Raw genomic sequence first — 101,572 nt, forward strand, 5'->3', positions numbered from 1 at the left:
ATGAGCCTTTCTCAGGCTTTGATCCCATTAATGCCAACCTGATCCGCGACGAAATTCTTGAACTCAAACAAAAAGGCTGCACGATCATTTTTTCTACACACAGAATGGAAACCGTTGAAGAGCTTTGCGATCACATCGCATTGATTCATAAATCAAAAAAAATACTTGACGGGCCGAAAAGGGAGATCAAAGAGCAGTTCAAAACCAATACCTACTTTGTGGAATACAAAGGTTCTCTATCCGGTCTGGAGGGACTTTATGAGATTTCGGCGGACAAAGAAGTTGAAAATGATTATCGGCGGGCTACCATTCATCTTGGCGAAAATAAAAGCCCGAATGCATTGCTGACCAGTCTTTTACCCAATGTAGAGATCCGTTCTTTCGGAGAGAATATCCCAAGTATGAGCGATATTTTCATGCGGTCTGTCAATGAAATACCAGAGGCCTGATCTGCTTAAAAAACTTTAACTTTCTTCCCAATGCGCAATATTTTCCTTGTCATAAAAAGAGAATACCTCGTCCGTGTCAAAAAGAAATCTTTTCTGATCATGACATTGCTGGGCCCGCTGCTGTTTGTGGGCTTTTATGCAGCCGTGATCTGGGTCGCGATCGGTTCCGTTGACACCAAAACGATACAGGTACTCGACGAGAGTGGTTTGTTCCGCAACGAGTTCAAAGACTCGGAAGCATTAAAGTTCAGCTTTATAGAGGGTAACCTTGATTCAGCCAAAGTGAATTTCAGAAAGGCCGATGCCAACGCATTGGTTTACATTCCGGAGAATGTGATCAAATCCCCGAAGTCGGTCAGGATTTATGCTGCGAAAAATGTAAGCATGGATCTCAAATCCGAAATTGAAAAGGTAATTGAGAAGCAAATTGAAGATATCAAGCTCTCAGAGGCAGGTATCACACATAAAATACTGGAAGATTCACGCGTGAATGTGAGCTCGGAAACGATCAGCCTGAGTGAAGAAGGGGAGAAGACCAGCAGCTCAGGCGCCGCAACCGTCATCGGAGGTATCTGCGCTTTTCTGATCTACATGTCGGTCTTCATTTATGGCACACAGGTAATGCGCGGCATCACAGAGGAAAAAACGAGTCGCATTGTCGAAGTCATTATTTCCTCCGTTAAGCCATTTCAATTGATGTTGGGTAAAATCATCGGCGTAGCGCTCGTGGGCCTGACGCAATTTGTACTCTGGATCCTGCTCACTACCGCACTGACAAGCGCTACTTCGGCCATTTTGAGCAACCGGATACCAAAAGACGCTGTGGAAATGCAGCAGCAGATGGAGAAAGTGCAGAAGGGAATGCCAAACCAGAATATGCCCGGCAACAATGTGGAAAACCCCATGGCAGAAGTGCTGGGAGCAGTCAACAGTCTAAATATCCCGCTCATCCTGGGCTGCTTCTTATTTTACTATCTCGGCGGATACCTGCTTTACAGCGCACTTTTTGGCGCGGTGGGAGCGGCAGTTGATAACGATGCAGATACCCAGCAGTTTATGCTGCCTATTACTTTGCCCATCATTTTCTCATTTGTATTTGCCCAGTTTGTACTTCGCGATCCTGACGGAAGTCTCGCATTCTGGACCTCCATTATCCCATTTACCTCTCCAATCATCATGATGGTGCGGATCCCGTTCGGAGTGCCTGCCTGGGAGATCGCGTTATCGATGGTTTTGCTGGTTCTGGGCTTTATGGCAACCACCTGGCTGGCCGCGCGGATTTACCGTGTAGGTATTCTGATGTACGGGAAAAAGGTGACTTATAAAGAGCTGGCAAAATGGATTTTCTACAAGTAATTCTTAACACTTTTTAAGAGAGTAAGGGACTTTACCTTCTGGTTATTTTGCTATTTTTGGCCCATCGTTGATAAAACTGTTTTGGCAGCGTTACCATATTAGCACATTTTGCATATCATATTTTTTAATTTACCATCTCTCAGATGACCCGTTTCAACCGTTCCAACAACATTGCGGGTTGGATTGTATTCGCAATTGCATTCATCACCTACGCACTTACCGTTGAACGAACTGCCAGCTTTTGGGACTGCGGCGAGTTTATCGCTTGTGCGTTTAAATTACAGGTGCCTCACCCTCCGGGAGCACCCTTTTTTCTTTTAATAGGCCGACTTTTCTCGCTGTTCGCATTCGGCGACCTTACCAGCGTTGCCTTTTGGGTGAACATGGTATCTGTTCTAAGCAGTGCATTGACGATCCTGTTTTTGTTCTGGACAATTACCCTGCTCGCACGCAAGTTCATTTCCAAGTCTGAAAGCGAAATGACAACAGGCGACCTGATCCTGGTATTAGGCGCAGCGGCTGTTGGCTCACTGGCTTATACCTGGTCCGACTCATTCTGGTTCTCAGCCGTTGAGGCGGAGGTGTACGGTATGTCTTCGTTTTTTACGGCGATCGTGATCTGGGCTGTTTTCAAATGGGAGCGTGTGGAAGATCCGGCTGCCGAAAACCGCTGGCTTATACTGATCGCCTACCTCGTTGGTCTTTCCATTGGCGTCCATTTGCTTAACCTGGTCACTATCCCAGCGCTTGCCCTGGTTTATTATTTCAAAAAATACCCAAAAACAAGCCTTTTTGGTGGTATAATGGCCTTTGTAGGTGGTTTGGTGATATTAGGTATTATCAACTCTGGTATCATTCCGGGACTGCCGAGCGTTGCAGGTAAATTCGAGATTTTCTTTGTTAACTCACTGGGCTTACCTTATAAATCCGGTGTTATATTCTTCATTATCATCTTCCTGGGCAGTCTGATCTGGGGGATCCGGTATTCGCACCAAAAAGGAAATGTACTGCTTAACACCGGCTTGCTTTCACTCGCCTTTGTATTGATCGGATACGCGAGTTACCTGATGGTACTGGTGCGTGCCGAGTATAACCCACCGATTAATGAGAACAATCCAAACGACGTACTGAGCTTTGTTTCCTATCTGAAAAGGGAGCAATACGGAAGCCGCCCGCTGCTTTACGGACCATCATTTGTATCGCGTCCGGTAAGTCAGAAACGGGGCGCGCCCATGTACCGCAAGCAGAATGGGAAGTACGCCATTTATGACTATCGTCCTGAATATGAATATGAGCCAGGTAGCAGTATGCTGCTGCCGCGTATGTACAGCACCCAGCCAGGTCACCCGCAACTATACCAGCAGCTGACCGGCCTTGCCGAGGGGCAGAAGCCGACCATGGGGCATAACCTGTCATTTATGTTCTCTTATCAGATCGGTCACATGTACTGGCGCTACTTCTTGTGGAATTTCGTTGGGCGTGAAAGTGACGAGGAAGGGGCCGGGAATTTGCTGCCATGGGATATCAGCAAGAAATATCCTGAGCCGATCGAGAACAATAAAGCGCACGATAACTTCTTCATGCTGCCATTCCTGTTCGGTTTGTTTGGTATTGTGATGATGTATTTCCGGCAAAAAAGAGACTTGCTCGTATTAGGATTATTGTTCATTCTAACGGGCGTCGCGCTGGTGGTTTACCTTAATTCACCACCGACCGAGCCGCGTGAGCGTGACTATATTTACGTGGGTTCTTTCTATATATTCTGTATCTGGATCGGCTTTGGTGTCCTCGCAATTGCCGACGCGATCAGCAAGTTTATTGGTAATCCTTCAACCAGGGCGATTGCCGCCACGGGGGTTGCAATGGTAGTTCCTGTGATTATGGTGGCCAAAGGTTGGGACAATCACAACCGCAGCCACAGGTACCATTCCGTTGATTTTGCCAAAAACCTGCTTAATTCCTGTGCACCGAATGCGATTCTCTTTACAGGCGGCGATAACGATACTTTCCCATTGTGGTATGTGCAGGAAGTAGAGGGATTCCGTACTGACGTTCGTGTCTGTAACCTCAGCTTGCTCGGTACCGATTGGTATATCGATCAGATGAAACGCAAAACATATCTTTCAGAAGCGCTCCCTATTTCTTTGGACAAGAGCAATTATGCTTTTGGTAAAAACGATATCGTTCCTTTTTACGAGATACCAAGCGTGAAAAACGGGATCAACCTGAAAGAATACCTTGGACTTGTTAAACAGGAAAATAAGGCGATTCAGGTACCACTGACAAGTGGCGATATGACTTCTATCCTGCCTTCGTCGGTATTATTCCTGCCTGTCAATGCAGAGGCGGTAAAGAAAATGAACATCATCAAATCAGACCTGGTACCGTTCGTAAGTGATTCTATCAGCTGGACAATTGGTAAAGGAGATTTGTACAAGTCTGACCTGATCATGCTAGATATCATCGCCACGAATGACTGGAAAAGACCAATCTATTTCTCATCAACGCTGGGCGGATCAAGCTATCTTAACCTGAAAGAATATATGCAGCTGGAAGGTTATGCATACAGATTGCTTCCGGTGAAAGTGCCTGGTGCAAGCGATGGGTACGTGAATGCGGATGTGATGTACGACAACCTGATGAACAAAATGTTCTGGCGCGAGCTCGACAATCCGAATACCTATTACGACAATACGTACCTCGGCTCGCCGGTGGCTACTGCAAGGATCGCATTCCTGCGGTTGGCAGGACAATTGCTCGCAGACGGCCGGAAAGCCGATGCTAAGAAAGCAATCGATAAATCATTGGCGACAATGCCGGATAAGAGTATCCCATACGATCAGTTCTCGGCCAATTTCATCGGTCCTTTGTTTGATCTTGGAGAAACCAGCCGTGCATTGAAAATAGCGGACACAATGGTAACCCGCGCCGATGAAGTACTTACGTGGGCCAAAGACAACGGAACCACCCGCCGCCGCGACAGCAACGTTTATCTGTACATTCTGCAAATCATCGTTCAGGAATGCCGCGAAGCCAAGCAGGAAGCCGCCGCTAAAAAGTACGAGCAAGTCTTCCAAAAGCACCTGGCCGCATTTAATATGTACGGAGGAGGGCAGTAGTCGCTCAACATCCCGCACGTGTCTTCGGCTCCGCTCAGACTGACAAGCTTCTTACGTTGTCACACTGAGCGCAGCCGAAGTGTTGTCACCCTGAGCGGAGTCGAAGGGCAAACCAGCAAAAGCCGAAGTGTTGTCACCCTGAGCGCAGCCCTGGCATTGTCAGTCTGAGCGTAGCCGAAGACTAATCCAGCTTCACTTTCACCCAAACTAACCGGTGATCGGAGCTGGATTCTCTTTTTTCGACCAGTTCGGACATGGGTTCTCCTTTTGCCGGCCAGAATACGCCGCTGTCCAAAATCTTGAACCCATTTTTGGATGGAAGTACGTAATCTGCGCGCATTCGCCAGAATGCAGTATGGTTTTTAGCAAATGCATTGCCCGCGCTATGTTCCGCACCGCCTTTACTTGCAGGAGGCAGTTCGTTGTTGATCTTCGGATGATTGAGCAATGAACGTATTCCTTCGCCGATCGCATTGCCTTCGTCCGGCGATGCGTTTTGATCTCCCAGGATCACAAATGCAGTATTTGCTCCCAATCCTCCCTTTTTGCCATTATCATCATAGATATATGCTCCGTCGCTGATATAATCCCTCCAAAAGCGGATTTCATCGTGGTTGCGCTTTCCATTGCGGTCTTCGGGGCCGTCGAAAGAAGGCGGGGTAGGGTGGCTCGCAAGTACGTGAATGGTTCTTTCTCCAACCTTCACAGGAATATCCCAGTGTGATTTGGAAGAAAGCGGGTACTGTGCCCAGGCTTCTGCCGAATACCAGTCGCTGCCGTCTGGTTTCGTTGTTTTCAATGCGCCGGGCATATCTTTCCATTTGAAGTGCTGAAAAGTTCTCACCTGCGCCTCATCAATCGGGTACCGCGATAGCAGCGCCATTCCGTATTGGCCCGGATAGTTACCGAAACCCCAGGCGTCGGCTCCGTATTGCTCCGATTTTCCATTTCCGTCAAGATCAAACGGACTGGGCTGTCCTGTGTTTACTGTTGAGTAATAGTAGTAAGGATAATCGATCCCTTTTGCACCATCTGCGTCGGTTTTGAGATAGTTGTTAATGAAAGCACCTACGCTGGTGGTTCCGTCTTTCACATAATCAAACTCATTAAGCAGAATAATATCAGGCCGCACGGTTTTAATGATTTGCGCGATATTTCTGATCTGCTGGTTGCTGCCAGAGGCAAGTTCTTTCACCAGGATCTGTTCTGAAAGTCCTTTTGTGCCGCGAGGGAAGTAATTCTCCGCTTCCATACTTACGTTGTAAGTTGCTACGGTAAGTTCGTTTGCTGACTGCGCCTGCAGCTGAAAAGCGGCGGATGTGATCAATAGAGATAAGAGTGTTTTTTTCATGATAATGAATGCTGAACAACAAAAGTATCCGCAACCAGGGTAATAAATGTTACGGCAGTTTGAATTTTTAAAAGCAGGGCGTCAGTAACAAAAAGAGCCGCCTCCCGGAAGAAGCGGCTCATATCATTCAGGTATTTATATCAATGAAAAAAGTCTTTCATTTTGTCAAAAAATCCTTTCTCGTTCTTGCCCGGCTTCGGCTGGAAGTTAGGTGAGTGGCGCAGGGATTCCAATGTTTCACGTTCGTCAGACGATAGCTGCTGTGGTGTCCATACATTGATATGAACCAGCTGGTCGCCTTTTCCGTACCCATTCAGGTCTTTAATACCTTTGCCTTTCAACCGGAGGATTTTACCCGCCTGTGTGCCTGACTCTACATTGATCCTCGCTTTGCCGTCAATGGTCGGGATTTCTACCGAGGTACCTAGTGCTGCATCAATGAAGCTCAGGTGCATATCGAATACGACATTGTTACCATCGCGTTTCAGCATTGCATCTTCTTCTTCCTCAATCACGATCAGCAGGTCGCCCGCCATTCCGCCGCGCGCTGGTACATTACCTTTGCCCGACATTGAAAGCTGCATTCCTTCTGCTACACCGCCCGGTATGTTCAGTGTGATCAGGTCGTCCTGCAACAGTCTTCCTTCTCCTGCGCAGGAATCACAGCGCTCGCTGATGATCTTGCCGTCGCCGTTACAGGTTGGACAGGTGCTGGTAGAAACCATTTGTCCGAGCATGGTACTTACAACCTTGCGTACCTGGCCGGTTCCGTTACATCCATTACAATTGGTGAGCGATGTTCCGTTTTTAGCCCCGTTGCCACCGCAGGTATTGCAGGTTACGTGGCGTTTTACCTTTATTTTCTTCTCAACACCGTTTGCAACTTCTTCCAGGTTCAGTTTGAGCTTAATGCGCAGGTCCGAACCTTTCCGTACACGGCGGCCACCGCTCCCGCCTGCACGACCAAAAATGTCGCCAAAAGGGCTGCTGTCCCCGAATATATCTCCGAACTGAGAGAAAATATCGTCCATTGTAAACCCGCCGCCGCCGTAACCAGCTCCGCCGCCGCTTGCGCCGCCTACACCCGCGTGACCGAATTGGTCATACCTTGCCCGCTTGTTTTCGTCGCTCAGGATGCTGTAAGCTTCTGCTGCTTCCTTGAACTTGTCTTCCGCAGTAGGGTCGTCAGGGTTCTTGTCGGGGTGAAACTTGATCGCAAGCTTGCGATAAGCCTTCTTGATATCATCCGCAGTAGCTTGCTTGTCTACGCCCAGTACCTCGTAATAGTCTCTTTTCTTTGCCATTATTTTGTGCTAATGTATCTTTTACGCGGCTAACTAAGCCCCTACTATCACTTTCGCGTAGCGTATGACCTTGTCATTTAAATAATATCCTTTTTCAATTTCATCAATCACCTTGCCTTTCAGATCGTCGGAAGGTGCTGGGAATTGTGCGATGGATTCGTGGATTTCCGCATCGAAAACCTCTCCTTTGGAAGTCATTGGTTTCAAACCTTTTGATTCCAGTGCCTTAAACAGTTTGTTGTAAATCAAATCCACGCCTTCTTTCAAAGCTTCCACGTCCGTAGAAGAATCAAATGAAACTTTGGCACGTTCAAAATCGTCCACGATCGGAAGGATGAGCTTTACCATATCAGCGCCGGCACCCGAAATCATTTCAAGCTTTTCCTTCGCCGTTCTTCTGCGGAAGTTCTCGAAATCTGCATACAGGCGCAGGTACTTGTCTTTCAGCTCTGCAATCTCCGTTTTTGCAGCCGCCAGCGGGTCAGTTTCCTGAGCAGGCGCTTCATTTTTTATTTCCTGTCCTGCATTGTCAAGCGGTACCGAATTGGAAATTTCATTGTTTTCACTATTTGCCGTGTTGTCAGTTTCCAATGGCACATTTTCCTCGTTCATTTCGTAATTTTTGTCTTGATCTATGTTGAAATCTGTGTTTTCAGGCATAATTCTTAATAATAACGTGACTTATACAATGCACCAATTGAAGTAAATTATTTTGCCAGAGCTAAAATACTGACAAGATGGCATTTTACAATCAATTTGTAAATTTGCAAGATGACCAGCGCAGATCTAGTAAGCCAGGAAAGGAGTGGGTTCGTGAAAATGAAGGCGAAAGAAATCGGCTTCGACTTCTGTGGTATCTCCAGAGCGGAGTTCCTGGAAGAAGAGGCGCCGCGGCTCGAAAGCTGGCTCAACAAAGGGCGGAATGGACAAATGGGTTACATGGCCAACCATTTCGATAAACGCCTTGACCCGCGCAAGCTGGTCGAAGGCGCGAAAAGTGTTATTTCCGTGCTCCTGAATTACTACCCAGAAAAGCAGCTTCCCCAGGGAGATGACGACCTCAAAATCTCCAAATACGCCTACGGAACAGACTACCATTATGTATTAAAGGAAAAGCTGTCGCAGCTTATGCTGGCGATCAGTGAGGAAGTAGGCGAGGTAAATGGGCGCGTATTCACGGATTCTGCGCCGGTAATGGATAAAGCCTGGGCAGCTAAGAGCGGGCTGGGCTGGGTAGGAAAGCATTCCAACCTGCTTAACCGCGAGATGGGCAGCTTTTTCTTCATTGGTGAGATCATCTGTGATCTCGAACTGGCGCCCGATGGTCCCGTGCAGGATTACTGCGGTACCTGTACGCGCTGCATTGATGCTTGTCCGACAGACGCGATCACTGAACCTTTTGTAGTTGACGGAAGCAAATGCATCAGCTACTACACGATTGAGCTGAAAGAGGCGATCCCGCAGGATGTTGCTGGCAAGTTTGAGAACTGGATATTTGGTTGCGATATCTGTCAGGATGTATGCCCGTGGAACCGTTTTTCCCGGTCACATTCAACACCTGCATTCGATTTGCCGGAAACTTTGGCAGGCTTTAAAATGAGCGATTGGCAGGAAATAACGGAAGAAGTGTTTAAAGAAATTTTCAAACGGTCGCCTGTAAAAAGGGCCAAATTTGAAGGTTTGAGGCGGAATATCGATTTTGTTATATCCTCTAAATAAAAAGCACAACTAATAGTTAATCCTTTTATATTTGGGCTCGGGAGTTCCTTTCGATGACTGAATAACACACTCAATTTTAATATGAGAAAACAATCTGTCAATCTTTGGGCCGTGCTGGTGTGCGTAGTGATAGGGCAAGTTATTCCTCCGATTTGGTACAGTGCCTTTGCTGAAAAATGGATCGCGTTGAATGGCTTTACCATGGAGCAGATCAAAGCCGCTACGAGTCCCGCCCCATATCTTGCAAGCATTGTTTCTTCCTCTTTTATGGCCTACACAGTGGCCTGGGTCTTCACCAAAATTCCAGTTAAATCTGTCTGGAGCGGTTTCCTGACCGGCTTGCTTTTCGGGGTTGTCTTCATCCTGTTCGACACGATCGTTAAAGATCTTTTTTCGCTCAAACCTTTCCTTCTGGCGCTCATTGACGGCGGCGTAAGTGTGTTCGTTTATGCCATTACGGGAGCTGTTCTGGGTGGGTGGCGCAAGTACGATTAAGTGGCCCGCGTCGCGTCGCCTTGCATTCAATCTTACAATAATACTAGTTCATTAAGCCGCTTCACGCAGCCTCTTCGTGGCTTCTTTGTGCCGTTTTCATCCAACTTCCATACAGCTTGCATTCGCTTTTACCCGCAGATTGCTCCGTAGCAATAATGCCGAATCTTAATTGGTGTTTCGAGCACGCAGCCAAATTTTCTCATTTTTAATAATTGTAACTGCGACAAATAAAATTTCAAATAGTACTCTACGGGGCAGTTTTGGTACTTTCAATCATCATTATTGCAGAATATTAGTATAGTGCAATTAAATTTTACCGAATAAATTGTTATTGTTTCGAAATGAGTATAAATTTCAAAAATTTTAAAAACCCAACGAAACCTATGACTAAACATTTACGGTTGATGCTACTGACGTTTGTTCATGTAGCATTTCTTTGTTGCACCGCATTCGCTCAGGACCGGCAAATAACCGGGAAAGTGAATGATGAGAATGGTGCAGGACTGCCCGGGGCCAATATTCTCATTAAAGGCTCTACCCGTGGTACCAACACAGATGCGGAAGGTAATTTCTCTATCTCGGTTGCCTCCGGTTCTACGCTGATCATTTCTTCGGTAGGTTACACTTCAAAGGAAGTATCAGTGAGCGGTTCCATGACCACCGTTACCGTGACTCTTGATCCGGATGTTCGGAACCTTGGAGAAGTAGTGGTAACTGCATTGGGTATCGAAAGAAGCGCCAAGTCACTTACCTACGCGACCCAGAAGATTGACGGAAAGCAGCTTACCGATGTTCGTGATGCCAACTTTGTGAATACGCTTTCAGGTAAAGTAGCCGGTATTGTGATTACCCAGGGCGCAAGCGGCCCGGGTTCTGCAACACGCGTTACTTTGCGTGGAAACCGCTCTATTTCAGGTAATAACAACGCGCTGTTTGTTGTAGATGGTGTGCCTATTGACAATACGGTACAGGGACAGGTAGGCAGCGATTTTGGTGGTGTTAACGGAAGTGACGGAGCTTCAAACATCAACCCGGACGATATTGAGTCGATGAACGTGCTCAAAGGAGCGGCGGCATCTGCATTATATGGTAGCCGCGCGGCGAACGGGGTCATTATGATCACGACTAAAAGAGGAAAGGCTGGGGCTGTTTCTGCAAACATCAACTCCGGTGTAGTAATTGAAAATCCATTCGTTCTGCCCAAGCTTCAAAATACCTACGGACAAGGTAATGGGGGCATTTTCGCTGAGAAAGCAGGTCAGAGCTGGGGAGCGGCTGCTACTACTTATCCGGATAATGTGAAGGATTTTTTCAGGACCGGCGTGTCGACGAACAACTCGATCGGTATCTCCGCAGGAACTGACAAGGTTCAGACTTATACCTCTTACACCCATAACAGCAACCAGGGTATCATCCCTAACAATGGACTGACGCGGCATACATTGAACCTGCGTATAGGCACACAGTTTAGCAAAAAGTTTTCAACTGATGCCAAAATCACGTACACCAACCAGACTATTGAAAACAAGCCGCGCGCAGGAGAAGAAAGCGGCGCGGTGATGAATGTGTATAAAGTGCCGCGCAGCGTTGATCTGAGCACTTACAAGAATTATGAGGATGAAAATGGAAATCCGACTTACTGGACTACTTCTTCCATTTACATGAATCCTTACTGGACAATCAACAAAACGCCGAATACGGAGAAAAGAAACCGGACCATTATTCTCGGATCTGCCAAATACCAGCTTACAGACTGGCTGAACGTGCAGGGCAGAATCAGCTTTGACCGGTACGACGATCGCATTTCAAGAAGCTGGGCCAACAGAACATTGCTTTTTGCAGGCACAGGCGGATCTTACGAAGATTTTACAAACAATATCTCTGAAAAGAACCTTGACCTGATTGTTTCAGGAAACCATAACATCGGCAAAGATTTCGCATTGACTTACAACTTCGGTGCGGGACAAACTTACAAGCGTTTTTCACAGGTAGGTGGTTTTGCAAACGGGCTGAATGTACCCAACAAATTCGATCTCTCGTTCGCGACTACATTAACCCAGCGTGCTGATTTCAGTGAAAAAGAGCTGCACTACGTATTTGGTACCGCGTCTCTTTCTTACAAGGATTTCCTGACTGTAGATATGGCGGCGCGTAACGACTGGTCGTCTACCTTGCCCAAACCGTATTCGTACTTCTATCCGTCTTTCGGAGCAAACATTGTTCTTTCCGATGCAATGCAGCTGCCTGAGTGGATCAGCTTTGCAAAAATCAGGGGATCGTGGGCGCAAGTGGGTAACGATACTGATCCTTACCAGCTGGTTCAAACCTACACTTTCTCGCAAGGCGGCGGACCTGACAAGCTGGGCTTTATTTCCCGTGACGATACAAAACCTGCGGAAAACCTGAAACCGGAGATTTCTTCGTCAACAGAATTCGGGATCGACCTTCGCACATTTGATGGTCGCCTGGGACTGGATGTAACTTATTACAACTCCAACACGGTAAACCAGCTGCTCAAACTGGCACTTGCTCCTGCTTCGGGGTTTGCATTCCAGTTTATCAATGCTGGTAAAATCAATAACAAAGGGATCGAGATTTCTCTTTCAGCCAAGCCCGTAAGAACTGCAAACTTCAACTGGGATATGACCGTGAACTTTGCACGTAACAAAAACACAATCGTGAAGCTGAGTCCCGAAATCAAGGAAGCTACCCTGGCCGGCGGCTATGGACGTACAGCCAGCCCGGTCGTAAGGGAAGGTGGTTCTTATGGAGACCTGATCGCGCAGAAATGGGACCGTGACAGCACCACAGGCGCATTCATACTGACTGCCCCGGACAGTTTGGGTAAAGGCGGAGGCCGCCCTGTGGCAACGACCACCAACGAGATCATAGGTAACTTCAACCCGAAATTTACATTGGGTTTCAACAACCAGTTCAGCTACAAGAACTTTGTGTTCGGGTTTTTGATCGATGGTCGCTTTGGCGGTGTAATGACTTCCGGTACTGAGGCTAACCTTGCTTTTGACGGTAATGCGGAATATACAACCAACAACAGAGATGGCGGCTGGGTACTTCCGGGTGTGACGCGCTCCGGCGAAGCCAATACTGCGGCTATCAATGCAGAGGATTTTTGGACAACAGTGTCAGGCGGTCGCTATTCGTGGGGTGAATTCTTTACTTATTCAACAACCAATGTTCGTTTGAGAGAGCTTTCATTCGGATACAACATTCCAACTGGTCCCAACTTCTTCATCAAGAATGCACGGATTTCGTTTGTAGCCCGTAACCTCTTCTTCATTTACCGCGGCAGCGCGACGCTGGATATCCCGGGAGTTGCCAAAAGAAAGCTGCCTTTTGATCCGGATGTGAATCTGGGCGCAGGAAACTTTCAGGGTGTGGAATATGGAAACCTGCCTTCTACAAGAACCGTAGGCTTGAATCTAAAACTGGGATTCTAATCACAAATCATTATTAGGCTACAAAATGAAAATACATATAAAATATAAAAAGATAGCGTGCATTGGCCTGATAGCTGCAACCGTCGGGATCGGGCAGGCTTGTACAGGGGATTTTGAAGAAATGAATACAAGCAAGACAAAGCTCACCACTTTGTCTGATAGCGAGCTTCCATTCCTCTTTTCCCGCGCGCAGCAGCAGGCATCATATTCCAGCGGAACCTACCAGATCGCGCAAAACCTCTTTGCTGATTTGTACGCGCAGTACTTTGCGACTTCCGCAACCTACTTTCCAACAGATCGCTACGCAATGCGGTTTGACTGGCTTACAGGTCACTGGAACCCTGTATACACGCAGGTGGTACCGCAGCTGAAAACCATTTTTGAGCAGACAGATCCGGGCTCGGCTGAATATGCTCTGGCGAATGTGATCTGGGTATTTGCCTTTCACAGGCTTACGGATTATTACGGACCTATTCCTTACTCCGCTGCCGGAACACCTGCATTGTCAATCAAATACGATTCGCAGGCGGATATTTACAAGGATTTCTTTGTGAGACTGGATGCGGTCACAACGGTGCTCAAAGGTAAAACGACCGCTGTTCCTTATGGAAAATTCGATTTGATCTATAAAGGTGATGTTAACAAATGGATCAAATTTGCGAATACTCTCAGGCTGCGGCTAGCATTGCGGATCTCGAAAGTGGATCCGGCAGAAGCTAAAAAGCAGGCTGAGGCGGCTTACGCCGGCGGTATCATGACCGACGTTGCTGACGACGCTTACATGGGTAAAACACAGACCGGAGACGATGCCAATGGATTGAGCCGCATTGCTGTATGGAACGAGTTCCGTATGAGTGCTTCCATGGAGTCGGTACTGAAAGGTTACGCCGATCCCAGGATTGGAATTTACTTTCAGCCAGCCAGCGGAACAGGTACCTATGAAGGTCTGCGCAACGGTCTCACACCGAAACAACTTGCTGCCGGGCCAAACGGGAACAACAATAATTCAAATGTTGGAACAAGATGGGCAACCGGCTCAGGCGCCGACTGGACTACTGTTTTTGATACTCCTCAAAACATCCTGCATTCTGCCGAGGCTTACTTCCTGCGCGCAGAAGGTGCATTGAATGGCTGGGCAATGGGCGGTACTGCGAAAGAGCTTTATGAAAAGGGTATCACTGCCTCTATGAAGCAATGGGGCGTTTCTGATGCAGCCGCAGCAGCTTACGTGAACAGCATGAGCAAGCCGGTTGCGCCAGGGGATGAGCAAAATTCGCCTGCACTTTCCAATATTCCTGTAAAATGGGACGATGCAGCTTCTATTGCTGTGAAACGCGAGCAGATCGGTACGCAAAAATGGCTTGCATTATATCCCGACGGTATGGAGGCCTGGGCAGAGGCGAGAAGAACGCGTTTCCCGAAACTTTACCCGGTGGTGAACTCGGATAATGAAGATCTGAAAAACGGCGCAATGATCCGTCGCATTCCTTTCCTGCGAACAGAAAGGGAGACAAACGGAGCAGCTGTGAAGGCAGCCGAAGCGTTATTGGGTGGTCCTGATAAAGCGAGCACTCCATTGTGGTGGGACAAGAACTAGCCTCAATGGTGCTCTGAATGAAGCAAAAGGCGGGCTATGTGCCTGCCTTTTTGCTATTTAAGTGAAACCTCCTCTTTTTTGAATTGAGCTACAACCTTTGAAATAATGAAAAACAGCTTTCTGGCTTTCGTTCTGTGCGTTTCCCTATTCTCCTGCGGATCGGAAGATACCTTATTTACCTTGCTCAAACCTTCGCAAACGGGCATTGACTTCAACAATTTTATTGATGAAGATGCTTCGAATAATGTGCTGGAATACGGATATTTCTATAACGGGGGCGGAGTTGCGGCAGCTGATTTCAACAATGACGGGCTTGTAGATCTGTACTTTACAGGCAATATGGTCGCCAATAAACTGTATCTCAATAGAGGCGATTTTGAATTTGAAGATGTGTCGGAGCAATCGGGTACTGCATTGAATGAGGGCTGGAAAACGGGTGTGTCGCTCGTGGATATCAACGACGACGGCTGGATTGATATTTACGTTTGCCGGGCCGGTGCGCAGGATCCCAGGCTCAGGACAAAGCTGCTGTATGTCAACAATGGAAAAACGGCCGACGGGGTGCCGACCTTTACCGAGAAGGCAGCAGCGTACGGGCTTGATGATCGTTCCTACACCACTCAGGCTGCTTTTTTTGATTATGACAAAGACGGCGATACCGACTGTTTCCTGCTCAATCATTCGGTCCAGCAATATGCCGGATTCAGTAACCTGATCGCCAATTACCGCGAGCAGCGAAATGACGCTTACGGAAATAAATTACTGAGAAATGACGGCGGCAAATTCACGAATGTGACAGACTCTTCGGATATTGTGTCCAATGTGCTCAGCTTTGGTTTGGGGATCAATATCAATGATTTCAACAACGATGGCTGGCAGGATATCTACATTTCAAATGATTATAATGAAAACGACTACCTGTACCTGAACGAGAAAAACGGCCGGTTCAAAGAAGTGATCAGAGAAGCTACCGGGCACGTTTCGCTGTATTCAATGGGGACAGATGCGGCCGATATCAATAATGATGGGCTCGTGGATATCCTTACACTGGACATGCTGCCGGCTTCGAACGAGCGGATCAAGCTCACTTCCGGCGATGATAATTACGACAAATACCAGCAGCTGCTCCGTGCAGGCTTTCACGATCAGACAATGCGGAATATGTTGCAGCTGAACAGCGGCGTCAATGCAGACGGTGTGCCGGTATTCAGCGAAATTGGTCAGCTGGCTGGTATTTCCAACACGGACTGGAGCTGGGCGGGTTTAATGGCGGATTTTGATAATGACGGCTGGAAAGACATTTTCATTTCAAACGGATATGCCCGCGATTACACCAATATGGAATTCCTGAAATACTCAACTGATCTGCAAGGCCAGGCGGGAAAAGGAGGGAAGCAGCCTACACAAATGGAAATTATTGCCGAAATGCCGCCCATTGATGAACCCGATGATATTTTCCAAAATCAGAAAAACCTCACTTTTGCCAAAAAAACAAAAGAATGGGGCTTTGAAAAAGGTAATCAGTCCAACGGCGCCATTTATGCGGATCTGGACAACGACGGGGATCTTGATCTGGTGGTCAATAATGTAAATCAGAAAGCATTTGTATATAAAAACAATGCAGAAACAAAGCTGCCTAACAAGTACCTCAAAGTAAAGCTCAATGCACCGAAGTTCGCTTTCATGGCAGGGGCCAAACTGGATCTTTATTCCGATTCGCTGATGCAGACGCACAGCTTTCAGCCCGTGCGCGGCTTCCAGTCTGCGCAATGGGACGCGGTACATTTCGGGCTGGGCAGCGCGCAACGTATAGACAGCCTGGTTGTGTCCTGGGCTGACGGAAGGAGACAAACCCTGAAAAATGTAAAACCGGGAAGCGGGCTAATCCTGAAATATACGGACGCACAGAAGTCTGCCGGGGACAAGGTCCTCCCTCAGCCTGCGCTATGGACGCCGGAAAACCTTCTTGATTTTACACATACCGAAGACCAGCGGAATGATTTCCGCGTACAAACGCTGCTGCCTGCGATGCTATCTGCACAAGGCCCTCATTTTGCTAAAAAGGACATTAACAAGGACGGAACCGAGGATATCTATGTGGGCGGAGCGCGTGGGCAGGCGGGTGCATTGTTCCTGAGCAGTAATGGGAAACTGGTGAAATCGCCGCAGCCGGCATTGGAAGCAGATGCTGCTTTCGAGGATGCTGATATGGAATTTTTTGATGCAGACGGGGACAATGATTTCGACTTGCTGGTAACCAGCCAGGGGTACGAGCTCAATGCAGGCGATCCGCTGTTGCTACCGCGGCTTTACATTAATGAAAATGGAAAATTTCGGAAGGCAGCATTGCCTGCGGCTGGTTTGAATGCGGCAGTAGTTGTGAGCGCCGACGTGGATAAGGATGGTGATTACGACCTTTTCCTGGGTACCCGCGTAACGCCGGGCCGGTTTCCGGAAAGTACGGGGGGCGTTTTGCTGATCAATGACGGAAAGGGGAGGTTTTCAGATCAAACCAAAGTAAATGCAGCTCAGCTGGTAGACGCGGGAATGGTGACTGACGCCGTTTTTCAGGATCTGAATGGAGATGGTTTTCCGGAGCTATTGCTCACGACCGACTGGGGGCCTGTGAAGGTATTTGGCAATAACAACGGAAAGCTCACTGATGCGAGCGCGGCCTGGTCGACGAATGCACTTACCGGCTGCTGGAACACCATTGAAAGTGCTGACCTGGATGCCGACGGAGATATGGATTTTGTAGTCGGGAATGTGGGGACGAACTGGCAATGGAATGTTGTTTCTCCAAAAGGGCTGTCTATGTATGCGGCTGACTTTGATAATCTTAACCGCATTGTGCCGGTGATCGCGATCACTGAAAATGGCAAAGAGTTCCCATTTGCGAGTCGTGACGAGTTGCTGGACCAGGTGCCTTCACTCAAAAAGAAATACAACAATTACGTTACCTATTCCAGCGCGGCCCTGAACGAAATACTGCCGGCAGAAAAACTGAATGCGGCCAGAAAACTCGGAGTAAGTGAGTTCAGGAGCGGGATCCTTGAAAATAATGGCGGCAAGTTCACCTTCCGTCCGCTGCCTGTTGAAGCGCAGTTCGCGCCGGTTTACGCAATCGCCGTGACGGATATGAATGCAGACGGGAAGCCTGACCTGGTTCTTGGCGGTAACATCAGGCAAACGCGCGTGCGGCTTGGCAGGAACGACGCCAGTCTGATGCAGGCGTTTGTTAATAAGGGTTCGCAGCAATTTTCCTTCCTTCCTCAATACAAAAGCGGATTTTACGTTAAAGGCGATGTGCGGGATATTGCACTGGTGCAGAGTGGCGGAGTAAGTTATTTGCTGGCTGCTGTCAATAACGGGAAGATGGAGGGGTACAGGTTGAGAAAGCACTGATTTCCAATGATATTCTTGTAAACCCCCGGTTCTTCATAGCCGGGGGTTTTTGTTGTTGCAGACTTTGCATCGTAAGTCATACAACTGTAAGTTTTGTGTATGAATGTGTTTGAAAAATGGCATAAAAAATAAATAATGGCGGGTACTTCCTAAAAATATTTAATTACGAGAGATTTTTGAGATATTTGCCTCTCGGATAAGGAATAAGAACTTTATTCTGTAAACGCCAATTTAACCAAATTAAAAATTCATTAAAGAAGTAATCTATGAAAGAAAAGCTACCCGAAACCCTTCTCCGGGTTTTATTTTCGGTGTTGTTTCTTCTGGTGACTACCTTCTCTGCTTTTGCGCAGGAAAGAACAATCACTGGTAAGATTTTGGATGAAAAAGACCAGGGACTTCCTGGGGCTTCTGTAACCGTCAAAGGAACTACGAAAGGAGCGAATGCCGATGTCGACGGTAATTTCAGTCTGGCCGGTGTCAAAGATTCTGACGTGATCGTGATCAGTTCGATCGGGTACATGAAGCAGGAGGTTACAGTGGGCGCGCAAAGCTCGATCAGTGTTAAACTACAACCTGACGTAGCTAACCTGGAAGAAGTTGTTGTAACTGCCTTAGGTATCTCCAAAGATGCCAGAAAGCTGGGATACTCAGTAACTACAATCGGCGGCGAGGTAATGACCAAAGCCCGCGAAACCAACGTAGCCAACTCACTCGCCGGACGTGTTGCCGGTTTGAACGTGAAAGGTACAAGCAGCGGTCCTGGCGGAACAGCCAAGATCCTCATGCGTGGTATGCCAAGTATGAACTCTGCCGGTTCTCCATTGATCGTTATCAACGGCGTACCAATGGATAATACCCAGCGCGGAAGTGCGGGTGAGTGGGGTGGTGCCGACGGTGGCGATGGTATTGGTAACCTCAACCCTGACGATATCGAAACCATGACCGTGTTGAAAGGTCAGGCTGCTTCTGCACTTTATGGTACAAGAGCGACAAACGGTGTAATCCTTATCAAGACGAAAGCTGGTAAAAAAGGTGATTTCTCTGTGGATTACAACCTGAACTACTCCATGGATTCTCCCCGTGATATGACTGACTTTCAATATGAATATGGTCAGGGTATCGACGGAAAGAAACCGACTACCGTTGAATTGGCAAAACAAACCGGCCGTATGAGCTGGGGTGCTCCTCTGGACGGTTCGCAGGTGATCCAGTTTGACGGAAAGAATTACGCCTATTCCGCACAGAAGGATAACGTGAAGAATTTCTACAGAACAGGTTCCAACTTTACAAACAGCCTTGCCGTAACCAAAGGTGGTGACAATGGATCATTCCGTCTCTCGATCGCAAATCTTGATACCAAATCCATTATCCCTAACAGCGGGCTGAGCCGTAAAACTTTCAACCTGACTGCTGACCAGAACCTTACCAAGAAATTGAGTGTGAATGTACTGGCTAATTATATATTGGAAAATGTAAAGAACAAGCCACAGTTGAGCGACGGTCCTATGAACGCGAACAACGGGATGTTCCTTGCTACCAACATCGATCAGCGCATTCTGGCACCGGGTTATGATCCTGTAACCGGAAGAGAGATTGTGTTCAGCGATGACGAGTATGTTACCAACCCGTATTTCGTAACAAGCCAATACATCAACAATGTAAACCGCAAGCGTTTGATTTCGGCGATTTCTACCAAGTATCAGTTCACTGACTGGATTTACGCGCAGGCACGGATCGGTTATGATAACGCGAATGACAAAATATTCCGTGTAACCCCTTGGGGAACAGGATTCTCTAACCAGGGAAAAGGTGGTCTAGACGAATTGGCCAGCTCACAGCGTACAGAGCTTAACATCGATGGTTTGATTGGTTTTAATAAATCATTCAACAGCGACGAATTCTCAATTGATGCGATCGTGGGTGCTAACCTTAGAAGAAACAGGTACGAAAGAACCTCCATCGGCGGTAGCCCGTTTGTATTGCCTTACCTGTACAGCTGGAACAACGTGGTGAACTTCAACCGTGATTATAACCTTGAAAACACAGAAGTTCAGTCTGCTTATTACAGCCTTGATTTGGGTTACAAAGGAATCCTTAACCTGACTACAACCGGACGCTACGATACATACTCTACTTTGCCTAGCGCAAACAGATCCATCTTCACGCCTTCGGTAACAGGTTCTTTTATTTTCACCGACATGCTGAATGTTGAGTCTCTCAGCTTTGGTAAGCTACGTGCGTCCTATGCACTTACCAGCGGCGAGTTCAAGCCTTACCAAACTCAGGTTTATTACGGTGTAGGGAATGCAATCAATGGTATTCCGACAGGAAATTTCAGCGATCAGCTTCCAAACCTCTTCCTGAAACCATTTACAAAAAGCGAGGTTGAATTTGGTCTTGAATTGAAATTCTTCGGTAACCGCCTTGGATTAGACCTTTCTTATTACGACCAAAAGACCAGAAACGAGATCATGCCTGCGAACTACAGTTCTTCAACAGGTTATGTGAAAGGTGTGGTAGGAACAGGATCTGTTCAAAACCGCGGTCTGGAAGTAATGGTGAATGCAAATCCGGTTAAAACTTCCAAAATAAACTGGAACGTTTCGGTGAACCTTACAAATGTGAAAAACGAGATCCTTAAGACAGACCCAGACAACAACCCGATCAACCTCGGCCAGAACCGTGCTACATTGGGTAACGCTGTAACTGCATTTGTTGTAGGCAAGTCAGGTCCTCAGGTGAGAGCGTATGATTATAAATATGCATCCAATGGTCAGATCATCGTAAACGAGTCCGGTCACCCTGTTGCAGGTAACCTGCTCGACCTGGGTACGGTTCTGCCTACATTATATGGTGGTGTGAATAACGACCTTTCTATTGCAGGTGTGAACCTTTCGTTCCTGGTTGACTACAATTTTGGAAACAAGATCCTTTCTGCCACTGAAAACTACGCTTACAGAAGAGGTTTGCATAAAGCTACGCTTGTAGGTCGCGACGGTATCACAACCGGTGTACTGGAAGGCGGCGCTGCAAATACAGTAGAGGCAAGTGCGCAGGGATATTACACTGCATTGGCTAACAACGTTACCAAGCTGAGCGTACTGGATGGGGACTTCATCAAGCTGAGACAAATCACATTGGGTTACACCATTCCTGCGAAAGTAATGGAGAAATGGCCGTTGATCCGTGCGATTGATGTATCGCTTGTTGCGAGAAACCTGTTCTACTTCATGCGTAAAACAGACAATATCGATCCGGAAGCATCTTTCGGTGCAAACATCAATTACTCAGGTATCGAAGGTACCAGCCTACCATCGACCCGCAACTATGGTGTCAATCTGAACTTCAAGTTTAAATGAAAATGACAATGAGAAAGAAAATATTAGCGGCGATACTTCTTACAGGTCTGCTTCCGGTAGCTTGTACTGATAAATTCGACGCGATCAATACAGATCCTACAAAAGCATCTGCCGAAACCTTTGATGCAAACCTTCTTTTGCCGAGCATTCAGTGGAAGTATGTGAGCGCGCAGGCGGGATATAATGGTTCGATCCTGTTCCAGAGCGGCTGGATGCAGTTGCTTTCGTCTACCACATCAGGTGCTGCTAACTACTATTCGAATGCGGACAAGTATGTGATTTCGAGCAATACCAATTCATACCTGGCAAGTGTGTGGAACACGGATTACAGTGCGGCCAGCTTCGCCTATGAAATGGAGCAGCTGACGAAAGACAATCCGGTACGGTCCAACCTGACCAACGTCGCGATCATCATGCAGGCACAGACACTGTCTACGCTTTCGGATGTGTACGGGGATATCCCTTACATGGAAGCGTTGCAGGCAAAGGCCGGCGTAACGCTGCCCGCTTACGACACGCAGGAAAGTGTTTACAAGTCGCTGCTGCAAAGACTGGATGCTGCTGTGGCAGGTCTTGACGCTTCAAAACCGCTTCCTGCCAACGATGCATTCGAAGGTTATAAGGGAGATGTTACGAAATGGAAAAAGTACGGATACTCGCTGATGCTTAAAATGGCCATGCGCCTGGTGAAAGTGGATCCCGCTACTGCAAAAACGTATGCTGAAAAAGCTGCGGCAGGCGGAACGTTCGCAAGTGTTGCGGATGACGCTTATGTAAGAAGCGACGATGCAAACGGATACACCAATGGAAATGCTTCTGCATTGCAGACACCTGCGGATTTGTACCAGGTAAGATGGAGCAAAAAGCTGATCGATTATCTGAAAGCTTCAAATGATCCGAGACTTGGCGCAATCGCCGAAGTTCCTGCGGCAGGTCTTACTGCCAATCAGAGCCAGAATGCGGGCAATTCAGATCCTGCTGTACAAATGGGCTTGCCAAATGGTTACGATATGAATGGCGGTGCAACTGACATCACAAGATCTCCGGGTTACCCTGGCGCAACCGGAACAGGTGCGGAAGCTACGCCAATCGGTAAGTATTCAAGACCGTCAGCTATTTACAGAAACAGAAATGCTGCATTGTTTGTATTGACTTACGCAGAAACTGAGTTGTTGCTTGCTGAGGCAGTAACGCGCGGGTTCTCGGTAGGAAGCGCAACTGCTGCTGCGCATTACCGCAATGGCGTTTCTGCAGGTATCCAGTCACTGTCCAAATTGGGCGCGGCTATCCCTGCTGCTACTGCAGATGCATACGCGACCGCAAATCCGCTGGTTCCGGCTAACGCATTGAAACAGATCAACGAGCAGTACTGGGCAACAACCGGTATTTTCTTCAACTTCGTTGAATCCTGGAACAACTGGAAAAGATCAGGCTACCCAGAGCTTACACCTATCAATTACGTAGGTAATTTCTCAGGCGGACAAATCCCGAGAAGGCAGCTTTATCCAACTGGTGAAGCTACTTTGAACGGCGCCAACTACACCGAAGCTGTAAACAGGCTTTCAGGGGGTGACAGATGGACTTCCCGTATCTGGTGGGATAAATAAAATGAAAGGGGTAAGAAATGTAAATTTTCTTACCCCTTTGAAATAAAATAGCTTTGCTAAGTTTTAACTTCAACCAAAAGTTGAAGTTTTTTAATTTTAAGTAAATCTCCTCATCCTGAAACTGGTACCCGTGTTTCAAATGAATAGCAAAAGCAGGTATTTCTCTCTTCTTTTTACATTGCTTTTCGCCTCTCCTTTGCTGTTAAGAGGCCAGCAGCCGCTTTTTAAGCTACTTCCCGCCAAGACTACCGGCATCGACTTTATCAATCCGATCAATGAGGATGAACGGAGCAATGTGATGTCCTACGAGTACTTCTATAACGGCGGCGGTGTGGCTGTGGGCGATATTAACAACGACGGTTTCGACGATCTTTTTCTTACTTCCAATACAGGTCCGAACAAATTATACCTTAATCTGGGCGGAAAAGGGCAGTTGATGAAATTCAGGGATATTACCAGTTCTGCAGGGAAGGGATTGGAGGGACGAAAGGGCGGTTGGAAAACGGGCGTGACCATGGCGGACGTGAATGGCGACGGGTTGCTGGATATTCACGTGTGCTACTCGGGGAAAGTACCTGACGAATTGCGCAAAAATCAGCTTTTTATCAACCAGGGAAATCTGAAATTCCTGGAACAGGCGCAGGAATACGGACTGGATAATGTGAGTTACAGCACGCAGGCTGCCTTTTTTGACTATGATAATGACGGAGATCTGGATATGATGCTGCTTAATCACAGTGTCAGGAAGATCGATAATATGGAACTGGCGCGCGCCAAGCAGGAAACCGACGCGCTGGCTGGTAACAAGCTGTTTGAGAATCAAAATAATAAGTTTACAGAAGTCACCCAGAAAGCGGGCATTCACCAGTATCCGCTCACATTCGGGCTGGGTATGGCGATTTCAGATGTGAACCAGGATGGCTGGCAGGACATTTACGTGACAAACGATTACAACGAGCAGGATTACCTTTACATCAACAACAAAAATGGTACGTTCGAGGACGTTACCAAGCAATATTTCAGGCATATCGCCCAGTTTTCAATGGGCATTGATATCGCCGATTTCAATAATGACGGATTGCCGGATATAATGTCGCTCGACATGCTGCCTGAGGACAATCAGCGGCAGAAACTGCTCCAATTACAGGAAAACTACGAGTCGTTTGAATTGATGACCAACCAGAATCTCCATAAACAGTATATGCGGAATATGCTGCAGCTGAACAATGGGAATGGTACATTCAGCGAAATAGCCCAGTTTGCGGGCGTTTCTAACACAGATTGGAGCTGGAGTCCGCTGCTGGCCGATTTTGATAATGATGGTTTTAAGGATCTTTTTGTTTCAAATGGCTATTTCAGGGATTATACCAATAAGGATTTTCTGCGCTACTGGGGCGATTACAAGATCAAGCGGGCTGTGGACAAAGAGCCATTTTACCTGATGGACCTTGTCAAGGCAATGCCTTCAACCAAGCTCGCGAACTATATTTTCAGGAACAACCGCGATCTCACCTTCACTAAAATGCAGGATAAATGGGGGTTGGACCAGCCTTCGATTTCGAGCGGGGCAGTGTACGCAGACCTGGATAATGACGGTGATCTGGATCTGGTTGTCAACAATATCAACGAACCTGCATTCGTGTACCAGAACATGGGAAGCGAATCGAAAGAATTGCATTGGCTGCAAATCAAGGTGAAGCAGACTGGTGCTAATACTGCCGGTACCGGCTCACGGGTTTACGTTTATACCCCTGCGGGAATGCAGTACCAGGAGGTCAACCAGAACAGGGGCTATTTGTCCAGCCTGCCACAGCGGCTGCATTTCGGCCTGGGTAAAGAGGCTGCTGCCGATTCGGTCAAGGTTATTTTTCCTGACGGTTCTATTAAAATGTTGCGTGCCGTAAAAGGCGATCAGCTGCTGGTGGTGGAGCCTGAGAAAGGATTGAAAAAGGAATTGCCCGCCGCCGGAACGGCGTCTGTGTTTCAGGATGCAGGCGACCTGATCACGCATGTTCATGAGGGTTTTAATGAAAATGATTTTAAAAGGCAGCCGCTCATGCTCACGATGTATTCTCAAACCGGGCCAGTTATCGCGAAGGGTGATGTGAATAAGGATGGGTTTGAGGATATCTTCATCAGCGGCGACCAGAACAAGCAGGCAAAAATCCATTTGCAAAAAACCAACGGTACTTTTGTCCGGTTGCCAGGTTTCTCGATTGGCGACGAGAATGTATCCGCTACTTCTGCGGCTGCATTTTTTGATGCAAATGGCGACGGCTATGACGACCTGTACATCGCGAAAGGCGGATATTCCATGTTCGAGCCGAACACTTTTTCATTGCAGGACGAGATTTACATGAGCGACGGGAAAGGGCAGCTGAGCTTGTCGGTACTGTCGCTGCCCAATATGAAAGCGAGCAGCAAATCCTGTGTGCGTCCGTTCGATTTTGATAAAGATGGTGACCTGGACCTGTTTGTAGGCGGCCGCGTCATTCCCGGCAGGTACCCCGAGGCGCCTGTGTCTTTTTTGTTGTTAAATGACGGAAAAGGGAATTTCACAATGAAAGAGTCGCCTTTCTTCAAAATAGGGATGGTAACTGACGCACAATGGGGCGACCTGAATGGGGACGGGAATGCAGAGCTCGTTATCTGCGGTGAAATGATGTCATTGAAGGTATTTTCTTTTAATGGGAAAGATTTTGAAGATCAAACGGCAAGTTACCTGGGAGAAGAGATCAGCGGATTCTGGTCGGCTTTAAAGCTGGAAGACCTGAACGGGGATGGAAAGCCTGATATTATCGCAGGCAATATGGGCCTGAACTCGCAGATCAAAGCCAGCAGGAAAGAGCCGGCTGAACTGTATTTCGCAGATTTTGATAAAAACGGCTCCATTGATCCCTTCTTTAATTTTTACGTACAAGGTAAATCGTACCCGTTTGTAAGCCGCGACGAGCTGAATGACCAGATTTACCCGATGCGTAAGAAGTTTCCTTTTTACCGCGATTATGCGAATGCGTCGATACAGGAAGTTTTCCCGAAAGAAGATCTTGAAAAATCCACCAGACTGGAAGTAAACGAGACGAGAAGTCTTTGCTTCCTGAGCACAAACGGAAAGTTTGAAAAAACAATCCTTCCCGTGCAGGCGCAATTTGCACCTGTATGTTCCATTCTGGTTGAAGACTATAACGGAGATGGGAAAAAGGACGTTTTACTGCTGGGTAACAAGACAGACAATCGTCTCAAAATAGGCAGTATGGACGCCAATTTCGGTTGCCTGCTATCCGGGAACGGACAAGGTGCATTCAGCTACGTTAGTCAGCCGGTTTCGGGATTGTCTGTGCGGGGCGACGTGAAAACCGCATTCAATATCCGGATCAACAAGCAGCCTTTTGTAACAATAGGCGCTTTCAATGAAACACTCCAGTTTTACAGGTACAACAACAAATAATGCGCAGGTACTTATTGATTTTGCTTCTTCTGACTCAGGTTGCTTTTGCGGGAAAAGGCAAAGATGATCTGCGCATGCATTTGCAGCCGGCTGTTTTTTCAGTTACCATGGTGATGATCCACGACGTGGTAAATCCGCCCGCTGCCAGCCGCTTTTATACCTATTGCTTAATGGGAGCCTACGAGATCGCTGCCCGCAACAACAAGCAGATCGTTTCTCCTGCCCGGTTTGTCAAAGGTTTGGAACCTGTTTCGGTGGCAGATAATGGATACAATTACCAGATAGCGGCCTTATACTGCATTCTTGAAACGGGGCGGTTGATCATTCCGTCGGGCTATATGCTCGAAGAGGACCAGAAGAAGCTGGTGATCAGTTTGCTGCGTGAAGGTTATTCACAAAAGGAGGTCGATGGTGCGATAGTAGTTGCACAGGATGTTGCCAAGCAAATTGCGGCAGGTGCGGCGAAGGACGGATACCTTAAACTGAGTACCAGGGTGCGCTACCGGCCTAAGAAAGGCGAAGCTTACTGGTACCCGACGCCTCCTGGCTACATAGAGGGGGTGGAGCCGCATTGGAAAACCATCCGGACTATGATCATCGATTCGAGTGGACAATTTGTGCCAAAACCGCCGGTGGAGTTTAGCAAGGATAGTACCAGTGCTTTTTTCAAACTGACAAAGGAGGTTTACCTCGCGGGAAAGAACTTGAAGGAAGAAGAACGTTTTATCGCATCCTATTGGGACTGCAATCCATTCGCCATCAATACCTCAGGTCACATGTCCATTGGTTTCAAAAAGATCAGTCCGGGCGGGCATTGGATGAACATTACCGGGATAGCCACTACAAAGGCCAGGCTGGACCTAGACAGAGGAATTATGGTGCATGCAATTGCGGCGGCAACTTTAATGGATGGATTTATCAGTTGCTGGGATGAAAAGTACCGCAGCAGCCGCGTCCGGCCGGAAACGGTGATCAATAGGTCGATCGATCCTAAATGGCAGCCGCTCTTGCAAACTCCGCCATTCCCCGAGTACACCAGCGGACACAGTGTCATTTCCACTGCCGTGGCCGAGACGCTTACGTATCTTCTGGGCGATCATTTCTCATTTCGCGATGATACCGAGGTGATTTTTGATTTGCCGACACGCGATTTTAAATCGTTCAGACAAGCTGCGGAAGAAGCGGCTATTTCACGGTTATATGGCGGGATTCACTACCGCGATGCGATTGAGAACGGGCAGGAGCAAGGCAAAGCAATAGGCCAGTTCATTGTGGAAAAGCTTAAAAGCAGCGGCATCAAGCCGGTACTCTGACATTAAGTGCCGGTTGGTAATCGATATTGGGCCAAAATTGGATAGTTTTGGAAACTGTTTTAAGCAATTTTTCATCATGATCAGAGCACTTGCACTGCTTCTTGCATTCGTTTTTTCGGCTGACTGTTTGTTAGGGCAAAACCCGGCGGGCGCTGAATGGAGCAAAGACAGGGATGCCTCGGCCGTGCTGGTCAAAGAGAAAGATGCGAATGTAAACAAGCCGCCTAAATGGGAATATGGTCTGAATGGCGGTTATGCTTACCGGCTTTTCAGGCCGGGCAGGATCTCGGACGTGGCGACTAAAAACTACATAGATGATCTGAAATCCGGGTTTGCTGCGGGCGGGAATGTATCTTATTTCCACTGGCAGAAAGTGGGTTTTGGGCTTCAATACGAATACTATCAGGGTAATGCAGCTTCCGAGGATGGTTTGAAGGAAAAGGTGACGATCCAACACCTGAGCGGCTCGGTGATCTACCGGCACTATCTTAAAAATCATACAACTTCGGTACTGAGCTCATTTATGCTGGGATACCAGCCTTACCAGAACAAGGCTGCACTGAACGGGGATCAGCTTACGTTCACGGGCAGGACGATGGGATGGGGTATCAGTGTAGGTCTGGAACAAAAAATCAGCAGGCATTTTGCCCTTCATCTGACAGGTAACGCCATGATGGGGGCGATTTACAGAATGCAGCGCAAAACGGGCGTCAGCACCCAGACACTCCATTTGTCGAAAGACGACAGCGTCGATCTCTCCCGCGTTTCACTCACATTCGGATTGCGGTTTTTTTGAGTTTTGTTAAGTTTTTACACATACTAATCAGATGACAAATGTCAACGTTGTGACCTGTCTTCTCTTGCTGGCAATGCAGCTTTTTTACTTACCAAATAGTACGAAAAAATCTTTGAGCAAAGCTGAAATAGCAATAGAGATATACTTATTGGATCCGCAAAATGTACGATGCCTGGACAGCAGCATGGCTTTCTTTCCTAATGAATCGGATCTGCCGCAATCACCCCTAATTACAAACGAAGAAATAACCTCGTACCAATTGAAGTGGGATTCGGCTTCGAATGATTCGGTCTATATACTGGAACTTAAAGATGCCGGAATTGATAAAGTTAGCCGCCTGACAGATGTCAGTGTACGCCAGGGTAAACCATTTGCGCTGTGCGTAAACAGGAAGCCTGTATTTGGCGGATACTTTTGGTCACCGTTTTCTTCCTATTCATGCGACTGGATTGTTATTCCATTAAATAGCCTAAACGGCGGATATTCCATATTGGGAAGCTATCCATTGGCGAAATTCCTTCATCAACGCAGTGATCCAAGAAGCAGCAAAGTTCTATTAGCAGCTTTTCGGGAGAGAATTCTCCCTAAATAGCTGTTCATTTTGATCAGTCCACGGATCTTTCAACTAGCATTAAGTAAGGGAGAAATTGGATTCGGGAGTCTTCTAAGTATTAGTGTTATATCTTTCCGGAAAATTTCAGAGTAAACCCGGACAGGATGCCGGGCAATGCGAGGTATTCCGTTATTTTGGATCTTAATTCTAAACTTTTAAAAGGCTAACCTTAATCGCATGACAAAGTTGCTTCACTTCGGCCGCCCCTGGCTGCTGATTTTTACACTCATATCCATTTCCCTATTTGCAAGCGGCGTTGTCAAAGCGCAGAAAAAGAAACCGGTTGTCGTTTTCGTAACCGGTGACCACGAGTATAGCGGCGAAGAGACGCTCCCGATCATGGCAGCCGAGCTGGAAAAGAACTATGGTATGAAAACCATTTTCTTGAAAGCCAAAGACGGCCCAAACGACGAAAAGAACATTCCCGGCCTGGAAGCGCTGAAAGATGCTGACCTGGCGATATTCTATCTCAGATGGCGCCAGCTTCCTCCCGATCAGCTTGCGCACATTGACGCTTATCTAAAAACAGGAAAACCTGTCATGGGTTTCCGCACAACCACCCACGCGTTCAACTTTCCAAAGGGGCACGAGAGTGAAAAATGGAATGCATTCGGCGAGTTTGCATTGAACTCACCTCCGGGCTGGGGCGGCGCTGCCAAGCATACGCATTATGGTCACGAAAGCAGTACAGATGTTACCGTAATTCCTGAACAAGCTAAAAATCCGATCCTCACCGGCGTAAAGGGACCTTTTCACGCGCGCTCCTGGCTGTACCGCGTGCTGCCCGACTACCCGACAAAAGGTTCTACCTGGCTGTTGATGGGCAAATCGGTAAACCCGGACAAGGAAGCGATCGAAAATCCGGTAGCCTGGACAGGTACCAACTCTTTCGGCGCCAAAGTTTTCATGACTACCCTCGGGCACCCGGAAGATTTTAAACTCGAACCTTTTCAGCACCTGATCGTGAATGCGATCCACTGGGAGCTGGGGTTACCTGTTCCTAAATGGAAAGGCAAGATGAACATCGACGTTGCCTATCGCGGCATGAAGTAGTAACACCTGCATACATCCTAATCCCAACCTTTAAGAATACCATTAAAATGTCTAAACCCAGAAGAATCAGCGTTCACGTATCGCTTATTGCATTTGGATTGGCGCTAATTGCGTTCAGTGCTTTCAAGTTCAATCAATCTGCTTCCATTGCCCTTCAAAAAGGCTCGCATATCGTCCTGCTCGGCAATAATTTGGGTTCGAGAATGATGAACTACGATAATTTCGAGACGGAGCTGCACGTGCGCTATCCCCAGAATGAGCTTTTTATTCGCAATATGTGCGATGGCGGTGATACGCCAGGTTTCAGACCGCATGCGAGCCGTAATTCACCCTGGGCTTTCCCCGGCGCTGAAAAATTCCAGACAGAACTGGCAAACCCTTCACAAAGCGAAGGCCATTTTGATACGCCGGATCAATGGCTGACACGGTTAAAGGCTGATGTAATCGTAGCATTTTTTGGTTACAACGAATCTTTTCAGGGTAAGGCGGGATTGGCCAATTACAAGGCCGAGCTGGATGCTTTTATCAAATATACATTGAGCCAGAAATACAACGGCAGCACTGCACCTCAGCTCGCCATCGTTTCCCCGATTGCATTTGAAGACCTCACGGACAAGTACGATCTGCCAAACGGCAAAAAAGAAAACGAGAATTTGCTGTTGTATACCAATGCAATGAAAGAAGTTGCAGGAAAGAATGGCGTCCTGTTCGTGGATGCATTTGCGCCTTCGCAAAAGTGGTATGCCGAAACAAAAGAGCCGCTTACCATTGACGGATCGCAGCTCAATGAAGCAGGTTACAAAAAGCTGGGCTTGCTGCTCGCAGATCAGATTTTCGGAAAATCTTCACCCAAAGCAGAGGCAAACAGGAAGCTGGTTCATGAAGCCGTGGATGAGAAAAACTGGATGTGGCACAACGATTTCAAAATACCAAATGGGGTGCACGTGTATGGCCGCAGGTATAATCCGTTCGGGCCTGATAACTATCCTGCCGAGATCGAGAAGATCCGTGAAATGACGGATATACGCGATAAAGCGATCTGGCTGGCAGCTTCAAAAGGAGAGAAAACGGACCTGGCTGCGGCTGACAAGAACACAAAGCCGCTTCCTCCTGTAAAAACGAATTTTAACCCGGAAAAAAATGGCAGTCTTACTTACCTGTACGGACAAGATGCATTAAGTAAACTGAAAGTGCCGCAAGGATATAAAATCGAACTCTTTGCTTCCGAGGAGGAGTTCCCTGACCTGGCGAAACCGATGCAGATGTCTTTTGATAATAAAGGCCGTCTCTGGATTGCGACTATGCCGAGTTACCCGCATTACAAGCCCGGTGATACAAAGCCTAACGACAAGATTATAATTCTGGAAGATACCAACAATGATGGTAAGGCAGATAAGCAGACTGTTTTTGCGGACGGGCTGCATTTACCGCTTGGGTTCGAGATTGCTCCCGAAGGTGTATATGTGTCACAAGGCACAAACCTGAAATTTTTTGCAGATACAAACGGAGACGATAAGGCGGACAAAATGGAGATTCTCCTCAGCGGCTTTGATGACCACGATACCCACCACAACAGCCACGCGTTTACGGTTGATCCGTCAGGGGCTATTTACTCGGGAGAGGGTGTTTTCCTGCACACCAATGTGGAGACTTCCTATGGACCTGTACGTGCTACAAACGGAGGTTTTTACAGATATGCGCCTCAGCTGAAAAAGCTGGAACGTACCGCGCAATTGTCGATTCCTAATCCGTGGGGTATTGCATTCGACGATTGGGGTCAGCCGTTTTTTGCTGAAACGTCCAGCCCGGATGTACGCTGGATGCTGCCGGGTACTGTGTTGCCAAGATATGGCGAGGCTACGCACAAATCGGTGCAACTGGTGGAGGAAAAGCACCGCGTACGTCCCACATCCGGTCTGGAATTTGTATCCAGCCGCCATTTTCCCGACGAGTTACAGGGTGATTTTCTGATCAACAATACCATCGGATTTCTGGGTACAAAAGAGCATACGCTGGTGGATGACGGAACGGGTTACAAAAGTAAGCACCGCCAGGACCTGGTTGTGAGCGAAGACCGTAACTTCCGGCCTGTTGATATGGAGTTTGCGCCGGACGGATCATTGTATGTGATCGACTGGCACAATATCCTGATCGGGCACATGCAGCACAATGCACGAGATCCTTTGCGTGACCACTCTCACGGCCGCGTGTACCGCATTACTTATCCTTCACGCCCGCTCGTAACGCCTGCCAAAGTAGCCGGCGCGAGCATTGAAGAACTTTTGGATAACCTGAAATTACCGGAATACCGCACCAGATACCGGACAAGAAGAGAGCTGAGAGGACGGAATGCAAATGAGGTTTTGACTAAAATGAACACCTGGATTGCCGGTCTGGATAAAAAAGATCCGAGATATGAGCACCATTTGCTGGAAGGATTGTGGGTAAGCTGGGGCTTGAACAAAGTTGACCAGAAACTGCTGAAACAATTGCTGAAAGCAAAGGATTATCATGCGCGGGCTGCTGCTGTGGAGGTGGTACGCTACACCGGTCACCAGGTACCCGACCAGGCCGCGCTGTTGATGCAGGCTGCCAGGGATGAGAACAGCCGGGTACGCCTGGTAGCTATTGTGGCTGCTTCGTGGATCGGTAAAGAAAAGGGATTGCCGATTCTGGCAGAGGCCAGGAAAATGCCGCTTGACGACTGGATGATCCACGCCTGGGAAGCTGCCGATGCGCATTTAAATGACAGGAATGTCAAGAAGGAAAAAGAAGAAGTGGCTCAAACCTCTCTGAAAGGCAACGATCTGATCCTGTTCAACCAGGGTAAGCAGATTTACGCCAAAGAAGGTTACTGCGCGACCTGCCATCAGCCTGACGGAAAAGGATTGGCTGCAGCCGGTTTCCCTCCGCTGGCCAATACCAAATGGGTACTTGGAAGCGACGAGCGGCTGATCAAGCTCGCATTGAAAGGTCTGCTTGGGCCCATTGAAGTGAATGGGCAGAAGTACCCCGGACAAGTGCCGATGACACCTTTCGGCGGACTTTTGAAAGACGACGAAATGGCTGCTGTGCTCACCTATGTAAGAAACTCATTCGGTAATAAAGGGCCCGCTATTTCGCCGGAGAAGGTGAAGCAGGTACGTGCTGCCACTGAGAGTAAGAAGGATTTCTACTCACCTGATCAGCTCCTGAAGGAACACCCGATGGAGAAAATGTAATGAGATATAAATTTCAAACGAAGAGAGCGGCCAGGTGCCGCTTTCTTCGTTTAGAGCCTGTAAGTGACATCGTTGACGAAGATTTGGCGGAAAGTTTGAGATTAAATGCTTTAAGTTTTTAGATTTGTCTTACGCAGCCAGGTTGTAAGCCCTGCCGATAGCTGCCCACCTCTCATCTATCAAATTAAACTTATGCAGCGATTTTTGGCGGGCATTGTTATAATCCTTGTTGCCCTGATCTACTTCGTTTACAACTTTTACTACTCCGTTAATTTTCCATATCAGGATGATTATCTCCTTATCCAGTTTATAGAAACGATTTCCCAGGGCGGATCGGGTGTTTCAGGAGTTATCAAGGAGCTTTTCAAGACCTTTAACGATCACAAGGCGGCGGTACCGCGGTTTGTGTCGCTGGTTAACTATCATTTGACGGGTTACCTGGATTACCGGGCTTACATTGTGATCGTTTCGGTCAACGTCTGTTACATCTTCGGCTTTCTATACCTTCAATTCCGGAAGCTGAATCTGCCGCTCTGGTACTTTCTGCCAGCTGCTTTCCTGTTTTTTCAGCCACTGTATCACGAGATCTCAAACTGGGCGCTAACCGGATTGCAGCATTCTTTCCTGACTGCATTCACAGTTACGGCGATTATGCTCGTTTCCCGACGCACCAGCGGCGCATTCCTCGGAGCGATGTTCTGCTGCTTTCTGGCCACATTTACGCATGGTAACGGGATACTTTCTTTCCCGGCGATCATTTTTTTCTTTCTGTGCATTAAGGATTTCAGAGGCGCCATCATGACAGCTCTGTTTATGATCGGTTGTTTTTTGATTTACATTATTGGCTACGAGTCGGGGCAGGCTGGCAAGCTTCCCACCAGCGTGATCAGCTTCCTTTCTTCGCTGTTTGGTTTTGTGGGTTCAAGTATGTCGCTCTGGTCGGCTCCGGTGCTTTGGTCCGCCGTCTGGGGGATTGTGATCGTCGCCTTCGTTGCCTTTATCGTGACCAAAATCGCGCAGACGTACTACGGCAAGCCGATGGTTATCAAGCCGGGTACTGTGGAGCTGATTTCTCTTTTTGCATTCATCTTCATCACGAGCTTTGTGGTAGCCTTGTTCAGGTCCTGGGCGGGCAGCACGATCGCGAGCCGCTTCCAGATTTATGCCTCGCTGGCCACGGTTATTTTTTACCTGTTGCTGCTCAGCTACACCTCATTTTTCCGCCGCATGCGGGTTGTTTCCATACTGATCGGATTAAGTGTGTTCTACTGGATTTATTCCTATTACAAATTCACGGAGATGATCGCCGCTCAGAAGACGGTTTACCTCGCAGATGTTTACAATTGGAAAACCAACCATAATATGTTTTCTGTTGAAAAGTCGATTCTCCGGAATGCCGACTTTTACCTTACGCCAGCTTATCAGAAAGGTTTTTTCAGGATTCCAAGGCCTGTTGTTGAAAAGGCGCAGCTGGATTCGATGTTTGCTGCACAGCCTTTGGCCACGGCGGATCACGGCATGTATGTGGAGGAATGGAAGGTAGACAGACTGAGCCGAGACACTACGGAGTTGCTCACATTCTACTTCGTTTCCAGCGTTGTAGCGCCGGAGCGGAAAGGGTTTACCGGTAACCGGTTCATGGTTTTAAAGGATCGTACCCACGGACAGGTCCACCTGGTGAGTGCCAATCCCAAAGTGGAGGCAAGAAGGGAGATATTAACCTCAGGAAACTACTATAAACCGGGCTTCAATGTGCTTTTCCGGATTGACGATCTGGCGCCGGGGAACTATGACCTGGGTATTCTGGATGTTAGTGATAAACACGAAAAAACGTTTTACCGGCTAGACAAAGCGCTTCTTGTCACCACCAGCAGCATTGCCTTGCAATAGCTGCAAAATACCTTTCTTCCGCATTATTTTACCGTTGGATTAACCAATCCGAATATTGGTTAATTAATATTTCCACTTGCTTCCTCCCGTCGCAACAAATCGTTCCCCAAGGCTGGATTCCTCCGAAAAAAAACGTATCTTTACATGCTTAAAAAGCCTGAAAATGGTTCTTTTTATCCAAGTGAAAAACAAACTATATGTCAAACGAAACAGTGCTTGAAGTAAACAGTTATTCAGCTGAAAATATCCAGGTTTTAGAAGGTTTAGAAGCCGTCCGCAAACGTCCGGCGATGTATATCGGTGACACTGGTTTTAAGGGAGTTCACCATTTGATTTGGGAGGTTGTTGATAATTCCATTGATGAGGCAATGGCCGGCTATTGCGACACCATCAATGTTACAATAGAAAAGAATAATTCTATTACAGTACAGGATAACGGTAGGGGTATCCCTACGGGAATGCACCCCAAAGAGAAGCGGTCTGCACTTGAAGTAGTACTGACTGTGCTCCACGCCGGTGGTAAATTTGATAAAGACACATACAAGGTTTCGGGAGGTTTGCACGGGGTAGGGGTTTCCTGCGTAAATGCACTTTCTATACATCTCCGCGCGGAGGTTCACCGCGAGGGAAAAATATTCGAGCAGGAGTTCAGTGAAGGCAAGCCGCTTTATGCTACAAGGGTAATCGGTGAGTCTGAAAAGACAGGGACATTCATCCATTTCCTTCCTGACTCAACCATTTTTACAGTAACTGAATTTAAATACGAAACCGTAGCAACCCGTTTGCGCGAACTTTCGTACCTGAATAAAGGAATACGCATTACCCTGGAAGACAAAAGGGAAGAGGATGAAGAAGGCAAGTTCCGCGGCGAAGAGTTTTACTCAGAAGTAGGTTTGAACGAATTCGTTACCTACCTCGATGCCACAAGACAGCCGCTTATCCCGCAGCCGATCCACATGGAAAGCGACAAAGGCGCGATTCCCGTGGAAGTGGCGATGATGTACAATACGTCGTACAGCGAGAATGTGTTTTCTTATGTGAACAATATCAATACCATTGAAGGTGGAACGCACGTTTCCGGTTTCCGGGCTGCATTGACCCGTACACTGAAAAACTACGCGGAGAAGTCGGGTATTCTTGCAAAAGAAAAAGTGGAGATCAGCGGGGACGATTTTCGCGAAGGTTTGACAGCTGTGATCTCCATTAAAGTGCAAGAGCCGCAGTTTGAAGGTCAGACCAAAACCAAGCTGGGTAACTCGGAAGTAACAGGGGCAGTAAGCCAGGTAGTGGCGGAAATGCTTGATACCTATCTGGATGAGCACCCGAAAGAAGCCCGTGTGATCATTGATAAGGTGATCCTGGCTGCCAAAGCACGTATTGCCGCGAAAAAGGCGCGTGAGATGGTGCAGCGGAAAAACGTGCTCACAGGTACCGGACTTCCAGGCAAGCTTTCTGACTGCTCGGAAACCGACCCTAACGTTTGCGAACTATACCTGGTCGAAGGGGACTCGGCGGGTGGAACTGCCAAGCAGGGCCGTAACCGCGCTTACCAGGCGATATTACCGTTGCGTGGTAAAATCCTGAACGTTGAAAAAGCACAGGAATACCGCATTTACGAAAATGAAGAGATCAAGAACATGTTCACTGCGATGGGCGTGCAGATCGGAAAGGATGGAGACGAAAGGGCGTTGAACATCGATAAGCTGAGGTACCACAAAATTGTGATTATGACCGATGCGGATATTGACGGAAGCCACATTCGCACGCTGATCCTGACGTTCTTTTTTAGGTATATGAAAATCCTGATCGATCACGGGTACATCTACATTGCCCAGCCGCCGCTTTACCTCGTGAAAAAAGGACGTGAAGAACGTTACTGCTGGACAGAATTACAAAGAGAAGAAGCGATCAGAGAAATAGGCGGAGGGAAAGAAGATTCCGTGAACGTGCAGCGATACAAAGGTTTGGGAGAAATGAATGCGGAGCAGCTCTGGGAAACAACAATGAACCCTGACAAGAGAAGCTTGAAACAGGTTTCTGTTGAATCAGCAGCAGAAGCCGACCATTTGTTCTCCATGCTCATGGGTGATGAAGTAGCCCCGAGGCGCGATTTTATTGAGAAAAATGCAAAATATGCACGAGTTGACGTATAGCCGCTGATTCACATCGAATCAATCGAAACGGATGGTTGTCACTGGCAGTCATCCGTTTCTTTTTGAGCCAAAATTTAACAGAAACTTCATCGACCCGAAAACAATAGATTATTTACATTCGTTGAAATTTTAGCAGGTTTCCTACAACACATTAGATTAGTTATGCCCGATTCGAGTAACCATACATATAACAGTGAAAAAAAAGGTAAGTTGACAAACTTGTTAGCATTCTTTAAGAGCTCCAAAGAACCCGTTCCTTCGGAAGAAAGCAAGGCGATCACCCTGTCGGAGAAAGCTACTACCCAGGTGCAGCAAAGCGATATGATCAGTCGCGACCTGAGCTGGCTGAAATTCAACGACCGGGTACTCGATCAGGCGCTGGATGAAAGCAGGAACCTGTTCGACCGCCTTAAATTCCTGGCGATCACATCTTCCAATCTCGACGAGTTCTTCACGATCCGGGTAGGTAGCCTTTACAATTACCTGGACTTCGGAAAAGAGCGGCTTGATTATTCCGGCTTGCGCGAAATTCCTTTCCGGAAGGTGATGATGCGCGATATACACGATTTCGTGCGCAGGCAGAATGAATGTTATACCAACCAGTTGAAACCCCTTTTCTCTCGACACGGTTTCCGCATCGTCGACCTGGAAGAAACCACGGATGAGGAGAAGAATGCAGTGGAAGAGTATTTCGAACGCACCGTTTACCCGATGCTGACACCGATGCTCTTCGATTATACCCACGCGTTTCCGGTTTTGCTTGCCAAAGTACTGGTACTCGGCGTGATCACGCAGGTAAAAGGAACTACTTCCGAGGAGGACAGGAAACTTTCCTTTGTGCAGCTTCCATTGAACCTGCCGCGATTTTACGTCATTGAACGTGAGGATGAGCTGTTGTTTATACCCATTGAAAACATCGTCAGAAAGCACATTAACAAGCTTTACCGGAATGTAGATATCGCCTCGACGAACCTGTTCCGCATTATCCGTAACGGTGATTTTACATTGGAGGAGAGCGATGATATCGAAGCAGACTTTATCGACGAGATCAGGCAGAAGATCAAAAGCCGGAGACTGGGGCGTGTGGTGCAGGTTTCCGTTGAGCCGGGTATTAACCCTGATTTGCTTAACTTGATCAAAAAACGCTGGGAGATTGACGACTACAATGTATTTCCAACCGAAGGTCTGATCGACTACACGGCATTCTGGAATATTATCAAACATCCGGAATTTAAAGACCAGATACCACCGATCCACCCGCCTGTGCCGCCACTGGGGCTGGACAGGGACCGTATTCCCGACATTTTTGAAACCATGCGGGAGCGGGATATCCTTTTACATCACCCTTACAACAACTTTGAGCCTGTATTGCAGCTGCTCGAACAAGCCGCAGAGGACCCGAAGGTATTGTCTATCAAGCTGACTATTTACCGGCTTGCGAAGAATTCACGTGTTACCGAAGCGCTTTTACATGCAGCGGAAAACGGCAAGCACGTAGCAGTATTGTTTGAGGTCAAAGCGCGCTTTGACGAAGAAAATAACATTCGCGAAGCGCAAAGGCTGCAAAAGGCAGGCTGCTTTGTGATTTATGGAATCGGGTTGCTAAAAACGCATACAAAATTGCTGCTGATCGTCAGAAATGAAGGTAATAGGGTATTACGATATGCGCATTTGTCGAGCGGGAATTACAATGAGGATACATCAAGATTGTATACAGATACCGGGCTGCTAACTTCCAATGAAGAATACACGCACGATATTTCCGAGTTTTTCAATGTAATTACGGGGCATTCTATTCCAACAGAATACCAGAACCTGATCACTGCGCCGAGGTATATGCGTGCCAAACTGATCGAATTGATCCAGCAGGAAGCAGAAAATGCGAGGGCAGGATTGAAAAGTGGTATCTGCATTAAGATCAACTCACTCGAAGACAGGGATACAATTCTTGAATTGTATAAAGCTTCCGAAGCAGGTGTGCCAATCCGCCTGATTGTAAGGGGCATGTGCTGCTTGCGGCCGAAACGGAAGGGATTAAGTGAAAATATAACTGTCAGATCACTGGTAGGCGATTTCCTTGAACACTCGCGGATCTTTTACTTCCACCAGAATGGAAACCCGCTGGTGTACGGTGGCAGTGCCGATGCCATGGTCAGGAGCTTCGACAAACGCATTGAGTCGCTTTTCAAGCTGGTCGACCCACGTGTGCGGCAGCAGGCGATCCACATTCTTTATTACAGCTTGCAGGATAATGTAAATGCGTACGAACTGCAGGAAGACGGATCGTATGTCAAATGCGAGATTGAAGAAGGCGTAGCGCCGCTGAATGTGCACGAAGCTTTTTACGACGTCAAGCTAGACGAAGTAATGGCGACGCACTTGTTTGAAGAGGAAGACAGAAAGGCAGAAGCTGCGCTGCTCACGCCGGCTGAGCCCGAAATACAAGCCCAGGCCGGCAGCGAAGAATAGTTACTCTTTAAAAAATACCCGTTTTACACGATCTCCTATGCCAGTCAGAATTTCATAGGGGATCGTGTTTATTTTTTTGGCAAGATCAATAATAGGTACCTGTCTGCCGAATACGATCACTTCGTCGCCTTCTTCGGCATTTGCCTCGGTCACGTCGACCATGGTCATATCCATACAGATATTCCCGATCGTTGGGCAAAGCGTCCCGTTCACCCAAACCTGCCCGACACCATTCCCAAGCCCCCGGTCGTACCCGTCGGCGTAACCGATCGCCAGGGTAGCAATTGCCGAATCGTGCCTGATCTGACCTTTTCTGCTGTAACCCACCGTTTCGCCGGTTGTCAGGTATTTGATCTGTGAAATGACGGTTTTGAGGGTGCCGCTATGTTGCAACGCACTTTGCTCCTGACCTGTTGCTTCAACCCCGTACAGCCCGATTCCGAGCCTGACCATATCCAGCCTGTATTCAGGAAAGCGGACAATGCCGGCAGAGTTCAGAATGTGTTTCAATACATTGTAGCCGAGTGTATTTTCAAGTAAGGAGGCGCCTTCGATAAATTGGGCATATTGCTGTTTTGAAAATTCATTATGCACACCTTCGTCGGCACCGACGAGGTGTGAGAAAATGCTCGCTACTTTTATTTCAGGATGTTCTCCCAATTTTTCCATCAGCCAGTCAAGATCGTCGGCAACAAAGCCGAGCCGGTGCATTCCGGTATCGAGTTTTAAATGGATAGGAGGTGTGTAAGAGCCTGCGGGCAATTTTTCAATGTAGGCGATCCAGTCTGTCAGTACGCGGCGACTATATATTTCGGGTTCAAGCCTGTGCTGCAGTAGCAAATCGAATGTGGGCGTGGCCGGGCTCATCACCATAATAGGCAGGTTGATCCCGTTTTCACGCAAAACAACACCTTCATCTGCATATGCTACTCCCAGATAATCAACCCTGTGATATTGTAAAAGTGCGGCTACTTCGGCGCTGCCGCTTCCATAGGCAAAAGCTTTTACCATCGCCATAATCTTGGTTTCCTTTCCTGCTTTCGCGCGATAGTAGTTGAGGTTGTGTACCAATGCGTCCAGATTGATTTCCAGCACGGTACCATGCGCTTTTTGCTGTAAACGCTGCACGATCTTCTCAAAAGAGAATGGCCGTGCACCTTTTACAAGGATCAGGCTGTCGGTTAATGAGTCAAATGGAAATTCTTTCAGGAAAGCTTCCGTGGTATTGTAAAAAGACTGATTGGGAAAATCAAACAGCGCCGCCTGGCTGCTGATCTGCGGACCGATCGCAATCAGCTGATGGATATTTTTCTCTCTTAAAAGGCTGGCTACGGACCTGTAAAGTTCAGCCGGGGTCTGGCCTGTTTGTAAAAGATCTGAAATAATAACTGCCTTTTTCTGTCGCTGTTCCTGCTGTCCCAGGAAGTTGAGCGCCATTGCCAATCCCTGTATATCATTGTTGTAGGTATCATCGACCACATAATTGTGGTTGATGCCTTCTTTCAGCTCCAATCGCATGGATACCGGACGTAGCTGCCTGATTTTCTGCTGGACCTTATCAGCAGCAATGCCGAAGTCGAGCATAAATACAATGCAATGAACCAGGTTCTCAAGCGAAGCCTCGTCGCGGAATGCAGTTTCAAAAATGTGACTGCCTGGCGTACCCTGTAACCGGATCAGCGTTTTGTCAGACTGGACCTCAAAGGATACTTGTATATCAGCCCCGGAGCGGCTGCTGCCCCAGCTTACCGATTTCAGAAATGCATTGACCGGTTTCAGTATGAGCCTGATTTCTTCATCTATATCCGTGTAATCTTTTCTGTATATCAGCTTTCTGACCTTGGTGAAAAGGCGGAGCTTTTCTGTGATTTTCTGCTTGCGGCTCCTGAAACCATTGTCATGCGCAGAACCGATGTTTGTAAAAATACCGATTGTGGGCTGCATAACAGGTTGCAGGTACTCCATTTCATGAGCCTGCGAGATGCCCGATTCAAAAATCCCCAGTGTATGTTCATTGCTGATGTTCCACACAGAAAGCGGCACACCAATCTGCGAATTATAGCTTTTGGGGCTCGCTACAATCCGTTGCTCGGGAGATAAAAGCTGCACCAGCCACTCTTTCACAATCGTTTTTCCATTGCTGCCTGCAATCCCGATCACAGGAATATCGAACTTACTCCTTTTCTCCGAAACCAGTTTCTGCAATGCGCGGATCGAAGAAGGTACGATCCAGATTTTAGCGTCAGTCCAGGCGGCAATCTTCGCGCGCAGCTGTTCGGGGAGCTGTGCATCTTCAAGCACAAATTCCCGCACGCCCATTTCGTACAGCTCAGGGACAAATTGATGCCCGTCGTGACGCTCGCCTTTGATCGCAAAAAATATACTTTGTTCCGGAAAAGATACCTGGCGGCTGTCAGTAAGAATGTAAGCGGCTGTGGTTGAGATAGGTTGAGAGATCGTCGGAGTAAAGCTCATTCCAATGCATTTTTAAACGGCGTAAAGGTATCAAACCTACATCCATTTTTTGCTTTTGAAATAAAATATCAACCCTGTCGTGACTACCGCCATTAATCCCCAGACATAAAAATAGCCGTACCGCATTTTAAGCTCGGGCATGTATTCAAAGTTCATTCCGTAAACACCCACAATAAAGGTAAGGGGCATAAACACGGCTGAAAAAATGGTCAGGGTTTTCATAACCGAGTTCATCCTGTTGCTGATCGTCGACAGATGTACGTCGGCAAGGCTGGCTACCAATTCTCGGTAAGAATCGATGGTATCCAGGACCTGCATGACGTGGTCGTAAAGATCACGGTAGTAGGGAATTACGTCTTTGGAAATTTGTATATTATCTTCCCTGATCAGCTGATTGAGCATGTCGCGCAGCGGCCAGATCTGCCGCCGGGCGAGGGTAAGCTCGCGTTTGAGCGCGTAAAGTTGTTTGAGTGAAATATCTTCCGTTCCCCTGATCACCTGATCTTCAACAGTGTCCAGTTCGTCTCCCAGCTTTTCGAGTACAATGAAATAATTATCGACCACCACATCCATCAAGGCAAACAGCAGGTAATCAGGCCCATTCTTGCGGGTTTTACCCACTGACGCTTGCAGCCGCGCCAGTACCGGAAAGAAAATGTCGCTTTTTCGTTCTTCCTGAAACGATACCAGGTAATTGCTGCCCAATACAAAACTGACGTGCTCGGAAGAAATGCATATCGGCTGCTCGGATTCGATATGCAGCATCTTCAAAGTCAGGAATAGCTGTCCCGAGTCGTAGAGTTCAAGCTTGGGTTTGTGCTCTGTATTGACTACATCCTCCAACAACAGCGAATGGAGGTGATAAATGTTCCCCAGCTTCTGGATCAGCTCAATTTCATGAATTCCGTCCACATCCAGCCAGGTAACGATCGGTACGCCGGGTTCGGCAGGAAGACATTCTTTCAGAGCTTTGACAGCTTCGTCTTTGATCATCTTCTCATTATACTGAATCCGCCGCACCTTTGTTTTCAATGCGATTTCCGGACCTATATAAGTCAGCGTCCCCGGCGAAGTCAGCAGGTTACGGCGTTTGTACCGCTTCGTTTTTCTGATCAAAGGCGTAAGCTGATTGCTTTCAAGCCCCTGGATTGGTTCTTCCTTACTCAATGATTTTCAGGATTTAAGGTGAAAAACAAGCAGCGGTACGTGGGTATCGATTACCAGTTTTCTGGTTACACTCGGGTTAATCAGGAATTCTTCTATAAATGAACGCTCCCGCGCAGACATAATGAGCAGATCCGCGCCTGCTTCGTCGCAATATTCTTCAATCCCATCGAGTACGTGGTTTGCTTTTTTGTAAACAATCTGGTCATCAGCGATCGCGAATTCGGCCTTGAGCTCATTGATGTATTGATTGTCAGGCTGGATATTCGGTTGCGCGTCAGACTGGATTTTCAGTAATGTCAGCTGAGCGCCCAAATGATTGAGTAAAACAAAAACTTCCCTGAGAATGTCATTTTCATCATATTCAAACTGAGTGGCATATACGACTTTGCTGAACCTGGTCGGATTACTCTGCGGTGGTATCACAAGCACCGGACATTTGGATTGCAGCGCAATGTGTGTCGCCGAGCTTCCTATCAGCTTGTCAAAAAAGCCGCCGGTTCCGGTCCGTCCCACAATGACCATAGCAGGTTGATGTTCCTCAATGGCCTCTTCTACAACGGACTGCACACTTCCCAGCATCCACAATGCGCGTGCGTTATAGCCTTCGGCAACGAGGTTTTCAGCATATTGATCCAGCCTGTTCCGGTAATCATCTTCGAGGTCTGTGGTCATTGCCAGGAAATCCGCTCCGCCTACTCCGGGCAAAACACCGCCGGGCGTAAGGTTCACATCGGCGATGTAGGGCTGGTAAGCATGCATGATAAGCAGCTCGGTAGCTCCTTTTTCAGCAATGATCTTTGCGGCATTAAGGGCGTGCTCGGCGTTCTCGGAAAAATCAATCGGGATGAGTAGGCGGTTCATAAAATGACAGTTTGAGTTGGGAAAATGCAGTGCCCGAACATATTCAATTTAAGAACTGGATCAAAGGATTCAGGTCAGTTTTCATAATTTGGTAAGATAAAGCGGAATGCTGCCGGATGCTGCAAATTTCGTACTGTATGCAGAGGCATGTTAAATTTTTATGCCAAATTAGATCTGTAAAACTGCAACCTGAGACCAACCGGGTTTCTTCTTCCTTTATATATTTGCATTAATCCCAGCTTTTGTATTCTGTAAGAAACAGTTTTTTATTTTATTTTCCTGATCAAACCTGGTATAAACGATAGTAATGTTGAATTAAGGCTATAATTTAATTCTGTAAAACATTAGAAATGCAGATGCTTCATAGCTGGCCTTAAATTGATTTTTAATAAGTTTACTATCGCAAACCGATCTCCCACTTCAATCCTGATATGAAGAGCAAAATTACTTTAATCAACATTGCATTAGTTACAGTAGCGGCTATCGCCTCAGTGCTAAGCGCCTACGATATTGTTCCCCTTTCTGATACAGTCCTCATTTCCCTCCGCTGGCTAGCCTTGGCAAGTTTGATCGTTTATGCGATCATCAAAAAGAACCTGACCACCTCTATCCTGATCTCCATGCTGGTTGGGACGGAAATTGGCTATGATTTTCCAAAAATGGGAACAGAGCTGCATTTTCTGCGGCAGATATTCCTGCAAATGATCAAAACAGTCATCGCGCCGCTTCTTTTCGCTACCCTGGTGACAGGTATCGCCGGTCACTCTGATTTAAAACAGGTAGGCCGAATGGGCTGGAAGTCGCTTTTGTACTTTGAGGTAGTGACCACATTTGCATTGCTGATCGGGTTGTTTTTTGCAAACTGGTTTAAGCCAGGTGAAGGAATTATCCCGCCCGAAAGTCTCAATGCGACCTTACCGAAGGTGAGCGAACAAACCTGGCAGGATATCGTGCTGCATTCGTTCCCTGAAAACATCGCTAAGTCCATTTACCATGGCGAGGTTTTACAGATCGTGGTTTTCAGCGTATTGTTTGGTATAGCGCTTGCATTGCTGCCGGCGGCCAAGAAAGAGAAATTTGTGCACGGGGTTGAACTGCTGGCTGAGGTCATGTTTAAATTTACCAAAATCATTATGTACTTCGCGCCTATCGGTGTGGGAGCGGCCATTGCCGAAACAGTGGGGCACATGGGTATTGATGTTTTGAAAAACCTTGCATTGCTGCTTGCGACGCTGTATTGTGCCCTGATCGTTTTCATTCTGATCGTATTTATCCCTGTTGCCTTAATCGCGAGGATCCCGGTGATCAAGTTTGCCAAGAACATTTTCGAGCCTGTTTCCATTGCATTCGCTACCACCAGCTCCGAATCCGCATTGCCCAAAGCAATGGAAAAAATGGAGAAGTTTGGCGTGCCGCGGCAGATTGTATCGTTTGTAATGCCAACGGGTTACAGCTTCAATCTTGACGGATCTACCCTCTACCTCGCGCTCGCGACGGTGTTCGTGGCGCAGGCTACCGGCACCGAAATGTCGCTGGGACAGCAGCTCACAATGGTATTGCTGCTGATGCTCACCAGTAAGGGGGTTGCGGGTATTCCGCGTGCCACGCTCGTGATTCTGCTCGGCGCGATTGCTAATTTCGGAATGCCCGAGTGGCCGGTACTGCTGATTATGGGAATTGACGAATTAATGGATATGGGCCGCACATCGGTGAATGTGATTGGTAACTGTCTGGCCACCGCGGTAGTAGCACGCTGGGAAGGAGAGCTGGACGATGAGAAAATGCATAATTCCGACCTGATACCTGACGACGCTGCAATCCCGGGCGTTTAATCTAATATTCAGTTTTAACAAAAATTTCATGCTGACCGTTTATGGAATCCCCAATTGCGACACCATCAAGAAAACCCGCACCTGGCTGGATAAGAACAATGTAGCGTACACTTTTCACGATTACCGGAAAGACGGAATTTCGGAAGAGAAAATCAGCCAATGGGTTAAGGAGTTACCCTGGGATAAGGTTTTAAACAAAAGCTCTACCACCTGGAAAGAGTTGCCGGCTGAACAAAAAGCGGATGTAACAGGCGCGGAAGCTGCCGCTAAGATCCTGGCAGCCAACAGTTCCGCGATCAAGCGACCTTTAATTGAAGACAGTACCGGCAAGGCAATACTCGTTGGTTTTTCAGAAAAGGAATTTAGCGAGCGGTTCCTGAACTAGGTTTTTCGGGCTACGATTACCGTTTTGATATTATTGGAGAGGGTAGTGGCAAAAAGATAAAAGTCACCGCCCTCTTTAAGTTTCCACTTTTTCCTTAAATCTTCTGTTTTCGCCGGGAAGTTGCGCGTTGTGAGGTTTGCCTTACTCCCGCCGATAAACTTCGATATCTCCTTGATATCGGGTTTGCATTGCGCAACAATAGAGAATGCGCGTCCCGGGAAGTCGGTCACCAAAGTTTCCGAAGTGTACAGCTGACTATTTACCGCCAGCTTTTTTACCCCAAATTTTTCACAAACCATTTTGAATGCGCCGGCTTTCAAAACTGCTGCATGCGGCTCGTATAAAAAGGCAAGCGGCTGATCAAAGGCAGCTTCTGCATCCCTTTCTTTTTCCCTGTCAAAATCCAGGGCGTGCAATGTATTTCCTTGTTCGTCTACAATGCGCGCTTTTATGGTAAATGAAGGCTCCCGGTGATTTCTGTCCAGAATAAAGAGCAATTCCTTGCATTCACTTTCATAACCTACCACGTGCACTTCTTTCAGGTTTGTTAAAGCCCTGGCAGCAAGGTCGATGTCCAGCAAGGGAGAGGTTTTGATCAGGATATGAGGTGCCCGGTTCATCAGCAGTTCCTGATTTGCGGGGATATCGGGGGCGCAATCGGCCAGCTGCACTACTTTCTCCTTGTGCTCATTTCTCCGCGCCGGATCAGCATATATCCAGTCGGAATGAATGGGAGTAGCTGCCAGGGATTGGAGGGAATCTGCGTGGTGTACAATGATGTTTTTTGCATTTAAATGAAGGAAATTGACGCGCGCTGTGGAGGCAACCTGTTCCTGCATTTCGAAATAATGTACCTCGCTGAATTTTTCGCGCATGTAAAAACAATCTACGCCCATGCCGCCTGTGATGTCGGTCAGCCGCTCGCCGGAGACGATCGTCGCCTTGTACCTGGCAGTTGCCTGTGAGGAAGATTGTTCGACCGACAAGGCAGGCGGAAAGAGGAGCGCAGGATGGCGCGACCATTCCGGGAGCTTGCGCGCGGCCTTTTGTCTGGCCAGGATCTGCCCTGCCATTTTCTTGATATCCAATCCATTCGCCGGCCCCGGTTTCAGGATCAGCTCATTGATATCGCGGTGCAGGTTTTGTTGTATAAAATCAATCTCAGCCTGGCTTAAACCGGCTTCCTGATCGTCGGATCGGGTAATTGCCTCATTCATAACACTCTTGTACAAGCAGGTTTCCAGCCGTGAAAGTACACTTTTTTGGCTTTGCCTTTTCACATTGTACAATGGCGAATAAAATGATAACTTGTCGCCGCAATATCCTAATTTCCCTAAGTTAACCTTTAAAAATCATGAGAATTAAGACCTTTGAAGAGTATCAGGTTGCCTACAAACATAGCGTAGACGATCCCGAAGGTTTCTGGGCAGAGATAGCCCAACAATTTCAATGGCGTAAACCCTGGAAAAAAGTACTGAGCTGGGACTTCAAAGAGGCGAATGTGAAGTGGTTTGAAGGGGGGGCAATGAACATTACCGAGAATGCGCTTGACAGGCATTTGGAAACAAAGGGAGACCAGCCCGCTCTGATCTGGGAGCCTAACGATCCCGAAGATCGCGCCGTTTCGATCACCTACCGCATGCTTTACGACCGCGTTTGCCGCTTTGCCAATGTGTTGAAAAAACACGGTGTCAGGAAAGGTGACAGGGTTTGTATTTACCTGCCGATGGTTCCCGAGCTCACTGTGGCGGTACTTTCCTGCGCGAGAATCGGCGCGGTGCATTCAGTTGTTTTTGGCGGATTTTCAGCAAAATCCATTGCAGACAGGATCAATGATGCGCAATGCACCATGGTGATCACATCCGATGGCGCATTCCGCGGCTCGAAGGTGATTCCGATGAAAGATACTGTGGACGAGGCGCTTGTACAATGCAGCTCGGTAAAGAATGTAATTGTGATGACGCGTACCCGCACACCCGTTTCCATGCTGAAAGGCAGGGATATGTGGTGGGAAGAAGAAGTAAAGCACGTGGATTCAATCTGTCCGGCTGAACCAATGGATGCAGAGGATATGCTATTTATCCTTTATACTTCCGGCTCAACAGGTAAGCCCAAAGGGGTTGTGCATACTTGCGGAGGTTACATGATTTATACGACCTATACTTTTGCAAACGTATTCCAGTACGAACCCGGCGAAGTTCACTTCTGTACGGCAGATATCGGCTGGATTACCGGGCACAGCTACATTGTATATGGTCCGCTTTGCTATGGAGCCACTTCGGTTATTTTCGAAGGTGTGCCTACTTACCCCGATGCAAGCAGGCTGTGGAAAATCGTTGAAAAGCACAAAGTAAACATCCTGTATACTGCTCCTACCGCTATCCGCTCACTGATGAGCTTTGGTCTGGACTATGTAAAGGGGCATGATTTCTCTTCTCTGACAAAATTAGGCTCCGTAGGAGAGCCGATTAATGAAGAGGCGTGGCATTGGTTTAAAACCAATATCGGCGCAGATCATTGTCCGCTGGTGGATACCTGGTGGCAAACAGAAACAGGCGGTATCATGATTTCGCCGCTGGCTGGGATCACCCCGGAAAAACCAACTTATGCGACTTTGCCACTTCCCGGAATCCAGCCGGTGCTGGTGGACGAGAATGGTCAGGAGATCGAAGGTAATGATGTAAGTGGTAACCTTTGCGTCAAATTCCCATGGCCGGGCATTATCCGCACGACCTACGGCGACCACGAGCGTGCGAAGCAAACGTACTTTTCCACTTACCCTGGGATGTATTTCACCGGAGATGGTTGCTTGCGCGACGAAGACGGATATTACCGCATTACAGGCCGGGTTGATGATGTATTGAATGTGTCAGGTCACCGTATCGGCACTGCGGAAGTGGAGAACGCGATCAATATGCATTTGGGCGTGGTTGAATCGGCAGTAGTTGGTTATGCGCATGATATCAAAGGACAGGGGATTTATGCTTATGTAATTGCAGAGAACGAAGTGGACGATCCGGATATGTTCAGAAAGGACATAGCAGCCACAGTATCACGCATCATTGGCCCCATTGCTAAACCGGACAAAGTTCAGTTTGTAACGGGTCTCCCCAAAACCCGCTCGGGTAAAATCATGCGCCGCATTCTAAGAAAGATTTCGGAAGGTGACGTAAATAACCTTGGGGATACCTCCACGCTGCTTGATCCAGGCGTAGTAGAAGATATCAAAAAAGGTGCATTGTAGTTGTTGCGTTAATTTCAATAAGTGATAAACAGGAGCCCCGATTTCGGGGCTTTTGTCGTTTGTAGCGGTTTGGCGCAGCGATACCAGATAATTGCAGATTAGCGGCTTGGGTGCAGCATTATCGAGGTAATTGCAGGGTGGTGTTTTGGGTGCAGCATTATCCAGTAATTGAAGAGTAGCGGTTTGGGTGTAGCATTATCCAGGTAATTGAAGAGTATTAAAGTGGAAAAGCCACCAGTCCGCAGCCCCAGCGGGGCTCCCTGTTTATAGAAAAGCAATGCCATTTATATCAAGGGCTCCTGCGGAGCCTCCTGTTTTTCTCGCATTGGAATTGAGTAGGAGGCTCCGCGGGAGCCCCATTCTTTGGCGATGTTACATTTCTATAAACAGGAGGCTCCTCTGGAGCCCTGCGCTTTGACAATGTTATACTTCTATAAATAGGGGGCTCCTCTGGAGCCGAATTCAACTGGGAACTGTCCCTTTGCTATAAAAGGGGAGCCCCTCGGAGCCACATTACCCATTGAACGCTTTACAATCGGCGAATTTCAAAATCAAAAAAGGCCCTTGACGGGCCTTCTGTGTAACTTTAAGATATCTCAAATTTCACTTTAACTTAAATGCAGTCGCTTTATCTTCTGCACAGCCGCAGCCTTTGGCGCAGCCTCCTGCATTTCGTTTGTCAAACGATTTCCAGATCCGCCAACCGATATAGCCGGCTGCGGCGAGGAACAATAAGAGTATGATAACTTCTTGCGTTTGCATATACCTCAAACACTTACCTATTTCCAATTGTTCCTTAAAGCCAGCTGAAATGCATGCTGATAATGGTGCTCACTGTGCCAGGCGTAATTTGCAATCACTTCGTCCAGACGGAAGGTCCGGTTGGTTGCAGGATGTACATAAGTGCGTGCAAGATCTTTTTCGTCCATTGAATTGAGCAGTAAAACCCAGCGCAAATGCACGTAGCGAAGTAGCTGAATGGATAAATCTATCTGCGCCATTTTGGCGTCAGGTAACTCAGCCCAGAGTTGTTCTTCGTAAGGCTTTATCACGGGATTATCCTCGGTCATTGCCAGTCTGCAACGTGTATATGCATTGATGTGGCTGTCTGCAACGTGATGTACGAGCTGCCGCACTGTCCAGCCGCCAGGCCGGTAAGGTGTATTAAGCCTGTCATCTTCCCAGCTGCCCAGCAGGTTGATGAACTTCGAAGGCAATGCGCTGATAATTTGGATATTTGATTTTACCTCAGCCAGAGAGTAGCTCTCCTGAGCTTGAAACAGACCGATTGGGTAACGGAGGTTGTCCATTTTAATTTTGAATGATTTAATGACTGAATGAATGAGAGAATAAGTAAGTGAGTGAAGCTTTGTAGCCCTGAGCGCACCGGGCCGCCGGGCGTCGAAGGGGAATGCTTTGTCACCCTGAGCGCAGTCGAAGGGCCTCCCCTTTAAAAATTCTCCCGGATGACCTCTACCAGTTGCTGGTGGGCTGGGCCGGCTGTGGCTATGATGTCGCCTCCGAAGAGGTAATTGTCTGTGCCCTGAAAGTCTGTGACTTTGCCGCCTGCTTCTTTGATCATGAGTACGCCGGCTGCCATATCCCAGGAATTGAGGTTGTATTCGTAGAAACCGTCAAAGCGGCCTGCGGCTACGTAGGCTAGGTCAACAGCGGCTGCTCCCATTCTGCGGATCCCGTGTGTTCTTTGCATCAGCAGTTCCAGGATGTGCATATACCTTTTCTGCTTTTCAAATTTGTAGTATGGAAATCCGGTGGCAATAAGGCTATCCTGTAATGAAGGAACGGTCGAAACTTTGATCGGCTTATCATTGCACCACGCTCCGCCGCCCTGCCAGGCGTAAAACATTTCATTCAGACTTGGCTCGTGTATCACACCCAAAAGCAGCTCTTTGCCGCGAGCCAGACCTACACTTACACAGTAAACTGGGATTCCGTGGATGAAATTGGTCGTGCCGTCGAGCGGATCGATGATCCAGTTCAGCGCAGTTGGATCGGGTTCAATGCCCGTCGTGCCTTCTTCTGTTATGTAGCTGGCTTCGGGCAAAATGTTGCTTAATCCTGCTACCAGCAGCTTTTCGGCTTCCTTATCTACGTAGGAAACAAGATTATTCAGGTCTTTATATTCAATTTTGTCTCTTGAAAACAGCGCGGCTTCCTGTTGAATAAAGGAAGAAGCCTGTCTTACAATCTCAATTGTTTTTCGTGTCAGTAATTCCAGATCCATATTCCTTTTCTCCAGTGGGGATTTTTGAAAGTGAGTTGTTAATGTAGTACACCCGTACAATCAGCATGAGCAGGATCGGGACTACTACAAAATTGTGCTTGGTAGCATTACCTGTTGCGCAAAGTAAGAGAAATCCATAAAAAATCAAGAAAAACTGAAACCATGCAGGTTTCTTCTTTTCCGACAAAAAGAAAATGACCGGCAGCCACAGCGGGAATGCCCACAGAACATCATAGTTCCAGGAAGTAACCCCGTGGTTGGTACCAAACCATAAAAGCAGAAGAATCCAGCCTGCCAGGCCCACGACGGCAAACAATACTTTGTCCAGGGTAAAATTGATTTTTTCCTTTTTGATCTGCCAGTATGTGAATGCAAGCACGAGAATGCCCAGTGTCCAGAAAACAACAGTTGGCGTGAGCGGGCCTGGGCCGGGCTCAGGTTCGGCCGAAAAAAGAACCTGCGTGGTAGCTACGAGCGGCGCAGTGCCTGTGGCCGTTTTTACCTTTGCATCCGCAAACGATTTGGCCATATTATCAGGCAAAAAGGTCGCCTGATCCGCTGTTGCTATTTCATCGGAAGGGTTACCGATTGCCAGGTCCATTCCAAAATCTGCCCAAGGTTTTTGTTTGTAAGCGTACCTGTCAATCCACTGCCTGAAACTTAGTTTTTCCTTCGTGTAACCATTGTAAATCAGGCTATCACCGCAAGCCGCTTTCAATGCGCCGGACATCCGGGTGGAACAGTTATCGTAAAAGAATTTGTACTGGTACTGCCGGTTTTCAGGCAGGTAGTTGGTTTCCAGAAACTGGAAGAGGCGCTGTTTCTGATTTAGTGTCAGATTGAGGATCTGCTCGGAAATAGAGCGGTTTTCGTATTTCCAATGTTCGGCTTGCAAGCCAAAAGGCGAAACGGACAGTGAATAGGGCAGGGTACCTCTGAGAAATTTGATGTAAAAATTGCCTTCTTCGAAGCGGAACGTTCCGTAATTGTAAGCCCGGTCGATGCCGGCTACCGGATCGTAAATCCAGAGCACACTATGCCCAAAGCCAGAGTACAGCTCGCTGCCTGGCCCAATGGTAACCAGACTTGCTTTTGCCTGCGGGCTCAATGCAGGAAGCTGCGCAAATACGTTCGCATGAAACAGGAAAACAGCTAGAGCAAGCTTAATTATGCGGGCAATCCCGCCAGGTTTAATCCTCATATTTATCAGATTTCTTTTTTTCTTCGGGTTTACCAGCCAAAACAATCACTATTTCTCCTTTGATGGTCTTGGGTGAAAAATAATCAATTACTTCCTGCAAAGTACCTTTTACATTTTCTTCATAAATCTTCGTCAGCTCCCGCGACACACATACCTGCCGCTCTGCGCCAAAAAACTCGGCAAACTGTTGCAAAGCTTTGACCAGCCGGTGCGGCGATTCATAAAAAATCATCGTACGCTCTTCCTCTGTCAGGTTTTGCAGGCGCGTTTGCCTTCCTTTTTTGTGTGGTAAAAAGCCTTCGAAAGTAAAGCGGTCGCATGGAAGTCCCGAGTTGACGAGTGCAGGCACGAATGCGGTTGGGCCGGGAAGACATTCAACGTCAACGCCCTGACGAATGCATTCACGCACCAGCAAAAATCCGGGATCGGAGATGGCGGGCGTTCCTGCATCCGAAACAAGCGCCATGGTTTCGCCTTTTAGAATGCGTTCTACAACGCGCGTCACCGTTTGATGCTCGTTGTGAATGTGGTAACTGTGCAGGGGTTTGGAAATCCCGAGGTGCTTCAATAGTGAGCCCGATGTGCGGGTATCTTCCGCAAGTACAGCATCGACGCTTTTCAGCACATTTATTGCCCGAAGCGTAATATCTTCAAGGTTTCCGATCGGAGTTGGAACAATGTAAAGTTTCATCTAAATGCGGCGCGCCTGTCTTTTCAGAAAAGGGTTGCCAATGGGTTTATTTTCCTTTTTCAAAGATTTTATCAATAGCAGCAGCCAGCTTTCTGTCTTTATCGGTGACAACATCGCCTTCGCTGTGGGTATTCAGTTCAAAGTCTACCTTATTATAGGTGTTGGTCCAAAACGGATGATGGTCCATTTCGTTTACCACTTCTGATACTTCGGTCATAAAACGGAAAGCTTCTTTAAAATCCTTGAACTTGAAGCTCTTTTTCAGTTTGTTATCTTCTTCCTTCCACATAAGCCGGTTTCGTTTTATTGATGCTAGATTTTGTTAACGCGGTATTCGACAAATTTATCAGGCCCATTCCCGCGAACGCAGGTGATCGTTTCGATCAGGTACAATTGCCTTCCCTTGAAGTTCCCTGTGCCTTTCATGGAAATCCGCCCGCAGCCGTCTTCGCCTGTTCCTCTGTCGTACGTAAAATCCGTTCCATTCATTTCCAGCTGTTTGGTGTGGTTAAATGGCGTAACTTCTTCCAGGTCCAGCTTTCGTTCTGCTACCCAGCTTGCTTTCATGGTAACCGCCAGGGAGTCTTTTCTTGACTTATTGAAAAACTTGTACCCCTGGTAGGTTCCTGCCAGCTCGGTGTCGCCGGGCTGTTCCTGGGCAGGTTCTGCTTTCTCCTCGCTTTTTTTGCAGGAAAGCATCAAAAACACCGAAAGAAGCAGCGCCAAGCAGGTTTTTAACATTTGTAGCCAGGGTTAATATTTTATCAAAACGAATATACGAGGATTATCGTTGTTTTGATGATCAGGGAAATGCCCTATCGCATTTGTAAGTATATTTGCAGCTATTCGAAACATTATGAAAATTGAACTAGTGCGCGTTGATGATGCCTTCCACTTCGAAGGCTCCGGATCATCAGAAGTTAAAGTACATACCGACGGCTCTCCTGAAATCGGAGGTAGTAACCTGGGTGTGAGACCAATGGAATTGTTGTTAATGGGGCTTGCGAGCTGCAGCGCGATCGACGTGGTGCTGATCCTTAAAAAGCAGCGCCAGGAGATCACCGACTTTCGCATTGTAGCCGATGGCGACCGCGAGCAGGAGGAAAATACCGAGCGCAAACCTTTCCGTAAAATACATCTGACCTTCAAGTTTGCCGGAAATCAGCTGGACGAAAAGAAGATCAACCGGGCGATAGGCTTGTCCATGGAAAAATATTGCTCAGCGACCGCACAGCTCGAAGCACTCGCTACCATTACTTACGACGTTGAGATTGCGACTGTCTGAAAAGCCATTTTGTAGATATTAATTCAATTTTAAAATGCAACAATACCAGGACTTGCTACGCCACATTCTGGCAAACGGAGTTCGGAAAACCGACCGTACGGGAACAGGAACGATCAGCGTTTTTGGATATCAGATGCGCTTCAACCTGAAAGACGGATTTCCGCTTGTCACCACCAAAAAGGTACATACCAAGTCCATTATCTACGAACTTCTGTGGTTTTTGAAAGGAGATACCAATATTAAGTATCTCAAAGAGCACGGTGTGTCAATCTGGGATGAGTGGGCGGACGAGAATGGCGATCTGGGCCCGGTATACGGAAAACAATGGAGAAGCTGGGAAGGCGCAAACGGGAAGTCGGTTGACCAGTTGCAGGAAGTTTTGAAACAACTGAAAAATTCCCCTGACTCGCGCCGCATTATGGTGTCAGCCTGGAACCCTGCCGAATTGTCGCAGATGAAATTGCAGCCCTGTCATGCATTATTCCAGTTTTACGTCGCTCCGGCTGGTGAAGAGGCTGGTGAAACCAGGGGTAAGCTATCCTGCCAGCTTTATCAGCGCAGTGCGGATGTTTTTCTTGGGGTACCATTTAATATTGCCAGCTATGCGCTATTAACCATGATGATCGCGCAGGAATGCGACCTTGATTTGGGTGATTTCGTGTGGACCGGCGGAGATACCCACATTTATCTCAACCACCTCGAACAGGTTGAATTGCAGCTCAGTCGCGAGCCGCGTCCACTGCCGACAATGGTGATCAATCCTGACGTGAAAAGCGTCCTTGACTTCGAGTTTGAAGATTTCGAGTTGCGTGACTATAATCCATGGCCTGGAATTAAGGCTCCTGTGGCCGTTTAGCACATTCTGAAATGAGCATTCAGTACATTTTAGAGATCATCGGAACGTTCGCGTTTGCCATTTCAGGTGCATTGGCAGTGAAGGATTTGAAGCATCCCGACTGGTTTGCTGCCACATTCACCGCCTTTATCTCCTCCATTGGCGGCGGAACGCTGCGGGATATTTTACTTGGCAGCTATCCGCTGGTCTGGATCAGCGATATCACGATCATTTATGCAATTCTTGCCGGTGTACTGGTTGCGTTCATATTCTTTGACTTTTTGCTCCGGTTAAGAAAAACGCTGTTTCTCTTCGATACATTCGGGATTGCATTGTTCACCATTGTGGGAACGGAAAAGGCACTGCATTTAGGTGTGAGGCCGGAGATTGCTGTGATTATGGGCGTTTTTACAGCTACAATGGGCGGAGTGATCCGCGATATGATGACTAACGAAATTCCGATCGTTTACCGGAAAGAGGTATATGCAACTGCATGCCTGGCCGGGGCATGCAGTTATCTTGTTTTTGACAGCCTGGGTATGGAGCGCAATACCGCATTCATTTCCGCATCGCTTGTGATCATTCTGATCCGGATCCTGGCTGTGCGCTTTGAATGGAGCATACCCCGTTTTTTCAGGTAATCTTACTTCTTTTTCTTCTTGCCTTTCACATTGGCTGCAACAGCTTTTGGAGTTACTTTCGGTTGTATCTCAGCGATTGTTTTCTCTATCTGTCCTTTGAAAAAACTTGTAAAAGCCTGGTCGGATGCATTCCCAAGTGTCAGTGCTTTTTGCGCAACGGGCAGTGCTTCGTTGTATTTGCCCAGCTTGCTCAGGATAGAAGCTTTAAGCCACATATTGTAGTAGGATTCTTTCAGGCCAATCGCCTTGTCAGCCCAGGAAAGTGCGATTGGAAGATCTTTTCCTTTGGATAATAAATATCCCGCAGCGCTTTCCAGTGCAGCAGTATCCTCCGGTTTCTCGGCGATGATCTTATTCAGTGAATTCATCGTCAGCGACTCGGTACGTACAGAAACCGGCACAGGAATTTTAACAGAAGACCACGACAGGATCAGATATCCGGTACTGTCGGAAACAGGCTCAATGTCGATCTTGAAAGCTTCTGTAAACTCGCCCGATGTCGGTACCACGCGGGTTCGCGCCACATCTTCTGACTCTATGTAAGCCTCTGTTCCCTGGTTGTAGTTTTTATTTAAAATGACGGTCCAGGCTGTACCGGAAGGTATAGAAAGCAATGCGTATTTTCCGGCAGGTACCTTTCTGTCACCGAAAGTGAATTCAGTACTTACTTCAATGGTAGTCGGGGAATTGGCTCCGGTTCGCCAGAGTTGATTGTAAGGCGCCAGCGCAGCACTATCGGCGAAAACCTTGCGTTTGCGCAGCATAGGCCGCGAATATTTTATTGTAAAATCAGTTACACCGATCGTTTGCACTACCTGTGCTCCCTGACTCGGTGCAGGTGTACGCTGGGCAATTGCGTAGGTAGAAAGCAATATGGTGAGTGAAACAATGAGTAGTTGCTTCTTCATAGAGTAAGGCAGTTTTGGGCGGGATATGTTAAACTTGTGGTGAAAATAGAATTAAAAAATCAGATAGCCTAGATGAAACGCGACAGTTTGCTTGCATTGCTCAGATCGTATCAGCCATTGAATGAGGAGGAAAATAGAATGTATCTCGATACCATTGAATTTGTCGAAAACAATGAAGATTGCTTTGAAAGGACATTGTTAGCGGGACATGTGACGGCGTCGGGCTGGGTGCTGTCGGCAGACAGAAATGCCATTTTGCTGATGCATCATTTCAAACTGGGCCAATGGTTTCAACCCGGCGGACATTGCGACGGTGATCCTGACGTGGAAGCAGTTTCACGAAAGGAAGTCTGGGAAGAAACGGGGATCAGTGATCTAGTTTTAGCCAAAGAAGGTATCTACGACGTAGATGTACATTTGATACCGGCCCATAAAGATTTGCCTGCCCACTTGCACTATGATATACGGTTCGCGTTTGTCGCACCTCAAAATGCGCAGATTGTTGTCAACAGCGAATCGCGCGATGTACAATGGATACCAGTTACAGAGGTAGCCGCATTCAACAGCTCCGAGTCGATTATGCGGATGGTGCGGAAAACTAGTTCTTTATAAACTTCAAAGTCCGCTCCTGATCACCGACCTGTATTCTCACCAGGTACAATCCGGAAGGTAATTCGCCGGCCGAAATCGTGTGCGTTGCAGCGAGCCGCTCCTGGCGATTGTACCGTAAAGTACCATTTACACCCAGCAATTCAAGTCGCGCTTTCTTGCCGATTAAAGTGGCAGGAATAGTGAGCACCACGTCTGTTGTTACCGGGTTTGGGGCCAGAACAACATCGCCCAGCAATGTTTTTTCGGTACCCAACGGGCCAAATTCTGTTGCGATAATTTCCTCTGCTTTTGCTGCATCGGGCACACCAAAGCCGAGCATATTATTCGGGTTTGCTGCATTGTGCCCTGATTTCTTCAATGCATAAATTAACTGCTGCGCCGTAATATTCGGGTGCGCCTGCCAGAGAATGGTAGCAAGTCCCGCAATGAGCGGAGACGAAAAAGAGGTACCATTTGAAGAAGAGGCATTACCTGCCACATTCCCGACGATTGCACCTACGCCCACAGCCGCTAGATCCGGCTTTTGTACGCCGGCTGCATTAGGACCAATGGAACTGAGTGACGCATAGCTGCGATCGTACATCGTCGCACCTACTGTGAGTACCGAATCCACATCCGCCGGTGCGGTAATGTATCTCCACGCATTATTTCCTTCATTACCCGCTGAGGTTACCACGAGCATGCCCGTGCGTGTTGCAATACGCGCCGCGCGGCTGATAATGGTCGTCTTGCCATCCATATCTTCATAGGTGTAATTGTAGTCGTCGTTATCAAAAGCACCCTCAAATGAATAATAGCCAAGCGAAGTATTGATCACATCCACTCCCAGGCTATCGGCTCTTTCGGCAGCCAGCAGCCAGGTAATTTCCTCGTACGGCGACTCGCCCTGATTGTGCTCCGTCTGATAAAGTGCGTACGAAGCTTTAAATGCGCCGCCAACCATGGTACCCGGCTGGTAAGCAGCCATAGTGGAAAGTACATTCAAACCGTGAGAGCCGTCGTTGAAAACGTTTCCGTCTCGGGCGACAAAATCCTGGCTGTCCACAATCCGGTTTTCTGAACGCAGCTGTTCGAGAAAAGGAACCAGGTTTCCGTTGCTGAATCCATTGTCCATGACTGCTACCAGCATACCTTCCCCGTGAAAACCTTTCGCATGAATTCCCGGTACGCCCATGAGCGCGAGCTGCGCATTCATATTGCCGTAATTGATATCTTCTGCGGCTTCCAACTTTTCACGCGTGCCTGCGGTACGTTCAATGCCCGGGGATTTTGATCCGATGTTGGCGACGGGTAGGTTCAGTTCAATTCCTTTGTAAAAAGCGAGTTTTTTAATGGCATCAAGCTGCGTGGCAGAGGCTTCTACTAGCGCGCCGTTAAACCAGCGGGAAGGATAAATGACTTTTGCACCAGTCGCTTTTACAGCCGCAATGTAGGTCGGGTTGACAGGCAGATCGGTAGTGGTTACGGGTATGCTTTGCCTGTTACGGCGTGCAATCGCACGTTCTGAAAGATAGCTGCCTGGTTCTGCAATAGAAAAGGGGGAGCCTGCTTTGTCTTTAAAAAGAACAAGGTACCTCGGCGCACTTTGTGCAAATGCAAGGTTTAAGGTAAGCAGAAAATAGAATAGTGTGATGGATAGAGTTCTGATCATTGTTTTCCCGTTTTGCTGATTGTAAAAACTTCTTTCAAACCTGATTCAATTATTCCTTTGCCAATGCATTCTGTATTGTAACAATAGCGAAGATAAAGTCGCTCGCTGTGTACCAAACCAACGTTCGCAGCATATATTTCAATATACTTTTTTCGCGACAAAAGTGTGGAATCATCCTGATATACAATGCATACTGTTTTTGGATAAAACTGCGTGCCTGCCTGAAAAGGCTCGTTAACCCTGGTCACTTCGGCGACACTTTCTTTTACATTGTTATAAGCATTGAAATTCCATCGCGAATGCGCAGTCAGGGGAAAATGCATTTTAAAGATGATATTTCCATTCTCCTGCTCAAAAGCTTTGTTGGCGGTGAGCCAGGCGGCGTGTACAGAATCAGTTTGCCACTGATTGTTCGCGGCTTTGCTGGCGTAAGTAATAGGGTATGCCGGCTGGTTATCGGGCTGTTGAAACCTACTTCCCACTGATCTTCGAACCTTGAATACAGTGGTCGTTTTCTGATCAGGAAGGAACCGGGTTTTCTCAGCCAGGAATTCGGAATAGCTGCCGGAATACAGCGGGAAGAAATCCTGTAAAGCAGTGCTTTCCCGTGGGGCGGGATTGTTACAGGAAACAAAAAGAAGCAGGAAATAGAGTGTGGTAGTGTGTTTTTGCATCAGTGTGTATCGGCTAGGCTACTTTTTCATCCGGGATCTTTCGCCCGCCCAGGTGCGGACATTCCAGTAACGCTTTGAAGCCGGGATAGGGAACGATCGTTTTGAGGTACCCGTAATTATCCGCCAGCGTGATCGTACGGTTGTGATCTCCCATTGAAATATCAACATCATTCATTCCAAACTGGGAGGGATGTTCATAGCCGGCTGCATGCGTGATTTCAATGATTTCCTTGGCGAGCGTCTTCATATAATTGTTAAAACGTGCGCTTTTAAGCGTCGGATCAATGCCGGATTCGAGCCACTTATTGTTGGTGGTAATGCCTGTCGGGCAGCGGTTGGTATGACAAATCTGCGCCTGAATGCAGCCGATCGACATCATTGCTTCTCTGGCCACATTGATTACATCTGCACCCATCGAAAAAGCCATTACAGCCTGCGCAGGCAAGCCCAGCTTACCGGAGGCAATAAACGTCAGCTTATCAGTAAGGTTTCTTTGCTGGAAAATCTTGTAAACAGTCGTGAATGCATATACCAGCGGAAGGGCTACGTGGTCGGCGAACGAAGGCGGTGCGGCTCCGGTACCTCCTTCTCCTCCGTCAATGGCGATAAAGTCAGGGCCTTTTCCGGTTTCTACCATCAGATCAGCCAGCTCTTCCCACATTTCTACCTTTCCCACAGCCGACTTGATACCTACCGGCAGTCCGGTCTTTTCGGCCATTTGCTCAATAAAGTCAATCATTCCCCTCACATCCTCAAAGGCGCTGTGATAAGGCGGCGACACAACATCAACGCCCATTGGTACACCCCTTATCTCTGCAATTTCAGCGGAAATTTTGCTTGCCGGCAGTACGCCGCCTTTTCCCGGCTTGGCGCCTTGTGATAATTTAAGCTCAATCATTCTGACACAAGGGTTATCCTGCGTCATTTTGATTAGCTTTTCCATTACAAAATTGCCTTCATGGTCGCGGACGCCGAAGTAGGAAGTACCCATATTAAATACCACATCTGCGCCAAATTTATGGTAAGGAGAAAGCCCGCCTTCTCCCGTATTATGGAAATTGCCAAATGTGTAGGAGCCTTTATTAAGTGCTTCCACTGCGCGTGAGGAGAGCGAGCCAAAGCTCATCGCGCTCACATTAATAACGGAACGCGGCCTGTAAGGTCTTTTTCTCCCATGATAAGCGCCGATTACTTTCGCCGAAGGGATGGTGTAATGGTGCGGATCGTTCCCGTTTTTGACGTGATGGTTGTGAGTGGAATCAAGCCTTTTTGGCAGCAAAGCGGGTTTTACGAGTACGTAGCCCGGCTCGTGCATATCCTGGTCTGTCCCGAAACCCTGGTAGTTATTTTCTTTCTTGGAAGACGCATAAATCCAGGATCGCTGGCGCCGGTTGAAGGGCAATTCTTCGCGGTTATTGGCTACAATATACTGCCGGAGTTCCGGGCCGATTGTTTCGAGCATATACCGGAAGTGCCCTACAAGCGGAAAGTTGTGCTGGATGGTATGCTTTCGCTGGATAATGTCCCTTAATGCGATCACAACAGGTACCAGCAAAATGTAAACCCAAACAGGTACCTGCGCAAAAAAAGCGAGCAATTGATCCATAACAGCGTGTTAACTTAGATTTCGGTCTCTTCCCAGTCAGTGACTTTACTTAGATCTTTCCAATATCCCGGGTATGATTTCACGACAACACCCGGCTCTTCAATGCGAATAGGGGATACCATTCCTGCCGGAGCAAATGCCATCGCCATTCTATGGTCGTCGTAAGTGTGAATGGAAGGAATTTCGGTTGGGGCAAAACCGGCGATGGAGGTCACTTCGTATAAATGATCTTTTTCTATCTCTTTCAATTCCGCGCCGATCTTCTTCAATTCCTGCTGCAATGCAAATACGCGGTCGGTTTCCTTGATTTTAAGACTCTCCACGCCTGTCATCGATAAGCGGATATTCTTAACAGCGCAGCAAACGGCAACGGTTTGGGCGAGGTCGGGACAATCGGTAAAGTCCCAGCCAATGGAAGCGGCGGCAGGAATTTTGGTGAGTAAAACGCCACGTTCAGTAAAAAGGCTCTCTACGCCCAGGTGGCGCATGATATCAACAATGGCGCTGTCACCCTGCAATGAATTCTTTTTAAGTCCCAGCAACTCTACTTCTGCATGCTCGGCCAAGGCCACAATGCTGTACCAATAGCTCGCTCCCGACCAGTCGGATTCGATCGCGTAAGGTTTGGGCTGGTACTTCAATGGCGGTATTGTAATGGTATTAGTCTGCCAGTCGGCTTTGTAATCGATCCCGAAATAAGCCATTTGGTTCAGCGTCATTTCAATATATGGCCTTGAACCTACTTCGCCTTCGAGTTGAATGGTAAGCCCACTCGGCAGCTCAGGCGCGATCATCAGCAATGCGGAAATATACTGGCTGCTCACGTCGCCGCGCATCGTTAGATGGTGGTTTCCGGAGTAAGTAAATCCGTTCAGTTTTAATGGCGGGTATCCTTCCTGGTTTTCGTATGTAATGTCGGCACCCAGCTTTCTCAATGCATCTACCAAAATCCCGATCGGTCTTTCGCACATACGCGCCGTGCCGGTCATGGTTTTGGCCTGATTGGTTACCGCATAATAAGCAGTAAGAAAACGCATGGTGGTACCTGCATCGATCACATCTGCGACTGCATCTTTGGAAGCTAGCAAACGCATCATGGTTTGTGAATCCCTGGCTTCGGATACATTAGAAAGCTCGCATTGAAAACCTGTCAATGCATTGATGATCAGGGCGCGGTTGCATTCGCTTTTGGAAGCGACCAGTTGGATTTCTGCTTGAACAGGTTTTTGCGGGGGGCTAACAAGAATAGATTTCACTTTAAAAAAATCAGATTTCAATTAAATGCGGCAATGCTGCTCACATCGTTCAATATGTTTCCAATACTTTCAGCTTGTTGCGGTTGTTGATTTTCAGTGATGAAAATGTGAGCCGGTAACAAACATATCCTGCGACCATCATGGAGCCGCCTATTATGAAGGATGAAGCGTCAGTTGTAAAGCGTTTGTTATCCATGCCTTTATTGAAGAAGTCGGCACCGATAAAAATAAGTCCGGCGAGCGGCAGTAATGGGGCAGCCTGGGATATGAATGGAATGTTCCTTGAAACCTTCATCAGCCGGACATCCTTTAATAAGATCTCCTGGTAGTCGACGCGGTTCACTGCCTCATTTAATATTCCAATGGTAAATGAGCTATCGGAAACACTCGAAATAGTCTCGTTGAATTTGATAGTTTCATTCCGCATTCTGAACTTGATATTGTCACCGGGAAAGAAGCGGTACCGGTGAAAACCACCAATAGCAGGGGAAGCGTCGAGGACGAGGTATTTTTGTCCCGGGCTGGCGATCGCCCTGCTTGGGTTTCCCTGTTTTAAAAACAATTCCTCACTTGTAGGCGCTTTGCGGGGATCATAATGGTCCTGTGACCACGCCGTCAGATTCCCGAAAACAAACAAAAAAACGATAAGCAGCAGCTTTCTCATAGCACAAAAAGAATGTTTCAAATATAGGGAATCATTCTCTTAAACGGGCAGAAGTGTTGCAATGTTGCCTATTTAAACTGCGGCTTAATCCTCTTCCTCAGGCGTTTCCTCCTTGGAAACTTTCACCGAAACTCCCCCGGAAACGATCATTTTCATGATATCCGTTGACGAGGATTCTACGGGTACAATCTGGTCGACGGGCACGATGAAGAGTTCTCCGGATAGTGAATAGGAAAAGGGCATGTAAACGGCAACGTGCTCCGTTATTTTAAGGTGTGAAAGGTCATTTTGAGTAATGAAACCAATCTTTTTAATCCCGGTATCTTTATAAAGGGTTACCAGGACAGGTTGGTTGAACTTCTTTTTGTCTCCTACAAAGGCCAGGATCAGATCTTTGATAGAATAGTAGATCAGGCTTACCAATGGAATGCGCCGCATGATTCCTTCGGTGAATTTGAAGAACGATTGCGGAATGATCGTGGAGAAAAGAAAGCCAAGTAAAATGATCCCGAGGATGATGATCAGTACACCAAGTCCGGGCAGGTACACTGATTGCTGGTTGGAAATCGGGATATCTATCGGAATGATGTTGTCCAGAAACTCAACTCCTGTCCATATAATAAGTCCAGTAGCATAGAGCGGCGCAACAAGCACGAGCCCGCGAATGAAGTAGCTGATAATCCTTTTCAGGATAGAATTCTTGATTTCCATTTTTGGACGAAGCCAAACGAATTATTGATATTTGCACGCCGGCAGTAAAATCAGACTGACAACTACGGTAAAAATAAACAGAAGTTCACTCATTTGACGTATATGTATCAGGCCAGTTATTTGAAACATTTTACCGAGGAAGTATTCCTGGCTATCGGCTGTCCGCCGGCAGATGCGAAACTCGCCTCAGAAGTACTGGTAAGTGCTGACCTGCGGGGAGTTGATTCCCACGGAATAGCCCGGCTCGCCGGTTATGTGCGCCTGTACGATCACGGCCGCTTAAATCCCTCCCCTGAAGTTAAGGTTGTGTATGAAACGCCAAGTACGGCAGTTGTGGACGGAGACCGCGGACTTGGGCTGGTGGTAGCGCCAAAAGCAATGGAAATTGCGATGGAAAAGGCAGAGAAGGTTGGTTCTGGCTGGGTTTCGGTACGTAACTCAAATCACTTCGGGATTGCGGGGTACCATGCTATGCTGGCATTGCAGAAAGATATGATCGGCTGGACAATGACCAATGCGGCACCGCTGGTTACGCCTACTTTTTCATTAGATAAATTGCTCGGTACAAACCCGATCGCAGTTGCGGTACCTGCGCAGGAAGAACCTGCATTCGTGGCAGATTTCGCTTCAACTGCCGTCGCTTACGGCAAGTTCGAGATTTTACAAAGCAAAAACCTTCCGGCCCCGCTCGGCTGGGCGCAGGATGCAGAGGGGAATGCAACCACAGATTCCAATGCAGTAAAAAGTGGTGGCGGATTGCTGCCTCTGGGTTCAGACAGGGAGCATGGAAGTCACAAAGGGTACGGTCTCGGAGCGATCGTTGACATTTTTTCAGGCGTACTTTCAGGTGCTAACTTCGGGCCTTGGGTGCCGCCGTTTGCCACTGCGGGTTTTATGTCTGCCGGGGCGGGTGTTGGTCTGGGTACCGGGCACTTCTTAGGCGCCATGCGGGTGGACGGGTTTCGTCCTGCCGACGATTTCAAGACAGATATGGATAAATGGATCCGTGCATTCAGAGGCGCAAGGGCCGTGGAAGGGCAGAAAGTACTGATACCCGGCGATCCTGAGCGCGAAATGGAGGCAGAAAGAAGTGTAAATGGAATATCCTTGCTGGAACCGGTCGTTTTGTCACTTGATGAACTTGCCAAAAGGTTCGGTATCCCATTTGAGGTCAATTTATAAATGTAAAAAGAGCAGCCGAAAGCCAATTGCTAAAAGCTGCCAGCCTGATAACTATGTCTCGTAATTTCAAAGTAGGATTGTTCGTCACGGTCGCCATTCTGGCTACGACCTTTTCATTTTATTTCTGGCAAATATTCAAAACGCCCAATTTGCAGGTCGACAAGCAAGCAAGCTTTGCATTGCTGATCCCGGAAGGTGCTTCTTATGAGTCTGTGCTGGATACGCTGAACAAGCACGATGTGATCAACGATCACATTTCCTTCCGTTTTCTGGCCAAGCTTTTGAAATACCCTGAAAAGGTAAAAGCCGGCCGCTATGTGATCAAGCCCGGAAGTAACAACTATGAGGTTGTCAAGAAGTTGGTTTCAGGTAACCAAGATGCGGTCAAGCTCACTTTCAATAATATTCGTCTGAAAGAAGATCTGATCAAAAGGATCGGAAGCAGGTTTGAGTTTGGGGAGGCTAATTTCAGAAAAGCATTGAATGATCCCGCAGTTTGCAACAAATACGGGCTCGATACACTTACGATCGTTTCCATGTTCCTGCCTAATACTTATGAGATCTACTGGACTACCGGAACTGAGAAATTTCTCGATCGCATGCACAGCGAATACAAGAAATACTGGACTGACGAACGCGTTGCCAAAGCAAAGGAGATAGGATTGACGCCGGAACAAGTTTCGATCCTTGCTTCCATTGTGGAAGAAGAGCAGGCCAGAAAAGTGGATGAGCGCCCGCGCGTTGCAGGACTTTACCTGAACCGTCTGAAGGCGCAAATGCCATTGCAGGCGGACCCTACTATCAAATTTGCATTGCAGGATTTTGGTATTAAAAGGATTTTGAACGGACAGTTACTCATCAAGTCTCCATACAATACTTACATCAACACCGGACTTCCTCCCGGGCCGATCCGAGTTGCCGATCTCAAATCACTGGATGCGGTGCTGAATTATGACAAGCACGATTATATTTATATGTGTGCCAAAGCAGACTTGTCGGGCTACCATGCATTTGCAACCAATTACGCCGATCACCTCAAAAATGCCCGGCTGTATCAGGCAGAGTTGAACAGACTCCAAATTCTTAAATAGCATGTTTGTTCACGAAGTGAAAGGGATCAGGGTCAGGTATGCCGACACTGATCAGATGGGGTATGTTTACTACGGAAATTATGCCCGTTACTATGAGATAGGAAGGGTAGAAGCACTCCGCAGCCTCGATTTTCATTACAAAGCAATGGAGGATGAAGGGGTAATGATGCCAGTTTATGACTGTCACTCACGCTATCTTAAACCTGCCCGTTACGACGATCTGCTCAGTATCAAAGTGACAATCCAGGAAATGCCCGGCGTGCGCGTCCGGTTTTTGTATGAAATAAGAAACCAGCTTGACGTTTTGCTGAATACTGGGGATACCACACTGGTATTTCAGAGAATGGACAATGGGAAGTTGTGCACAGTTCCTGAAAAACTGAAAGCCAAGCTGCAATCGTACTTCGAATAAATGATACCATGGGAAATATGCTTGAAAAACTGCTGCAAAACCGCCAGATCAAGCGATTTGTTAAATGGTCACAACATGCTACGCCTGTAAGAGGGAGGGTAACCCTTTACGACATTGCTCTCAATCTGGTTAAAAGCAATCGTAAATACGACATTGACCAGCGCGCATCAGCTGTGGCTTTCAGCCTTACACTCGCGCTGTTTCCTGCGATTATCTTCCTTTTTACCCTGATCCCTTACATTCCGATTGAAAACCTGGATCAGCAGATCATGGATTTGCTGCGGGAGAATATTCCGAGCGGGATTTATGAAGATGCCGACCAGACCATTATGGATATCATTAGCAGGCCGAGGGGAGGAGTACTTTCATTCGGTTTTATCTTTGCGGTAATTGCCTCCACCAATGGAATGATGTCGCTGATGCGCTCATTTGATATGGTCTACGAGGATGATGAAATCCGGACCTTCCTGCAGATCCGTGGTATTGCTATCGCGCTTACCTTTCTCTTGTTATTGGTATTGTTCGTTTCCGTGATCCTGCTGATTGTAGGCGATGCGGTGATGAACCTGCTTGCGGAATGGAATATTGTGAGGGACAATTTTCTGTTGATTTCACTGAACATTACGCGGTACCTCGTCAGTTTGGCATCTTTAATGCTTACAATCTCCATTATTTACCGTTTTGCTCCGTCGCACGGCAGGCAGGTCGCATTCCTGAACGCAGGCGCGATCGTTGCCTCGGTACTTATCCTGGTAGCTACTTACGGTTTTTCATTTTACCTCTCTCGTTTCAGTTCTTATAACAAACTGTACGGTTCTATTGGTACGATGATTGCGCTGATGATTTGGCTGTATTTGCTTGCATTCGTAATTATCCTGGGTTTCGAGATCAATGCGAGCATATTAGCCGCGCGGACTTCCAAGGCGAACCTTAAAGACTGATCTGCCGGAAAATAACTACTTCGGCTGCCTCTGCTTATTGTTCCTACTTTTGTACCGGAAGGCGCGCATTCAACATCAACAAAAGCGCCGTCGTGAGCTAAGCCGCACTTGTGAGGGTAAGATGAGACAATCAGAACAGCCATTGGTTACGGTAATCCTGACCGTATTTAATCAGGATCAATACCTGGAGGAAACCCTCAATTCAGTCTTTTATCAGACCTATCCCGTCATTCAGCTTATTGTTGTAGACAATGCAAGCACGGATAAATCCCTGCGGATTGTGGAGCAGTTTCGGCAGCGGGCACCTGCATTCCAGGTAATCAACAACACTTACAATGCGGGATTGTGCCGTGCATTTAATCAGGGGCTTGAGCTTGCGCAGGGTAAATATGTGATCGATCTGTCTGGCGACGATATTCTTTTGCCAGAGCGGATTGAAAGGCAGGTTGCCTGTTTTGAAAGCCTTTCTGAGGAATATGCGGTGGTATTCTCCAATGCGCAGTACATGGATCAGGCCGGTCGGAAATTAAACGATCACTATCCTGTGAACCAGCAGGGAAAGGCGCTGACACCGGTGCCTTCGGGAGATGTTTACAAAAAGATCCTGGAAAGATATTTCATCTGCACGCCTACCATGATGATGCGGAAAGAGGCATTGACCCAGCTTGGAGGATATGACGAGAGCCTGTTATTTGAAGATTTTGATTTTTGGGTAAGATCGGCTGTGAAGTATAAATACCATTATCAGGACGAAATCCTGACTAAAAAGCGGATCGTACCTGCGTCTCTTTCAACGAAGGTTTACCAGAAGAACAGCGGCATGCTCGCGTCTTACTATGCAGTCTGCAACAAAGCCTACGATCTGAACCGCGACCAGCAGGAATTCGACCTTCTTGCCCGCCGGATCCGCACTTTTATCCGCAAATGTCTTTATGCACAGGAATACGAGCTCGCATTGCGTTTCCGGCGCTTACTGAACTATATAGAAAATCCGGGCTGGCAAACTGAGCTGATTGTACTGCTCTGCGGGCTTCACCTTCCACTCAATTTTGCTTACCGTTTTTACATCAAAAACTTAAAAAAAGCATTCAGGCAGGAAGGATTTAGCTTTTAACGTTGTTAGTTAAAAAAGCCCAGAAGTTTTATGCCTGCTGAATTCATTAAAATATATCCTCAAAATCCAGACGAAAGGCGCATCCGCCAGGTTGTTGATTGTCTCAAAAACGGTGGTCTGGTGATTTATCCTACCGACACGGTTTATGGTCTTGGCTGCGATATTTACAATACCAGGACGGTTGAGCGCATCGCGCGGATCAAGGGGATCAAGCCTCAGAAGAATGACTTTTCGTTCATTTGCTACGATCTGAGCCACATTGCAGATTATGCCCGCGTCGGCAATACTGCATTTAAAATCATGAAACGGGTACTTCCCGGACCTTACACCTTCATTCTTGATGCGACCAGCAATGTTCCTAAACTTTTGAACACCAATAAAAAAACGGTCGGAATCAGGGTGCCAGACAACCTTATTCCCCGTTTGATCGTAAAGGAGTTAGGAAACCCGATTGTTACGACTTCCATTAAAGACGATGACGAGATCATTGAATATTCAACTGACCCTGAGCTGATTTTCGAGAAGTTTCAGCATCAGGTAGATATGGTTATCGACGGAGGTTACGGCGGAAATGTTCCATCCACGATCGTGAAGGCTGACTCGGACGATTTTGAGATTGTGCGCGAAGGTTTGGGTGATGTCAGTATTTTTTCCTGAGTGGAAATTGTAAAGATCTAAGGCAGTATTGAACATTGCTGACTGCGCAAAATAATTATTATAAATTTTTTGATAATATCGACAGCCTTTAGCATATTTGGTAGTGTCAGAATTGGAAGTAAATAGTGCTCAGAATCGGGCGGTTAAGTTAGAATTGCAGTACCTGCCTTGCCTGGAATACTTTACCTGCATCCTGCAACACGAACAGGTTTTGATTGATATTGAGGAGAGATACGTGAAGCAGACTTTCAGGAACCGGTGTAGTGTACTTACTACCAATAAGATTGATGTATTGACGGTCCCAGTCAAAGGTTACGAAGCAACCAGCCCCACAAAAGACATTTTGATTGATTACAACCAGGAATGGATCAGGCGCCACCTGGGTTGTTTGAAAGCCGCATACGGAAAGTCCCCGTTCTACGAGTTTTATGCACCCGAACTAATCGATACTTACGCTAAAAAGCCAAAATTCCTGGTCGATTTGAATTATGAATTATTGACAATTTGTCTTAGATTGGTTGGAATCAAAAAAGAAATAAGGTACATTTTGTCAGGTGAGCGGGAGGGTGATAATGGCGTTTTTAACGCTATCTCGCTGATTAACAACAGAAAAACGCGGAATGGATTTACATACTATTCGCCAGTACCTTACTATCAGACTTTCGGGAATGGTTTTGTTGGTAATTTGAGCATAATCGATTTAATTTTTAATATGGGGCCGGAAGCAAAAAGTGTTTTGTTAAGATCCTGTGAATCCCGATAAAGCTATTTGAACAAACGGTGATCAAGTAGCGTTAATGATTTTAAAACACTTTTTTATTGCTACACAATGGAAGCAAAATTTTCGAATAGAGTGAAGGAAGTAATTTCAATGAGCCGGGAAGAAGCCCTCCGACTTGGCCATGATTACATTGGAGCCGAACACTTGTTACTTGGAATGATTCGTGAGGGAGATGGTGTGGCGATTGGCTTGCTTAAAAAACTGGGCGTTTCGTTAGATGATGTTCGTCAGACGATCGAACAGGCGACCAAGGGTGCCGCAACCAATAACGTCAAGAATTTACAGAATATACCTTTAACCAGGCAGTCTGAGAAGGTACTTAAAATTACCTACCTGGAAGCCAAGATATTCAAAAGTACCCTGATAGGAACGGAGCATTTGCTGCTCTCCATTCTCAGGGACGAGGATAATGTGGGCACTCAGATCTTGCATAAATTTAATGTTAACTACGAAGTCATTAAGGAAATGTTAGAATATCAATCATCTGGATCCAGACCTCATATGGGGCCGGAGACCGAGGACGGAGACGACGAGGCAAGAGGCGGTATGTTTGGAGGCGGTGGATCTTCATCCGGAAAAGAATCAAAAGGCGCTGAGAAATCCCGCACCCCGGTGCTCGATAACTTTGGACGTGATCTTACTAAAATGGCGGAGGTAGGCAAGCTTGATCCTATTGTAGGCCGTGAAAAAGAAATTGAAAGGGTAGCTCAGATTCTAAGCCGTCGCAAGAAGAACAACCCGATCCTGATTGGTGAGCCTGGTGTAGGTAAAACGGCTATTGCAGAAGGACTTGCCTTGCGTATTGTGCAGAAGAAAGTATCACGTGTACTTTTCGGAAAGCGTGTTGTTACGCTTGATCTTGCTTCGCTGGTAGCTGGTACCAAATACCGCGGCCAGTTTGAAGAAAGAATGAAAGCGGTGATGAATGAGCTTGAAAAATCACCAGACGTGATCCTTTTCATTGACGAGCTGCATACAATTGTTGGAGCCGGTGGCGCTTCGGGTTCGCTGGATGCTTCGAATATGTTCAAACCTGCATTGTCACGCGGAGAAATTCAATGTATCGGTGCTACCACGCTTGACGAGTACCGCCAGTATATTGAAAAAGACGGCGCTTTGGCCCGTCGTTTCCAGATGGTAATGGTGGATGCAACTTCTATCGAGGAGACTATTCAGATACTTGAAAACATCAAAGACAAATACGAGGATCACCACCACGTAAATTATACGCCGGAGTCTATCAGCACTGCTGTGAAGCTTTCGGAAAGATACATCACCGACCGCTTTCTACCTGACAAAGCGATTGACGTTTTGGATGAAGTAGGAGCGAGGGTACATATCAGCAACATTACAGTACCTGAGGATATCCTGCTGCTTGAAGAGCAGATTGAGAACATCAAGCAGGAGAAAAACCGGGTTGTAAAAAGCCAGAAATACGAAGAGGCTGCGCAGTTGAGAGATCGCGAGAAGAAACTGATCGACCAGCTTGACCGCGCTAAACTGGCGTGGGAAGAAGAAACCAAGCAGAAACGCTACACCGTTACTGAGCAAAACGTTGCGGAGGTAGTAGCGATGATGACGGGTATTCCGGTAACCAACGTTTCAATGGACGAAGGCAAGAAATTGCTTAATATGGCCGACGAGCTGAAAGGCAAAGTAATTGGTCAGGATCCTCCGATCGAGAAATTGGTAAAAGCGATTCAGCGTACCAGAGTCGGTTTGAAAGATCCTAAGAAGCCAATCGGTTCCTTTATATTCCTTGGACCAACCGGGGTAGGTAAAACCGAGCTTGCCAAAGTGCTTTCGACTTACCTGTTTGATAAAGACGATTCGCTGGTACGTATCGATATGAGCGAGTACATGGAGAAATTCAGCGTATCTCGTTTGGTTGGAGCGCCTCCGGGATATGTGGGTTACGAAGAAGGTGGTCAGTTGACAGAGAAAATCAGGAGAAAACCATATAGCGTTGTTCTTTTGGACGAGATCGAAAAAGCGCACCCGGATGTGTTTAATATCTTGCTGCAAGTGCTGGACGATGGTATTCTGACGGACGGATTAGGTAGAAGGGTAGATTTCAGAAATACGATCATCATCATGACTTCGAACATCGGAGCACGTGACCTGAAAGATTTCGGTACGGGGATTGGATTCTCGACAAAAGCCAAGTCTGAAAACCAGGATGAGATCATGAAAGGCACCATTCAAAGTGCACTTCGTAAAGCATTCTCGCCTGAATTCCTGAACCGTTTGGATGACGTGATCGTGTTCAATTCACTGCAACGTGAAGACTTGCACAGAATCATCGACATTTCTCTGGGCAAATTGTTCAGCCGCGTGAAAGGGCTGGGTTACGAAATCGAGCTTACAATTCCTGCAAAAGACTTCCTTTCAGAAAAAGGTTACGATCCGCAGTACGGAGCTCGTCCATTGAACCGGGCGATTCAGAAATACCTCGAAGATCCCGTAGCTGAAGAGATCCTGAAAGGCGATCTGCGTGAAGGAGATGTTCTGGTTGCCAATCACGAAGAGAATAGCGAGCAACTTGTTATTACCGTTCGCAAGAAAGAGGAAGAGCTGGCTAACTAATAAGCCGGGTTAATATAAAATGAATGTCTAAGAGGCAGGTCGAAAGATCTGCCTCTTTTTTGTTTGCAAATATTAACAGGGCGGATCAAAGCATTTGTCTATATTCAGCGTTCGCATTATGATTTGGGTTATATTTAACCACTGAAAATTTAAATATGCAGATGAAGTTACATTCCATTCACATTGCATTCCTGGCTGCTTTCTATCTGTTCATTTCGGGGAGTAATGCAGTCTCTCAGAAATATTCAAGTGGTCCCCAGGTACTTACTTTCTCTTCGGATGCGGACGATACAGATCAGCCTTACGGATTATATCTCCCGCCTAATTACGATTCAACCAAAAAATACCCGCTTGTAGTAATGCTCCATGGCGCAGGCTCTAATCACAAGCTTGCATTGCGACGTGTATTTGGCAAAAGCAATGCGGAGGGCGAAACAGACGTGGAAGCCTCGCGCTCCTTTCCCAAATGGGACGATGTGGATTTCATTGTTGCGTCATCTTATGCCCGCGGTACTGCGGGATACCAGGGCGTTCCTGAGCAGGATGTATACGATATGCTCGATGACGTGAAGAGGCGCTTTAATGTGGATGAAAACAAAATCTATCTGACAGGCTTGTCAATGGGAGGTGGCGGTACGTTGTGGATCGGACTTACCCGGCCAGATATTTGGGCAGCGATCGCACCTGTTTGTCCAGCACCTCCTGAGGGCACGTTTGATCTGGCGCCTAATGCATTGAATTTTCCAATTCACTTCTTTCATGGGGATGCAGATCCCGTTGTGCCGGTTGATGGTACAAGAAAATGGGTCAGCCACCTGCAGGAAATGGGCGTAGAGGTAAGCTATAAGGAGTTTGTAGATGTGAAACACGATAGCTGGGTGAGCGCTTACGACAATGAATTTATTTTCGAATGGTTTGGCCACGCGGAGCGAAATCCGTTTCCTGATAGAGTGCGTTTTGTCAGCAAACTGTATAAGTATAACAAATCATTCTGGGTGACGTTTGACAAGATCACTTATGGTGCATTGGCGGAGATTGATGCTAATCTTGCCAAATCGAATGCATTGCTAATCAAAACCAAAAACCTTGAAGGTTTTACACTTAATCTCAAAAATCACCCTAAGTTCAAGCCCGGGACTGTCACAATAGATGTGGATGGTGTAAAGCTGTCGGCAAAAACAGACAGCACAATCTCGTGCTCAAAAAAAGGCGCTGTATGGACTTTGGTACCAAACCCGGTAAGTACGGCAGCTGGAAAGAGAAAAGGCGCAGAAGGGCCCATTTTCGATGCTTTCTCGACTCGGCACATCTATGTTTACGGAACAGCTGACAACCCGTCACCGGAAGAGCTCGCAAAAAGACTGGAGATCGCCAATGCAGCTGCTAACTGGTCGCAGTACCGTGGCCCATTTCTGGGAAGGATCATGTTTTTCCCTCGCGTTTTGTCTGACAAAGAAGTGCGTCCAAGTGACCTCGAAAGCAGCAATTTGATTTTGTTCGGAACGAAGGAAACAAATTCATATATAAGCAAGTACGCAGACAGACTTCCTGTGCATTTAAAAGCCACAGATAAAACCCACGGACTTTTTTATGTTTTTCCGGTGGATCAGCATTATGTTGCGGTTAATTCAGGATTGCCCTGGTGGCTTGGAACGGAAGATCAGGGTTATCCCTTTGTACCGGTAATGCATCGGAAACTTTCCGAATACAAAGACCTCATATTCTTCAAAGACAGCGCCAAGAATATGATCGTAGAAGGTTATTTCAGCCCTGAATGGAAGTTAACCGAGGATATGAGCACCAAACTGTCTGCCTCCGGAGCAGTGAACATTACAAAATAGAACAATTACCATTTACCAAATAACCGATGAATTACGACGAAAAGATTTCCAGGAAATCATTTATGAAGGCAAGCGCCCTGATGCTTGCTACGCCCATGTTATCTAAACTGAATTGGGAGTCGAAAGCCACTTCCAAAATAGGTTTGCAACTGTACACGCTGCGCAATGAACTATCCAAGGATTTGCTTGGGACCCTGAAAAAAGTATCAGCTATCGGTTATAAGGAAGTAGAGCTTTTTGGCTATTCTGATGGAAAGTTCTTTGGGAAAACACCTAAGGAATTCAAAGCAATGCTCGGAGATCTTGGCTTGAACCCGGTTAGCGGACATTATGGAGCAGGTGTTGAGAATAAGACCGCCAAAGGCACGCTCAGCAACAACTGGCAACAAGCAATAGACGATGCTGCGGAAATTGGCCAGAAATATGCGGTATGCGCTTACCTGACAGACAAGGAGCGTCAGAGTATTGATCAGTACAAGAGTTATGTTGATCTTTTTAACAAATCGGGTGAAGTAGCAAAGAAGGCAGGATTGCAGTTCGGCTATCACAACCATGATTTTGAGTTCAAGAAAATCGACGGCCAGCTACCTTATGAGCTGATCGCCTCAACGGACCCGAATCTGGTGAAATTAGAGTTGGACTTGTATTGGATCGTGAAAGCGGGAATGGATCCTGTGGATCTGTTCAAGAAGTATCCGGGCCGCTTCCCGCTGTGGCATGTAAAGGATATGGATAAAACAGATCAGTCTTTCGCAGAGGTAGGTACCGGCTCCATTGATTTCAAAAAGATCTTTGATGCGCGTAAAACGGCTGGTTTGACGCATTTCTTTGTTGAGCAGGATGTGGCTAAAAGACCACCGCTGGAAGCCATTGAGATCAGCTTTAAAAACGTGACCAAGATGAAAGTTTAAGACAAAAAAAGACCCGGCCGCATAGCAGCCGGGTCTTCCAAATTATGCAGATAAAAATTTCAGTTTACTAACTGTAATTTAAGCTCATTAAGCCTGCTTCTCAAAGACGCGTCGATCTGACGGTCTTCAATAGTCAGGATGTATCCTCCAATCAGGGCTGGATTGATTTTCTCAGCCAGCTGCACTGTTCTTCCTGTTTTCTCTTTAACGATTTCTTGAAACTGCTGACGCAGCTCTTCTGTCAAAGGAGTAGTTGTAGTAACAGTTGCCTTCTGAATTCCCTGGTAAAGGTTGTATGCTTTTATAAATTCGTTAGCGATCTCATCAAGGATCGATTCACGGTTTTTCTTTGTAATAATATTAAAGATCGCGTAAGACACAGGGTTTACGCGGCTTTCGAAAAGTGCTTTCAGTATACCTGATTTCTTTTCGTGACGCACAACAGGACTTTTCAATGCAAGCATTAAACCTCTGTTTTTGTCTGCCGTATCTTTGAACAAAATCATATCCTGGTAAACTGCTTCAAGCACATTCTGCTCTTTGGCGAGTTCAATCAGCGATTTTGCATATCTGGAAGCTACTATACTTACTGACATCGGAAATCAATGGTTTAATTAAGACGTGCAGAAGAAGCAAGTTCCGCGATCAATTTTTCCTGGGCTTCCTTGTCTTTCAATTCACGCTGCAATACTTTTTCAGCGATTTCAAGAGAAAGCGTAGCGACTTCTTTTCTGATTTTTGCTACTGCAACCTGTTGTTCGTTGCGGATCGATTCGCGTGCGCTTTCGATCATTTTCTGTGCTTCCACAGCTGCTTTGTCTTTTGATTCTGCAATGGTGCGATCAGCTGCATCTTTCGCGTCGCGCAGGATCTGGTCGCGAACTGCATTTGCTTCTGCGATCAGTTTTTCGTTATCAGATTTCAACTGAACCATTTCAGCGCGGGTTCTTTCCGCCAGGTCCAATGCACCCTGAATTTCGTTTTCACGGTCTTTAAGTCCTTTGATGATCGGTTTCCAGGCAAATTTGGCAAGGATGAAAACCACCAGTAAGAATACTACCAGCATCCAGAAGATAAGACCTGGGTTTGGAGTAAGCAATGACATAGAATAATGAGTTTAAGTGTAAGTAGCTCTCTTTTTTCAAAAATCGTGGAAGCCTAATGCTTCCACGAAGAGTTTCATTTTACTTCTAAGCCTAATGCGTTTGAAGTAAGGACTAAGTCCAGTGTCGATTAAAGCTTGAACGAGATCAGCAGACAGATAACCGCCGCGAACAACGCTACCGCTTCAATAAGAGCCGCGATGATAAGCATGGCAGTCTGGATAGCACCAGCAGCTTCTGGCTGACGAGCGATACCTTCAACAGCGCTACCACCGATTTTACCGATACCAAGACCAGCACCGATTGCAGCAAGACCAGCACCGATTGCAGCACCGAAAACAGCAAGGCCAGCACCGCTCTGCTCAGCAGCTTGAAGCAAAATTTGAAGCAACATAATTGTGTTTGTTTAAAATATAATTGATAAAAAGAGATTCAGAATCAATGTCCGTGGTCTGCGTGGCTATGTTCTTCAATAGCGCTGCCGATGTACATGGACGACAAAAGAGTAAAGATAAATGCCTGGATAAATGCTACCATGATCTCGATAAAGTTGAGGAACAAGGCGAACAGCGAGATAACCGGCGCGATCACAAAGCTTTGGAAAATAAAGATCAGACCGAAAAGGCTCAACAGGATAATGTGGCCTGCTGTAATGTTGGCGAAAAGCCGCACCATTAAAGAGAATGGTTTCATAAACACACCCACAATCTCAACCGGGATCATGATCAGCAACAATGGAACAGGTACGCCGGTTGGTCTTACAAGGTGTTTGTAATAGTTACCGTTTGCATTCAGGTGAACAACAATGAATGTCAGAACTGCCAGTGTCATAGTTACTGCTATGTTACCTGTCAGGTTGGCTGATCCGGGAAGCAGACCCATGATATTGTTGATCAATATGAAGAAGAACAATGTGAGCAGGTATGGCAGGTACTTCTCGTATTTCGGACCAACATTTGGCTTCACAACTTCGTCACGGATAAAAAGGATGATAACCTCCATTGCCGACTGAAAGCCTCTTGGCGCTCTTCTGCTGTTGTTTTTGTAGAATTTGGCGATGCTCGTAAAAACGAGGATCAGGATCACTGCGCTGAGCAGCATGGAAGCGACGTTCTTTGTAATAGAGAAGTCGTAAATTTTACGGGATTCATCAACCGGAACGATTTGTTCTGAATCGCCGTGAACCAGATGGTATCCGTTGTATTCGTGGTGGTCGTTGTGGAAATTGGATGAAGAGAATACTTCAATTCCGCGGTCGGCTGAGTAAAGGATTACTGGCAAAGGAATCACTACGCCATGCGTGATTTCCCACTCGTGAGAGTCGGCAATGTGGTGCATGATCATCTCGCCGATATTGAACTTCTCCTCTGACTCTTCAAGCTTATGTTCAATTTCGTGCTCTTGCTCGTTGATGCTTTCGGTCACCTTTTCACCCTCGTGCTGAGCCCGAGTCGGAGCGCTGAAAAGACAGGTAGTAGCTACCAGGGCAATTGTAAAAAAACGTCTGATATGGATATACATAAATGCTTGAAATACTATGCTTTGTCAATCGCGGCGCAAGTTACAATACAAACCATATATTTCAAAACATGTATAAAATAAATAGAGTACAAAAAAATTGATAATGAATAGGAATGAATCACTTAGCCCCTGATATAAAAAGAAGGCAATGAAAACGAGACACAGTATAATGCGGGCAACGATGGAGGAAATGTAAAAAGTGACAAATTTCTCCCGGTTGTTTCTTAATCCGATCTCCATGAGCCGGTGACCCAAAAAAGAGAGCCCCAGGAAAAAGATCAGGATGTACCATATATAAGGGTGGAGCAGGGTATCTCCACCAAAGTACTTAACAAGGAATAATGCAATTCCTAAAATGAGGGTGGCAAGTAAAGTGCGTAGCATCAGGCTGACTGGGTGAATGGCTCAGGACTTTGAAAAGCTTCTGATCAGCATGTAAAGCGAGCCGGCTATTGACGTAAGTGAAAGGATCAGCGTCCATACAGGTACTTCATTTTGCTGGTATTCGTCCAGTTTGTACCCGCCCCAGGTAAACAGCAGAATGGTTCCCAGCATTTGCGTGGCCAGTCCGGAATATTTCAGGAATTTGGAAGATTGGTTTCCAGCCAACTCTTTTCCCTTTTTCTTCCCCGATGTGCTGCTGTCGCTGTCCATGCCGATGATTGATAATAATGCGGTAAAATTGCTCCAATTTTCACAAATGCCGCTATCTTCGATACGGTTTTATTTAAATATCCGTTTTAGTTTTGCTTGTTACAAGAAGATCAGACCACCCCTAAAAGCTGCTTTGTGATCGACGTTATTGCCTTTCATATCCGAAAAATTACTTCTTTCTTTATTCTGACTGTGCTGATCGCCGGGTGTTCGCAGTTCAGCAACAGGCCGGGAGCTGTGAACTTCCATAACATTTCGGCGAGGTATAATGCATACTTCATGGCCGAACAGGATATGCTTGAAGCCGAATACGAGATGAAAAAGGCTTTCAAGGAAGATTATAACCAGCTGCTCCCCATTCTTCTTCCGATGGATTCTGTTCTCTCGCTTCCTGTCAAGCCAAAATTGGAAGACGCGATCAAAAAAGCCTCCATCGTTGCAGAAAAACATCAGAATAGCAAGTGGCTGGATAATAGTTATATTCTTTTAGGTAAATCGCGGCTCTATCTTGGTCAGTGGGCCGATGGGCTTGAAGCGCTCCGGTATGTGTATGCCAATGGACGCGACGAGAATGATAAAAATAATGCGCTAATCCTTTTGATGCGCGCCTATATCGAGCAAAAGGACTACTCAAATGCATTAGGCGTTGCAGAGCACCTGAGCCAGCAGTCGCTTAACAAATCAGCAATTCGCGAATTTTATCTTACCAAAGCATATCTGCATCAGCAGAACGGAGAGTACCTTACTTCGGTGGCAATCCTGGAAGAGACATTCCCGCTTTTGAAAAAATCAATTGAAACGGCACGGATCCATTTCGCAGCCGCGCAGATGTACGATCGCCTGGGTCAGTACGCTCTGGCCAATAAGCATTATAGAGGAGTTTCTAAAAACCGGCCGTCTTACGATCTCGGCTTCTATTCCTCCATGAATTCCCTGCAAAATGAAGTAGTACTGAATCCCAAGAAAGACCTGAGCTCAGTAGGTTTTGACAGAATGTTGCGTGACAGAAAAAATGACGACCTACGTGACAGGATCTACTTTACAATGGGTTTACTGGCAGAGCACCGCAAGCAAGTGCCGGAAGCTGTTGGTTACCTGCAAAAATCAGCCGCTGCTTCCAAAGGAAATATGCAGCAAAAGGCATATACCTATTTGCAGCTGGCCCGCATTAACTACGAAGCGCTGGAAAATTTTAAAGTTTCGAAATCATATTACGATAGCGCACTGGTAATCCTCCCGAAAGAAGCGCCTGAGTACAGACTGGTTGCTGACAGGAAGCGCGCACTGGACAGCTTCGTCGCGCAATACGCCATTGTGACAATGCAGGACAGTTTGCAAAAGCTGGCCGCAATGAATCCCGCAGCACTTGATAACAAGATCGACGTGATCATTGAAGCCAATGAAAAGTTGCGCATTGAGGAAGAAGAAAAGGCCAGGAAAGCAATGCTCGCTGCGAACAATGTAAATAACCAGTCAGCCTCAAGCCCGCTTGTAAGTGGGAACGAACGCAGGTGGGAGTTGTATGATCCTGCATTGATCAATCAGGGTAAAATAGATTTCAAGAGAATCTGGGGTAACAGGCCGCTGGAAGATGACTGGCGCCGGAGTAATCGTCCATTGCAGGCAGCGTCCAATAATCCTGCCTCCACCGCTGACGACAGTACCGGGTTAGCCAGTGCTGCGCCTGTTGATCAAAGCATGAAAAAAGGGACGCCCGAATGGCAGGCGGCGCATGATCTGTTGAAAAAGAATGTTCCGCTTACCGAGCCTCAAATGGCTGAGTCGCGGCACGCGAAAGAAGATGCGCTGTACAATCTTGGTAAAATTTACCGCTTTGACCTGAAAGAACCTGGCCGCGCTATTTCCACATTCGACCGGATGCTTGCTGAATATCCCCAAACCCAGTATAAGGATGAGATTTACTACCTGCTTTATCTGAGTTATGAGGAAGATAATCAAACCAGGGCTGCGTTGAAGAACAAACTGCTGACCGAATATCCAAATTCCACTTATGCCAGGCTGGTGAACAAATCCAGTGAAGCAGCCGGAAATTCAGGTAATCCGATTAAAGAATATGAAGCTGTATATCAGCTGTATGCGAGCGGAAATTACACCAAAGCGCTTGAAGATATTGAACGTAACCTGCCGGCCTACAAAGGGGGCGCAATGGAAGATAAGTTTGCTTTACTGCGAGTTTTCCTGATCGGGAAAGTAAGGGGCAAAGAAGCTTACGGACAAGCTATTACTGAATTCATGCGATTGTACCCTGCCAGCGTCTACCTGCCTCGACTGAAAGAAATGCAGGAATTCAATTCTGTTTCGATGGGAAAAAGATAATTTCCCCGAAATCATATCTTTGTAAGTTTTCAATACCAAATCCCACATCTAATGATTGAGTTACAACCCGGAAAATATCGTCGCACCATTATACGCTTATGGAGGTACGTGGCACTGGGGCTGGGTCTGATTATCCTTTATATTGTTGCTGTAAGCTTTAACTTTTTCTGGCTTTTTGGTGGAATGCCGGATTTAAAGATCCTGGAAAACCCAAAAAGCGAACTCGCTTCCGAGCTGATCAGCGAGGATGGAAAGTCACTTGGCAAGTACTTTTTCGAAAACCGTACACAGATCGATATTTCCCAGATTTCACCTAACCTGATCGACGCATTGGTCGCTACTGAGGATGCGCGTTTTGTAAACCACTCCGGGATCGACCCGAGAAGTTTGTTGCGTGTATTCAAAGGAGTTGTTTCGGGTAATTCAAGTTCAGGGGGAGGTAGTACGCTCACGCAGCAGGTCGCCAAAAACCTTTTTAACACGCGCTCTGAGGAGTATGAAGGATTATTAGGGAAAATTCCGGGGATCAGGATCGTGATCGCTAAGACTAAGGAATGGGTACTTGCCGTAATTCTTGAAAGAAAATATACGAAGCAGGAGATCATGCAAATGTATCTCAACACTGTTTCTTTTGGCAATAACACTTATGGTATCAAAGTAGCTGCCAAAACATACTTTGACAAGGAAGCCTGGGACCTGAATGTAACGGAGGCAGCCCTACTTGTGGGAATGCTTCAGAATCCGACACTTTTTAACCCGCTTCGTTTCCCAACCAATGCCACCAATCGCCGCAATACGGTACTGGCGCAAATGATGAAGTACGAGTACATTCCGGAAGAGGATTTTTTGAGATATAAGGAAAAGCCGCTCGGCCTCAACTTCACCGTCGACAGTCACAATACTGGCCTGGCGCCTTACTTCCGCGAGTCAATGCGGAACTACCTTAAAAGCTGGGTGAAGATCTACAACGAAGAGCACGATAAGAATTACGATTTGTATACCAGTGGGTTGCGTATTTACACGACCATTGATTCAAGAATGCAGCGCTATCAGGAAGATGCTTTGAAAGAGCACATGAAAGAACAGCAGCGGCTTTTTGACGAACACTGGAAAGGCAGAAACCCGTGGACTTTTGACAATGGAAAAGAGATACCCGGATTTTTGGTATCCGCTGCCAAGAAAACGCCGCATTTCATATCCCTGAAAAGAGATCTGGGTGAAGAAGAAGCCTGGAAAATCATGCGTAAGCCTTATAAAATGAAGGTTTTTACGTGGAATGGCGAAAAAGAAGTCATGATGAGTCCGATGGATTCCATTGCTTATTACAAACGCTTTTTGCGCGCAGGTATGATGTCAATGGACCCGCGGAACGGACATGTGAAAGCCTGGGTGGGCGGTATCAATTTTAAATATTTCAAATACGACCACGTGAAGCAGGGTTCGCGCCAGCCCGGCTCGACGTTCAAACCGTTTGTCTATGTTTCTGCATTGGATAAGAGCTTCCTGACACCTTGCGATCATGTAACGGATCAACCGATTTATTTTGGTCCTTCCGACGGAGTTCCCGGCGGTTGGTCTCCAAAGAACTCTAATAACAAATACTCTTATCAGGCACTTTCGCTACGTCAGGCGCTCGGAAAATCGGTAAACACGGTAAGTGCTTATCTGATGAAAATGGTCCGGCCAAAAACGGTTGTGGAGTATGCGCATAAGCTTGGGATCACCAGTGACTTACAGGCGGTACCTTCACTTTGTCTGGGTATCAGCGATGTTTCAGTTTATGAAATGGTGGGCGCTTATTGTGCATTTGCAAATGGCGGGCACCGTACAGAGCCGATGACGATCCTGCGCATCGAGGATCGCTATGGTAACGTTTTACAGGAGTTCTTCCAGAAGCAAAATCAGGAAATCAGTGAGAATATGGCATACAACATGCTATACCTCATGCGCGGCGCAGTTGAAGACCCAGGTGGAACAGCAGGCCGACTCAGACAATGGGGTGTGACAGAAGGAAACGAAATTGCTGCGAAAACGGGAACTACCTCAAACTATTCAGATGGCTGGTTCATGGGTATGACGCAAAATCTTGTTACCGGTATCTGGGTTGGGGGAGAAGATCGCGCGATCCACTTCCGTACCATTGCATTAGGTCAGGGTGGCCGGATTGCGATGCCGGCCTGGGGCATGTATATGAAGAAAGTGTACGCCGACCAAACGCTCGTACAATACAGAAAAGGCCCATTTAACAAACCTGAAAACTACGTACGGGAATGCGGTAATGTATCTATGGATAGTACCGATACCTATGTTCCGCCATCCAGATCTGACGACGAGGGCGTTTTGTTTTAATCCTGAAAAACTGGAAAGCATTGAATATTCTCGTTGCACCCGATAAATTTCGTGGTTCGCTCGAAGCGGACGAGGTATGCAATGCAATCCGTGCGGGTATTTTGCTGGCCTATCCCGATGCGAATGTAACCTCAGTGCCGCTAGCCGACGGAGGCGAGGGAACAGCACAAATCCTGACAAGGCAGGCTGGTGGTACACGAATCGAAGTAAAGGTATCTGATCCGTTGGAACGTGAGATAACTGCTTCCTACGGGCTTTCGGCTGATAGGGAGGTTGCATTTATTGAAATGGCGGCTGCCTCTGGCTTGAAGTTACTTTCTGAAAACGAGCGTAACCCGCTGCTCACAACTACATTCGGTACCGGTGAACTGATCCTGGATGCATTGTACCGGGGTGTAAAGAAGATTATCCTGGGAATTGGCGGTAGTGCTACTACCGACGGTGGAATCGGGCTGGCTGCTGCGCTTGGTTTCCGGTTTTTTGATAAAAACAATAAAATGCTGGGAGTCAATGGAGGCAATTTGTCGCTGATTGACCGCATTGAAAGCGCCAATGCAGATCCCAGGTTAAGCGGTGTATCCATTGTAGTAGCCTGCGATGTTTCAAATCCGCTGTTTGGAGCCAATGGAGCAGCTTATGTATATGGTCCTCAAAAAGGCGCCACTGTTGAAATGGTCGAAACGCTTGACCGGGGATTAAGAAATCTGGCCGACGTAGCTACCAGAACCTTCGGTCAGGAATACAGTGAAGTACCTGGTGCCGGTGCTGCCGGCGGGCTTGGTGCAGGTTGCATGTGGTTTTTAAATGCTGAATTGAAAGACGGAGTAAGCATTGTGATCGACCAGAGTAATATCGTCGAGCTGATCAAACAAGCTGATCTTGTCATTACCGGCGAAGGTAAGATTGACGAACAAACACTGAGCGGAAAGGTAGTAAAAGGATTGGCAGACTTCTGTCAGCAGTATCAGGTACCTCTTGCCGCAGTGTGCGGTACCCTTCAAATCACCCCGGAACAAACCCGCAATGCAGGTATTACGTACGCGGTTTCTGTTTTGGATAGACCAATGAACCTCCATGTTGCCCAAAATGAGGCATTCAGGTTGGTAAGAGACGCAACTTTTCAATTGGTACGCTTGTTTTTTTGCCAATACCAGATCTGATTTTTCCTGAGTATCTTTTATTAAATGTCTGAATTCAACTATAAGGAAGAGCTTTCAAAGATTCCTAACGATCCGGGAGTTTACCGGTATTTTGACGAAACGGGAACGGTGATTTATGTGGGGAAAGCTAAAAACCTGAAAAGCAGAGTTTCCAGTTATTTCCTGAAATCCAACCAACACGATCGCAAGACGAGACGACTTGTAACTCAGATCAGAAGGATCGAATATACCATTGTGCTAAGTGAATGGGATGCGCTGCTGCTTGAAAATCAGCTGATCAAGCAATTGCAGCCCAAATTCAATATTCTTCTTAAAGACGATAAAACATATCCGTTTATCTGCATTACCGACGAGCCTTTTCCGAGGGTTTTTCCAACGCGGAATATGGATCGGGGTAAAGGAACTTACTACGGGCCTTTCGCTAATCTTAGGTCAATGCACACGCTGCTTGACATGTTTAAGTCGCTGTATCAGATCAGGTCCTGTCAACTTCCGCTCACCAAGCCGAATATTGAGGCAAGGAAATTCAAAGTTTGTCTTGAATACCACATTGGTAACTGTAAAGGTCCGTGTGAGGGCTTGCAAACGGAGCCCGAATACAATGCAGAGATAGAACAGGTACACAATATTCTGAAAGGTAACTTATCGTCCCCTCAGCAGTACTTTAAGGAGAAAATGCTTGCTGCGGCGGAGCAAATGGCGTTTGAAAAAGCGCACACTTGGAAAACCAAAATTGAGCATCTCTCTAATTTCCAGAGTAAGGCGACAGTTATCAATCCACGCATCGGGAATATCGATGTGCTGACGATCGTGTCTGATGAAGAGGCTGCATACCTTAATTTTATGAAGATAAAACAAGGGTATATGGTGGCTACGCAGACTGTTGAGGTGAAGAAAAAGCTGGACGAAAGCGACCATGACATACTTGCGATGATGATCATCGAAATGCGCAGTACTTATGGTTCAGAAGCCCGGGAGCTGATTTCGAATGTGAAGCCAGACCTTGAAATGCGGCTTGAAGTAACCGTTCCTCAGATCGGCGACAAGAAGAAGCTGCTGGATATGTCAATGAAAAACGTGATGTATTTCCGCAGGGAAAAAGCGGAGCGCCGGGAAGTGGAAGCTTCTGCTACCTCGTCTAAAAAGGACAGGGTACTGATTCGTTTGAAGACTGATTTGCAGCTGAAAAGTCTGCCAAGGCACATTGAATGCTTTGACAACTCCAACATCCAGGGTACTAATCCGGTGGCGGCTATGGTTTGTTTTAAAGAGGGTAAACCTTCCAAGAAAGACTACCGGCACTTTAATATCAAAACGGTGATCGGACCGAACGACTTTGCGTCGATGAATGAGGTTGTGAGCAGGCGCTATCTGCGGTTGATCGCTGAGGAACAGCCGCTACCCGATCTGATAGTAATAGATGGAGGTAAGGGGCAGCTGGGAGCAGCTTGTGATGCATTGAAAAGCCTGGGTATCTACGGTCAGATTCCTATAATTGGCATTGCGAAGCGTTTGGAAGAAATTTATTTCCCGGAAGATTCGCTGCCGCTTTATATTGATAAAAAGTCAGAATCACTTAAACTGATTCAGCAGATACGCGACGAGGCCCACCGTTTTGCCATTACTTTTCACCGGGATAAACGCAGTAAAGGAAGTTTAGTAAGTGAGCTGGAAGGCGTAGTAGGTGTAGGGAAAGTAACTGCCGCGAAATTATTAAAGCACTTCGGGTCAGTGAGAGGCATTCGCGAGAGTTCGCTGGATACACTGACGGAACTCGTAGGTTTAGACCGGGCGAAAAAAGTGCGGGCCTACTTCGATGCTATGGCTGAGTAAGCCCGATGTTTTTGCCTGCGACGTAGCCGGTAGTCCACGCGTTTTGAAAGTTGAACCCGCCTGTGATACCGTCTACGTCCATTACTTCTCCTGCGAAGTACAATCCATTTACGGAGCGGCTTTGCAATGTTTCTGGATCAATGTCTGTCAGTGAAATACCGCCGCAAGTCACGAATTCTTCCTTGAAGGTCGTTTTTCCACTTACTGCAAACTGGCTGTTTGTAAGTACTTCTGTGAGACGGTTTAGATTTTTGTGGCTCGCATCTCCCCATTTCAGTGTTTCAGGAATTTCCACCATTTCAGTAAATGCTTTCCAGAGTCGGAGCGGCAAGCCGAACCTTGCATTGGAAACTACCTGCTGTTTGGGTGTTTTGGTTTTTTCACTGATCAGGAATTCGCGCACCTGCTGTTCGTTCAGTTCAGGCAGCCAGTTGACCTTACACCCAAATTCATAATTTTTCTCGGCCAGCTCGCGGGCTCCCCAGGCTGAAAGCTTTAAAACAGCCGGTCCGCTGAGGCCCCAATGCGTGATCAGTAATGGACCCCGCCACTCGTATTTTGTACCTGAGATTTTAACAATCGTATCCTGAACCGATACGCCGGCCAATGGAAGCAGGAAGTTCTGAGGTGTATTAAATGTAAAAAGCGAAGGTACAGGCGAAACAATCTCGTGGTGGTGCGTTTCAATCCAGTCGAAACTACTTAGCCGGGGATAGCCTCCCGTTGCAATGAGAAGACGGTTGGCCTTTAAAATTTCACTATCTCCCAAATGCAATTCAAAACCTTCCGGAGTGGATGTAAATGAATCCACCGCAGTACTTGTTCTGATTTCAATGTTAAGCTGGCGGGCAGTCCGGAGCATACATTCAATGATGGTGTGGGAAGAATCTGTTATCGGGAACATTCTTCCGTCCGCCTCTGTCTTCAACCTGACACCTCTCTTTTTAAACCAATTTACAGTTGCATTCGCGTCAAATCGGGGCAGCAGTTTTCGCAGCAGCTTCTCGCCGCGTGGATAATTTTTAATAAAAAACCGGAGATCGGAAGGGTTATGAGTCACATTGCAGCGACCTCCACCCGAGATCCTGACCTTGTTCAAAACGGTCCTGTTCTTTTCTAAAATGACAATTCTGGCTTCCGGGAATGTCTCAGCGGCGGTAATTGCCGCCATAAATCCGGAAGCACCTCCACCAACAATTGCTATCTGCATCGTAATAGTTTGATCATGCAAAAATGAAATGTAAGTTTTAAAAACTGGAATTTCTTTTCATATCTTTCAAAAACCTTCAAATAATTTAACAAAAACCCGTCAAAACTATACATGCAAAAAATTCTCGTTATCGGTTTAGGAAAAGTTGGCTCGCTGGTGGGAACATTGTTGAGCAAGCGCTTTGATGTGACAGGTGTGGATAAGGCCACGCCAGCGTCGGTGCTCCCGTTTCCTGTACTTTCAGGTGATGTGAATGATCCTGAGAAATTGGATCAGTTACTAAGGGGGCAGGATGCAGTTGTGTCGTGTATGCCTTATAATCTCAATCTGCCCATTGCCCGCAAAGCTTACGAGCACAGTATCCATTATTTTGATCTTACGGAGGATGTTGGTACCACAGCTGCCATTCGCGAGCTGGCCAAAGACAGCAGCAACGTATTTGCTCCACAGTGCGGCCTTGCGCCCGGCTTCATCGGGATCGTGGGGATGGACCTTGCCAAGAAATTTACCAGACTTCGTGACATTGAGCTGCGTGTGGGCGCGTTGCCGCGTTATCCGAATGGGTTAATGGGTTACTCGTTTACATGGTCGCCCGCCGGGGTTGTGAATGAATATATTAATGATGCGGAAGTGATTCACAATGGAGTCCGGAAAATGGTGCCTTCTCTGGAAGGTATCGAAATGATCAATATCGAAGGACAGGAGTTTGAGGCATTCAGTACTTCCGGCGGCCTTGGAACTATGTGCGAAACGTTGGAAGGAAAGCTGGACACACTTAACTACAAGACAATCCGCTATCCGGGGCACTGCAGCCTGATGAAATTCATGCTCTATGAGCTTTGTTTGAAAGACAAGCGCGAGCTTGTAGAACAGATTTTGACAGAAGCCAAGCCGCCCGTGCAGCAGGACGTGGTATATGTATATGCAGTGGTGGAAGGTTGGAAAGATACCCGGCTCGAACGAGAGGAATTTTACAAAGCCTATCATCCGATTGAAATAGACGGAATACACTGGCGGGCTATTTCGTGGACAACTGCGGCCTCCATTGCAGCTGTGGTGGAAATGGTAGCAGACGGAATACTTCCGCAAAGAGGTTTTCTCCGGCAGGAAGACATTCTCCTGAGCGATTTTCTTGCAACACAAAATGGCCGTTTTTTCCTCTAAAATGCTTTTCTAAAATGATTGATATCAGATCTGTATTAAACAAGCTGGATATACAGCCGCTTAACAACGGAATTACGACTGGTCAGAAAAGTTGGCCCGGTGACGGTGACGTCATTGAATCCATATCCCCCGTAGACGGTAAAAAGATCGCCGGAGCAAATCAGGCAGAGCGCAGTGATTACGATCAGGTAGTAAAAAAAGCGGAAGAAGCATTCAGGATTTGGAGAATGCTGCCTGCGCCAAAGCGCGGCGAGATCGTGCGGCAGATGGGCGACGCGCTTCGGAATGCCAAGACCGAGCTGGGTACGCTTGTCAGCTATGAAATGGGGAAAAGCTTACAGGAGGGTCTCGGGGAGGTACAGGAAATGATCGATATATGCGATTTTGCCGTCGGTTTATCGCGCCAGCTTTACGGGCTGAGTATGCATAGCGAGCGGCCCCAACACCGGATGTTTGAACAATGGCACCCGCTGGGTATCGTCGGGATCATCTCGGCCTTCAACTTCCCCGTGGCTGTGTGGTCCTGGAATGCGATGCTTGCCTGGGTTTGCGGCAATGTTTGTATCTGGAAACCTTCGGAAAAAACGCCGCTTACAGCTCTAGCTTGTCAGAACATTATCCGGTTAGTCCTGAAAAACAACGAGGTACCCGAAGGAGTATCCTGCGTGATCGTAGGCGGGCGGGAAGCAGGAGAATGGATCGCTTCCGATGCACGTGTAGCATTGGTATCTGCTACTGGAAGTACGAGAATGGGAAAAGCTGTTGCCGAGGCAGTTGCGCGCAGACTTGGAAAAAGTATCCTTGAATTGGGTGGTAACAATGCGATCATTGTTACCCGGCACGCAGACCTCAACCTCGCCATTCCGGGCATTGTCTTCGGAGCAGCCGGAACAGCGGGCCAGCGATGCACTTCTACCCGGCGCGTACTTGTACAGGACCTTATTTATGAAGAAGTAAAATCACGGCTTGTTCGCGCATATGGGCAGCTGAAAATCGGAAATCCGCTTGATGCCGCAAATCACGTGGGTCCATTGATCGATTTGCTGGCAGTTGAACAATACAACGGTACTATTCAGAAACTGAAAGAGGCCGGGGCGCAATTTGTTGTTGAGCCGGGTATTCTGGAAGGAGAAGCCTTCAGTTCAGGCTGCTATGTTAAGCCTTGCATTGCAGAAGTTAACAACAACTGGCCCATTGTTCATCAGGAAACATTTGCGCCTATCCTGTATCTGATCAGGTACACTACCCTGGAAGAGGCCATTGCAATGCAGAATGACGTACCGCAAGGTTTGTCTTCCGCTATTTTTACATTAAATATCAGAGAATCAGAACTGTTCCTGTCACAGGCAGGCTCAGACTGCGGCATTGCCAATGTCAACATCGGTACGTCGGGCGCAGAGATCGGCGGTGCATTTGGCGGTGAAAAGGAGACGGGGGGCGGGAGAGAATCAGGATCAGATGCCTGGAAAGCTTATATGCGCCGGCAGACCAACACCGTCAATTATGGCAGCACGCTTCCATTGGCGCAGGGAATAAAGTTTGAGATTGACTGAGTAAAATTTTTAACTTTGTACAAACGGCACATTATACTTTTTCAATTCCCTTCATGAAATATCAATTAACCTCAGATCAGATTTCGTCAAAAGTAGCGGGTGAAACCGTTATTCTTAATCACAGCAAAGGTGCCTATTATGGCCTGGACGAAGTAGGGGTGCTGATCTGGGATACGCTTGAAAAAGGGCCGCAGACGATTGAAGCATTATGTGATGTAGTGGTAAGCGAGTATGACATCGATCTTGATACCTGTAAAAATGATGTCGATACTTTGCTGAAAGATCTGATATCTGAAAAGCTGGTTGAAACCGTGAAATAACTTGGGAAAGCTGCGCAGATTTCTTGGTAAATGGCGAAGCCTGAGTAACTCCGGTAAGCTGATCTTTATAAAAGCTGCCGTTTGTCTGTTGCTGGTTAAGGCCGGACTTTCGTTGCTCCCATTTGCTACATTCAGAAAGCTTTTCCACCGGTTGACCAGTACGAAATCGGTGCAGGAAAAATCCAAAGAGGAGATAGATCAGGTTGTTTGGGCTGTGGATACTGCAGCGAATTTATTGCCTATTGAACTGTTGTGCCTCCCGCGCGCGCTTGCCACCAAGTTTCTGCTTCGTAAAATTCCTGCATTAACACTTGAAATCGGTTTCGAAATCAACCCTGCCAAATCCTTTGAAGCCCACGCGTGGGTTGAGCGTAATGGACATATCATCATAGGCGATTGGCCTGACGCGATTTCATACAAGCGTCTCTGGGTTTGGGAATGAGCTAACCTAAATTATACATGCATTATTACAAGGCTTTCGGGCTGAATGTATTTTCTGAAATACCACTACCGGAATTGAGCGAAGGTGATCCTGCTACATCACCTGATCTGCAAATCAAAACAGCCACCATTGAACTACCGGATCTTAGCAAGACACAGGTTTACAGGCGGGGCATTCGTGCATTATTTGGCAAAAACGCAGGCGAGCTGGTATTGCATTGGCCGGGTATAGCTACATTCAAGGCGATCGGCGGTAACGAGCTGGTCGTGAATCCATTCGTAGAAGATCCCAATCTTGTCAGTCTCTTTACAGTAAGTGAGGCAATTGGTTTGATATTATTCCAAAGAGGGCTTTTTCTGCTTCACGCCAGCGCAGTGCTGGTAGGGGAGGAAGCCTGGTGTTTCATGGGTACACCCGGCGCTGGCAAGTCTACTACCGCCGCTGCATTTATAAAAGCAGGTTGCCGCTTGCTGAGCGATGATCTTACGGCGATTCAGACAGCGGAGAATGGCACATTATTTGTTCTGCCTGCTTACCCGCAGCTTAAAATCTGGGATAAAACCGTTGCAGGCTTGCAGTACGACAGAGGAAATCTCGAACCTGTCAGCGAGGGTGTGAACAAGTTTTCATTTCAGCCTAAAACCAACTTTCCTGATAAGCCTGTTCCTCTTACCAAAATCATTTTCCTGCACAGAGCCCGGAACCGGGCTGCTTTACAGCAGGTAAGTGTGAGCGAAACGCCCGGCGAAATGATCAGGAACTTTCCTCTTCCTATGCAATTGCTGACCGGCGACGTATTAAAAACACATTTTCTGCAAAGTATGAAATGTGCCGCCCAGGTGGAGGTAATCAAAAAGAGAAGACCCGAAGGATTTGACTTATTGGAAAAATGGGTTCAGGAGAGTGTCATTCATTCGGTTTAGTGCATGAAAATCTCCCCTGAGCTGAACCTACTGATCAAAGCGTCGCTGGACAACGCAAGCGAGTTGCCTTTCCAGGTTGAGGCCCGTTCCATTGACTGGCAAAAGCTTGGCCGGCAAGCTAAATGGAATCAGGTCCGCCCTCTTGCCTTTGACTTTCTCTCCCAAAATCCGGACAACCTGGCCGCTGACGATGTACTTGCGCAGCTAAGAGATTTCAGTGTTGGACAAGCTGTTACCAATATGGCATTTTCCAGCATTTCCGTTCATTTGAATCAGCAGTTGGCGCAGCAAGGTGTTCGGGCATTCCTGATGAAAGGTGCATTGTGGGCCTGGCTGCTGTATGAAAAGCCTGGGCTCCGAGAATTTGGGGATATTGATTTTTTTGTCGCAAAAGAGCAGCTTCAAGGTGGTTTGAATGTTTTTGAACAGAATGGATTTGAACCCGATTCGTACCGTAAGTACCTGTTGAGAAGCGATAAAGCTGCCAGCGCCTACCTGAATACAGACTATCAGCTCCCATTAACGCCGGTGCGGGAACACGCATTAAGGTCACTGGAAATTCAATGGAATTGCAGCTACCCGCGCTACCAGTTTAATTTCAGCTGGAAGGAGCTGTGCAGCGAAATGGTGGGGCATCAAATTATGGGTAAGACGGTCAATGTGCCTGTTCTGGAAAATCAGCTGATTATGATGCTGGTACACCATGTAGGAATTGAGCAATGGGATAAGCTGAAATACATGGCCGACTTTGTGCGGCTGTTAAAACAGTACTCAGCGACACTCGACTGGGCTTATATCTCCCGGATTGCGCGTCACAAAGGTTTTTTCAACCTGCTGCTGGAATCACTTGGAGCCGCACAAATGCTCACGGGGATACAGTATGTGCGGCTCGTAGATCCAACCGGCAATGCGGAGTACCCTTCGGCCGGGTTTATGCAAGATATTGTCAGCCACTGGGAAGACGAAAGGGACACTTTAAAGACCAAGACGTTCCGCATTCTAGCTTACAATCTGAAATACAGGGACAATTGGAAAGTAAAGTTGAGAATCCTGTCGGGACATCTCGGTTACCTTGTTCACTGGCGACTGATCTGGCACAAATGGATCTGGCATAAAAACCGTTAAGTCAATCGTACTACAATCTCCCCGCTGAATACACCGCCTCCTGGCAGAATATACAATCCGTCTCCCGTATTAAAGGAATCAACATTGGCGGTAAGTGCCTCAATGGCGATACAATCCCTTTCAGGCGGTGTGTAAACTACCAAATGATTGAATTTGCCTTCTCCTGTTTCCTGCGTAACAGACAGTGTGACGTCCTGATTTTCGGATATAAGCTCAGTAGTTGCCAATTGTCCTTCTGACTTTACAACAAAACAATTATCGAAGACTTTGCGGTGTAAAAGCGCTGGCTTGTCAATGTGAAAATGCGCCACTCCGGTAGGAATCTGGTTACTGTCAAATGTGACGATCTGATCAGACGGAATGATAATCTTCCAGGCTTCCACATCTTCGTTCCCCAGCCTGAAATAGGGGTGCCACCCAAACATAGCCGGACAAGGTTCCGATCCTTCATTCAAAGCTTCAAAGGAAACAACAAAACGCCCATCCAAATGGAGGATATACCTGATGGAAAAGAGCACCCGAAAAGGGTAACCTTCAGGCGCATCTATCAGATACGATAGTTTAATGGATGCATGATCAGCATGCGCCAGTTGTTCTTCCAGATGGAAATGCTGCTTTCTTACCAGCCCGTGAATTGCATTCAGACCATTCTTTTCATTTTTCGCAAGCTGATAATCTTTTCCCAAGAACCTGTATTTACCCTCGGGAATGCGGCTGGCAAACGGGAACAGAAGCTCACTTGCACTTTCCGTATCATGTTTCAGCGTTTCCGGTGTTGGAGGTGTTTTCAGGACAGAAAATAACGTAAGACCTTTCCGGAGCGATAATTGCCGGACAATTCCGCCTAGCTCGGGTACCACTACGAAGCGGTTGCCTGTTGTACTTTCCTGCACTACATATTCTGTAAGATCACCAAATTGCTGCTTGAATATCTCAAAGGCCATATTTTCTCTTGGTTCAATGGGTTTATAAAACAATAGCCGGGCTTTCGAGTGCCCGGCTTCTATTTTATGGTATTTATTTCAGATTCTATTCGTTTGAAGCATCTTTTTCAGCTTCTGCCATCTCTTCTTCCTTCTTTTCCTGTTCAAGAGTATGTTTTACAACTTCCTCATGAATGGCAGCTTCCTCGTTTGAACGACGGTTAATGTACGCCTGATAGCTCGTTTCTTTTTCGTAAGGACGTTTGCCGATCAGCTTTTCAAGGTCGCTTTGGAACAGGATCTCTTTTTCAAGAAGTTCTTTGGCCAGCACTTCCAGCGCCTCACGTTTTTCGATCAAAAGGTTTTTAACAAATTGGTAAGCCTGGTCAACCAGCTTTCTTACTTCTTCGTCAATTGCCTGTGAAGTTGATTCTGAATATGGTTTGGTGAATGAATAGTCCGACTGTTTCGAATCGTAGAAAGAAATGTTACCAATCCTTTCGTTCATTCCGTACATCGTAACCATGCTGTAAGCTACTTTGGTAACTCTTTCAAGGTCACTTAATGCACCTGTTGATATCTTGCTAAATACTACATCCTCAGCCGCTCTTCCACCCAATGTCATACACATTTCGTCAAAAAGCTGCTCTGTACGATACAGATACTGCTCACGAGGGAGATACTGTGCATAACCCAACGCGGCAACGCCACGGGGAACGATAGATACTTTCACCAATGGATCAGCGTGTTCCAGGAACCAGCCGGCTACTGCGTGACCAGCTTCGTGGTATGCTACGATCTGCTTCTCTTCGGGCGAGATCAGTTTGTTCTTTTTCTCCAAACCACCAATAACACGGTCCATTGCATCCTGGAAGTCCTGCATGGTTACCTCTTCCCGGTTACGCCGCGCCGCGATCAATGCAGCTTCGTTACAAACGTTGGCAATTTCAGCACCCGCAAAGCCGGGAGTTTGTGAGGATAACTTCTGAATGTTGACGTCAGTTGCCAGTTTCAAAGGTTTCAAATGCACTTTGAAGATTGCTTCACGGCCAATTACGTCTGGCTTGTCAACTGAGATCTGACGGTCAAAACGGCCCGGGCGAAGCAGGGCAGGATCCAATACATCCGGACGGTTGGTAGCAGCAACGATAATGATACCTGAATCGGTCGCGAAACCGTCCATTTCTACCAATAAAGAGTTCAATGTATTTTCACGCTCGTCGTTTGAACCTGGCATAGCGCCACGTCCACGAGAACGTCCAACTGCGTCAATCTCATCTATAAATATGATACAAGGCGCTTTCTCTTTTGCCTGCTTGAAAAGGTCACGCACACGGGCAGCACCCACACCTACGAACATCTCAACAAAGTCGGAACCTGACAGCGAAAAGAATGGAACACCTGCTTCACCCGCAACAGCTTTTGCAAGCAAAGTTTTACCTGTTCCCGGAGGGCCAACAAGCAATGCACCTTTTGGGATTTTCGCACCCAGTTTCTTGAATTTGTCTGGGCTTTGAAGGTATTCTACAATTTCTTTGATCTCTTCTTTCGCTTCATCAAGGCCAGCCACATCATTAAATGTAATCTTCACCTTGTTTTCAGCGTCGAAAAGCGTTGCACGGGAGCGGCCTATATTGAAGATCTGACCACCAGGACCTACTCCTCCTGACATTCTGCCGAGGATGAAGTACATCACCAGTATCATTACGATAAAGAAGCCCCAGGTTCCGAGGAAGCTGGTCCAGTCATTTCTTGTATCAACTACAAAAGGGACTTTGTCATCGTCAGGCACTTTCTCCTGCATTTTGTCAAAATCCTTCTTAAACGTTTCTGCTGATGTTACCTGAAACTGGTAATGCGATGCGCTTTCGCCACCGAAGTAGTTATTTTCCTTCGCAACAACCTTGTATTTATCTTGCTTTAACGCCTCTGGTTTAAGAGTTACTTCTACCGACTTATCGTTCACGATAGTTACCCTTTCCACTTCCCTGTCGGCCATCATCTTTTCAAAACGCTTCTGAGTAGTTTCGCGGATTGTTGAGGTACGATTCAGGTAAGTAATTCCCAGTATAGTGGCAATAAGAGCGGCTATAATCCAGCCTTGATATCCCTTTTGAGGACTTTTAGGACTGAGGGGCCCCCTTTTGTTATCGTTTTCGGACATTCTTTGTTTCTAATTAAGAGGAAATTTAATAAACAACGTTCCCGGTAGGATGAATGTTCACCACCGGCATTTTATACCATGGAATCTTCCAGGTATGTCACCTCTGCATCTCCCCATAGTTCTTCCAGATCGTAGTGCTTACGGCGTTCCTTGTTGAAAATGTGAGCGACAACGTCTACATAGTCAATCAAAATCCATTCCCCGTTTGCTTTTCCTTCTTTCTGCCAGGGCTCTGTTTTAGAGATTTTATACACCTCTTCTTCAACCGAGTTTGCCAGAGCATCGATCTGCGTATCGGAGTTACCGGAACAAATCACGAAAAAATCAGTTATTGAATTTTTTACTTTGCGGAGGTCGAGTATTGCTATGTCCTGGCCCTTCTTTTCTGTCATTCCTTTTACTACCAGCTCGGAGAGATCTTTTGAAGATAGTTCTTTATTTTTGCGTTCTTTCATGCGTAATGGATTCCTTTCTAAACCCTAAAGTAAAGCAAAAAAATTGTACAACTCGATACAGGATACCTTAATAATTGGTAAAAAAGTTATCTATCTGCCAAGTTGTCATTCAACAAACGACATAGCGGCGGAAATAGTACATGCTGGCTTGTTCACGGAGGGTACCGTTGTCATAACCGGCCATCAGCTGTCAGGAAGGGGACAGCGGGGGACAAGCTGGTTCGCAAATCCTGGGCAAAACCTGACATTTTCAATTGTACTGACACCCGCATTTCTGCCCATCCAGAATCAATTTCTTATCAGTCAGACCGTTGCTCTAGGTATCAAAGCATATCTGGAAAAGTATATTTCAGGAGTTCAGATAAAATGGCCGAATGACATTCTTGTGGGCGGAAAGAAAATCTGCGGAATACTGATCGAAAATGCAATCCAGGGCAGCAAACTGAATACCTCCATTGTCGGTATTGGGTTGAACATCAATCAGATGAATTTTGAGAATGATCTCGCAACCTCACTGTTTATCGAGACAGGGGGCGAGCTTTCACTGGGGGACGAATTTGCAGCGTTAATGCGTTGCCTTGATGCCGCCTATCTTCAATTGAGAGGCGGCAATCGGTTTACAGAAATTCGCAGGGCGTATATGGGCAGTCTGTATGGGTATGCACAGGAGGTGAAGTTCTCCTACAAAGACCGCGTTTATACAGGTACCGTAACAGGGGTCGATGAGTTGGGACAGCTGTCTGTCAGGCTGTCAAACGGAGAAGAGCTTACAGATCTGGGTATAAAGGAGATCAGCTGGATCAGGAGTTAGGCTGTCCCCATTTGCCAATCACAAACATCACGATCGCACTGATTGCAAGTCCCAGCGACTCTCTCGCCAATTCAATGTTCAGGCTCCTCATCTGCGTTTCGCCAAAGAAAATTCCTTCGAATTCTGACGGCCATTGAAACACAGCACCTATCAGGTAGGCTGCTCCCAGCATATAAAAAACCCAGCTTGGCCAAAGGTCGCGGATACTCATAAAACAAGCGAGCGCTGCAAAACTGTAAATCCCGATCCATACACCGGAGTCAGGATCATTCAGTTGGAAGTAGGCGAAAATGACGAAGATGATGCCGAAGAATATTTTAAACAATCGCATTGTTCTTTCAATAAAAAGTGAGTCGGTATATTTAGATAAAGTACTTTCACAGGCTCAATTTACCCGTTTTCCCCGATTTATTGACAAAACTGCGCCAGCGCATTGACCGCGTCGGAATAGCCCAGTTTTTCAGCTTGTTTGAGACTGGTGCAGCCAAGGTCTTTCTCTCCGTCATTCCATTGCGAAAGGCCAAGTCCATAGAATGCTTTTCCGTATTGCCCGTCCAGTTTTACTGTCTGCCGGAACGCTAGAGTCGCTTTTTTGTAATCTTTCAAGCGGTAGTAAGTATTGCCGAGATTATACCAGGCTTGCTTATTGTTTTCATTAAGCCGGGTAGCTTTTTCAAAGTCCGGGATAGCTTCTGTGGGTTTGTCCATTAGAACCAGCAACTGACCGCGGTTGAGAAAAACGTCGGCAGTGTCGGGCGCAAGTGTGGCGGCTTTATTGTAGTCTGCAAAAGCGGAGTCGAGGCGGTTTTCACCGGAGTAGAGCAGAGCGCGGTTGAAATACGCGCGGTAGTTGTCAGGTTCCAGTTTAATCGCCTGAGCAAAGTCCAGCAAAGCATTTTCATTCTCCTTCAATTCATAGTAAGCGACAGCGCGGAGGTTGAAGGCCTCTGCACTCGTTGTATTTTTTTCAATTGCTGTATTAATGAATTCAATGGCTTCACGTGGTTTTCCCTCATTCATCAAATCCTTGCCTTTTTTCAGAAAAGCGTCGGAAGATTGGGAGCAGGCATTAAGGAGTACTAAAAAAAATAAAAAAAATAAGCGGGGCATACTGATTCATTTCTAGGTGATTCGCACAAAAGTAGCGCGAAACGGCAAATGAATGTTTTCTTTTTGTTAATAAAATGTCTTTATCTTTGCACCCGGCAAATCGGAACTACCAGCTCCTTCCGAATCCCCCAGGTCCTGACGGAAGCAAGGGTAGGTGGTTGATGCGGTGAGATTCTCGGTTTGCCTTTTTTTATTCCCCTCCCTGCGATCCCCCCTTCTTTCTTTTTGCATTTGACCAGGGTTTTCTACTTTTGTGGAATATTCTAACCAATAAATTTCCGATATGAAGTTTTTCATTGACACTGCTAACCTGCAAGAGATTCAGGAGGCACAGGCGCTTGGCGTTTTAGATGGAGTTACCACCAATCCATCCCTGATGGCGAAAGAAGGAATTACAGGTAAGGACAATATTATGCGTCACTACAAAGCAATTTGTGACATTGTTGATGGAGACGTAAGTGCCGAAGTAATATCAGTTGATTTGGAAGGAATGATCCGCGAAGGTGAAGAGCTGGTGGAGATTGATGATAAAATTGTGGTGAAAATCCCGATGATCAAAGAAGGTGTGAAGGCATTAAAATATTTCTCAGGCAAAGGAATCCGTACCAACTGTACACTGATCTTCTCTGCTGGACAGGCACTGCTGGCTGCAAAAGCAGGAGCAACTTATGTATCTCCTTTCATTGGCCGTCTGGATGATATTTCAACAGACGGAATTGGGCTGATCGAGCAAATTCTTACTATTTACAGAAATTATGGATTTGATACCCAGGTACTGGCTGCATCAGTTCGTCACCCGATGCACATTATCCAATGCGCAGAAGTAGGCGCCGATGTAATGACCGGCCCGCTTAGCGCAATGGAGGCACTTTTGAAGCATCCATTGACCGACATCGGTCTTGAAAAATTCCTGGCCGACTACAACAAGGGTAACTCCTAAAAAATCGTTTTTGCATTATTATGACTGAGTCTTCGGAGCCGATAATTGTACTCGACCAGGCGGATATTTTCCAGGGTGACCGGCCGGTACTGAATGACGTGCATTTTGAGATTAAAAAGGGAGAATTTGTCTATCTGATCGGTCGGACCGGCAGCGGCAAAAGTTCACTTTTGAAAACCCTCTATGCGGATTTGTGGCTCCATACCGGGTCTGCCAAAGTGGCTGGTTATGAGCTTCACAACATCAAGAGAGCAGATATACCTTTCCTGCGTCGCCGGATCGGCATTGTGTTCCAGGACTTTCAGCTCTTATCCGATCGCTCTGTGGAGGATAATCTTTCATTTGTACTCCGCGCAACCGGCTGGGACAACCAGACGAAAATTTCGAAACGAATAGCCGAAGTGCTCATGCAAGTTGGATTAGGTACTGCTCAGAAAAGAATGCCGCACCAGCTTTCAGGCGGAGAGCAGCAACGCATTGTAATTGCACGTGCGATGCTCAACGAGCCGGCAATCCTGATCGCCGATGAGCCTACTGGTAACCTTGACCCGGAAGTTGGTGATCAGATCATGAATGTGTTCAGAACAATCAATAATGCAGGTACTGCCATTTTAATGGCTACTCACAATCACGATTTTATAAAAAGATTCCCTGCGCGTGTTTTGAAATGCGAAAATGGGAGCGTGACAATCAGCTAAGTCACACCAGACTAAGAACAAAAAGGGGGCAGAGTTTTAAACTCTGCCCCCTTTTTGTTTGCTATGTCTCGTCCTGAAATATCGATACAGAAAAAACGCATCGATATGGAAACAGAAGAAAGTTATGTTCGGCGAACGC

At 47.0% G+C, this 101,572-nt stretch carries 82 protein-coding genes (1 of these 82 only partly in view); 49 read left to right on the forward strand and 33 right to left on the reverse strand.

Translation table 11 applies throughout. The features are described 5' to 3' along the window. The 3 genes from AC1XTG_RS17425 to AC1XTG_RS17435 all read left to right on the forward strand — a co-directional run. On the forward strand, window positions 1-449 hold the 3' end of the coding sequence (locus tag AC1XTG_RS17425) for an ABC transporter ATP-binding protein (RefSeq protein WP_484842811.1). It extends 466 nt beyond the left edge of the window; only the last 449 of its 915 coding nucleotides appear in the window; its start codon lies beyond the left edge, outside the window; the stop codon is at window positions 447-449. A 30-nt stretch (window positions 450-479) separates the two neighbouring features. After that, on the forward strand, window positions 480-1,805 hold the full coding sequence (locus tag AC1XTG_RS17430) for an ABC transporter permease (protein ID WP_056281326.1): 1,326 nt from the start codon (window positions 480-482) through the stop codon (window positions 1,803-1,805). A gap of 143 nt (window positions 1,806-1,948) precedes the next feature. Continuing rightward, a complete protein-coding gene (locus AC1XTG_RS17435) occupies window positions 1,949-4,924 on the forward strand; it encodes a glycosyltransferase family 117 protein (protein WP_484842812.1) in 2,976 nt (991 codons plus the stop codon). Between the two features lie 181 nt (window positions 4,925-5,105). Here AC1XTG_RS17435 and AC1XTG_RS17440 read toward each other — a convergent pair whose 3' ends face one another. The 3 genes from AC1XTG_RS17440 to AC1XTG_RS17450 all read right to left on the reverse strand — a co-directional run bounded on the left by AC1XTG_RS17440 (window position 5,106) and on the right by AC1XTG_RS17450 (window position 8,191). Next, window positions 5,106-6,275: an endonuclease/exonuclease/phosphatase family protein gene (locus AC1XTG_RS17440; protein WP_484842813.1), complete on the reverse strand. Its 1,170-nt coding sequence runs from the start codon at window positions 6,273-6,275 to the stop codon at window positions 5,106-5,108. A 140-nt stretch (window positions 6,276-6,415) separates the two neighbouring features. Continuing rightward, window positions 6,416-7,579 carry a molecular chaperone DnaJ gene (dnaJ, locus tag AC1XTG_RS17445; RefSeq protein ID WP_484842814.1) on the reverse strand — a complete coding sequence of 388 codons (1,164 nt, stop codon included), beginning with the start codon at window positions 7,577-7,579 and terminating at the stop codon, window positions 6,416-6,418. Between the two features lie 33 nt (window positions 7,580-7,612). Beyond that, window positions 7,613-8,191: a nucleotide exchange factor GrpE gene (locus AC1XTG_RS17450; protein ID WP_484842815.1), complete on the reverse strand. Its 579-nt coding sequence runs from the start codon at window positions 8,189-8,191 to the stop codon at window positions 7,613-7,615. Window positions 8,192-8,350: 159 nt separating this feature from the next. Between AC1XTG_RS17450 and queG the strand changes: the two genes are divergently transcribed. The 16 genes from queG to ppk1 all read left to right on the forward strand — a co-directional run bounded on the left by queG (window position 8,351) and on the right by ppk1 (window position 40,178). Then, entirely contained in the window at window positions 8,351-9,298 is a 948-nt protein-coding gene (queG, locus tag AC1XTG_RS17455; RefSeq protein ID WP_484842816.1) for a tRNA epoxyqueuosine(34) reductase QueG, read from the forward strand. Between the two features lie 81 nt (window positions 9,299-9,379). Further along, the gene (locus AC1XTG_RS17460) at window positions 9,380-9,793 is read left to right on the forward strand and encodes a DUF1761 domain-containing protein (RefSeq protein ID WP_484842817.1); all 414 of its coding nucleotides are present in this window, start codon (window positions 9,380-9,382) and stop codon (window positions 9,791-9,793) included. A gap of 383 nt (window positions 9,794-10,176) precedes the next feature. Further along, window positions 10,177-13,251 carry a SusC/RagA family TonB-linked outer membrane protein gene (locus tag AC1XTG_RS17465; protein WP_484842818.1) on the forward strand — a complete coding sequence of 1,025 codons (3,075 nt, stop codon included), beginning with the start codon at window positions 10,177-10,179 and terminating at the stop codon, window positions 13,249-13,251. Window positions 13,252-13,276: 25 nt separating this feature from the next. Then, window positions 13,277-14,848: a SusD/RagB family nutrient-binding outer membrane lipoprotein gene (locus tag AC1XTG_RS17470; protein ID WP_484842819.1), complete on the forward strand. Its 1,572-nt coding sequence runs from the start codon at window positions 13,277-13,279 to the stop codon at window positions 14,846-14,848. Between the two features lie 105 nt (window positions 14,849-14,953). After that, entirely contained in the window at window positions 14,954-18,253 is a 3,300-nt protein-coding gene (locus AC1XTG_RS17475) for a VCBS repeat-containing protein (protein ID WP_484842820.1), read from the forward strand. A 266-nt stretch (window positions 18,254-18,519) separates the two neighbouring features. After that, the gene (locus tag AC1XTG_RS17480) at window positions 18,520-21,615 is read left to right on the forward strand and encodes a SusC/RagA family TonB-linked outer membrane protein (RefSeq protein ID WP_484842821.1); all 3,096 of its coding nucleotides are present in this window, start codon (window positions 18,520-18,522) and stop codon (window positions 21,613-21,615) included. Between the two features lie 8 nt (window positions 21,616-21,623). After that, a complete protein-coding gene (locus tag AC1XTG_RS17485) occupies window positions 21,624-23,222 on the forward strand; it encodes a SusD/RagB family nutrient-binding outer membrane lipoprotein (RefSeq protein ID WP_484842822.1) in 1,599 nt (532 codons plus the stop codon). A gap of 139 nt (window positions 23,223-23,361) precedes the next feature. Then, window positions 23,362-26,670 (forward strand): VCBS repeat-containing protein, encoded by a 3,309-nt coding sequence (locus AC1XTG_RS17490; RefSeq protein ID WP_484842823.1) that lies wholly within the window; start codon window positions 23,362-23,364, stop codon window positions 26,668-26,670. Beyond that, window positions 26,670-27,983 (forward strand): vanadium-dependent haloperoxidase, encoded by a 1,314-nt coding sequence (locus AC1XTG_RS17495; RefSeq protein WP_056281350.1) that lies wholly within the window; start codon window positions 26,670-26,672, stop codon window positions 27,981-27,983. Before AC1XTG_RS17490 ends, AC1XTG_RS17495 begins: the two co-directional genes overlap by 1 nt. 76 nt (window positions 27,984-28,059) lie before the next feature. Further along, window positions 28,060-28,779 (forward strand): outer membrane beta-barrel protein, encoded by a 720-nt coding sequence (locus AC1XTG_RS17500; protein WP_056281352.1) that lies wholly within the window; start codon window positions 28,060-28,062, stop codon window positions 28,777-28,779. Between the two features lie 31 nt (window positions 28,780-28,810). Next, complete coding sequence (locus AC1XTG_RS17505; RefSeq protein WP_056281353.1) at window positions 28,811-29,371, forward strand: hypothetical protein; 561 nt, start codon at window positions 28,811-28,813, stop codon at window positions 29,369-29,371. 198 nt (window positions 29,372-29,569) lie between these two features. Next, entirely contained in the window at window positions 29,570-30,445 is an 876-nt protein-coding gene (locus AC1XTG_RS17510; protein ID WP_484842824.1) for a ThuA domain-containing protein, read from the forward strand. Between the two features lie 47 nt (window positions 30,446-30,492). Further along, the gene (locus tag AC1XTG_RS17515; protein WP_484842825.1) at window positions 30,493-33,666 is read left to right on the forward strand and encodes a PVC-type heme-binding CxxCH protein; all 3,174 of its coding nucleotides are present in this window, start codon (window positions 30,493-30,495) and stop codon (window positions 33,664-33,666) included. Between the two features lie 192 nt (window positions 33,667-33,858). Then, window positions 33,859-35,556 carry a hypothetical protein gene (locus AC1XTG_RS17520; protein ID WP_484842826.1) on the forward strand — a complete coding sequence of 566 codons (1,698 nt, stop codon included), beginning with the start codon at window positions 33,859-33,861 and terminating at the stop codon, window positions 35,554-35,556. Window positions 35,557-35,753: 197 nt separating this feature from the next. Then, on the forward strand, window positions 35,754-37,709 hold the full coding sequence (gene gyrB / locus AC1XTG_RS17525) for a DNA topoisomerase (ATP-hydrolyzing) subunit B (protein ID WP_056281359.1): 1,956 nt from the start codon (window positions 35,754-35,756) through the stop codon (window positions 37,707-37,709). A 162-nt stretch (window positions 37,710-37,871) separates the two neighbouring features. Further along, on the forward strand, window positions 37,872-40,178 hold the full coding sequence (gene ppk1, locus AC1XTG_RS17530) for a polyphosphate kinase 1 (protein ID WP_484842827.1): 2,307 nt from the start codon (window positions 37,872-37,874) through the stop codon (window positions 40,176-40,178). Here ppk1 and AC1XTG_RS17535 read toward each other — a convergent pair whose 3' ends face one another. Genes AC1XTG_RS17535 through AC1XTG_RS17545 form a run of 3 tightly spaced genes read right to left on the reverse strand, consistent with a single transcriptional unit; the run spans window position 40,179 to window position 44,681 of the window. Beyond that, entirely contained in the window at window positions 40,179-42,653 is a 2,475-nt protein-coding gene (locus AC1XTG_RS17535) for a bifunctional UDP-N-acetylmuramoyl-tripeptide:D-alanyl-D-alanine ligase/alanine racemase (RefSeq protein WP_484842828.1), read from the reverse strand. 36 nt (window positions 42,654-42,689) lie between these two features. Beyond that, a complete protein-coding gene (corA, locus tag AC1XTG_RS17540; RefSeq protein WP_484842829.1) occupies window positions 42,690-43,820 on the reverse strand; it encodes a magnesium/cobalt transporter CorA in 1,131 nt (376 codons plus the stop codon). A 6-nt stretch (window positions 43,821-43,826) separates the two neighbouring features. Continuing rightward, window positions 43,827-44,681, reverse strand: coding sequence for a universal stress protein (locus tag AC1XTG_RS17545; RefSeq protein ID WP_484842830.1), 855 nt, complete (start codon window positions 44,679-44,681; stop codon window positions 43,827-43,829). Between the two features lie 431 nt (window positions 44,682-45,112). Between AC1XTG_RS17545 and AC1XTG_RS17550 the strand changes: the two genes are divergently transcribed. Both AC1XTG_RS17550 and AC1XTG_RS17555 read left to right on the forward strand, forming a co-directional pair. Then, window positions 45,113-46,513 carry a dicarboxylate/amino acid:cation symporter gene (locus AC1XTG_RS17550; RefSeq protein ID WP_484842831.1) on the forward strand — a complete coding sequence of 467 codons (1,401 nt, stop codon included), beginning with the start codon at window positions 45,113-45,115 and terminating at the stop codon, window positions 46,511-46,513. A gap of 28 nt (window positions 46,514-46,541) precedes the next feature. Next, the gene (locus AC1XTG_RS17555; RefSeq protein ID WP_484842832.1) at window positions 46,542-46,898 is read left to right on the forward strand and encodes an ArsC family reductase; all 357 of its coding nucleotides are present in this window, start codon (window positions 46,542-46,544) and stop codon (window positions 46,896-46,898) included. On the opposite strand, the gene AC1XTG_RS17560 is transcribed toward AC1XTG_RS17555, so the two are convergent. Then, complete coding sequence (locus tag AC1XTG_RS17560) at window positions 46,895-48,115, reverse strand: THUMP-like domain-containing protein (protein ID WP_484842833.1); 1,221 nt, start codon at window positions 48,113-48,115, stop codon at window positions 46,895-46,897. The genes AC1XTG_RS17555 and AC1XTG_RS17560 overlap by 4 nt on opposite strands. A gap of 137 nt (window positions 48,116-48,252) precedes the next feature. On the opposite strand from AC1XTG_RS17560, the gene acs reads away from it, so the two are divergent. Further along, window positions 48,253-50,142: an acetate--CoA ligase gene (gene acs / locus AC1XTG_RS17565; protein ID WP_484842834.1), complete on the forward strand. Its 1,890-nt coding sequence runs from the start codon at window positions 48,253-48,255 to the stop codon at window positions 50,140-50,142. Window positions 50,143-50,745: 603 nt separating this feature from the next. On the opposite strand, the gene AC1XTG_RS17570 is transcribed toward acs, so the two are convergent. The 7 genes from AC1XTG_RS17570 to AC1XTG_RS17600 form a co-directional block, all read right to left on the reverse strand. Next, window positions 50,746-50,904, reverse strand: coding sequence for a FeoB-associated Cys-rich membrane protein (locus AC1XTG_RS17570; RefSeq protein ID WP_082489089.1), 159 nt, complete (start codon window positions 50,902-50,904; stop codon window positions 50,746-50,748). A 17-nt stretch (window positions 50,905-50,921) separates the two neighbouring features. After that, window positions 50,922-51,452: a YfiT family bacillithiol transferase gene (locus tag AC1XTG_RS17575; protein ID WP_056281375.1), complete on the reverse strand. Its 531-nt coding sequence runs from the start codon at window positions 51,450-51,452 to the stop codon at window positions 50,922-50,924. 140 nt (window positions 51,453-51,592) lie between these two features. Next, window positions 51,593-52,387, reverse strand: a complete 795-nt coding sequence (locus tag AC1XTG_RS17580; RefSeq protein WP_484842835.1) for an inositol monophosphatase family protein — start codon at window positions 52,385-52,387, stop codon at window positions 51,593-51,595. Further along, on the reverse strand, window positions 52,353-53,588 hold the full coding sequence (locus tag AC1XTG_RS17585; protein WP_484842836.1) for a lipoprotein N-acyltransferase Lnb domain-containing protein: 1,236 nt from the start codon (window positions 53,586-53,588) through the stop codon (window positions 52,353-52,355). Before AC1XTG_RS17585 ends, AC1XTG_RS17580 begins: the two co-directional genes overlap by 35 nt. Then, window positions 53,578-54,279 (reverse strand): 16S rRNA (cytidine(1402)-2'-O)-methyltransferase, encoded by a 702-nt coding sequence (gene rsmI / locus AC1XTG_RS17590; RefSeq protein WP_484842837.1) that lies wholly within the window; start codon window positions 54,277-54,279, stop codon window positions 53,578-53,580. Before rsmI ends, AC1XTG_RS17585 begins: the two co-directional genes overlap by 11 nt. Before the next feature lie 46 nt (window positions 54,280-54,325). Continuing rightward, complete coding sequence (locus AC1XTG_RS17595; protein WP_484842838.1) at window positions 54,326-54,568, reverse strand: 4a-hydroxytetrahydrobiopterin dehydratase; 243 nt, start codon at window positions 54,566-54,568, stop codon at window positions 54,326-54,328. Between the two features lie 23 nt (window positions 54,569-54,591). Beyond that, window positions 54,592-55,020, reverse strand: a complete 429-nt coding sequence (locus AC1XTG_RS17600) for a hypothetical protein (protein ID WP_484842839.1) — start codon at window positions 55,018-55,020, stop codon at window positions 54,592-54,594. A gap of 115 nt (window positions 55,021-55,135) precedes the next feature. On the opposite strand from AC1XTG_RS17600, the gene AC1XTG_RS17605 reads away from it, so the two are divergent. From AC1XTG_RS17605 to AC1XTG_RS17615, 3 genes are read left to right on the forward strand one after another with little or no spacing between them, the layout of a single operon-like run. Further along, complete coding sequence (locus tag AC1XTG_RS17605) at window positions 55,136-55,564, forward strand: OsmC family protein (protein ID WP_484842840.1); 429 nt, start codon at window positions 55,136-55,138, stop codon at window positions 55,562-55,564. 34 nt (window positions 55,565-55,598) lie between these two features. Continuing rightward, window positions 55,599-56,420 (forward strand): thymidylate synthase, encoded by an 822-nt coding sequence (locus tag AC1XTG_RS17610; RefSeq protein ID WP_484842841.1) that lies wholly within the window; start codon window positions 55,599-55,601, stop codon window positions 56,418-56,420. Between the two features lie 11 nt (window positions 56,421-56,431). After that, the gene (locus AC1XTG_RS17615) at window positions 56,432-57,040 is read left to right on the forward strand and encodes a trimeric intracellular cation channel family protein (protein ID WP_484842842.1); all 609 of its coding nucleotides are present in this window, start codon (window positions 56,432-56,434) and stop codon (window positions 57,038-57,040) included. A 2-nt stretch (window positions 57,041-57,042) separates the two neighbouring features. On the opposite strand, the gene AC1XTG_RS17620 is transcribed toward AC1XTG_RS17615, so the two are convergent. After that, window positions 57,043-57,948 (reverse strand): DUF2911 domain-containing protein, encoded by a 906-nt coding sequence (locus tag AC1XTG_RS17620; protein ID WP_484842843.1) that lies wholly within the window; start codon window positions 57,946-57,948, stop codon window positions 57,043-57,045. Window positions 57,949-58,020: 72 nt separating this feature from the next. Between AC1XTG_RS17620 and AC1XTG_RS17625 the strand changes: the two genes are divergently transcribed. After that, on the forward strand, window positions 58,021-58,560 hold the full coding sequence (locus AC1XTG_RS17625) for an NUDIX hydrolase (RefSeq protein ID WP_484842844.1): 540 nt from the start codon (window positions 58,021-58,023) through the stop codon (window positions 58,558-58,560). Here the strand turns inward: AC1XTG_RS17625 and AC1XTG_RS17630 are convergent. The 6 genes from AC1XTG_RS17630 to AC1XTG_RS17655 all read right to left on the reverse strand — a co-directional run bounded on the left by AC1XTG_RS17630 (window position 58,547) and on the right by AC1XTG_RS17655 (window position 65,122). Then, on the reverse strand, window positions 58,547-60,211 hold the full coding sequence (locus AC1XTG_RS17630; RefSeq protein WP_484842845.1) for a S8 family peptidase: 1,665 nt from the start codon (window positions 60,209-60,211) through the stop codon (window positions 58,547-58,549). The genes AC1XTG_RS17625 and AC1XTG_RS17630 overlap by 14 nt on opposite strands. Next, on the reverse strand, window positions 60,208-60,885 hold the full coding sequence (locus tag AC1XTG_RS17635; RefSeq protein ID WP_484842846.1) for a hypothetical protein: 678 nt from the start codon (window positions 60,883-60,885) through the stop codon (window positions 60,208-60,210). Before AC1XTG_RS17635 ends, AC1XTG_RS17630 begins: the two co-directional genes overlap by 4 nt. Window positions 60,886-60,898: 13 nt before the next feature. Further along, window positions 60,899-62,491: an FMN-binding glutamate synthase family protein gene (locus AC1XTG_RS17640; RefSeq protein ID WP_484842847.1), complete on the reverse strand. Its 1,593-nt coding sequence runs from the start codon at window positions 62,489-62,491 to the stop codon at window positions 60,899-60,901. 14 nt (window positions 62,492-62,505) lie between these two features. Continuing rightward, on the reverse strand, window positions 62,506-63,747 hold the full coding sequence (locus AC1XTG_RS17645; RefSeq protein ID WP_484842848.1) for a 3-phosphoshikimate 1-carboxyvinyltransferase: 1,242 nt from the start codon (window positions 63,745-63,747) through the stop codon (window positions 62,506-62,508). A 49-nt stretch (window positions 63,748-63,796) separates the two neighbouring features. Further along, complete coding sequence (locus tag AC1XTG_RS17650; RefSeq protein ID WP_056281397.1) at window positions 63,797-64,411, reverse strand: hypothetical protein; 615 nt, start codon at window positions 64,409-64,411, stop codon at window positions 63,797-63,799. 84 nt (window positions 64,412-64,495) lie between these two features. After that, complete coding sequence (locus AC1XTG_RS17655) at window positions 64,496-65,122, reverse strand: DUF502 domain-containing protein (RefSeq protein ID WP_484842849.1); 627 nt, start codon at window positions 65,120-65,122, stop codon at window positions 64,496-64,498. 102 nt (window positions 65,123-65,224) lie between these two features. On the opposite strand from AC1XTG_RS17655, the gene AC1XTG_RS17660 reads away from it, so the two are divergent. The 10 genes from AC1XTG_RS17660 to AC1XTG_RS17705 all read left to right on the forward strand — a co-directional run bounded on the left by AC1XTG_RS17660 (window position 65,225) and on the right by AC1XTG_RS17705 (window position 76,638). After that, a complete protein-coding gene (locus AC1XTG_RS17660; RefSeq protein ID WP_484842850.1) occupies window positions 65,225-66,304 on the forward strand; it encodes an Ldh family oxidoreductase in 1,080 nt (359 codons plus the stop codon). Between the two features lie 53 nt (window positions 66,305-66,357). Next, window positions 66,358-67,395 carry an endolytic transglycosylase MltG gene (gene mltG, locus AC1XTG_RS17665; RefSeq protein WP_484842851.1) on the forward strand — a complete coding sequence of 346 codons (1,038 nt, stop codon included), beginning with the start codon at window positions 66,358-66,360 and terminating at the stop codon, window positions 67,393-67,395. Window position 67,396: 1 nt separating this feature from the next. Continuing rightward, window positions 67,397-67,807, forward strand: a complete 411-nt coding sequence (locus AC1XTG_RS17670) for an acyl-CoA thioesterase (protein ID WP_056281404.1) — start codon at window positions 67,397-67,399, stop codon at window positions 67,805-67,807. Window positions 67,808-67,824: 17 nt separating this feature from the next. Further along, on the forward strand, window positions 67,825-68,748 hold the full coding sequence (locus AC1XTG_RS17675; RefSeq protein ID WP_484842852.1) for a YihY/virulence factor BrkB family protein: 924 nt from the start codon (window positions 67,825-67,827) through the stop codon (window positions 68,746-68,748). Between the two features lie 121 nt (window positions 68,749-68,869). Next, a complete protein-coding gene (locus AC1XTG_RS17680; protein ID WP_484842853.1) occupies window positions 68,870-69,862 on the forward strand; it encodes a glycosyltransferase family 2 protein in 993 nt (330 codons plus the stop codon). 30 nt (window positions 69,863-69,892) lie between these two features. Further along, window positions 69,893-70,519 carry an L-threonylcarbamoyladenylate synthase gene (locus AC1XTG_RS17685; RefSeq protein ID WP_484842854.1) on the forward strand — a complete coding sequence of 209 codons (627 nt, stop codon included), beginning with the start codon at window positions 69,893-69,895 and terminating at the stop codon, window positions 70,517-70,519. 103 nt (window positions 70,520-70,622) lie between these two features. Beyond that, window positions 70,623-71,282 (forward strand): WbqC family protein, encoded by a 660-nt coding sequence (locus AC1XTG_RS17690; protein ID WP_484842855.1) that lies wholly within the window; start codon window positions 70,623-70,625, stop codon window positions 71,280-71,282. A 66-nt stretch (window positions 71,283-71,348) separates the two neighbouring features. Next, window positions 71,349-73,886 carry an ATP-dependent Clp protease ATP-binding subunit gene (locus tag AC1XTG_RS17695; protein ID WP_056281413.1) on the forward strand — a complete coding sequence of 846 codons (2,538 nt, stop codon included), beginning with the start codon at window positions 71,349-71,351 and terminating at the stop codon, window positions 73,884-73,886. Between the two features lie 155 nt (window positions 73,887-74,041). Further along, window positions 74,042-75,727 carry a carboxylesterase family protein gene (locus AC1XTG_RS17700; protein ID WP_484842856.1) on the forward strand — a complete coding sequence of 562 codons (1,686 nt, stop codon included), beginning with the start codon at window positions 74,042-74,044 and terminating at the stop codon, window positions 75,725-75,727. A 26-nt stretch (window positions 75,728-75,753) separates the two neighbouring features. After that, window positions 75,754-76,638, forward strand: a complete 885-nt coding sequence (locus AC1XTG_RS17705; protein WP_484842857.1) for a sugar phosphate isomerase/epimerase family protein — start codon at window positions 75,754-75,756, stop codon at window positions 76,636-76,638. 59 nt (window positions 76,639-76,697) lie between these two features. On the opposite strand, the gene atpH is transcribed toward AC1XTG_RS17705, so the two are convergent. The 6 genes from atpH to AC1XTG_RS17735 all read right to left on the reverse strand — a co-directional run bounded on the left by atpH (window position 76,698) and on the right by AC1XTG_RS17735 (window position 79,916). Continuing rightward, entirely contained in the window at window positions 76,698-77,234 is a 537-nt protein-coding gene (gene atpH / locus AC1XTG_RS17710) for an ATP synthase F1 subunit delta (protein WP_484842858.1), read from the reverse strand. Window positions 77,235-77,248: 14 nt separating this feature from the next. Beyond that, window positions 77,249-77,743, reverse strand: a complete 495-nt coding sequence (atpF, locus tag AC1XTG_RS17715; RefSeq protein ID WP_484842859.1) for a F0F1 ATP synthase subunit B — start codon at window positions 77,741-77,743, stop codon at window positions 77,249-77,251. A gap of 128 nt (window positions 77,744-77,871) precedes the next feature. Then, complete coding sequence (atpE, locus tag AC1XTG_RS17720; protein WP_031525687.1) at window positions 77,872-78,135, reverse strand: ATP synthase F0 subunit C; 264 nt, start codon at window positions 78,133-78,135, stop codon at window positions 77,872-77,874. A 44-nt stretch (window positions 78,136-78,179) separates the two neighbouring features. Beyond that, window positions 78,180-79,262 carry a F0F1 ATP synthase subunit A gene (atpB, locus tag AC1XTG_RS17725; protein ID WP_484842860.1) on the reverse strand — a complete coding sequence of 361 codons (1,083 nt, stop codon included), beginning with the start codon at window positions 79,260-79,262 and terminating at the stop codon, window positions 78,180-78,182. 24 nt (window positions 79,263-79,286) lie between these two features. Then, on the reverse strand, window positions 79,287-79,646 hold the full coding sequence (locus AC1XTG_RS17730; protein WP_484842861.1) for a hypothetical protein: 360 nt from the start codon (window positions 79,644-79,646) through the stop codon (window positions 79,287-79,289). Between the two features lie 21 nt (window positions 79,647-79,667). After that, a complete protein-coding gene (locus AC1XTG_RS17735) occupies window positions 79,668-79,916 on the reverse strand; it encodes an AtpZ/AtpI family protein (protein WP_484842862.1) in 249 nt (82 codons plus the stop codon). Window positions 79,917-80,051: 135 nt separating this feature from the next. Here AC1XTG_RS17735 and porW point away from each other — a divergent pair, with 135 nt between their 5' ends. Genes porW through uvrC form a run of 4 tightly spaced genes read left to right on the forward strand, consistent with a single transcriptional unit; the run spans window position 80,052 to window position 87,595 of the window. Beyond that, window positions 80,052-82,253 (forward strand): type IX secretion system periplasmic lipoprotein PorW/SprE, encoded by a 2,202-nt coding sequence (porW, locus tag AC1XTG_RS17740; protein ID WP_484842863.1) that lies wholly within the window; start codon window positions 80,052-80,054, stop codon window positions 82,251-82,253. Between the two features lie 51 nt (window positions 82,254-82,304). Continuing rightward, window positions 82,305-84,602 carry a penicillin-binding protein 1A gene (locus AC1XTG_RS17745; protein WP_484842864.1) on the forward strand — a complete coding sequence of 766 codons (2,298 nt, stop codon included), beginning with the start codon at window positions 82,305-82,307 and terminating at the stop codon, window positions 84,600-84,602. A gap of 20 nt (window positions 84,603-84,622) precedes the next feature. After that, window positions 84,623-85,762, forward strand: coding sequence for a glycerate kinase (locus tag AC1XTG_RS17750; protein ID WP_484842865.1), 1,140 nt, complete (start codon window positions 84,623-84,625; stop codon window positions 85,760-85,762). A 24-nt stretch (window positions 85,763-85,786) separates the two neighbouring features. Continuing rightward, window positions 85,787-87,595, forward strand: a complete 1,809-nt coding sequence (gene uvrC, locus AC1XTG_RS17755; RefSeq protein WP_484842866.1) for an excinuclease ABC subunit UvrC — start codon at window positions 85,787-85,789, stop codon at window positions 87,593-87,595. Here the strand turns inward: uvrC and AC1XTG_RS17760 are convergent. Then, window positions 87,582-88,805 (reverse strand): BaiN/RdsA family NAD(P)/FAD-dependent oxidoreductase, encoded by a 1,224-nt coding sequence (locus AC1XTG_RS17760; protein WP_484842867.1) that lies wholly within the window; start codon window positions 88,803-88,805, stop codon window positions 87,582-87,584. The genes uvrC and AC1XTG_RS17760 overlap by 14 nt on opposite strands. Window positions 88,806-88,916: 111 nt before the next feature. Between AC1XTG_RS17760 and AC1XTG_RS17765 the strand changes: the two genes are divergently transcribed. From AC1XTG_RS17765 to AC1XTG_RS17790, 6 genes are read left to right on the forward strand one after another with little or no spacing between them, the layout of a single operon-like run. Next, window positions 88,917-89,969: a saccharopine dehydrogenase family protein gene (locus tag AC1XTG_RS17765; RefSeq protein ID WP_484842868.1), complete on the forward strand. Its 1,053-nt coding sequence runs from the start codon at window positions 88,917-88,919 to the stop codon at window positions 89,967-89,969. Between the two features lie 14 nt (window positions 89,970-89,983). Continuing rightward, window positions 89,984-91,522 carry an L-piperidine-6-carboxylate dehydrogenase gene (amaB, locus tag AC1XTG_RS17770; RefSeq protein ID WP_484842869.1) on the forward strand — a complete coding sequence of 513 codons (1,539 nt, stop codon included), beginning with the start codon at window positions 89,984-89,986 and terminating at the stop codon, window positions 91,520-91,522. A gap of 53 nt (window positions 91,523-91,575) precedes the next feature. Continuing rightward, window positions 91,576-91,842 carry a PqqD family protein gene (locus tag AC1XTG_RS17775; RefSeq protein WP_484842870.1) on the forward strand — a complete coding sequence of 89 codons (267 nt, stop codon included), beginning with the start codon at window positions 91,576-91,578 and terminating at the stop codon, window positions 91,840-91,842. A gap of 1 nt (window position 91,843) precedes the next feature. Then, window positions 91,844-92,284: a lasso peptide biosynthesis B2 protein gene (locus tag AC1XTG_RS17780; RefSeq protein WP_484842871.1), complete on the forward strand. Its 441-nt coding sequence runs from the start codon at window positions 91,844-91,846 to the stop codon at window positions 92,282-92,284. Window positions 92,285-92,301: 17 nt separating this feature from the next. Continuing rightward, window positions 92,302-93,207: a serine kinase gene (locus AC1XTG_RS17785; protein ID WP_484842872.1), complete on the forward strand. Its 906-nt coding sequence runs from the start codon at window positions 92,302-92,304 to the stop codon at window positions 93,205-93,207. 3 nt (window positions 93,208-93,210) lie between these two features. Continuing rightward, window positions 93,211-94,332, forward strand: coding sequence for a nucleotidyltransferase domain-containing protein (locus AC1XTG_RS17790; RefSeq protein WP_056281444.1), 1,122 nt, complete (start codon window positions 93,211-93,213; stop codon window positions 94,330-94,332). On the opposite strand, the gene AC1XTG_RS17795 is transcribed toward AC1XTG_RS17790, so the two are convergent. The 3 genes from AC1XTG_RS17795 to rsfS all read right to left on the reverse strand — a co-directional run bounded on the left by AC1XTG_RS17795 (window position 94,329) and on the right by rsfS (window position 97,874). After that, window positions 94,329-95,276, reverse strand: a complete 948-nt coding sequence (locus AC1XTG_RS17795) for an aldose 1-epimerase (protein ID WP_056281446.1) — start codon at window positions 95,274-95,276, stop codon at window positions 94,329-94,331. The two genes, AC1XTG_RS17790 and AC1XTG_RS17795, sit on opposite strands and share 4 nt — an antisense overlap. An 85-nt stretch (window positions 95,277-95,361) precedes the next feature. Further along, the gene (gene ftsH / locus AC1XTG_RS17800) at window positions 95,362-97,419 is read right to left on the reverse strand and encodes an ATP-dependent zinc metalloprotease FtsH (protein WP_056281448.1); all 2,058 of its coding nucleotides are present in this window, start codon (window positions 97,417-97,419) and stop codon (window positions 95,362-95,364) included. A 71-nt stretch (window positions 97,420-97,490) separates the two neighbouring features. Continuing rightward, window positions 97,491-97,874 carry a ribosome silencing factor gene (gene rsfS, locus AC1XTG_RS17805; RefSeq protein WP_031525662.1) on the reverse strand — a complete coding sequence of 128 codons (384 nt, stop codon included), beginning with the start codon at window positions 97,872-97,874 and terminating at the stop codon, window positions 97,491-97,493. Window positions 97,875-97,917: 43 nt separating this feature from the next. Here rsfS and AC1XTG_RS17810 point away from each other — a divergent pair, with 43 nt between their 5' ends. Further along, entirely contained in the window at window positions 97,918-98,685 is a 768-nt protein-coding gene (locus tag AC1XTG_RS17810) for a biotin--[acetyl-CoA-carboxylase] ligase (protein WP_484842873.1), read from the forward strand. Here the strand turns inward: AC1XTG_RS17810 and AC1XTG_RS17815 are convergent. Both AC1XTG_RS17815 and AC1XTG_RS17820 read right to left on the reverse strand, forming a co-directional pair. Beyond that, window positions 98,675-99,016, reverse strand: coding sequence for a transmembrane 220 family protein (locus AC1XTG_RS17815; protein WP_056281453.1), 342 nt, complete (start codon window positions 99,014-99,016; stop codon window positions 98,675-98,677). The genes AC1XTG_RS17810 and AC1XTG_RS17815 overlap by 11 nt on opposite strands. A 77-nt stretch (window positions 99,017-99,093) precedes the next feature. After that, on the reverse strand, window positions 99,094-99,795 hold the full coding sequence (locus tag AC1XTG_RS17820; RefSeq protein ID WP_056281455.1) for a tetratricopeptide repeat protein: 702 nt from the start codon (window positions 99,793-99,795) through the stop codon (window positions 99,094-99,096). 283 nt (window positions 99,796-100,078) lie between these two features. Between AC1XTG_RS17820 and fsa the strand changes: the two genes are divergently transcribed. Then, window positions 100,079-100,735, forward strand: a complete 657-nt coding sequence (fsa, locus tag AC1XTG_RS17825; RefSeq protein ID WP_056281459.1) for a fructose-6-phosphate aldolase — start codon at window positions 100,079-100,081, stop codon at window positions 100,733-100,735. Window positions 100,736-100,755: 20 nt separating this feature from the next. Then, entirely contained in the window at window positions 100,756-101,433 is a 678-nt protein-coding gene (locus tag AC1XTG_RS17830; protein ID WP_056281461.1) for a cell division ATP-binding protein FtsE, read from the forward strand. Window positions 101,434-101,572: the final 139 nt, after the last annotated feature.

The organism is Dyadobacter sp. HNCC25DJ183 (genome assembly GCF_056895175.1).

Coding starts and splice junctions, on each gene's coding strand:
- AC1XTG_RS17430 (WP_056281326.1), top strand. CDS start 480: ATGCGCAATATTTTCCTTGTCATAAAAAGAGAATACCTCGTCCGTGTC.
- AC1XTG_RS17435 (WP_484842812.1), top strand. CDS start 1,949: ATGACCCGTTTCAACCGTTCCAACAACATTGCGGGTTGGATTGTATTC.
- AC1XTG_RS17440 (WP_484842813.1), bottom strand. CDS start 6,275: ATGAAAAAAACACTCTTATCTCTATTGATCACATCCGCCGCTTTTCAG.
- dnaJ (WP_484842814.1), bottom strand. CDS start 7,579: ATGGCAAAGAAAAGAGACTATTACGAGGTACTGGGCGTAGACAAGCAA.
- AC1XTG_RS17450 (WP_484842815.1), bottom strand. CDS start 8,191: ATGAACGAGGAAAATGTGCCATTGGAAACTGACAACACGGCAAATAGT.
- queG (WP_484842816.1), top strand. CDS start 8,351: ATGACCAGCGCAGATCTAGTAAGCCAGGAAAGGAGTGGGTTCGTGAAA.
- AC1XTG_RS17460 (WP_484842817.1), top strand. CDS start 9,380: ATGAGAAAACAATCTGTCAATCTTTGGGCCGTGCTGGTGTGCGTAGTG.
- AC1XTG_RS17465 (WP_484842818.1), top strand. CDS start 10,177: ATGACTAAACATTTACGGTTGATGCTACTGACGTTTGTTCATGTAGCA.
- AC1XTG_RS17470 (WP_484842819.1), top strand. CDS start 13,277: ATGAAAATACATATAAAATATAAAAAGATAGCGTGCATTGGCCTGATA.
- AC1XTG_RS17475 (WP_484842820.1), top strand. CDS start 14,954: ATGAAAAACAGCTTTCTGGCTTTCGTTCTGTGCGTTTCCCTATTCTCC.
- AC1XTG_RS17480 (WP_484842821.1), top strand. CDS start 18,520: ATGAAAGAAAAGCTACCCGAAACCCTTCTCCGGGTTTTATTTTCGGTG.
- AC1XTG_RS17485 (WP_484842822.1), top strand. CDS start 21,624: ATGAGAAAGAAAATATTAGCGGCGATACTTCTTACAGGTCTGCTTCCG.
- AC1XTG_RS17490 (WP_484842823.1), top strand. CDS start 23,362: ATGAATAGCAAAAGCAGGTATTTCTCTCTTCTTTTTACATTGCTTTTC.
- AC1XTG_RS17495 (WP_056281350.1), top strand. CDS start 26,670: ATGCGCAGGTACTTATTGATTTTGCTTCTTCTGACTCAGGTTGCTTTT.
- AC1XTG_RS17500 (WP_056281352.1), top strand. CDS start 28,060: ATGATCAGAGCACTTGCACTGCTTCTTGCATTCGTTTTTTCGGCTGAC.
- AC1XTG_RS17505 (WP_056281353.1), top strand. CDS start 28,811: ATGACAAATGTCAACGTTGTGACCTGTCTTCTCTTGCTGGCAATGCAG.
- AC1XTG_RS17510 (WP_484842824.1), top strand. CDS start 29,570: ATGACAAAGTTGCTTCACTTCGGCCGCCCCTGGCTGCTGATTTTTACA.
- AC1XTG_RS17515 (WP_484842825.1), top strand. CDS start 30,493: ATGTCTAAACCCAGAAGAATCAGCGTTCACGTATCGCTTATTGCATTT.
- AC1XTG_RS17520 (WP_484842826.1), top strand. CDS start 33,859: ATGCAGCGATTTTTGGCGGGCATTGTTATAATCCTTGTTGCCCTGATC.
- gyrB (WP_056281359.1), top strand. CDS start 35,754: ATGTCAAACGAAACAGTGCTTGAAGTAAACAGTTATTCAGCTGAAAAT.
- ppk1 (WP_484842827.1), top strand. CDS start 37,872: ATGCCCGATTCGAGTAACCATACATATAACAGTGAAAAAAAAGGTAAG.
- AC1XTG_RS17535 (WP_484842828.1), bottom strand. CDS start 42,653: ATGAGCTTTACTCCGACGATCTCTCAACCTATCTCAACCACAGCCGCT.
- AC1XTG_RS17545 (WP_484842830.1), bottom strand. CDS start 44,681: ATGAACCGCCTACTCATCCCGATTGATTTTTCCGAGAACGCCGAGCAC.
- AC1XTG_RS17550 (WP_484842831.1), top strand. CDS start 45,113: ATGAAGAGCAAAATTACTTTAATCAACATTGCATTAGTTACAGTAGCG.
- AC1XTG_RS17555 (WP_484842832.1), top strand. CDS start 46,542: ATGCTGACCGTTTATGGAATCCCCAATTGCGACACCATCAAGAAAACC.
- AC1XTG_RS17560 (WP_484842833.1), bottom strand. CDS start 48,115: ATGAATGAGGCAATTACCCGATCCGACGATCAGGAAGCCGGTTTAAGC.
- acs (WP_484842834.1), top strand. CDS start 48,253: ATGAGAATTAAGACCTTTGAAGAGTATCAGGTTGCCTACAAACATAGC.
- AC1XTG_RS17570 (WP_082489089.1), bottom strand. CDS start 50,904: ATGCAAACGCAAGAAGTTATCATACTCTTATTGTTCCTCGCCGCAGCC.
- AC1XTG_RS17575 (WP_056281375.1), bottom strand. CDS start 51,452: ATGGACAACCTCCGTTACCCAATCGGTCTGTTTCAAGCTCAGGAGAGC.
- AC1XTG_RS17580 (WP_484842835.1), bottom strand. CDS start 52,387: ATGGATCTGGAATTACTGACACGAAAAACAATTGAGATTGTAAGACAG.
- AC1XTG_RS17585 (WP_484842836.1), bottom strand. CDS start 53,588: ATGAGGATTAAACCTGGCGGGATTGCCCGCATAATTAAGCTTGCTCTA.
- rsmI (WP_484842837.1), bottom strand. CDS start 54,279: ATGAAACTTTACATTGTTCCAACTCCGATCGGAAACCTTGAAGATATT.
- AC1XTG_RS17595 (WP_484842838.1), bottom strand. CDS start 54,568: ATGTGGAAGGAAGAAGATAACAAACTGAAAAAGAGCTTCAAGTTCAAG.
- AC1XTG_RS17600 (WP_484842839.1), bottom strand. CDS start 55,020: ATGTTAAAAACCTGCTTGGCGCTGCTTCTTTCGGTGTTTTTGATGCTT.
- AC1XTG_RS17605 (WP_484842840.1), top strand. CDS start 55,136: ATGAAAATTGAACTAGTGCGCGTTGATGATGCCTTCCACTTCGAAGGC.
- AC1XTG_RS17610 (WP_484842841.1), top strand. CDS start 55,599: ATGCAACAATACCAGGACTTGCTACGCCACATTCTGGCAAACGGAGTT.
- AC1XTG_RS17615 (WP_484842842.1), top strand. CDS start 56,432: ATGAGCATTCAGTACATTTTAGAGATCATCGGAACGTTCGCGTTTGCC.
- AC1XTG_RS17620 (WP_484842843.1), bottom strand. CDS start 57,948: ATGAAGAAGCAACTACTCATTGTTTCACTCACCATATTGCTTTCTACC.
- AC1XTG_RS17625 (WP_484842844.1), top strand. CDS start 58,021: ATGAAACGCGACAGTTTGCTTGCATTGCTCAGATCGTATCAGCCATTG.
- AC1XTG_RS17630 (WP_484842845.1), bottom strand. CDS start 60,211: ATGATCAGAACTCTATCCATCACACTATTCTATTTTCTGCTTACCTTA.
- AC1XTG_RS17635 (WP_484842846.1), bottom strand. CDS start 60,885: ATGCAAAAACACACTACCACACTCTATTTCCTGCTTCTTTTTGTTTCC.
- AC1XTG_RS17640 (WP_484842847.1), bottom strand. CDS start 62,491: ATGGATCAATTGCTCGCTTTTTTTGCGCAGGTACCTGTTTGGGTTTAC.
- AC1XTG_RS17650 (WP_056281397.1), bottom strand. CDS start 64,411: ATGAGAAAGCTGCTGCTTATCGTTTTTTTGTTTGTTTTCGGGAATCTG.
- AC1XTG_RS17655 (WP_484842849.1), bottom strand. CDS start 65,122: ATGGAAATCAAGAATTCTATCCTGAAAAGGATTATCAGCTACTTCATT.
- AC1XTG_RS17660 (WP_484842850.1), top strand. CDS start 65,225: ATGTATCAGGCCAGTTATTTGAAACATTTTACCGAGGAAGTATTCCTG.
- mltG (WP_484842851.1), top strand. CDS start 66,358: ATGTCTCGTAATTTCAAAGTAGGATTGTTCGTCACGGTCGCCATTCTG.
- AC1XTG_RS17670 (WP_056281404.1), top strand. CDS start 67,397: ATGTTTGTTCACGAAGTGAAAGGGATCAGGGTCAGGTATGCCGACACT.
- AC1XTG_RS17675 (WP_484842852.1), top strand. CDS start 67,825: ATGCTTGAAAAACTGCTGCAAAACCGCCAGATCAAGCGATTTGTTAAA.
- AC1XTG_RS17680 (WP_484842853.1), top strand. CDS start 68,870: ATGAGACAATCAGAACAGCCATTGGTTACGGTAATCCTGACCGTATTT.
- AC1XTG_RS17685 (WP_484842854.1), top strand. CDS start 69,893: ATGCCTGCTGAATTCATTAAAATATATCCTCAAAATCCAGACGAAAGG.
- AC1XTG_RS17695 (WP_056281413.1), top strand. CDS start 71,349: ATGGAAGCAAAATTTTCGAATAGAGTGAAGGAAGTAATTTCAATGAGC.
- AC1XTG_RS17700 (WP_484842856.1), top strand. CDS start 74,042: ATGCAGATGAAGTTACATTCCATTCACATTGCATTCCTGGCTGCTTTC.
- AC1XTG_RS17705 (WP_484842857.1), top strand. CDS start 75,754: ATGAATTACGACGAAAAGATTTCCAGGAAATCATTTATGAAGGCAAGC.
- atpH (WP_484842858.1), bottom strand. CDS start 77,234: ATGTCAGTAAGTATAGTAGCTTCCAGATATGCAAAATCGCTGATTGAA.
- atpF (WP_484842859.1), bottom strand. CDS start 77,743: ATGTCATTGCTTACTCCAAACCCAGGTCTTATCTTCTGGATGCTGGTA.
- atpE (WP_031525687.1), bottom strand. CDS start 78,135: ATGTTGCTTCAAATTTTGCTTCAAGCTGCTGAGCAGAGCGGTGCTGGC.
- atpB (WP_484842860.1), bottom strand. CDS start 79,262: ATGTATATCCATATCAGACGTTTTTTTACAATTGCCCTGGTAGCTACT.
- AC1XTG_RS17730 (WP_484842861.1), bottom strand. CDS start 79,646: ATGCTACGCACTTTACTTGCCACCCTCATTTTAGGAATTGCATTATTC.
- AC1XTG_RS17735 (WP_484842862.1), bottom strand. CDS start 79,916: ATGGACAGCGACAGCAGCACATCGGGGAAGAAAAAGGGAAAAGAGTTG.
- AC1XTG_RS17745 (WP_484842864.1), top strand. CDS start 82,305: ATGATTGAGTTACAACCCGGAAAATATCGTCGCACCATTATACGCTTA.
- uvrC (WP_484842866.1), top strand. CDS start 85,787: ATGTCTGAATTCAACTATAAGGAAGAGCTTTCAAAGATTCCTAACGAT.
- AC1XTG_RS17760 (WP_484842867.1), bottom strand. CDS start 88,805: ATGCAGATAGCAATTGTTGGTGGAGGTGCTTCCGGATTTATGGCGGCA.
- AC1XTG_RS17765 (WP_484842868.1), top strand. CDS start 88,917: ATGCAAAAAATTCTCGTTATCGGTTTAGGAAAAGTTGGCTCGCTGGTG.
- amaB (WP_484842869.1), top strand. CDS start 89,984: ATGATTGATATCAGATCTGTATTAAACAAGCTGGATATACAGCCGCTT.
- AC1XTG_RS17775 (WP_484842870.1), top strand. CDS start 91,576: ATGAAATATCAATTAACCTCAGATCAGATTTCGTCAAAAGTAGCGGGT.
- AC1XTG_RS17785 (WP_484842872.1), top strand. CDS start 92,302: ATGCATTATTACAAGGCTTTCGGGCTGAATGTATTTTCTGAAATACCA.
- AC1XTG_RS17790 (WP_056281444.1), top strand. CDS start 93,211: ATGAAAATCTCCCCTGAGCTGAACCTACTGATCAAAGCGTCGCTGGAC.
- AC1XTG_RS17795 (WP_056281446.1), bottom strand. CDS start 95,276: ATGGCCTTTGAGATATTCAAGCAGCAATTTGGTGATCTTACAGAATAT.
- ftsH (WP_056281448.1), bottom strand. CDS start 97,419: ATGTCCGAAAACGATAACAAAAGGGGGCCCCTCAGTCCTAAAAGTCCT.
- rsfS (WP_031525662.1), bottom strand. CDS start 97,874: ATGAAAGAACGCAAAAATAAAGAACTATCTTCAAAAGATCTCTCCGAG.
- AC1XTG_RS17815 (WP_056281453.1), bottom strand. CDS start 99,016: ATGCGATTGTTTAAAATATTCTTCGGCATCATCTTCGTCATTTTCGCC.
- AC1XTG_RS17820 (WP_056281455.1), bottom strand. CDS start 99,795: ATGCCCCGCTTATTTTTTTTATTTTTTTTAGTACTCCTTAATGCCTGC.
- fsa (WP_056281459.1), top strand. CDS start 100,079: ATGAAGTTTTTCATTGACACTGCTAACCTGCAAGAGATTCAGGAGGCA.
- AC1XTG_RS17830 (WP_056281461.1), top strand. CDS start 100,756: ATGACTGAGTCTTCGGAGCCGATAATTGTACTCGACCAGGCGGATATT.